At 60.2% G+C, this 115,343-nt stretch carries 96 protein-coding genes and 1 other RNA gene (2 of these 97 cut by a window edge); 47 read left to right on the forward strand and 50 right to left on the reverse strand.

Annotated features, from left to right (window positions below; translation table 11 throughout):
* Positions 1 to 1,418, forward strand: the 3' portion of a protein-coding gene (locus ACX3YD_RS08265; protein ID WP_103402630.1) for a sensor domain-containing diguanylate cyclase. Its footprint begins 994 nt before the window's first position; only the last 1,418 of its 2,412 coding nucleotides appear in the window; the start codon falls outside the window, past its left edge; it ends in the stop codon at positions 1,416 to 1,418.
* A 112-nt stretch (positions 1,419 to 1,530) separates the two neighbouring features.
* Here the strand turns inward: ACX3YD_RS08265 and dacB are convergent, their stop codons facing one another.
* Complete coding sequence (gene dacB, locus ACX3YD_RS08270) at positions 1,531 to 2,991, reverse strand: D-alanyl-D-alanine carboxypeptidase/D-alanyl-D-alanine endopeptidase (RefSeq protein WP_103402631.1); 1,461 nt, start codon at positions 2,989 to 2,991, stop codon at positions 1,531 to 1,533.
* 233 nt (positions 2,992 to 3,224) lie between these two features.
* Here dacB and ACX3YD_RS08275 point away from each other — a divergent pair, with 233 nt between their 5' ends.
* On the forward strand, positions 3,225 to 3,569 hold the full coding sequence (locus tag ACX3YD_RS08275; RefSeq protein WP_007896965.1) for a YggL family protein: 345 nt from the start codon (positions 3,225 to 3,227) through the stop codon (positions 3,567 to 3,569).
* Between the two features lie 124 nt (positions 3,570 to 3,693).
* Here ACX3YD_RS08275 and ACX3YD_RS08280 read toward each other — a convergent pair whose 3' ends face one another.
* Positions 3,694 to 4,887: a benzoate/H(+) symporter BenE family transporter gene (locus ACX3YD_RS08280; RefSeq protein ID WP_103402632.1), complete on the reverse strand. Its 1,194-nt coding sequence runs from the start codon at positions 4,885 to 4,887 to the stop codon at positions 3,694 to 3,696.
* Between the two features lie 295 nt (positions 4,888 to 5,182).
* Here ACX3YD_RS08280 and ACX3YD_RS08285 point away from each other — a divergent pair, with 295 nt between their 5' ends.
* On the forward strand, positions 5,183 to 5,947 hold the full coding sequence (locus ACX3YD_RS08285; RefSeq protein ID WP_047531465.1) for a GntR family transcriptional regulator: 765 nt from the start codon (positions 5,183 to 5,185) through the stop codon (positions 5,945 to 5,947).
* Positions 5,948 to 6,125: 178 nt separating this feature from the next.
* Here the strand turns inward: ACX3YD_RS08285 and guaD are convergent, their stop codons facing one another.
* The 4 genes from guaD to xdhA all read right to left on the reverse strand — a co-directional run bounded on the left by guaD (position 6,126) and on the right by xdhA (position 12,276).
* The gene (gene guaD / locus ACX3YD_RS08290) at positions 6,126 to 7,430 is read right to left on the reverse strand and encodes a guanine deaminase (RefSeq protein ID WP_458959637.1); all 1,305 of its coding nucleotides are present in this window, start codon (positions 7,428 to 7,430) and stop codon (positions 6,126 to 6,128) included.
* A 25-nt stretch (positions 7,431 to 7,455) separates the two neighbouring features.
* A complete protein-coding gene (gene xdhC, locus ACX3YD_RS08295) occupies positions 7,456 to 8,313 on the reverse strand; it encodes a xanthine dehydrogenase accessory protein XdhC (protein ID WP_103402634.1) in 858 nt (285 codons plus the stop codon).
* Between the two features lie 116 nt (positions 8,314 to 8,429).
* Positions 8,430 to 10,829: a xanthine dehydrogenase molybdopterin binding subunit gene (gene xdhB / locus ACX3YD_RS08300; RefSeq protein ID WP_458959638.1), complete on the reverse strand. Its 2,400-nt coding sequence runs from the start codon at positions 10,827 to 10,829 to the stop codon at positions 8,430 to 8,432.
* The gene (gene xdhA, locus ACX3YD_RS08305) at positions 10,822 to 12,276 is read right to left on the reverse strand and encodes a xanthine dehydrogenase small subunit (protein WP_458959639.1); all 1,455 of its coding nucleotides are present in this window, start codon (positions 12,274 to 12,276) and stop codon (positions 10,822 to 10,824) included. The genes xdhB and xdhA overlap by 8 nt, the downstream gene beginning before the upstream one ends.
* A gap of 267 nt (positions 12,277 to 12,543) precedes the next feature.
* On the opposite strand from xdhA, the gene ACX3YD_RS08310 reads away from it, so the two are divergent.
* The 6 genes from ACX3YD_RS08310 to ffs all read left to right on the forward strand — a co-directional run bounded on the left by ACX3YD_RS08310 (position 12,544) and on the right by ffs (position 21,936).
* A complete protein-coding gene (locus tag ACX3YD_RS08310; RefSeq protein ID WP_458959640.1) occupies positions 12,544 to 13,203 on the forward strand; it encodes a GntR family transcriptional regulator in 660 nt (219 codons plus the stop codon).
* Positions 13,204 to 13,205: 2 nt separating this feature from the next.
* Positions 13,206 to 16,694: a chromosome segregation protein SMC gene (smc, locus tag ACX3YD_RS08315; protein ID WP_458959641.1), complete on the forward strand. Its 3,489-nt coding sequence runs from the start codon at positions 13,206 to 13,208 to the stop codon at positions 16,692 to 16,694.
* 237 nt (positions 16,695 to 16,931) lie between these two features.
* Positions 16,932 to 17,786 (forward strand): cell division protein ZipA, encoded by an 855-nt coding sequence (gene zipA, locus ACX3YD_RS08320; protein ID WP_047531450.1) that lies wholly within the window; start codon positions 16,932 to 16,934, stop codon positions 17,784 to 17,786.
* A 146-nt stretch (positions 17,787 to 17,932) separates the two neighbouring features.
* On the forward strand, positions 17,933 to 20,290 hold the full coding sequence (gene ligA, locus ACX3YD_RS08325) for an NAD-dependent DNA ligase LigA (protein WP_458959642.1): 2,358 nt from the start codon (positions 17,933 to 17,935) through the stop codon (positions 20,288 to 20,290).
* Between the two features lie 153 nt (positions 20,291 to 20,443).
* The gene (locus ACX3YD_RS08330; protein WP_458959643.1) at positions 20,444 to 21,610 is read left to right on the forward strand and encodes a zinc-binding metallopeptidase family protein; all 1,167 of its coding nucleotides are present in this window, start codon (positions 20,444 to 20,446) and stop codon (positions 21,608 to 21,610) included.
* 229 nt (positions 21,611 to 21,839) lie between these two features.
* Positions 21,840 to 21,936: signal recognition particle sRNA small type (gene ffs, locus ACX3YD_RS08335), an RNA gene on the forward strand.
* Positions 21,937 to 22,105: 169 nt separating this feature from the next.
* On the opposite strand, the gene ACX3YD_RS08340 is transcribed toward ffs, so the two are convergent.
* The gene (locus tag ACX3YD_RS08340; RefSeq protein WP_047531444.1) at positions 22,106 to 22,432 is read right to left on the reverse strand and encodes a helix-turn-helix domain-containing protein; all 327 of its coding nucleotides are present in this window, start codon (positions 22,430 to 22,432) and stop codon (positions 22,106 to 22,108) included.
* A 287-nt stretch (positions 22,433 to 22,719) separates the two neighbouring features.
* Between ACX3YD_RS08340 and ACX3YD_RS08345 the strand changes: the two genes are divergently transcribed.
* Entirely contained in the window at positions 22,720 to 24,456 is a 1,737-nt protein-coding gene (locus ACX3YD_RS08345) for a putative bifunctional diguanylate cyclase/phosphodiesterase (protein ID WP_458959644.1), read from the forward strand.
* Here ACX3YD_RS08345 and ACX3YD_RS08350 read toward each other — a convergent pair.
* Positions 24,423 to 25,175, reverse strand: a complete 753-nt coding sequence (locus ACX3YD_RS08350) for a substrate-binding periplasmic protein (RefSeq protein WP_458959645.1) — start codon at positions 25,173 to 25,175, stop codon at positions 24,423 to 24,425. The two genes, ACX3YD_RS08345 and ACX3YD_RS08350, sit on opposite strands and share 34 nt — an antisense overlap.
* A 137-nt stretch (positions 25,176 to 25,312) precedes the next feature.
* On the opposite strand from ACX3YD_RS08350, the gene dnaX reads away from it, so the two are divergent.
* The 5 genes from dnaX to ACX3YD_RS08375 all read left to right on the forward strand — a co-directional run bounded on the left by dnaX (position 25,313) and on the right by ACX3YD_RS08375 (position 30,937).
* Positions 25,313 to 27,361 (forward strand): DNA polymerase III subunit gamma/tau, encoded by a 2,049-nt coding sequence (gene dnaX / locus ACX3YD_RS08355; RefSeq protein WP_458959646.1) that lies wholly within the window; start codon positions 25,313 to 25,315, stop codon positions 27,359 to 27,361.
* A gap of 67 nt (positions 27,362 to 27,428) precedes the next feature.
* The gene (locus ACX3YD_RS08360; protein ID WP_008028561.1) at positions 27,429 to 27,767 is read left to right on the forward strand and encodes a YbaB/EbfC family nucleoid-associated protein; all 339 of its coding nucleotides are present in this window, start codon (positions 27,429 to 27,431) and stop codon (positions 27,765 to 27,767) included.
* Positions 27,768 to 27,943: 176 nt separating this feature from the next.
* On the forward strand, positions 27,944 to 28,978 hold the full coding sequence (locus tag ACX3YD_RS08365) for an NADP-dependent oxidoreductase (protein WP_458959647.1): 1,035 nt from the start codon (positions 27,944 to 27,946) through the stop codon (positions 28,976 to 28,978).
* A 71-nt stretch (positions 28,979 to 29,049) separates the two neighbouring features.
* A complete protein-coding gene (gene recR, locus ACX3YD_RS08370; protein WP_458959648.1) occupies positions 29,050 to 29,652 on the forward strand; it encodes a recombination mediator RecR in 603 nt (200 codons plus the stop codon).
* A 136-nt stretch (positions 29,653 to 29,788) separates the two neighbouring features.
* The gene (locus ACX3YD_RS08375; protein ID WP_458959649.1) at positions 29,789 to 30,937 is read left to right on the forward strand and encodes an acyl-CoA dehydrogenase family protein; all 1,149 of its coding nucleotides are present in this window, start codon (positions 29,789 to 29,791) and stop codon (positions 30,935 to 30,937) included.
* Between the two features lie 135 nt (positions 30,938 to 31,072).
* Here ACX3YD_RS08375 and ACX3YD_RS08380 read toward each other — a convergent pair whose 3' ends face one another.
* From ACX3YD_RS08380 to ccoN (ACX3YD_RS08455), 16 genes are all read right to left on the reverse strand, one after another.
* Complete coding sequence (locus ACX3YD_RS08380) at positions 31,073 to 31,621, reverse strand: adenine phosphoribosyltransferase (RefSeq protein ID WP_458959650.1); 549 nt, start codon at positions 31,619 to 31,621, stop codon at positions 31,073 to 31,075.
* A 78-nt stretch (positions 31,622 to 31,699) separates the two neighbouring features.
* Complete coding sequence (fnr, locus tag ACX3YD_RS08385; protein WP_103402645.1) at positions 31,700 to 32,434, reverse strand: fumarate/nitrate reduction transcriptional regulator Fnr; 735 nt, start codon at positions 32,432 to 32,434, stop codon at positions 31,700 to 31,702.
* Between the two features lie 93 nt (positions 32,435 to 32,527).
* Complete coding sequence (hemN, locus tag ACX3YD_RS08390) at positions 32,528 to 33,910, reverse strand: oxygen-independent coproporphyrinogen III oxidase (RefSeq protein ID WP_458960394.1); 1,383 nt, start codon at positions 33,908 to 33,910, stop codon at positions 32,528 to 32,530.
* A gap of 193 nt (positions 33,911 to 34,103) precedes the next feature.
* Entirely contained in the window at positions 34,104 to 34,787 is a 684-nt protein-coding gene (locus ACX3YD_RS08395) for a sulfite exporter TauE/SafE family protein (RefSeq protein ID WP_090463798.1), read from the reverse strand.
* The gene (gene ccoS, locus ACX3YD_RS08400) at positions 34,780 to 34,998 is read right to left on the reverse strand and encodes a cbb3-type cytochrome oxidase assembly protein CcoS (RefSeq protein WP_047531427.1); all 219 of its coding nucleotides are present in this window, start codon (positions 34,996 to 34,998) and stop codon (positions 34,780 to 34,782) included. Before ccoS ends, ACX3YD_RS08395 begins: the two co-directional genes overlap by 8 nt.
* Positions 34,999 to 35,020: 22 nt before the next feature.
* Positions 35,021 to 37,471, reverse strand: a complete 2,451-nt coding sequence (locus tag ACX3YD_RS08405; RefSeq protein ID WP_458959651.1) for a heavy metal translocating P-type ATPase — start codon at positions 37,469 to 37,471, stop codon at positions 35,021 to 35,023.
* Positions 37,472 to 37,625: 154 nt separating this feature from the next.
* Positions 37,626 to 38,165 (reverse strand): FixH family protein, encoded by a 540-nt coding sequence (locus ACX3YD_RS08410; RefSeq protein WP_103402649.1) that lies wholly within the window; start codon positions 38,163 to 38,165, stop codon positions 37,626 to 37,628.
* Positions 38,166 to 38,176: 11 nt separating this feature from the next.
* Positions 38,177 to 39,592 carry a cytochrome c oxidase accessory protein CcoG gene (gene ccoG / locus ACX3YD_RS08415; RefSeq protein WP_103402650.1) on the reverse strand — a complete coding sequence of 472 codons (1,416 nt, stop codon included), beginning with the start codon at positions 39,590 to 39,592 and terminating at the stop codon, positions 38,177 to 38,179.
* 340 nt (positions 39,593 to 39,932) lie between these two features.
* Positions 39,933 to 40,916: a cytochrome-c oxidase, cbb3-type subunit III gene (gene ccoP / locus ACX3YD_RS08420; protein ID WP_103402651.1), complete on the reverse strand. Its 984-nt coding sequence runs from the start codon at positions 40,914 to 40,916 to the stop codon at positions 39,933 to 39,935.
* The gene (locus ACX3YD_RS08425; protein ID WP_003175465.1) at positions 40,913 to 41,098 is read right to left on the reverse strand and encodes a CcoQ/FixQ family Cbb3-type cytochrome c oxidase assembly chaperone; all 186 of its coding nucleotides are present in this window, start codon (positions 41,096 to 41,098) and stop codon (positions 40,913 to 40,915) included. Before ACX3YD_RS08425 ends, ccoP (ACX3YD_RS08420) begins: the two co-directional genes overlap by 4 nt.
* Positions 41,099 to 41,103: 5 nt before the next feature.
* Positions 41,104 to 41,712, reverse strand: a complete 609-nt coding sequence (ccoO, locus tag ACX3YD_RS08430) for a cytochrome-c oxidase, cbb3-type subunit II (protein ID WP_047531418.1) — start codon at positions 41,710 to 41,712, stop codon at positions 41,104 to 41,106.
* Positions 41,712 to 43,154, reverse strand: a complete 1,443-nt coding sequence (gene ccoN / locus ACX3YD_RS08435) for a cytochrome-c oxidase, cbb3-type subunit I (protein WP_103402652.1) — start codon at positions 43,152 to 43,154, stop codon at positions 41,712 to 41,714. Before ccoN (ACX3YD_RS08435) ends, ccoO (ACX3YD_RS08430) begins: the two co-directional genes overlap by 1 nt.
* Positions 43,155 to 43,636: 482 nt before the next feature.
* The gene (gene ccoP, locus ACX3YD_RS08440) at positions 43,637 to 44,590 is read right to left on the reverse strand and encodes a cytochrome-c oxidase, cbb3-type subunit III (protein WP_103402653.1); all 954 of its coding nucleotides are present in this window, start codon (positions 44,588 to 44,590) and stop codon (positions 43,637 to 43,639) included.
* Complete coding sequence (locus tag ACX3YD_RS08445) at positions 44,587 to 44,790, reverse strand: cbb3-type cytochrome oxidase subunit 3 (RefSeq protein WP_103402654.1); 204 nt, start codon at positions 44,788 to 44,790, stop codon at positions 44,587 to 44,589. Before ACX3YD_RS08445 ends, ccoP (ACX3YD_RS08440) begins: the two co-directional genes overlap by 4 nt.
* A gap of 3 nt (positions 44,791 to 44,793) precedes the next feature.
* Positions 44,794 to 45,402 (reverse strand): cytochrome-c oxidase, cbb3-type subunit II, encoded by a 609-nt coding sequence (ccoO, locus tag ACX3YD_RS08450; RefSeq protein ID WP_047531409.1) that lies wholly within the window; start codon positions 45,400 to 45,402, stop codon positions 44,794 to 44,796.
* A 10-nt stretch (positions 45,403 to 45,412) separates the two neighbouring features.
* Complete coding sequence (ccoN, locus tag ACX3YD_RS08455; RefSeq protein ID WP_103402655.1) at positions 45,413 to 46,837, reverse strand: cytochrome-c oxidase, cbb3-type subunit I; 1,425 nt, start codon at positions 46,835 to 46,837, stop codon at positions 45,413 to 45,415.
* A 95-nt stretch (positions 46,838 to 46,932) separates the two neighbouring features.
* Here ccoN (ACX3YD_RS08455) and ACX3YD_RS08460 point away from each other — a divergent pair, with 95 nt between their 5' ends.
* Positions 46,933 to 47,610: an alpha/beta family hydrolase gene (locus tag ACX3YD_RS08460; RefSeq protein ID WP_458959652.1), complete on the forward strand. Its 678-nt coding sequence runs from the start codon at positions 46,933 to 46,935 to the stop codon at positions 47,608 to 47,610.
* A gap of 114 nt (positions 47,611 to 47,724) precedes the next feature.
* On the opposite strand, the gene ACX3YD_RS08465 is transcribed toward ACX3YD_RS08460, so the two are convergent.
* From ACX3YD_RS08465 to acnA, 3 genes are all read right to left on the reverse strand, one after another.
* Entirely contained in the window at positions 47,725 to 49,290 is a 1,566-nt protein-coding gene (locus tag ACX3YD_RS08465) for a methyl-accepting chemotaxis protein (protein ID WP_103402657.1), read from the reverse strand.
* Between the two features lie 105 nt (positions 49,291 to 49,395).
* Positions 49,396 to 50,187: a CPBP family glutamic-type intramembrane protease gene (locus ACX3YD_RS08470; RefSeq protein ID WP_103402658.1), complete on the reverse strand. Its 792-nt coding sequence runs from the start codon at positions 50,185 to 50,187 to the stop codon at positions 49,396 to 49,398.
* A gap of 192 nt (positions 50,188 to 50,379) precedes the next feature.
* Positions 50,380 to 53,121: an aconitate hydratase AcnA gene (gene acnA / locus ACX3YD_RS08475; protein ID WP_458959653.1), complete on the reverse strand. Its 2,742-nt coding sequence runs from the start codon at positions 53,119 to 53,121 to the stop codon at positions 50,380 to 50,382.
* A gap of 222 nt (positions 53,122 to 53,343) precedes the next feature.
* Here acnA and rlmM point away from each other — a divergent pair, with 222 nt between their 5' ends.
* A complete protein-coding gene (rlmM, locus tag ACX3YD_RS08480) occupies positions 53,344 to 54,417 on the forward strand; it encodes a 23S rRNA (cytidine(2498)-2'-O)-methyltransferase RlmM (RefSeq protein WP_458959654.1) in 1,074 nt (357 codons plus the stop codon).
* A 91-nt stretch (positions 54,418 to 54,508) separates the two neighbouring features.
* Positions 54,509 to 54,760 (forward strand): sulfurtransferase TusA, encoded by a 252-nt coding sequence (gene tusA / locus ACX3YD_RS08485; RefSeq protein ID WP_047531388.1) that lies wholly within the window; start codon positions 54,509 to 54,511, stop codon positions 54,758 to 54,760.
* A 26-nt stretch (positions 54,761 to 54,786) separates the two neighbouring features.
* On the opposite strand, the gene ACX3YD_RS08490 is transcribed toward tusA, so the two are convergent.
* Positions 54,787 to 56,196 (reverse strand): MATE family efflux transporter, encoded by a 1,410-nt coding sequence (locus ACX3YD_RS08490; protein WP_458959655.1) that lies wholly within the window; start codon positions 56,194 to 56,196, stop codon positions 54,787 to 54,789.
* 225 nt (positions 56,197 to 56,421) lie between these two features.
* Between ACX3YD_RS08490 and pdxB the strand changes: the two genes are divergently transcribed.
* Positions 56,422 to 57,564, forward strand: a complete 1,143-nt coding sequence (gene pdxB / locus ACX3YD_RS08495) for a 4-phosphoerythronate dehydrogenase PdxB (RefSeq protein ID WP_458959656.1) — start codon at positions 56,422 to 56,424, stop codon at positions 57,562 to 57,564.
* Between the two features lie 152 nt (positions 57,565 to 57,716).
* On the opposite strand, the gene ACX3YD_RS08500 is transcribed toward pdxB, so the two are convergent.
* Positions 57,717 to 57,896, reverse strand: coding sequence for a PA1571 family protein (locus tag ACX3YD_RS08500; protein WP_458959657.1), 180 nt, complete (start codon positions 57,894 to 57,896; stop codon positions 57,717 to 57,719).
* A 246-nt stretch (positions 57,897 to 58,142) separates the two neighbouring features.
* Between ACX3YD_RS08500 and ACX3YD_RS08505 the strand changes: the two genes are divergently transcribed.
* Complete coding sequence (locus tag ACX3YD_RS08505) at positions 58,143 to 59,924, forward strand: ABC transporter transmembrane domain-containing protein (RefSeq protein WP_458959658.1); 1,782 nt, start codon at positions 58,143 to 58,145, stop codon at positions 59,922 to 59,924.
* Between the two features lie 77 nt (positions 59,925 to 60,001).
* Here the strand turns inward: ACX3YD_RS08505 and ACX3YD_RS08510 are convergent, their stop codons facing one another.
* Entirely contained in the window at positions 60,002 to 61,930 is a 1,929-nt protein-coding gene (locus tag ACX3YD_RS08510) for a transglycosylase SLT domain-containing protein (RefSeq protein WP_103402664.1), read from the reverse strand.
* Between the two features lie 214 nt (positions 61,931 to 62,144).
* On the opposite strand from ACX3YD_RS08510, the gene ACX3YD_RS08515 reads away from it, so the two are divergent.
* A complete protein-coding gene (locus tag ACX3YD_RS08515) occupies positions 62,145 to 64,064 on the forward strand; it encodes an ATP-binding cassette domain-containing protein (RefSeq protein ID WP_458959659.1) in 1,920 nt (639 codons plus the stop codon).
* A gap of 107 nt (positions 64,065 to 64,171) precedes the next feature.
* On the opposite strand, the gene ACX3YD_RS08520 is transcribed toward ACX3YD_RS08515, so the two are convergent.
* Positions 64,172 to 64,609, reverse strand: a complete 438-nt coding sequence (locus tag ACX3YD_RS08520; RefSeq protein ID WP_458959660.1) for a universal stress protein — start codon at positions 64,607 to 64,609, stop codon at positions 64,172 to 64,174.
* 103 nt (positions 64,610 to 64,712) lie between these two features.
* Between ACX3YD_RS08520 and ACX3YD_RS08525 the strand changes: the two genes are divergently transcribed.
* The 7 genes from ACX3YD_RS08525 to ACX3YD_RS08555 all read left to right on the forward strand — a co-directional run bounded on the left by ACX3YD_RS08525 (position 64,713) and on the right by ACX3YD_RS08555 (position 73,179).
* Positions 64,713 to 65,150, forward strand: a complete 438-nt coding sequence (locus ACX3YD_RS08525; protein ID WP_458959661.1) for a hypothetical protein — start codon at positions 64,713 to 64,715, stop codon at positions 65,148 to 65,150.
* A 594-nt stretch (positions 65,151 to 65,744) separates the two neighbouring features.
* Positions 65,745 to 67,892, forward strand: coding sequence for a fatty acid oxidation complex subunit alpha FadB (fadB, locus tag ACX3YD_RS08530; RefSeq protein ID WP_047531373.1), 2,148 nt, complete (start codon positions 65,745 to 65,747; stop codon positions 67,890 to 67,892).
* A gap of 29 nt (positions 67,893 to 67,921) precedes the next feature.
* A complete protein-coding gene (gene fadA, locus ACX3YD_RS08535) occupies positions 67,922 to 69,097 on the forward strand; it encodes an acetyl-CoA C-acyltransferase FadA (RefSeq protein WP_047531371.1) in 1,176 nt (391 codons plus the stop codon).
* A gap of 100 nt (positions 69,098 to 69,197) precedes the next feature.
* The gene (locus ACX3YD_RS08540) at positions 69,198 to 69,434 is read left to right on the forward strand and encodes a DUF1653 domain-containing protein (protein WP_034147901.1); all 237 of its coding nucleotides are present in this window, start codon (positions 69,198 to 69,200) and stop codon (positions 69,432 to 69,434) included.
* A gap of 113 nt (positions 69,435 to 69,547) precedes the next feature.
* Positions 69,548 to 72,175: a type I DNA topoisomerase gene (gene topA / locus ACX3YD_RS08545; RefSeq protein ID WP_103402666.1), complete on the forward strand. Its 2,628-nt coding sequence runs from the start codon at positions 69,548 to 69,550 to the stop codon at positions 72,173 to 72,175.
* A gap of 151 nt (positions 72,176 to 72,326) precedes the next feature.
* A complete protein-coding gene (locus ACX3YD_RS08550) occupies positions 72,327 to 72,851 on the forward strand; it encodes a DUF6586 family protein (protein WP_047531367.1) in 525 nt (174 codons plus the stop codon).
* A 94-nt stretch (positions 72,852 to 72,945) separates the two neighbouring features.
* A complete protein-coding gene (locus tag ACX3YD_RS08555) occupies positions 72,946 to 73,179 on the forward strand; it encodes a hypothetical protein (protein ID WP_047538925.1) in 234 nt (77 codons plus the stop codon).
* 93 nt (positions 73,180 to 73,272) lie between these two features.
* Here ACX3YD_RS08555 and sulA read toward each other — a convergent pair whose 3' ends face one another.
* Positions 73,273 to 73,746 (reverse strand): SOS-induced cell division inhibitor SulA, encoded by a 474-nt coding sequence (sulA, locus tag ACX3YD_RS08560; protein WP_047531365.1) that lies wholly within the window; start codon positions 73,744 to 73,746, stop codon positions 73,273 to 73,275.
* Positions 73,747 to 73,756: 10 nt separating this feature from the next.
* Positions 73,757 to 74,365 (reverse strand): transcriptional repressor LexA, encoded by a 609-nt coding sequence (gene lexA / locus ACX3YD_RS08565; RefSeq protein WP_047531364.1) that lies wholly within the window; start codon positions 74,363 to 74,365, stop codon positions 73,757 to 73,759.
* A gap of 229 nt (positions 74,366 to 74,594) precedes the next feature.
* On the opposite strand from lexA, the gene ACX3YD_RS08570 reads away from it, so the two are divergent.
* The 3 genes from ACX3YD_RS08570 to ACX3YD_RS08580 all read left to right on the forward strand — a co-directional run bounded on the left by ACX3YD_RS08570 (position 74,595) and on the right by ACX3YD_RS08580 (position 77,221).
* Positions 74,595 to 75,302 (forward strand): TetR/AcrR family transcriptional regulator, encoded by a 708-nt coding sequence (locus ACX3YD_RS08570; protein WP_047531361.1) that lies wholly within the window; start codon positions 74,595 to 74,597, stop codon positions 75,300 to 75,302.
* Positions 75,303 to 75,472: 170 nt separating this feature from the next.
* Positions 75,473 to 76,471, forward strand: coding sequence for a beta-N-acetylhexosaminidase (nagZ, locus tag ACX3YD_RS08575; protein WP_177329354.1), 999 nt, complete (start codon positions 75,473 to 75,475; stop codon positions 76,469 to 76,471).
* Between the two features lie 12 nt (positions 76,472 to 76,483).
* Positions 76,484 to 77,221: an S-methyl-5'-thioinosine phosphorylase gene (locus tag ACX3YD_RS08580; RefSeq protein WP_458959662.1), complete on the forward strand. Its 738-nt coding sequence runs from the start codon at positions 76,484 to 76,486 to the stop codon at positions 77,219 to 77,221.
* Between the two features lie 115 nt (positions 77,222 to 77,336).
* Here ACX3YD_RS08580 and ACX3YD_RS08585 read toward each other — a convergent pair whose 3' ends face one another.
* From ACX3YD_RS08585 to mfd, 3 genes are read right to left on the reverse strand one after another with little or no spacing between them, the layout of a single operon-like run.
* Positions 77,337 to 80,030, reverse strand: a complete 2,694-nt coding sequence (locus tag ACX3YD_RS08585; RefSeq protein WP_458959663.1) for an SNF2-related protein — start codon at positions 80,028 to 80,030, stop codon at positions 77,337 to 77,339.
* 10 nt (positions 80,031 to 80,040) lie between these two features.
* Positions 80,041 to 80,607, reverse strand: coding sequence for a CsiV family protein (locus tag ACX3YD_RS08590; protein ID WP_103402670.1), 567 nt, complete (start codon positions 80,605 to 80,607; stop codon positions 80,041 to 80,043).
* 10 nt (positions 80,608 to 80,617) lie between these two features.
* Complete coding sequence (gene mfd, locus ACX3YD_RS08595; protein WP_458959664.1) at positions 80,618 to 84,067, reverse strand: transcription-repair coupling factor; 3,450 nt, start codon at positions 84,065 to 84,067, stop codon at positions 80,618 to 80,620.
* Between the two features lie 364 nt (positions 84,068 to 84,431).
* Here mfd and ACX3YD_RS08600 point away from each other — a divergent pair, with 364 nt between their 5' ends.
* The 5 genes from ACX3YD_RS08600 to ACX3YD_RS08620 all read left to right on the forward strand — a co-directional run bounded on the left by ACX3YD_RS08600 (position 84,432) and on the right by ACX3YD_RS08620 (position 92,542).
* A complete protein-coding gene (locus ACX3YD_RS08600) occupies positions 84,432 to 85,895 on the forward strand; it encodes a glyceraldehyde-3-phosphate dehydrogenase (RefSeq protein ID WP_047531350.1) in 1,464 nt (487 codons plus the stop codon).
* Between the two features lie 599 nt (positions 85,896 to 86,494).
* Entirely contained in the window at positions 86,495 to 87,700 is a 1,206-nt protein-coding gene (locus ACX3YD_RS08605; RefSeq protein WP_458959665.1) for an HlyD family secretion protein, read from the forward strand.
* The gene (locus tag ACX3YD_RS08610) at positions 87,697 to 88,941 is read left to right on the forward strand and encodes a hypothetical protein (protein ID WP_458959666.1); all 1,245 of its coding nucleotides are present in this window, start codon (positions 87,697 to 87,699) and stop codon (positions 88,939 to 88,941) included. The genes ACX3YD_RS08605 and ACX3YD_RS08610 overlap by 4 nt, the downstream gene beginning before the upstream one ends.
* A gap of 1 nt (position 88,942) precedes the next feature.
* Positions 88,943 to 91,093, forward strand: a complete 2,151-nt coding sequence (locus ACX3YD_RS08615) for a glycosyltransferase family 2 protein (protein WP_458959667.1) — start codon at positions 88,943 to 88,945, stop codon at positions 91,091 to 91,093.
* A 9-nt stretch (positions 91,094 to 91,102) separates the two neighbouring features.
* Positions 91,103 to 92,542: an efflux transporter outer membrane subunit gene (locus ACX3YD_RS08620; protein ID WP_458959668.1), complete on the forward strand. Its 1,440-nt coding sequence runs from the start codon at positions 91,103 to 91,105 to the stop codon at positions 92,540 to 92,542.
* A 102-nt stretch (positions 92,543 to 92,644) separates the two neighbouring features.
* On the opposite strand, the gene tcuC is transcribed toward ACX3YD_RS08620, so the two are convergent.
* On the reverse strand, positions 92,645 to 93,943 hold the full coding sequence (gene tcuC / locus ACX3YD_RS08625; protein WP_047531340.1) for an MFS transporter: 1,299 nt from the start codon (positions 93,941 to 93,943) through the stop codon (positions 92,645 to 92,647).
* A gap of 276 nt (positions 93,944 to 94,219) precedes the next feature.
* On the opposite strand from tcuC, the gene ACX3YD_RS08630 reads away from it, so the two are divergent.
* Together ACX3YD_RS08630 and sthA are read left to right on the forward strand one after the other, a co-directional pair.
* Positions 94,220 to 95,245 carry an FAD:protein FMN transferase gene (locus tag ACX3YD_RS08630; RefSeq protein WP_458959669.1) on the forward strand — a complete coding sequence of 342 codons (1,026 nt, stop codon included), beginning with the start codon at positions 94,220 to 94,222 and terminating at the stop codon, positions 95,243 to 95,245.
* A gap of 207 nt (positions 95,246 to 95,452) precedes the next feature.
* Positions 95,453 to 96,847, forward strand: coding sequence for a Si-specific NAD(P)(+) transhydrogenase (gene sthA, locus ACX3YD_RS08635; protein WP_047531336.1), 1,395 nt, complete (start codon positions 95,453 to 95,455; stop codon positions 96,845 to 96,847).
* Between the two features lie 42 nt (positions 96,848 to 96,889).
* Here the strand turns inward: sthA and ACX3YD_RS08640 are convergent, their stop codons facing one another.
* Together ACX3YD_RS08640 and ACX3YD_RS08645 are read right to left on the reverse strand one after the other, a co-directional pair.
* On the reverse strand, positions 96,890 to 97,612 hold the full coding sequence (locus tag ACX3YD_RS08640) for a glycerophosphodiester phosphodiesterase (protein ID WP_047531334.1): 723 nt from the start codon (positions 97,610 to 97,612) through the stop codon (positions 96,890 to 96,892).
* A 14-nt stretch (positions 97,613 to 97,626) separates the two neighbouring features.
* Positions 97,627 to 98,208, reverse strand: a complete 582-nt coding sequence (locus ACX3YD_RS08645) for a PilZ domain-containing protein (RefSeq protein ID WP_458959670.1) — start codon at positions 98,206 to 98,208, stop codon at positions 97,627 to 97,629.
* A gap of 94 nt (positions 98,209 to 98,302) precedes the next feature.
* On the opposite strand from ACX3YD_RS08645, the gene ACX3YD_RS08650 reads away from it, so the two are divergent.
* From ACX3YD_RS08650 to ACX3YD_RS08660, 3 genes are all read left to right on the forward strand, one after another.
* Entirely contained in the window at positions 98,303 to 99,553 is a 1,251-nt protein-coding gene (locus ACX3YD_RS08650; RefSeq protein ID WP_130205936.1) for a lipoprotein-releasing ABC transporter permease subunit, read from the forward strand.
* 7 nt (positions 99,554 to 99,560) lie between these two features.
* Positions 99,561 to 100,244 (forward strand): lipoprotein-releasing ABC transporter ATP-binding protein LolD, encoded by a 684-nt coding sequence (gene lolD, locus ACX3YD_RS08655; RefSeq protein WP_167361784.1) that lies wholly within the window; start codon positions 99,561 to 99,563, stop codon positions 100,242 to 100,244.
* Between the two features lie 66 nt (positions 100,245 to 100,310).
* Positions 100,311 to 101,555 carry a lipoprotein-releasing ABC transporter permease subunit gene (locus ACX3YD_RS08660; RefSeq protein ID WP_047531327.1) on the forward strand — a complete coding sequence of 415 codons (1,245 nt, stop codon included), beginning with the start codon at positions 100,311 to 100,313 and terminating at the stop codon, positions 101,553 to 101,555.
* A gap of 104 nt (positions 101,556 to 101,659) precedes the next feature.
* On the opposite strand, the gene ACX3YD_RS08665 is transcribed toward ACX3YD_RS08660, so the two are convergent.
* Positions 101,660 to 103,009, reverse strand: coding sequence for a heavy metal sensor histidine kinase (locus ACX3YD_RS08665; protein ID WP_458959671.1), 1,350 nt, complete (start codon positions 103,007 to 103,009; stop codon positions 101,660 to 101,662).
* A complete protein-coding gene (locus ACX3YD_RS08670; protein ID WP_047531323.1) occupies positions 103,009 to 103,689 on the reverse strand; it encodes a heavy metal response regulator transcription factor in 681 nt (226 codons plus the stop codon). Before ACX3YD_RS08670 ends, ACX3YD_RS08665 begins: the two co-directional genes overlap by 1 nt.
* A gap of 155 nt (positions 103,690 to 103,844) precedes the next feature.
* Between ACX3YD_RS08670 and copI the strand changes: the two genes are divergently transcribed.
* The gene (copI, locus tag ACX3YD_RS08675) at positions 103,845 to 104,381 is read left to right on the forward strand and encodes a copper-resistant cuproprotein CopI (RefSeq protein WP_103402681.1); all 537 of its coding nucleotides are present in this window, start codon (positions 103,845 to 103,847) and stop codon (positions 104,379 to 104,381) included.
* 61 nt (positions 104,382 to 104,442) lie between these two features.
* Complete coding sequence (queF, locus tag ACX3YD_RS08680) at positions 104,443 to 105,273, forward strand: NADPH-dependent 7-cyano-7-deazaguanine reductase QueF (RefSeq protein ID WP_103402682.1); 831 nt, start codon at positions 104,443 to 104,445, stop codon at positions 105,271 to 105,273.
* A gap of 45 nt (positions 105,274 to 105,318) precedes the next feature.
* On the opposite strand, the gene ACX3YD_RS08685 is transcribed toward queF, so the two are convergent.
* Together ACX3YD_RS08685 and ACX3YD_RS08690 are read right to left on the reverse strand one after the other, a co-directional pair.
* Positions 105,319 to 105,582, reverse strand: coding sequence for a DUF4404 family protein (locus ACX3YD_RS08685; RefSeq protein WP_103402683.1), 264 nt, complete (start codon positions 105,580 to 105,582; stop codon positions 105,319 to 105,321).
* Between the two features lie 109 nt (positions 105,583 to 105,691).
* Positions 105,692 to 106,312: an HAD family phosphatase gene (locus ACX3YD_RS08690; RefSeq protein WP_458959672.1), complete on the reverse strand. Its 621-nt coding sequence runs from the start codon at positions 106,310 to 106,312 to the stop codon at positions 105,692 to 105,694.
* 201 nt (positions 106,313 to 106,513) lie between these two features.
* Here ACX3YD_RS08690 and ACX3YD_RS08695 point away from each other — a divergent pair, with 201 nt between their 5' ends.
* Positions 106,514 to 107,203, forward strand: coding sequence for an MlaA family lipoprotein (locus ACX3YD_RS08695; protein ID WP_103402685.1), 690 nt, complete (start codon positions 106,514 to 106,516; stop codon positions 107,201 to 107,203).
* A 63-nt stretch (positions 107,204 to 107,266) separates the two neighbouring features.
* Here the strand turns inward: ACX3YD_RS08695 and ACX3YD_RS08700 are convergent, their stop codons facing one another.
* On the reverse strand, positions 107,267 to 107,566 hold the full coding sequence (locus ACX3YD_RS08700; RefSeq protein WP_103402686.1) for a PilZ domain-containing protein: 300 nt from the start codon (positions 107,564 to 107,566) through the stop codon (positions 107,267 to 107,269).
* A 275-nt stretch (positions 107,567 to 107,841) separates the two neighbouring features.
* Here ACX3YD_RS08700 and rssB point away from each other — a divergent pair, with 275 nt between their 5' ends.
* Complete coding sequence (rssB, locus tag ACX3YD_RS08705; RefSeq protein WP_047531309.1) at positions 107,842 to 109,023, forward strand: two-component system response regulator RssB; 1,182 nt, start codon at positions 107,842 to 107,844, stop codon at positions 109,021 to 109,023.
* Positions 109,023 to 109,505, forward strand: coding sequence for an anti-sigma factor antagonist RssC (gene rssC, locus ACX3YD_RS08710; RefSeq protein ID WP_047531307.1), 483 nt, complete (start codon positions 109,023 to 109,025; stop codon positions 109,503 to 109,505). The genes rssB and rssC overlap by 1 nt, the downstream gene beginning before the upstream one ends.
* Positions 109,506 to 109,600: 95 nt before the next feature.
* On the opposite strand, the gene tal is transcribed toward rssC, so the two are convergent.
* On the reverse strand, positions 109,601 to 110,527 hold the full coding sequence (tal, locus tag ACX3YD_RS08715) for a transaldolase (RefSeq protein WP_103402687.1): 927 nt from the start codon (positions 110,525 to 110,527) through the stop codon (positions 109,601 to 109,603).
* A 177-nt stretch (positions 110,528 to 110,704) separates the two neighbouring features.
* Complete coding sequence (dusA, locus tag ACX3YD_RS08720; RefSeq protein ID WP_458959673.1) at positions 110,705 to 111,679, reverse strand: tRNA dihydrouridine(20/20a) synthase DusA; 975 nt, start codon at positions 111,677 to 111,679, stop codon at positions 110,705 to 110,707.
* Between the two features lie 138 nt (positions 111,680 to 111,817).
* Between dusA and ACX3YD_RS08725 the strand changes: the two genes are divergently transcribed.
* Positions 111,818 to 112,969: a tyrosine-type recombinase/integrase gene (locus ACX3YD_RS08725; protein ID WP_458960395.1), complete on the forward strand. Its 1,152-nt coding sequence runs from the start codon at positions 111,818 to 111,820 to the stop codon at positions 112,967 to 112,969.
* On the opposite strand, the gene ACX3YD_RS08730 is transcribed toward ACX3YD_RS08725, so the two are convergent.
* The 4 genes from ACX3YD_RS08730 to ACX3YD_RS08745 form a co-directional block, all read right to left on the reverse strand.
* Positions 112,944 to 113,219, reverse strand: a complete 276-nt coding sequence (locus ACX3YD_RS08730; RefSeq protein WP_458959674.1) for a pyocin activator PrtN family protein — start codon at positions 113,217 to 113,219, stop codon at positions 112,944 to 112,946. The genes ACX3YD_RS08725 and ACX3YD_RS08730 overlap by 26 nt on opposite strands.
* A gap of 11 nt (positions 113,220 to 113,230) precedes the next feature.
* Positions 113,231 to 113,482, reverse strand: coding sequence for a hypothetical protein (locus tag ACX3YD_RS08735; RefSeq protein WP_458959675.1), 252 nt, complete (start codon positions 113,480 to 113,482; stop codon positions 113,231 to 113,233).
* On the reverse strand, positions 113,479 to 115,155 hold the full coding sequence (locus ACX3YD_RS08740) for a DNA cytosine methyltransferase (protein ID WP_458960396.1): 1,677 nt from the start codon (positions 115,153 to 115,155) through the stop codon (positions 113,479 to 113,481). Before ACX3YD_RS08740 ends, ACX3YD_RS08735 begins: the two co-directional genes overlap by 4 nt.
* Positions 115,156 to 115,225: 70 nt before the next feature.
* Positions 115,226 to 115,343: the 3' portion of a hypothetical protein gene (locus ACX3YD_RS08745; protein WP_458959676.1), read on the reverse strand. It continues 104 nt past the right edge of the window; only the last 118 of its 222 coding nucleotides appear in the window; its start codon lies beyond the right edge, outside the window; it ends in the stop codon at positions 115,226 to 115,228.

Genomic DNA, 115,343 nt, shown 5'->3' on the forward strand with positions numbered 1-115,343 from the left:
CCTTGCTTTATGTGCTGGTCAGTCAGCGTCAGCGCGCGTTGAAGCTGGTCGATCAGCGGACCGAGGAACTGCGCGCTCGCGAGCAGGAATTACGCGGCACCCACGGCCAGCTGCGCGGCGTGTTGAATGCCGCGACCCAGGTAGCGATCATCGCCACGGACTTGCGTGGGGTCATCAGCACCTTCAATGCCGGCGCCGAACAGATGCTCGGCTACCGCGCTGCCGAAGTGGTGGGGCACATGACCCTGGAAAACCTGCACCTGCCCCGCGAGCTCGCTGCACGTTCGGCAGAGTTGAGTGCGCGTTATGGCAAACCGGTGCCGACCTGCCAGGCGATGCTGGTCGAGGGCAGCGTGGAAGGCAGTGTGGAGGGCGGCCATGAAGGGCGGGAATGGACGCTGGTGCGTGGCGATGGCAGCTATTTGATGGTCAACATGCTGGCGACCCCGGTGCTCGACGAGCAGGGTTTGTGGGTCGGACACCTGGCCATTTGCATCGACATCACTGAACGCAAACGCGTGCATGAGGCGCTGGCCGCTCGCGACTTGCTGTTGAAGAAACTCAGCGCCCATGTCCCCGGCGGGATCTACCAGTTCAAGATGGAGTTCGACGGACGCTTCAGTGTGATTTACGCCAGCGACGGTATCCGCGAGATCTACGAGCTCGATCCGGACGTTCTGTTGCTCAACGCCGAAGCGATGTTCACGCGGATTCACCCCCAGGACACCACTCGGGTTCGTGCGTCGATACGCGCCTCTGCCGACACCCTCAGCCCCTGGCGTGAAGAGTACCGGGTGCAGCTTCCCCAGCGTGGCCTGCGCTGGGTGCGCGGCGAGGCGACCCCGGAGGAACTGCCCGGCGGTGGCGTACTCTGGCATGGCTATATCTCGGACATTTCCGATTTGAAACGGGTGGAGGAGGAGCTTCGGGCGCTGTCGGTCACCGACTCCCTGACCGGTATCCACAACCGCCGCTATTTCCAGGAACGCCTGACCAGCGAGATGGCCCGGGTCGAGCGCGGCAGTGGAGAACTTTCGGTGATCATGCTCGACATCGACCACTTCAAGCGCATCAATGACCAATATGGTCACGCGGTGGGCGACCGGGTATTGCAGGCCGTGTGCGAGCGCATCGGCCAGCGGCTGCGTCGCACGGATGTGTTCTGTCGACTGGGTGGCGAGGAGTTCATGGTGCTTTGCCCGGATATTGGCAGCGCACAGGCCTATTTGCTGGCGGTGGAGTTGTGGCAAAGCTTGCGCAGTGCACCGATCGATGGCGTGGGGGTCGTCACGGCGAGTTTCGGGATTGCCAGCTGGCGGGTGGGTGAGGGCGCGGATGCGCTGTTGCTGCGGGCGGACTCGGGGGTCTATGTGGCAAAGCTTGAAGGTCGGGATCGGGTGCAGGGCGAGGCGGACTGACCGACGCAATCCCTGTAGGAGCCAGCCTGCTGGCGATGGTGCATCAGCTACAGAGTTGTAGACTGACACACCATCGCCAGCAGGCTGGTTCCTACACGGGTTTTGCCGTGTCTTACAGAACCGAAGCGGTCTGCGCCACTTTCGGCTGGCGGTACAGGTCCAGCAGTACCTGATCGAGCACCGACGAGGCACCGAACGGAGCCTTGTCGTTGAGGATCGCCACCACCGCCCAGGTATTGCCATTGATATCGCGGCTGAAGCCGGCGATCGCGCGCACTGTGTTCAGGGTGCCGGTCTTGACGTGGGCTTCACCGCGCATCGCGGTGGTTTTCAGGCGTTTGCGCATGGTGCCGTCGGTGCCGGCAATCGGCATCGAACTGATGTACTCGGCGGCGTAAGGGCTGTGCCACGCGGCTTGCAGCATTGACGCCATTTCCCGGGCGCTGACCCGCTCGGCGCGTGACAGACCGGAGCCGTTCTCCATCACCAGGTGCGGCGCGGTGATGCCTTTCCTCGCCAGCCACTGACGTACCACGCGCTGGGCAGCCTTGGCATCGTCGGCATCGGCGTCGGTGCGGAATTTCTGGCCCAGGCTCAGGAACAGCTGCTGAGCCATGGTGTTGTTACTGTATTTATTGATGTCGCGGATGATCTCCGCCAGGTCCGGCGAGAATGCCCGTGCCAGCACCTTGGCATCCTTGGGCGTTGGTGCCAGGACATCCCTGCCCTGAATGCTGCCACCCAGTTCTTTCCAGATCGCGCGCACGGCGCCAGCGGTGTAGGTCGCGTGATCGAGCAGCGACAGATAAGTCTGCGAGCTGCAGCCTTCGCCCAGTTGGCCACCCACGGTCACGGTCACGCTGCCATCGGCCTGGGGCACCGGGTTGTAGCGCACGCCGCCAGTGCATTGCTTGGAATTGATGGCCTTGACCTGATTGTCGATGCGGATGCTGGCAATTGGCGGTTCCACCGAAACCAGCACTTTGCCGGAGTCGTTGCGCGCGACGAATCGCAGGGCCTTGAGGTTGACCAGCAGTGCATCAGGCTTGACCAGGAATGGCTTGTTTTCGTCATTACCGTCGTCGTTGAACTCTGGCAGTTGCGGTTGCACGAAAAAGTTCTTGTCCAGCACCAGGTCGCCGGTGACCTGGGTGACGCCATTGGCGCGCAGGTCGCGCATCAGCAGCCAGAGTTTTTCCATGTTCAGCTTCGGATCGCCGCCACCCTTGAGGTAGAGGTTGCCATTGAGGATGCCGCCGCTGAGGGTGCCGTCAGTGTAGAACTCGGTTTTCCACTGATGGTTCGGGCCGAGCATTTCCAGGGCCGCATAGGTGGTGACCAGCTTCATGGTCGAGGCCGGGTTGACCGACACATCGGCGTTGAAAACGGTCGGGGTGCCGGGGCCGGTCAGTGGAATCATCACCAGCGACAGGGCGTTGTCCTGCAATTTGCTGGCCTTTAGGGCCTTTTCAACGTTGGGCGATAACGCGGTATTGATGGGATCAGCGGAAACAGGGAGGGCCAGGGGAAGGAGAAGGCCGGCCAGCAGTAATGGACGCAACGATTTGATCATTTGAAATAAAACCCTACAGCCGAGGGGAAAAGACGAGGGCATGAAGATAAATTCCCTCAGTGGTCATGAAAGTGTCGGCATTATGCCCCAAGGTGTCGTGGCTTGTGCCGTGCCTGACCCTTCTAATCCGCTATTTTTTTACCGGGCGGTAGGGCTGGCGCCGTTCAGAGGCGAGTAATCGGCCGCTTAAACTGCTAAAGTGCCGCCCGTTATTACTTAAGAGGATTGTTCCAATGGCGACTAACCGTTCCCAGCGTCTGCGCAAAAAACTGTGCGTCGATGAATTTCAAGAGCTGGGTTTCGAACTGAACCTGGATTTCAAAGAAGATTTGGCTGATGAAGCCATTGATGCTTTCCTCGACGCGTTCCTCAAAGAAGCCATGGAAGCCAACGGTCTTGGCTATGTTGGCGGCGACGACTTCGGTCTGGTATGCCTGCAGAAGCGTGGCTCGGTGTCCGAAGAGCAGCGTGCTGCTGTTGAAGCCTGGCTGAAAGGCCGCAGTGAACTGACCGAAGCGACTGTCAGCCCGCTGATCGACGTCTGGTACCCGGAAAAGCCGATCAATCCGGTAGCTTGATGTTCAGAAAAACGGCGACCCATGGGTCGCCGTTTTTTTTGTAAGAGTCGCGATGACCTGAAAGCTTCGCGGGGCGTCATGTTTCCAGCGTTATCGTTGACGACCATCGCGAGCAAGCTCGCTCCTACAGGGCCTTGCGCCAGTTCAGAATCATCAGCGTCACCACCCCCGCGACAATCCCCCAAAATGCCGAGCCAATGGAAAACAGCGTCAGCCCCGATGCCGTGACCATGAAGGTGATCAGTGCCGCCTCCCGTTCCTTGACCTCACTCATGGCGATGCTCAGACCATTGATGATCGAGCCGAACAACGCCAGCGCGGCAATCGACAGCACCAGTTCCTTGGGCAATGCGGCAAACAGGGCGGCCAGCGTCGCACCGAACACCCCGGCGATCCCGTAGAAAACCCCGCACCAAACGGCTGCCGTGTAGCGCTTGTTGCGGTCCTCATGGGCGTGTGGCCCGGTGCAGATCGCTGCGCTGATGGCGGCGAGGTTGATCCCGTGGGAGCCGAAGGGTGCCAGCAGCAAGGAAGCGATGCCAGTGGTGGTGATCAGCGGTGAGGCCGGCACGGTGTAGCCGTCGGCGCGCAGTACGGCGATGCCGGGCATGTTCTGCGACGTCATTGCCACGACGAACAGCGGAATGCCGATGCTGATGGTCGCGGCCAGGGAGAAGTGCGGGGTGGTCCAGACCGGTGTCGCCACTTCCAGGTGGAATCCGCTGAAATCCAGCAACCCCATCAACCCCGACAACGCAGTACCGATCAGCAGCGCGGCCAACACGGCATAACGGGGCGACAGGCGCTTAACCACCAGATAGGTGAAGAACATGCCCAGCACCAGCGCCGTGCGATGCTGCGCGGCGACGAAAATCTCGCTGCCGATCTTGAACAGAATCCCGGCCAGCAACGCGGCGGCCAACGACGCCGGGATCTTTTTCACCAGGCGCTCGAAGCTGCCGGTCAGCCCGCAAATCGTCACCAGTACCGCGCAGGTTATGTAGGCACCAATGGCTTCGCCATAGCTCACGCCGCCAAGGCTGGTGATCAGCAACGCCGCCCCGGGGGTCGACCAGGCGATGGTAATCGGCGTGCGATAGCGCAGGGACAGACCGATGGAACACACCGCCATGCCGATGGAAATCGCCCAGATCCACGACGAAATCTGCCCGCTGGTCAGGCCGGCCGCTTGCCCGGCCTGGAACATCAGCACCAGGGAGCTGGTATAGCCGGTCATCATGGCGATGAAACCGGCGACGATGGCCGAAGGCGATGTATCGGCCCATGGGCGCAGTTGCGTGTGTGTGGCGTCGTTCATGACGGTGGTGTTCCCTGTTCTGATAAAGATGTCCGCCACACCACAATTCCCTTGTGGGAGCCAGCAGGCTCGCTCCCACAAGAATTCTATGCAAAAGGCGGATTCTGCGATTAAGCCTAAACTCAAACGTAACCAACCGTTGCAATACAGCGGAAGCAACAAACAGCCATACAGTCGTGTTGCCACTATCCATTGTGTACAATCACAGCGTTTTTTACGCGATACTTGCCAGCGACCCACTGTGCCGTATTACAGTCACGGTCAATTCGCCGCAGTTCTCCCGACTCGAGTGCCCATGAACGAACAGTTGCAGCCCCTCAAGAAACAACCGCGAGCAGGCAAAGCCGGCCGCAGCGGTACCCAGGACGATATTGTCTATGCGCATATCTTCGAGGCGATCCTCGAACAGCGTCTGGCGCCCGGCACCAAGTTGAGCGAAGAAGCGCTGGGGGAAATTTTCGGGGTCAGCCGCACCATCATTCGCCGTGCGCTGTCGCGCCTGGCTCATGAAGGTGTGGTGCTGCTGCGTCCGAATCGCGGCGCGGTGGTGGCCAGCCCGAGTGTCGAAGAGGCGCGCCAGGTGTTCATGGCCCGGCGTCTGGTAGAGCGCGCCATCACCGAGCTGGCGGTGCAGCACGCCACTGCCGAGCAGATCGCCGAATTGCGTCAGATGGTCAACGACGAGCGCGACAGCTTCTCCCGTGGCGATCGCGGTGCGGGCATCCGCCTGTCGGGCGAATTCCACCTGAAACTGGCCGAAGCGGCGAAAAACGCGCCGCTGATCAGCTTCCAGCGCAGCCTGGTGTCCCAGACTTCGCTGATCATCGCCCAATACGAAAGCGGCAACCGTTCCCACTGCTCCTACGACGAGCACACCCAGTTGATCGACGCCATCGAGGCGCGCAACGGTGAGCTGGCGGTGGACCTGATGATGCATCACATGGATCACATCGACAGCAAGCTCAACCTTGACGAAGAAAGTGCGTCGGATGACTTGCACGCCGTGTTTTCGCATTTGTTGCAGACCAAGAAACCGGGACGTTCACCAGCGAAAATCTGACGGACCGCGTCGCCTCTATCGCTGGCAAGCCAGCTCCCACAATGATCTTCGGTGTTTACAAAAACTTGCAATTCACCTCGGCCACTGTGGGAGCTGGCTTGCCAGCGATGACGGACTGACAGGCAATAAAAATCCCCCGGGCTGAAAAGCGGCGGGGGATTTTTTATGTCGGTGAAACCTAGCGCTGATGCACCAGATTCCCTGCCGCGTATGTCTGCAGCACGGTCCTGTCATCCCCGAGGGTCATCAGCACGAACAGTGTCTCGGCAATGTTGTTGGCCTGCTTCAGGCGATAGCCCAGCAATGGCGTGGCGTTGTAGTCCAACACCAGGAAATCTGCGTCCGTGCCCGGCTGCAGGTTGCCGATCTTGTCTTCCAGGCGCAAGGCGCGGGCACCGCCGAGGGTCGCCAGGTACAGCGACTTGAACGGGCTCAGGCGCGCACCTTGCAGTTGCATGACCTTGTACGCTTCGTTCAGGGTTTGCAGCAGCGAGAAACTGGTGCCGCCGCCCACATCGGTGCCCAGGCCGACGTTCAGCTTGTGTTTCTCGGCCATCGGCAGGTTGAACAGGCCACTGCCCAGGAAGAAGTTCGACGTCGGGCAGAACGCAATCGCCGACCCGGTTTCGGCCAGTCGCGCGCACTCGTCATCGCACAGGTGCACGCCGTGGGCGAATACCGAGCGCTCGCCCAGCAACTGGTAGTGATCGTAGACGTCCAGGTAGCCCTTGCGCTCCGGGAACAATTCCTTGACCCACTCGACTTCCTTGAGGTTTTCACTGATGTGGGTCTGCATGTACAGATCCGGGTACTCGCTGAGCAACTGGCCGGCGAGGGTCAGTTGTTCCGGGGTGCTGGTCGGGGCGAAGCGCGGGGTCACCGCGTAGTGCAGGCGGCCCTTGCCGTGCCAGCGCTCGATCAGCGCCTTGCTTTCGACGTAGCTGGACTCGGCGGTGTCGGTCAGGTAGTCCGGGGCGTTGCGGTCCATCATCACCTTGCCGGCGATCATCCGCAGGTCCAGCTGTTCGGCGGCTTCGAAGAACGAGTTCACCGACTGCGGATGCACGCTGCCGAACACCAGCGCCGTGGTGGTGCCGTTGCGCAGCAGTTCCTTGATGAAAATGTCGGCGACTTCGTCGGCGTGGGCCTTGTCGGCGAACTGGCTTTCGCACGGGAAGGTGTAAGTGTTCAGCCAGTCCAGCAGTTGCTCGCCGTAGGCTCCGACCATGCCGGTCTGCGGCAGGTGGATGTGGGTGTCGATGAAGCCCGGGGTGATCAGCGAATCCTGGTAGTGGGTGATTTCGATGTCCGCCGGCAGGGTCGGCAGCAGTTCACTGGCGTGACCCAGTGCGCTGATTTTGCCGTTATCGACCACCAGCAGGCCATCCTCGAAATACTCGTAGGAGGCTTCGATCCCCACTTCAGCGGGGTCGGCGATACTGTGCAGAATGGCGGCGCGGTAGGCTTTGCGAGTCAGAGGCATGGTCATTCTCTATTTATGAAGCTCATCAATTTGAGGCTTTCAGTTTTGTGGCCTGACTGCGGCGCGACACGGGCAGCAGTTTGGCAATCGGTTCGGCGCTGGCGGTCTGTTGGCCGAAGTTGGCGTTGTAGGTGGCGATGATTTCGCCGGCGATGGAGATGGCGATTTCCACAGGCAACTTGCCTTTGACTTCGCCGATGCCCATCGGGCAGCGCATGCGTTGCACTACGTTGCTGTCGAAACCGCGATCACGCAGGCGATGTTCGAATTTCACCCGTTTGGTCTTCGAGCCGATCAGGCCGAAGTAGGCGAAGTCATTGCGCTTGAGGATCGCGGCGGTGAGTTCGAGGTCGAGCTGATGGTTGTGGGTCATGACGATGCAATAACTGCCGGCGGGCAGGTCATCGATTTCATCCACCGGTTCTTCACTGACAATCTTGCGCACGCCGTGGGGGATCTGTTGCGGGAACTCATCCTCCCGCGAGTCGATCCAGCGCACCCGGCAGGGCAGGCTGGCCAGGAGCGGCACCAGTGCGCGGCCGACGTGGCCGGCGCCGAACACGGCGATTTGCGCCTGGACCTGGCCCATCGGTTCGAACAGCAATACGGTGGCACCACCGCAGCACTGGCCCAGGCTGGCGCCGAGGCTGAAGCGCTCCAGATGGGTGTCTTGCTTGCCGCTGGCGAGCATCTCGCGGGCGATCTGCATGGCCTTGTATTCCAGGTGCCCGCCGCCGATGGTGTCGAACGTCTGGCTGGCACTGATGACCATCTTCGAGCCGGCGTTGCGCGGCGTCGAGCCGAGCTCTTCGATGATGGTCACCAACACGCAGGGTTCACCGCGGTTTTGCAGGTCGGCGAGGGCGTCGATCCAGTTGTACATGTCTCACCTCAACATCTCTGTTGTCTGTTCCGGCCTCATCGCCAGCAGGCTGGCTCCCACATTGGAATGCATTCCCCTGTGGGAGCTGGCTTGCCAGCGATGGCAGCGCCTCGGGCTTAGAGCGGAGCCAACTCGGTTTCAGCCTCGACAGCCTTCGCCACCTTCAGCTGGCGCATCTGCTCACAGCCCCACAACACGCGCTCCGGGGTGGCCGGTGCGTCGATTTTCGGTTGGTGCTTGTAGTCGCCCAGGCTGGCCACGGCGTCCTTGATTGCACACCACGCGGCGATACCGAGCATGAAGGGCGGCTCGCCCACGGCCTTGGAGTGGAACACCGTGTCTTCCGGGTTCTTGCGGTTCTCCACCAGTTTCACCCGCAGGTCCAGCGGCATGTCCGCCACGGCCGGGATCTTGTAGCTGGCCGGGCCGTTGGTCATCAGCTTGCCTTTGTTGTTCCAGACCAGCTCTTCCATGGTTAGCCAGCCCATGCCCTGGATGAAGCCGCCCTCGACCTGACCGATGTCGATCGCCGGGTTCAGCGAGGCGCCGACGTCGTGCAGGATGTCGGTGCGCAACATCTTGTATTCGCCGGTCAGGGTGTCGACCAGCACTTCGCAGCACGCCGCGCCGAAGGCGAAGTAGTAGAACGGACGACCACGGGCCTGGCTGCGGTCGTAGTAGATTTTCGGGGTCTTGTAGAACCCGGTACTCGACAGCGACACCTGGGCGAAATACGCCTGCTGGATCAGTGCCTCGAAGGTCAGGATGTGATCGCGAACCCGCACGTGGCCGTTGTGGAATTCCACGTCTGCTTCGCTGACCTTGTAATGCCGCGCGGCGAATTCCACCAGGCGTTGCTTGATGGTTTCGGCGGCGTTCTGCGCAGCCTTGCCGTTCAGGTCGGCGCCACTGGAGGCGGCGGTTGGCGAGGTGTTCGGCACTTTGTCGGTGTTGGTCGCGGTGATCTGCACGCGGTCCATTTCCACCTGGAACACTTCGGCCACGACCTGCGCGACTTTGGTGTTCAGGCCCTGGCCCATCTCGGTGCCGCCGTGGTTCAGGTGAATGCTGCCGTCGGTGTAGACGTGCAACAGCGCGCCGGCCTGGTTGAGGAAGCTGGCGGTGAAGGAAATGCCGAATTTCACTGGGGTCAGCGCCAGGCCTTTTTTCAGGATCGGGCTGTTGGCGTTGTAGCGACGGATCGCTTCGCGGCGCTCGGCATACTGGCTGCTTTCTTCCAGTTCGGCGGTCATTTCCTCGAGCATGTTGTGCTCGACGGTCTGGTAGTAGTGGGTGACGTTGCGCTCGGTCTTGCCGTAGTAGTTGGCCTTGCGCACGGTCAGTGGATCGAGGGCCAGATGACGGGCGATGGCGTCCATCACTTCTTCAATGGCCACCATGCCTTGCGGGCCGCCGAAACCACGGTAGGCGGTGTTCGACGCGGTGTTGGTCTTGCAGCGGTGACCGTTGATGGTCGCGTCGCCCAGGTAATACGAGTTGTCGGAGTGGAACATCGCCCGGTCGACAATCGAGGCCGACAGGTCCGGCGAGCAACCGCAGTTGCCGGCCAGTTCCAGGGCGATGCCGTGCAGGCGGCCCGTGCTGTCGAAGCCGACGTCGTACTCGACGTAGAACGGGTGCCGCTTGCCGGTCATCAGCATGTCTTCGACACGTGGCAGGCGCATCTTGGTCGGCTGGCCGGTCAGGTGCGCGATCACCGCGCACAGGCACGCCGGGCTCGCGGCCTGGGTTTCCTTGCCGCCGAAACCTCCGCCCATGCGGCGCATGTCGACGACGATTTTGTTCATCGACACATCCAGCACTTCGGCCACCAGTTTCTGCACTTCAGTAGGGTTCTGGGTCGAGCAGTAGACGATCATGCCGCCGTCTTCGGTCGGCATCACCGAAGAAATCTGGGTTTCCAGGTAGAAGTGCTCCTGGCCGCCAATGTGCAGCGTGCCCTGGATGCGATGTTCGGCGGTGGCCAGCGCGGTGGCTGAATCGCCGCGTTGGTGGGTGTGGCTGTCGAGTACGAAGTGACGCTTGCGCAGGGCTTCGACCACATCCAGCACTGGCTCGAGATCTTCGTATTCAATGATCGCGGCCATCGCCGCCTTGCGCGCGGTTTCCAGGTCTTTCGCCGCAACCGCGACCACGGGTTGACCGACGAACTGCACCGTGTCGATCGCCAGCAGCGGGTCGCCCGGCAACAACGGGCCGATGTCTTTCAGGCCCGGCACGTCTTCATGGGTGATGGCGATGCGCACGCCTTCGAAGGCGTAGCAAGGCGCGGTGTCGATGCGGATGATTTTCGCGTGGGCGCGGTCCGACAGGCGGGCGTACACGTGCAGCTGGTTCGGAAATTCCAGGCGATCGTCGATGTACTGCGCTTCACCGGACACATGCTTGGCGGCGCTGTCATGCTTGACGCTGCGGCCGACACCGGTGGTCAGGTCCTTGGCGAACAGTTCAGCCAGTTCGGCTTGGGTCTTCTCTACGGCGTGATGATTAGACATAAGCGGTCACCCGAGTCTCGATGTGCGGTGTTTGCAGTTCGATGAAGTATTTGCGCAGCAGGTTCTGCGCACTGAGCAGGCGATATTCCTTGCTGGCGCGGAAGTCCGAGAGCGGTGTGAAGTCTTCGGCCAGGGCCGCGCAGGCGCGTTCGACCGTGGCGTTATTGAAAGGCGCACCCAGCAGCGCCGCTTCGCACGCGGCGGCACGTTTCGGGATGGCTGCCATGCCGCCGAAGGCCACGCGTGCCTCGGCGACCATGCCGTTTTCCAGGCGAATGTTGAAGGCGGCGCACACCGCCGAGATGTCATCGTCCAGGCGCTTGGAGACTTTGTAGGCGCGGAACAGTTTTTCGGCGCTGGCGCGCGGCACGATGATCTTCTCGATGAACTCGCTTTCCTGGCGGGCAGTGACGCGGTAATCGATGAAGTAATCCTCCAGCGCCAGGGTGCGGCGGGTTTCGCCCTTGCACAGGACGATTTGCGCGCCGAGGGCGATCAGCAGCGGAGGCGAGTCACCGATGGGCGAGGCGTTGCCGATGTTGCCGCCGAGGGTGCCCTGGTTGCGGATCTGCAAGGAGGCAAAACGCTGCAGCAATTCGCCGAAGTCCGGGTACTCGGCTTTCAAGGCGTCGTAGCAGTCGGAGAGGGCCGTGGCGGCGCCGATTTCCAGGCGATCCTCGAAGCGCTCGATGCGTTTCATTTCGGCGACGTTGCCAACGTAGATCATCACCGGCAGCGTGCGGTGGAACTGGGTGACTTCCAGCGCCAGGTCCGTGCCGCCGGCCAGCAGGCGAGCCTGTGGATAAGCATCGTAGAGGTCGGCCAGATCGGCCACCGTCAGCGGCACCAGGCAACGTTTGTCGCCACTGTTGAGTTCGCCGATATCGGTCGGGGCAATGGCTTTGAGGCGGGCAATGGTTTCGGCTTCACGGGCATCGAACTGGTCGGGCTGTTTACCGCAGCAGGACTGTTGGGCCGCTTCCAGAATCGGGCGATAGCCGGTGCAGCGGCAGAGGTTGCCGGCCAGGGCTTCGTGGGCTTTATGGGCGTCGGGTTCGTCGCTGTTTTTTTGCAGGGCGAACAGCGACATGACGAAGCCAGGCGTGCAAAAGCCGCACTGCGAGCCGTGGCACTCGACCATGGCTTTCTGCACGCTGTGCAGCTCGCCTTTGTGCTTGAGGTCTTCGACGCTGATCAATTGCTTGCCGTGCAGGGACGACACGAAGGTCAGGCATGAATTAAGGCTGCGATAGCGAATGTGTTCGCGGCCCTCGTCATCCGTTTGCAACTCGCCGACCACCACTGTGCAGGCGCCGCAGTCACCGCTGGCGCAGCCTTCTTTGGTGCCGGGTTTGCCCACATGGTCGCGCAGATAGTTGAGCACGGTCAGGTTCGGGTCCAGGGCGTGCTCGCTACGGAGTTCCTGGTTTAGTAAAAACTGGATCACGGAAGGCCTCGCAGACTCATTATTGTTGTTAACCGACTTGAACCGAATTTAGCAGGTCTGACTTTTCGGTCAATGATTTTCTGACTTAAAGGTCAGGAAAATGCACTTTGTCGATCGACAACCGGTTTCTTCATTATTGACCCTCGCGGGATAGCCTGCTTTTTGCTCGAATCGTGCCAAAAACCACCAGGCGGGCACTCTGCCCTGTCGTATCAATTGCGCTACACTGCGCCGCTTGTGCAGATCTACGAGTTTGAAGGGACCACCATGACGTTCAAGGCGCCGGACAGCCTCGCCGAGCAAATCGCTCACCACCTCGCCGAACGGATCATTCGCGGCGAAATGAAGCCCGGAGAGCGCATCCAGGAACAGAAGGTCACGCTTGCCCTGAACGTCAGTCGCGGTTCGGTTCGCGAGGCCCTGCTGATCCTTGAGCGCCGTCATCTGATCGCGATCCTGCCGCGACGTGGCGCCCATGTCACCGAACTCACCGCGCACAAGGTGCAGAGCCTGTGCACGCTGATGAGCGAGATGTACATCCTGCTGGGCAATGCGGTGGCCAATGGCTGGCAAGTCCAGGCGGACCTGGCGCCGTTCGTGCAGATCCAGCAGCGCCTGAACAGCGATTTCGAGCGCCAGGACATTCGCAGCTTCGTCGATGACAGTTTCAGCGTGATGCGCGCCGCGTATCCGTTTGCCGACAACCCGTACTTGCAGGAAACCGTCGAGAATCTGCAGCCGGCGATGAGCCGTGCCTATTTCCTCGCCCTGGATCAGCGCAAAGCGTCGATGAGCGAGTTTCTGGAACTGTTCGAACGCCTGCTTGCCGCCGTGATCGCCCGTGACTTTGCGCAGATTCGCCTGGTGCTGACGGCTTACGCCCAGCGCAGCTGCGATCTGGTGATCTCCGCCCTGACGGACGCCTGATTTTGCGGCTCAAGTGCATCAAGCTGGCGGGGTTCAAGTCCTTCGTCGATCCGACCACGGTGAACTTCCCCAGTAACATGGCGGCGGTCGTCGGGCCCAATGGCTGCGGCAAGTCGAACATTATCGACGCCGTACGCTGGGTGATGGGCGAGAGCTCGGCCAAGAACCTGCGCGGCGAGTCGATGACCGACGTCATCTTCAACGGATCGACCAGCCGCAAGCCAGTGAGCCAGGCCAGTATCGAGCTGGTGTTCGACAACTCCGACGGCACACTGCTCGGTGAATACGCCGCCTACGCGGAAATCTCCATTCGCCGCAAAGTCACCCGCGACAGCCAGACCACCTATTATCTCAACGGCACCAAATGCCGGCGTCGCGACATCACCGACATATTCCTTGGTACCGGCCTGGGCCCGCGCAGCTATTCGATCATCGAGCAGGGGATGATCTCCAAGCTGATCGAGTCCAAGCCCGAGGACTTGCGCAACTTCATCGAAGAAGCGGCGGGCATTTCCAAGTACAAGGAGCGCCGGCGCGAGACCGAAAACCGTATCCGTCGCACCCACGAAAACCTTGCGCGCCTGACCGACCTGCGCGAAGAACTTGAACGCCAGCTCGAACGCTTGCACCGTCAGGCCGAGGCCGCCAAGAAGTATCAGGAATTCAAAGGCGAAGAGCGGCAGCTCAAGGCTCAACTGTCAGCCTTGCGTTGGCAGGATCTGAACGACCAGGTCGGCCAGCGTGAAGCGATCATCGGCACCCAGGAAATTTCCTTTGAGGCCCTGGTCGCCGAGCAGCGCAATGCCGACGCGAGCATCGAGCGCCTGCGTGACGGGCATCACGACCTCTCTGAGCGCTTCAATCTGGTGCAGGGGCGCTTCTATTCGGTCGGCGGCGACATCGCCCGGGTCGAGCAGAGCATCCAGCACGGTCAGCAGCGTCTGCGCCAACTGCAGGACGATCTGAAAGAAGCCGAGCGCGCGCGCCTGGAGACCGAATCTCACCTGGGCCACGACCGCACCTTGCTGCTGACCCTCGGCGAAGAGCTGGACATGCTCACCCCCGAGCAGGAAGTCACCAGCGCCGCCGCCGAAGAGGCCGCCGCCGCGCTGGAAGAGTCCGAAACCACCATGCACGGCTGGCAGGAGCAGTGGGACACGTTCAACCTCACCGCCGCCGAACCGCGACGTCAGGCCGAAGTCCAGCAGTCGCGAATCCAGCAGCTGGAAACCAGCCTGGAGCGTCTGGCCGATCGGCAGAAGCGCCTTGGTGAAGAGCGCGCCTTGCTGTCGGCGGACCCGGAAGACGCGGCGATCATGGCGCTCAGCGAACAGCTCGCTGAATCCGAGGCGACCCTTGAGGATTTGCAGACCAGTGAAGAAGCTCAGGTCGAAAAGCTTGAGCAACTGCGTCAGCAATTGCAGCAAGCGCTGACGGCGCAGCAGCAGGCCCAGGGCGATTTGCAGCGCCTCAATGGTCGACTGGCCTCCCTGGAAGCCTTGCAGCAAGCCGCCCTCGATCCGGGCACCGGCACCGCTGAGTGGTTGCGTGATCAACATCTGGCGGATCGCCCGCGCCTGGCCGAAGGCTTGAAGGTTGAAGCAGGTTGGGAACTGGCGGTGGAAACCGTGCTCGGGGCCGACCTGCAAGCCGTGCTGGTGGATGATTTCAACGATTTCGATTTGTCCGGGTTTGTCCAGGGCGATCTGCGTTTGCTCAGCCCCGCGACCGATGGCGTGCGGGTGCCGGGCAGTTTGCTCGACAAGGTCGAGGCGCAGATCGATCTGTCGCCGTGGCTGGGGCAGGTCAAACCGGTCGACAGTCTGGAGCAGGCGCTGGCCTTGCGTGGCCAGTTAACGGTCGGCCAGAGCCTGATCAGCCGCGACGGTTATTGGGTCGGTCGGCACTTCCTGCGTGTGCGTCGTGCCAGCGAAGCGGAAAGCGGCATGCTGGCTCGAGGTCAGGAAATCCTGACACTGGGCCTGGAGCGCGAAGAGCGCGAAGCGGCGGTCGAGACCCTGGAAACCGAATTGCAAAACCTGCGGGCGCAACAGCGTCAGCAGGAGAACGGACGCGAACACTTGCGCCGATTGCTGCAAGACGAGGCCCGTCAACAAGGCGAATTGAAAGCCCAGTTGTCGGCCGGAAAAGCCAAGGCCGAGCAGTTGACCTTGCGCCGCACGCGTCTTGATGAAGAAATCGAGGAGTTGGGCGAACAGCGGGCCCTGGAGCACGAAAGCATCGGCGAAGCGCGCCTGCAATTGCAGGAAGCCCTCGACGCCATGGCGTTGGACACCGAGCAGCGCGAGTTGCTGCTGGCCCAGCGCGACAGCTTGCGTGAGCGTCTTGACCGGGTGCGCCAGGAAGCGCGCCAGCATAAGGATCACGCTCATCAATTGGCGGTGCGCCTTGGATCGCTCAAGGCCCAGCACGATTCGACGCGACAGGCGCTGGAGCGACTGGAAATGCAGTCCGAGCGCCTGACCGAAAAACGCGAGCAGTTGAGCCTCAATCTGGAGGAGGGCGAGGCGCCGCTGGAAGAGCTGCGCCTGAAACTTGAAGAGCTGCTCGACAAACGCATGACCGTCGACGAAGAACTCAAGACCGCGCAGATCGCTCTCGAGGATGCCGACCGCGAACTGCGCGAAGCCGAGAAGCGCCGGACCCAGGCCGAACAACAGTCCCAGCTGATTCGCAGTCAGCTCGAGACCCAGCGCATGGAATGGCAAGCCCTGACCGTGCGGCGCAAGGCATTGCAGGACCAGTTGCTGGAAGACGGCTACGACTTGCACGGTGTGCTCGCCACGCTGACACCCGAAGCCAGCGAGAAGGACGCCGAGGAAGAACTCGAACGCATCTCCGCGCGGATTCAACGCCTGGGTGCGATCAACCTCGCGGCCATCGACGAATACCAGCAACAATCGGAGCGTAAACGTTATCTGGATGCGCAGAACGATGATCTGGTCGAAGCGCTCGACACGCTGGAGAACGTGATTCGCAAGATCGACAAGGAAACCCGTAACCGCTTCAAAGATACCTTTGATCAGATCAATGGCGGTTTACAGGCACTTTTCCCGAAAGTTTTCGGTGGAGGCCGCGCGTATTTGGAACTGACGGGCGAAGATCTACTCGATACAGGTGTGACGATCATGGCGCAGCCTCCTGGCAAGAAGAACAGCACCATCCATTTGCTCTCTGGTGGCGAAAAAGCCCTGACCGCACTGGCCCTGGTTTTTGCGATCTTCAAGTTGAACCCGGCGCCGTTCTGCATGCTCGATGAAGTTGACGCACCACTGGATGACGCGAACGTTGGACGCTATGCACGGCTGGTCAAAGAGATGTCGCAGACCGTGCAGTTCATCTATATCACCCACAACAAGATCGCCATGGAAATGGCCGATCAACTGATGGGGGTGACGATGCACGAGCCTGGTTGCTCGCGTCTGGTGGCTGTCGATGTCGAGGAGGCGATGGCGATGGTCGAGGCCTGAGGCCAGCCGCAAGTTGCAGGTTTCAAGCTGCAAGCGAGGCGGATTGCAGCTTGAAGCTTGATGCTTGTGATTGCGCGGCCCTATAAAGTTGCCTTTGGTCGTGCTAGTTTAATGTCAATTTTTCGTGTACGTGGGCAAAACGCCTGTCAGAACATAGAGTTGGCGCCACGTTTTAAAGCGGTTTACAGGTTGTAAACCCCTTATTTTTCAGCATTTTTTATAGAGGCACGGGATTACATGGAAATCGGTCTGCGCGAGTGGCTGATCGTCATCGGCATTATTGTCATTGCCGGTATTCTTTTTGATGGCTGGCGCCGTATGCGCGGCGGCAAGGGAAAACTGAAATTCCGTCTTGATCGAAGTCTGTCCAATCTGCCGGATGAAGACACCAGTGCCGAACTGTTGGGCCCGCCTCGTGTATTGGACACTCACAAGGAGCCGCAACTGGACGAGCACGATCTGCCGTCGGTGAGCATGCCGGCCCGTGAACCGCGTGAGTCGGGTTCCAAGCGCGGCAAACGCGGTCATGGCGAACCTTCGCAAGGCGACATGAATCTCAGTCTGGATCTGGACGGTGGCCCGAGCTTCAGCACTCGCGACGACGATTTCGCCGAAGACATCAAGGCAGCCCCTGCGGTCAGCGACAAGGATCATCCGCAAGCCGAAGAAGTGCTGGTGATCAGCGTGATCTGCCGCGACGCCGCTGGCTTCAAGGGCCCGGCCCTGTTGCAGAACATTCTGGAAAGCGGCCTGCGTTTTGGCGAAATGGACATCTTCCACCGTCACGAAAGCATGGCGGGCAACGGCGAAGTCCTGTTCTCCATGGCCAATGCGGTGAAGCCGGGCGTCTTCGATCTGGACGACATCGACCACTTCAGCACCCCGGCGGTGAGCTTCTTCCTGGGCTTGCCTGGTCCACGTCATCCGAAGCAAGCCTTCGACGTGATGGTGGCGGCGGCGCGCAAACTGTCTCAGGAACTGAACGGTGAACTGAAGGATGACCAGCGCAGCGTGCTGACGGCCCAGACCATCGAGCACTACCGTCAGCGTATCGTTGAGTTTGAACGTCGCGCCCTGACCCAGAAGCGCTAATCCAATGGCCGGGCAGGTTTCTGTGGCACAGGGGCTTGCCGTGGCAAGGGAGCAAGCTTCCTTGCCGCACTGTCCATAGCCTTGAGCTACTGTATTCAGAAAATTGAGCAGCCTCGGCTGCTCTTTTGCTTTATGAGAGAACACCCATGACTGCCGCCCAAAACCGCATTCTAGAGCTGCGCGCCGAGCTGGATCAGCACAACTATCGCTATCACGTGCTGGACGAGCCGAGCATTCCGGACGCCGAATACGATCGGTTGTTCAACGAGCTCAAGGCGCTCGAAGCTGCCAACCCGGAACTGATCACCAGTGACTCGCCTACCCAGCGAGTCGGCAGCGCGGCCCTGTCGGCGTTCACTCAGGTGCGCCACGAAGTGCCGATGCTCAGCCTCGGCAACGCCTTCGAAGAAACCGACATGTATGAGTTCGACCGCCGGGTGACCGAAGGGCTGGATCTGCCGGCCGGTGATCTGTTCGGTGGCGGTGCGACGGTCGAGTACAGTTGCGAACCAAAGCTCGATGGCCTGGCGGTCAGTTTGCTGTATCAGGACGGCATGCTGGTGCGCGGTGCAACGCGCGGCGACGGCACCACCGGCGAAGACATCAGCGTCAACGTGCGCACTGTGCGCAACATTCCGCTCAAGTTGCACGGCACCGGTTGGCCGGCCACACTGGAAGTGCGCGGCGAAGTGTTCATGTCCAAGGCCGGTTTCGAGCGGCTCAACGCCACGCAACTGGAAGTCGGCGGCAAGACCTTCGCCAACCCGCGCAACGCCGCGGCGGGCAGCTTGCGTCAGCTGGATTCGAAGATCACGGCCAATCGGCCGCTGGAATTCTGCTGCTACGGCATCGGCCAGGTGTCCGCCGATATCGCCGATACGCATATCGGCAACCTGCAACAGCTCAAGGCCTGGGGCCTGCCGATCAGCCACGAGCTCAAGCTGGCGAACGGCATCGCCGAGTGCCTGGATTACTACCGCGACATCGGTGAGCGGCGCAACGCGCTGCCTTACGAAATCGATGGTGTGGTGTTCAAGGTCAACAGCATTGCCGCCCAGCGCGAACTGGGTTTCCGCGCTCGCGAACCGCGCTGGGCCATCGCCCACAAGTTTCCGGCCATGGAAGAGTTGACCGAGCTGCTCGACGTCGAATTCCAGGTCGGGCGCACCGGCGCCGTCACGCCCGTGGCCCGCCTGAGGCCGGTCAAGGTGGCGGGTGTCACCGTGGCCAACGCGACGTTGCACAACATGGATGAAGTGGCGCGCCTGGGATTGATGATTGGCGACACGGTGATCATCCGCCGTGCTGGCGACGTGATTCCGCAAGTGGTTCAGGTCGTGCTCGAGCGTCGTCCGGACGATGCGCGGCCGGTGCATATTCCCGAGCAATGCCCGGTCTGCGGCTCGCATGTCGAGCGCACGCAACTGATCAAGCGCAGCAAGGGCCGCGAGACTGTCAGCGAAGGCGCGGTGTATCGCTGTGTCGGTCGACTGGCCTGCGGCGCGCAACTCAAACAGGCGATCATTCACTTCGTTTCCCGTCGCGCGATGGATATCGAAGGTCTGGGCGAGAAGAGTGTCGAGCAACTGGTGGATGAAGGTCTGGTGAGTTCGCCCGCCGATCTGTACGCCCTGACGTTCGAGCAGATCGTGGATCTGGAAGGCTTTGCCGAGCTGTCGAGCAAAAACCTGCTTGCTGCAATTGAAGACAGCAAGAAGCCAGGCCTCGCACGCTTCATTTACGCCCTGGGGATTCCCGATGTCGGCGAGGAGACAGCCAAGGTCTTGGCGCGCTCCCTGGGTTCGCTGGAGCGGGTACAGCAGGCATTGCCGCAAGTGTTGACGTACTTGCCGGATGTCGGGCTGGAAGTCGCCCACGAGATCCACAGCTTCTTCGAAGATGCGCATAACCGGCAGGTGATCGCCAATCTGCTCAAGCATGGGCTGCAGATACAGGATCAGGGCGAACTGGGCGCCGAATTTGCCGCCAGCACCACGCTGGGCGGTTTCCTCGACAAGTTGAACATTCCTTCGGTCGGACCGGGCGGTGCGCAGAAACTCGCCGACAAGTTCGGTTCGCTGCAAGCGGTCATCGCCGCCGACTGGCTGGATATGCGACAGGCGTTGCCGGAGAAGCAGGCCAGTTCGGTCCGCGAGTTTTTTGCGATCGAGGAACATCGTCAATTGGCCGAGGCTGCCGAAAAACAGCTGGCTGAGTTCGGCATGCACTGGCACAGCGAGAAAAAAGTCGTCGAAGGCTTGCCGCTGGCCGGTCAGACGTGGGTGTTGACGGGGTCGCTGGAGCTGATGAGTCGCGACGTGGCCAAGGACAAACTCGAAAGCCTTGGTGCCAAGGTGGCGGGTTCGGTATCGGCCAAGACCCATTGCGTGGTCGCCGGGCCGGGTGCAGGGTCGAAATTGACCAAGGCCAATGAGCTTGGCTTGAAGGTGCTGGATGAAGAGGCGTTTGTCGGGTTCCTGAGTGGGCACGGCATTTCGGTCTGACGCCATTCGCTGGCCAGCCAGTTCCTGCAAGGACGACGCAGCCCCTGCAGGAGCCGGCCTGCCCGCGAATCGGTATCAGCCCCGTTGAAAGTCGCGGGAACGATCGACGGCCAATCATGATCTAGTCTTGGCAAGCCCCAGGGAGAGATCGCCATGTACCGCTACTTCGACCAGCTCAGCTCACGCATCACTGCGCCTGTCATCGGCGAAAGTTCACGCAATGGCAAGGTCTGGCCGTGCCGTTGCGGGCAATCATTGTTCTTTCGCAACAGCCAGTGCCTGGCCTGTTCGGCAGCGTTGGGTTATCACCCGTCGCTCAGCTGTGTCTCCTCGCTGCAACCGGGCTGGCAATCCGATACCTGGTTGCTCGATGTCGACCCTGCCATGGGCGTGTTTCGCCGGTGTGCCAATCTCGACTCCCCGGCAGCCTGTAACTGGCTGTTGCCCGCCAACGACCACGATGCCTTGTGCATCGCCTGCAGCCTGAATCGCACCATCCCCGATCTGTCGATGGCCGAGAACCACGAGCGCTGGCACAAGGTCGAAACCGCCAAGCGGCGCCTGATTGCACAATTGGTCAGCCTCGGGCTGCAGGTCATCCCGAAAACTGTCGACGAAGACACCGGCCTGGCCTTTGACTTTACCGGCATGGATCTCGAGGGCAAGCCGCCGACCACGGGTCACGCTAACGGCTTGATCACACTGGATATCAATGAGGCCGACGACGTCCATCGCGAACGGGTGCGCGTGCAAATGCACGAACCCTATCGCACCTTGCTCGGGCATTTTCGTCACGAAGTCGGGCATTACTACTGGGACCGGTTGATCGCCCGCAGTGATTGGCTCGAAGCCTTTCGCGATGTGTTCGGTGATGAGCGCGCCAGCTACGCCGAGGCCCTGGAGGGGCATTATCAACAAGGCGCACCGCTTGACTGGCAGCAGCATTGCGTCAGCGCCTACGCCACCATGCACCCCTGGGAGGACTGGGCGGAAACCTGGGCTCACTACTTGCACATGATGGACGCGGTGGACACGGCGCTGGGCTTTGGCATGAGTGCCCGGGAAATGGATTTCGACTACCAGCCGTTCCCTTCCAGCACCCTTTATGATCCTCAGCATCCCGGTGCCGAGGCGTTCCTGTCCTTCGTTAACGCATGGATCGAACTGGCCGGCATGCTCAATGAGCTGTCGCGCAGCATGGGTCAGCCAGATTTTTACCCTTTTGTATTGCCGTCGGCGGTGATTACCAAGCTGCACTTCATTCACCTGGTCATCCAGCGGGAGGGCGGCAGGGCAGATGATGTGCTGCAGGATCTGTAGGCGCGAGCCCGCTCGCGAAGAGCGTGAGGGCGACGCGTTAATCCAGGCAGCGCGTGTCATTGTCAGTGTCTCTTGCAAGCAAGCTCGCTTCTGCATGGACTGATTTTTATCGTTGTCGCATGTCCTTGACGCTGCTCATATTTTTTAATCCGCTCGAACGGTTGTAACTTCGCCGCAGATAGGTACAATGGCGCGGCTCGCCGTCAGGTGAGCGTCGTTATGGTGACCCCATCGGTCCCCCCGCAACGATTACCCGTGAACCTGGTCAGATCCGGAAGGAAGCAGCCACAGCGGGAACATTGTGTGCCGGGGTGTGGCTGGTGGGGTTGCCTCCATAACGCACCGCGAGCCCTCTCTCGCGTTATCTGTTCAAGCACACTCTTCATTGCGCTGCCATGGATCTTGTCCATTGCGGTTTTTTGTCGTCTGCGATTTGCGGTTCAGGTGCAAAAAAGGAGGCCAACCTGTCGAGTGCGACAGGTCGGCCTCTCTTTTTCATTTTCTGCCATTAGGCTTGGACAAGGCCTGGTCAACCGCTGCAATCAGCTTTCCCAGATCATTTGGGGTTGCTTTATGAATGACATCGAACAGATACGCCCGCTGTTCATCTTCATCGCCCAAATCTGCGAAAAAGGCTTTCAGCTTCACGCCCAGCACATCGGCTAGTTGGAACAGAACGTCCACGCTGGGGGTATAGGTGCCGGTTTCGAAGCGGCTGATGGTTTTGGGGTCAAAACCGGTTCTTTCGCCAAGTTCAGCCTGAGTAAGCCCCGCGACCTTGCGGTAGCGCCGGATGGCTGGACCCAAACTTGAAATTTGCATTACTCAATTCCCATTTAGAATCAAGAACTTAACGATAGATTTTTGCATTAGACAACTGCTTGATCCATCACCTTGCTTTGCAAAATGTGATGTGTTTCGTAGAATTGCCCGCCAGTCAGGGCTTCAGTGACCGGATTTCATAAATTTGAATAATGTGAATAAGCCAGCACGGCACGCGCTCGGGCAGTTGCGTTCCTGTTAAACCAGCTCTCTAAACCTGCCGAATTTACCCTTGTTGGTGTTGCGTCCTTGAATCAGGCGACCGCCAGCAACAGCGAGTCTGACTCATGGATGAGAAATACCGCAGGGCCGTCGATGCCGCCGCTATCTTTTCCGAGACCGACCTTTCCGGCCGGATCACCCACGTCAACGATCAGTTCTGCGCCATTTCCGGCTACAGCCGTGAGGAACTGCTCGGGCAGAACCACCGCATGCTTAATTCCGGCATCCACTCCACTGAGTTTTTTGCCGGAATGTGGCGCACCATCGCCTTGGGAGGCGTCTGGAAGGGCGTAATCTGCAATCGCGCCAAGGACGGCAGCCTGTATTGGGTCGAAAGCTCCATGGTGCCCTTGCTCGACAGCGTCACCGGACGGGTCGAGCGTTATGTCTCCATACGCTTTGACATCAGTGAGAAGCATCAGTTGCTGCATTCCCTCCAATGGCGGGTCGGGCACGATGTCCTGACCGGGCTGCCCAATCGCGTGTTTCTCTCGGAACTGCTGGATCAGGCGCTGGAATTCTCGTGCCAGGAGAGTATCCCGCTGGCGGTATGCATGCTCGATCTCGATGGCTTCAAGGCCGTCAACGATAGTTACGGGCATGCCAGTGGCGATCTGTTGCTGGTGGAAGTGGCCAGACGTCTGCGCGACATCGTGCGCGGCGAGGATGTGGTGGCGCGGCTGGCCGGTGACGAATTCGTGCTCATATTGCGTTATGTGCGCGATCTGGCGGAGCTGCGTGCGGCGCTGAACCGGGTGCTGGGGACGATCTCGGTGCCGTATTCGGTGCACGGCAAAGACATCAATGTGTATGCCAGCATTGGCGTCACGCTGTTCCCCCACGACAACGAAGACGCTGAAACCCTGCTACGCCACGCCGATCAAGCCATGTACGTAGCCAAGCAGAGCGGGCGCAAGCGTTTTCATGTGTTTGACGTGTCACGGGATCGCGAAGGCAAGGCTACGCACCAGACGGTCGAACGGGTGCGTCAGGCGCTGGCCGCCGATGAACTGCGCCTGCATTTTCAGCCCAAGGTCAATATGCGCCGTGGTGAGGTCGTGGGTTTCGAAGCCCTGCTGCGCTGGGAGCATCCGCAGGATGGCCTGGTGGCGGCGAAGGAGTTTCTGGCGCTGGTTGAAGAGACAGACCTTATTATCGATATCGGTGAATGGGTCATGGATCAGGTGTTGTCTCAGTTGGATCGTTGGCAGCAGGCCGGGCATGACTGGCCGGTAAGCGTCAATATCGCCGCGCGGCATTTTCAGCGAGCGGATTTTGTCGAGCGGCTCGGAAACCTGCTTTCGCGCTACGCACGGGTCGCACCGAAAAAACTCGACCTGGAAATCGTCGAGTCGGTCGCCATCGAGAACATTCAGCACGTCAGTGACTGTCTGCGAGCCTGCCAGGCAATGGGGGTGCAGTTTTCATTGGGCGATTTCGGTACCGGTTATTCATCCCTGAGCTACCTCAAGCGCCTGCGCACCCAAACCATCAAGATCGATAAATCTTTTGTGCGCGACATATTGCATGACCACGACGACCTGGCCCTCACGTCCGCAGTGATTGGCCTGGCGCGGGCGTTTGGTCGGCAGGTCATTGCCGAAGGGCTGGAAAGTGTCGAGCACGGTGAGTTGTTGCTGCAGTTGGGCTGCGAAGTGGCGCAGGGCTATTTCATTGCCCGGCCGATGCCGCCCGCAGACATACCGGACTGGGTCGCGGGTTTTGTCGCGCCTGCGCAATGGCGGCTCATGGATGAAACGGCCCGGGATCAGGGATTGGCTTCGGACTTGCTGCCAATGTAAAGCCCGATGATGTCGTCGATCTCGCCGGACATTTTCATCCGCAGCAAGGTGCGCAGGATCCGTTGCACCGGCACGTCGGGATCGTTGCGCACATAGCAGCCTACGTGCTGTACCTGCAGCACCGCGACACTCTGCAGTCGCTGCTCTGGCAACAGGCGCTGATTGAACCACTCCAGCGACCATTGATTGCTGACGGCGTACCGATTGCGCCCCGCCTGGAGCTTTTGCAGCACCTGTTCCTGATTGCGAGCGTCGTCGCGGTGCAACTGGCTGCTATCGAACAGCGGCTGCAGGGTCGGATAGCTATAGCCGAGCACCGTGCCGATGGACTGGTGCGATAAATGCTCCGGACTCACCGAGGCGGGGCCGGGAGGGCGACTGATCAGCATGTCGGGTTGGGTCCAGAGCGGGATACTCCAGATGTAGTCGCCGGACTGGTTCGGCAACCAGGACTGCGCGGCATAGCAGCGGATATCGACCTCGCCGTGCTCCATGGCGCTCTGCACCCGCGCCCGAGGCAATACGTGAAATTCCGCCGGGACGCCGACCTGGGTCGCGAGACTGAGCATCACGTCGTACAGAATGCCCTGGGTCGGTTGGCCATGTTCCAGTTGCACCATCGGCATCGCCCAACTGTCGGGCACCACAAAGCGCAACGGTGCACCGGCGGCCGCTCCGTTCTGGCTGATCAACAGCAGTGCCCCCAAGGCCAGCCGCATAAACGCTCCAATGGATCTTTGAAACAAATAGCCCCCAAAATCGAGCTTAGCCAGATTAGACGAGCGCACCGGATGCAATTTTGCCCTTGCTCCGCTAGCATTAGCCGCTTCAGCTTCCTTCGTTGCGACGGTTTTCGATGAGTTATCAGGTTCTTGCACGTAAATGGCGTCCGCGCTCGTTCCGCGAAATGGTCGGCCAGACCCATGTGCTCAAGGCTCTGATCAATGCCTTGGACAGCCAGCGGCTGCACCACGCCTACCTGTTCACCGGTACGCGCGGGGTCGGCAAGACCACCATCGCGCGAATTATCGCCAAATGCCTGAACTGTGAAACAGGTATCACTTCAACGCCTTGCGGCGAGTGCTCGGTGTGTCGCGAAATCGATGAAGGCCGTTTCGTCGACCTGATCGAGATCGACGCCGCGAGCCGCACCAAGGTCGAGGACACCCGCGAACTGCTCGACAACGTGCAGTACGCCCCAAGCCGCGGACGCTTCAAGGTTTACCTGATCGACGAAGTGCACATGCTCTCCAGCCATTCCTTCAATGCGCTGTTGAAAACCCTCGAAGAGCCGCCACCCTACGTCAAGTTCATCCTGGCCACCACTGATCCGCAGAAACTTCCTGCAACGATTCTCTCCCGGTGCCTGCAGTTTTCCCTGAAGAACATGACCCCGGAGCGCGTCGTCGAGCATTTGACCCACGTGCTGGGCGTCGAAAACGTGCCGTTCGAAGACGATGCACTGTGGTTGCTGGGGCGCGCCGCCGATGGTTCGATGCGCGACGCCATGAGCCTGACCGACCAGGCGATTGCCTTTGGTGAGGGCAAGGTCATGGCCGCCGATGTCCGGGCAATGCTCGGGACACTCGATCACGGGCAGGTCTATGACGTCCTGCATGCGCTGATCGAAGGCGATGCCAAGGCGTTGCTCGAAGCCGTTCGGCATTTGGCCGAACAAGGCCCGGACTGGAACGGCGTGCTCTCGGAAATTCTCAACGTGCTGCACCGTGTCGCCATCGCCCAGGCCTTGCCTGAAGGCGTCGATAACGGCCATGGCGATCGGGACCGCGTGCTGGCACTGGCCCAGGCGCTGCCGGCCGAAGACGTGCAATTCTATTACCAGATGGGCCTGATCGGCCGTCGCGACTTGCCACTGGCGCCGGACCCCCGCGGCGGCTTCGAAATGGTGTTGCTGCGAATGCTCGCCTTCCGGCCCGCCGACACCGCGGATGCCCCGAGGCAACCGCTAAAGCCAGTGGGGATCAGCCAGGCCACAGTTGATTCCGCCAAATCCGTGGCTGCCGCGCCCGTTGTTGCGCCGGTAGTCGCTGCGGCAGTTGCACCCGTGGCGCCCGCACCTGTCGTGGCTCCGGTAGCGTCGCCTGAGCCAGAACCGCTGGTCGAGGCGGTCGTGGTCGAAGAAGTGGTCGACCTGCCGTGGAATGATCCGATCGAACCGGAAGTCGTTCAGCAGCCAGCGGTCGAGCCGGTACTGGAAACCGCCAGCGAACAACCCGAATTGCCTCCGATGCCGTTGCCGACGCCTGACAGCGTAGTGCCGGACGCGCCGGAGTGGGCCGCCGCGCCTATTCCGGAACCTTCGGTGGCCGAGGTCGATGCCGCCACGCCGGGCATGGACCTGGACGACGAGCCGCCGCTGGATGAGGACTACATCGAGCCGGACATGGACTCCGCCTACAGCTACCTCGACGAACTGGCCAGCGAGCACGCCGCCGAGCCTGCCGCCGAACCGGAGCCCGAGCCTGCCGCCGCGCCGGCCACGGGACTGGCCCTGCAATGGCTGGAACTGTTCCCGAACCTGCCGATCTCCGGCATGACCGGCAGCATCGCCGCCAACTGCACGCTGATCGCCGTTGATGGCGACAATTGGCTGTTGCACCTGGACCCGGCCCACAGCGCCTTGTTCAACGCCACCCAGCAACGCCGCCTCAACGATGCGTTGAATCAGTACCACGGGCGTACGCTGACCCTGACCATGGAACTGATCAAGCCCGAGCAGGAAACCCCGGCCCAGGCTGCGTCGCGCCGTCGTGCCGACCGCCAGCGCGAGGCCGAGGAGTCGATCCATGGCGATCCGTTCATCCAGCAAATGATGCAGCAGTTCGGTGCGGTGATCCGTAACGATACTATTGAACCTGTCGAAGCTCTGGTCAGTCAGGGCTAATAACTGAGGGCGTTCGGCCAGCAGGGCCGGGCGCTGTTTTTATCCAAGTACTTTTGAGGTGATTCCCATGATGAAAGGTGGCATGGCCGGCCTGATGAAGCAGGCGCAGCAGATGCAGGAAAAAATGGCCAAGATGCAGGAAGAGCTGGCCAATGCCGAAGTCACCGGTAAGGCCGGTGGCGATATGGTCACCGTGGTCATGACCGGTCGTCACGACGTCAAGCGCGTGACCATCGACCCAAGCCTGGTCGAAGGCCTGAGCGAAGATGACAAGGAAATGCTCGAAGCGGTGTTCGCGGCAGCGGTCAACGACGCCGTGCGCAAGATCGAAGCCAACAGCCAGGACAAAATGTCCGGCATGACCGCAGGCATGCAACTGCCACCGGGCATGAAGCTGCCGTTCTGATTCGTCTTCGGGCGTCAGATGAGCGACAAGAAATGCCAGGCATCGCGCCTGGCATTTTTGTTTCCGGCTGCTCGCGATGGCGTCCACTCGGCAAAACGGAAGAATCATCGAACGCAGCACCGCCACAAAGGTCTTCTCCCTATACCACCGAACTCAACGATCAAGGAGACGCTGACATGTCCGACCCCATGACCCTCAACCAACGTATCGTCCTGGCCTCCCGCCCGGTGGGTGCGCCGACGCCCGAGAATTTCCGCCTGGAGCGGGTCGCGTTGCCCGAACTGGCTGAGGGTGAGGTATTGCTCAAGACCCTTTATCTGTCGCTGGACCCTTACATGCGCGGGCGCATGAGTGACGCGCCGTCGTACGCCGCGCCGGTGGAAATCGGTGGGGTGATGACGGGCGGCGCCGTCAGCCGGGTCGAGCGTTCGCTCAATCCCAGGTTCCAGGAAGGCGATCTGGTGGTCGGCGCCACGGGTTGGCAAAGCCATAGCATCAACGACGGTTGCAGTATTGTGCCGGTGCCGTCGGGTCTGCCAAGCCCGTCGATGGCCCTGGGGGTCCTTGGCATGCCGGGCATGACCGCTTACATGGGCTTGATGGACATTGGCCAGCCGAAGTCCGGCGAAACGCTGGTGGTCGCGGCCGCATCGGGCGCAGTCGGCTCGGTGGTCGGGCAGGTGGCGAAGATCAAGGGCTTGCGCGTGGTGGGCGTGGCCGGTGGCGCGGACAAGTGCCGCTACGTGGTTGAGGTGTTGGGCTTCGACGCCTGTATCGACCACAAGAGCCCAGACTTCGCCGATGAGCTGGCCCGGGCCTGCCCCAAAGGCATCGATATCTATTATGAAAACGTCGGCGGCAAGGTGTTCGACGCGGTCGTGCCACTGCTCAATCCCAAGGCGCGGATTCCGCTCTGTGGGTTGATCGCTTCGTACAACGCCAGCGAGGCGCCGAGCGGTCCGGATCGCTTGCCGCAATTGCAGCGCACGCTGCTGACCAAGCGCGTGCTAATTCAGGGCTTCATCGTGTTCGACGACTATGGCGACCGTCAGCCCGAATTCGTCAGTGCCATGGCGCCGTGGGTGCGCGACGGCAAGGTCAAGTTCCGCGAAGACGTGGTCGAGGGTCTGGAGCAGGCGCCCGAGGCGTTCATCGGTCTGCTGGAAGGGCGTAACTTCGGCAAACTGGTGGTGCGGGTCGCAAAAGACTGACGCTGCAATTTGACGCTAATCAGAGGCGCGGGTATAAACCGCGTCTCGTTGTTTTGTCGGATTTTTCCCCCATGAGCTTCAGCCCTTTGATTCGCCAACTGATCGATGCCCTGCGAATTTTGCCTGGTGTAGGTCAGAAAACCGCCCAGCGCATGGCGTTGCAGTTGCTCGAACGTGATCGCAGCGGCGGCTCGCGCCTGGCGTTGGCCTTGAGTCAGGCCATGGAAGGTGTCGGTCATTGCCGTTTGTGCCGCACCTTGACTGAAGATGACCTTTGCCCGCAATGCGCGGACACTCGCCGCGACGACACCCTGCTTTGTGTGGTGGAAGGGCCGATGGATGTCTACGCCGTAGAGCAGACCGGGTTTCGCGGTCGCTACTTCGTGCTCAAGGGCCACCTGTCGCCACTCGACGGGCTGGGGCCGGAAGCCATCGGCATTCCGCAATTGATGGCGCGAATCGAGGAGGCGGGCACGTTTGCCGAAGTCATTCTCGCCACCAACCCGACCGTGGAAGGTGAAGCGACTGCGCATTACATCGCCCAATTGCTCAGCAGCAAAGGCCTGATCGCCTCGCGCATCGCCCACGGCGTTCCACTGGGTGGCGAGTTGGAACTGGTGGATGGCGGAACGCTGGCGCATTCGTTTGCCGGGCGTAAGCCGATCAGCGTGTGATGTGTGTCGTTCGGGTTGAGGTCATCGCGAGCCTGATCGCGATGACGTCGCCTCGGTCCCCTTGATTCACACAATCCTGTTGAAAACCAAGCAAGCGCTCGGTTAACGTCGCTGAACCCTTCAGTGGAGTTCGCCGATGCCTGCCTTCCAGGAATACTTCGACCCCAGCCACCAATTGGTCCGCGACAGCGTCAGACGTTTCGTCGAGCGCGAGATTCTTCCGGACATCGACCAGTGGGAAGAAGCCGAAAGCTTCCCCCGCGAGCTTTACCTCAAGGCCGGTGCGGCGGGCATTCTCGGCATTGGTTACCCCGAGAGCCTGGGTGGCAGCCACCAAGGCGATCTGTTCGCCAAGGTCGCCGCCAGCGAAGAGTTGATGCGCTGTGGCTCGGGCGGCCTGGTGGCGGGGCTTGGCTCGCTGGACATCGGCCTGCCGCCGATTCTCAAGTGGGCCAGGCCTGAGGTGCGTGATCGGGTTGTGCCGCAGGTGTTGTCCGGCGAGAAAATCAGCGCTTTGGCCATCACCGAACCCGGCGGCGGTTCCGACGTTGCCAACCTGCAGACCCGCGCCGTGCGTGACGGTGACTTTTACCGGGTCAGTGGCAGCAAAACCTTTATCACCAGCGGCGTGCGCGCGGATTTCTATACCGTCGCCGTGCGAACCGGTGAGCCGGGTTTCGCCGGCATCAGCCTGTTATTGATAGAGAAGGGTACACCCGGTTTCACCGTGGGACGTCAGTTGAAGAAAATGGGTTGGTGGGCGTCGGACACCGCTGAACTGTTCTTCGACGATTGCCGGGTGCCTGTAGGCCATTTGATCGGCAGCGAGAACATGGGCTTCGCCTGCATCATGGGCAACTTCCAGAGCGAGCGCCTGGCCCTGGCCTTGATGGCCAACATGACCGCTCAGCTGGCGCTGGAGGAAAGCCTGAAATGGGCGCGGGAGCGTGAGGCCTTTGGCAAGCCCATCGGCAAGTTCCAAGTGATCAAACACCGCCTCGCCGAAATGGCCACGGCACTGGAGGTGTCGCGCGAATTCACCTACCGCCAGGCAGCGAAAATGGCCGCGGGGCAGAGCGTCATCAAGGAAATTTCCATGGCCAAGAATTTTGCGACGGACACGGCAGATCGCATCACCTCGGACGCGGTGCAGATTCTGGGTGGCATGGGTTACATGCGCGAAAGCCTTGTGGAGCGGTTGTACCGGGATAACCGGATTCTTTCGATCGGCGGCGGTACGCGGGAAGTGATGAACGAGATCATCAGTAAGCAGATGGGGTTGTGAGGCTTGCGGTGTAACGACTGACGCCATCGCTGGCAAGCCAGCTCCCACAGAGATCTGCGCGTACACACATCCTGTGCATGACGAAGAACCCTGTGGGAGCTGGCTTGCCAGCGATGGCGTCAGTGCAGGCGCCGCTTACCTGTCGGTCAGCGCAAACTGCGTCAGGCAGAACGTCGCAATTCCCATGTCTTGCAGGCGCTGCGACCCGTCCAGCTCCGGCAAATCAATAATCGCCGCCGCTTCATGCACCCGCGCGCCCATGCGGCGGATCAGGTTAGCCGCTGCAATCAGGGTGCCGCCGGTGGCGATCAGGTCATCGAACATCACCACTGAATCGCCTTCGCAGAGGCTGTCAGCGTGCACTTCCAGAAAGGCTTCACCGTATTCGGTCGCATAGCCTTCGGCCAACACATCGGCGGGCAGCTTGCCTTGCTTGCGGAACAGCACCAGCGGTTTGTTCAACTGATAGGCCAGCACCGAACCAATCAGGAAACCACGGGCATCCATGGCGCCGATGTGGGTGAAATCAGCCTCGACGTAGCGATGGGCAAAGCTGTCCATCACCAGGCGCAGGGCCGTGGGCGATTGGAACAGCGGGGTGATGTCACGAAAAATCACCCCCGGCTTGGGGAAGTCGATCACGGGGCGAATGAGGGATTTGATGTCGAAGGAGTCGAAGGCCATCGTCAAGGTGTCCTGGCAGGGCTGCAAACGGCGCAGTATACCCGCGGCTGAAACGGTTCGCTCAACCACGGATCGAGATCAGCCTTCGATCGAGCCGCCCGCGAGTGCACAGAGCTGGATCGGATCGAGAATCTGGATTTCCTTGCCTTCGGCGGCGATCAGTTCGTTCTGCTGGAAGCGCGTGAACACCCGCGAAACGGTTTCCACCGCCAGGCCCAGGTAGTTACCGATTTCGTTGCGGGACATGCTCAGGCGGAACTGATTGGCCGAGAATCCACGGGCGCGAAAACGTGCCGACAGGTTGACCAGGAATGTGGCGATTCGCTCGTCAGCGGTCTTTTTCGACAGCAGCAGCATCATCTGTTGATCGTCGCGAATCTCGCGGCTCATCACTCGCATCAGCTGACGGCGCAGCTGTGGCAGTTGCAGGGCCAGTTCGTCGAGACGTTCGAAGGGAATTTCACAGACCGACGTGGTTTCCAGCGCTTGTGCCGACACCGGATGTTTCTCGGTGTCCATGCCCGACAAGCCAACCAGTTCACTCGGCAAGTGAAAACCGGTGAGCTGTTCTTCGCCGACATCGCTCAGGTTGAACGTTTTCAACGCACCGGAGCGTACGGCATAAACGGAGTCGAAGGTGTCACCCTGGCGGAACAGAAACTCGCCTTTTTTCAGCGGGCGTCCACGTTTGACGATTTCATCCAGGGCATCCATGTCTTCCAGGTTGAGCGAAAGTGGCAAACACAGAGGGGCCAGGCTGCAATCCTTGCAATGGGCCTGATTATGAGCACGCAACTTTACTGGCTCAGACATTTCTTCAATCCTTGTGGGAAAACACGCGTAAGACGTAAGGGTAACCCACCGAAGGACATGGAGGCCAGTGTATGGCGGATTTGCCGGTCAGGCTTAGATCACGCGGGAAAACCGTTGGCGATTGTGATGTTCCAGGTACGCATCAAAAACCATGCACACCGAGCGTACCAGCAGGCGGCCGGCCGGCAGCACGGTGATTCGTTCATTGTCGAGTTCGATCAGGCCATCCTTGGCCATATTGTGCAGCTGTGGCCACAGCTCGCCGAAATAGCCCTGAAAGTCGATGTTGAAGGCTTGTTCGATCTGGGCGAACTCCAGGCTGAAATTGCAGATCAGTTGCTGAATGACTGCGCGCCGCAGCCGGTCATCGGCGTTGCACAACAGACCGCGGCTGGTGGCCAGCTGCGAAGAGTCCAAAGCGCTCTGGTACTGATTCAGGTCACTGCTGTTCTGGCAGTACAAGTCGCCGATCTGGCTGATCGCCGACACGCCCAGCCCGATCAAATCGCAATGTCCGTGGGTGGTGTAGCCCTGGAAGTTGCGTTGCAGAGTCGATTCTTCCTGGGCAATCGCCAGTTCGTCGTCCGGCAGGGCGAAGTGGTCCATGCCGATGTAGCGATAGCCGGCAGCCGTCAGTTGCTCGATGGTGCGCTGCAACATTTCCAGTTTCTGCGCGGGCGTCGGCAGCTCGTTGCTGTTGATCCGCCGTTGCGGCATGAAACGTTCCGGCAGGTGAGCGTAGTTGAACACCGAAAGACGATCGGGTTGCAGGTTGATGACTTCTTCGACGGTGCGGGCGAAGTTGTCCGGGGTCTGTCTTGGCAAGCCGTAGATCAGGTCGATGTTGATCGAGCGAAATTGCAAGGTGCGGGCGGCGTCGATCACGGCGCGGGTTTCTTCAAGACTTTGCAGCCGATTGACGGCACGCTGCACCGCGGGGTCGAGGTCTTGCAGGCCGATACTGACCCGGTTGAACCCCAGCTCCCGGAGCAACCCCATGGTCGACCAGTCGGCCTCGCGGGGGTCGATCTCGATACCGTAGTCGCCGGAATCGTCGTCCAGCAGATTGAAATGGTTGCGCAGGTGAGCCATCAGCTGACGCAGTTCGTCGTGACTGAGAAAGGTTGGCGTACCGCCACCAAAGTGCAGTTGCTCGACTTTTTGCGCGGGGTCGAGGTGGCAGGCGATCAACTGGATTTCCTGTTCCAGGCGCTGCAGGTAGGGCTGGGCGCGGCCGCGATCCTTGGTGATGACTTTGTTGCAGGCGCAGTAGTAACAGATGTTGGCGCAGAACGGCACATGCACATACAGCGACAACGGGCGCTGGGACTTGCGGCTGTCGCGCAGGGCGTGAAACAGGTCGAACGTGCCGACCTGGCTGTTGAATTGCACGGCGGTTGGGTAGGAGGTATAGCGCGGTCCCGCCAGGTCATAACGGCGGATCAAATCGGTATCCCAACGAATGGCGTCGAGCATCATGCGGGCGTTCCCCCGGATAGGCTGGCAGTGTCGGCCAGTCTAGGGGTTGCGTCGATTGGACATCTTGATTTGCGTCAAGGGTCGGAATTCGTGCTGTCAGTGCGGGCCTCATCGCGAGCAGGCTCGCTCCCACTTTTGGAATGCATTCCCCTGTGGGAGCGAGGCTGCTCGCGAAGGGCGCGTCGCCGATCTAGTGCCCCATGAGCCAATGCTGATGCGGCCCCGGCAAGGTCCAGATGCCGAACAGCATCACCAGCAGCCCACCGGCCATGCGCACGCTGCGCTTGCGCAAAAGCGCCGTCACCCGTTCGGCCGCCAGCCCCGTGGCGAGCAGCACCGGCCAGGTGCCCAATCCAAAAGCCAGCATCAGCAACGCACTGTCCAGCGCATTGCCCTGACTGGCCGACCACAGCAACGTGCTGTAGACCAGGCCGCACGGCAACCAGCCCCAGAGCGCACCCAAGAGCAGCGCACGGGGCACGCTCGACACCGGTAGCAGCGTGTTGGCAACCGGCTGGATATGCCGCCACAGGCCGCGTCCGAGGCTTTCGATGCGGGTCAGGCCGCTCCACCAGCCAGCGAGGTACAAGCCCATCGCGATCAGCAGCAAACCGGCGAGCACCCGCATGAACATCGCCGCCGGACTGTTGGCCACCGCCCAGCCCGCCAGGCCGATCAACAGGCCGGCCGTGGCATAGCTGAGAATGCGCCCGAGGTTGTAGGCCAGCAGCAGGCGAAAGCGCCGGCTGCGTTGTTCCTTGGGGATCGCCAGGGTCAGCGCGCCCATCAGGCCACCGCACATGCCCAGGCAATGACCGCCCCCGAGCAGGCCGAGTATCAACGCCGAGACCAACAGTGGCGCCAATTCAAGCATGGGGCGGCGCCTTGTCGTCGGGTTTGGCCGGATGGCCGCTGGCCTCGTCGACTGCGGCGGTGTGGTTCGGGTCCTGGTCGTCGAACAGGATGCTGTGGGCCGGGCCGTCGAGGTCGTCGTACTGCCCGCTGTCGACCGCCCAGAAGAAGATGTAGACAGCGATGGCCACGATCAGCAGTGCAGCCGGGATCATCACGTAAAGAGCTGGCATCTGGACTCCATGCCCGCGCGGCTCAGGCCGGTAGCTGGCGGGTTTGTGGCGTGCTACTGGTGGCGGGCGCGCTCGGCAGGCGAGTCAGGCGCAGCGCGTTCAGCACCACGGTCAGCGAACTGATGGACATACCGACCGCGGCCCATACCGGAGTGATCCAGCCGAGGGCGGCGAACGGCAACATGAGGCCATTGTACAGCCCGGCCCACAGCAGGTTCTCGATGATGACCCGACGGGTGCGTCGCGCCAGGCTGAAGGCTTGCACCAGGGCATCGAGACGATTGGACAGCAGCACCGCGTCCGCACTGGTTTTCGCCAGATCGGTGGCCGAACCCATGGCCACGCTGATGTCGGCAGCCGCCAGCACCGGCACGTCGTTGACCCCGTCACCGAGCATTAAAACCTTGCGACCTTCCTTGTGCAGCTGTTGCAGGACTTGCAGCTTGTCGTCCGGGCGCAATCCGCCCCGGGCTTCGTCGATGCCTAGCTCGGCGGCGACACTGGCGACCATCGGCGAGCTGTCGCCGGACAGCAACAAGGTGTGCCAGCCACGCGCCTTGCAGGCATCCAGCAGGGCGCGGGCATCGGCACGCAGGCGGTCGTCGAGGACCAGCCACGCCAGCGGGCCCCCGGTATCGCCGAGCAACAACCATTGCCCGGCTTCATCCGGCATCGATGGCAGGGCGCTGCCACTGAGTTCGCAGACAAAACCGGGTTGGCCAATACGCAAACGTTGCTCGCCGACCCGTCCTTCGAGGCCGAGGCCGGGGGTGCTGTGCACGTCTTCGGCGGCCAGTGGCGCACGACCAAAGGCGCGGGCAATCGGGTGTTCGGAGCGGTTTTCCAGCGCGGCGGCGAGGCTCAGGCATTGATCGCTGTCCAGGGCGCCGAGAGGGCGGATCGAGCGTAACGCCAGGCGTCCTTCGGTGAGGGTGCCGGTCTTGTCGAAAATCACCGTATCGATCTGGTTCAGGCCTTCGAGCACATGGCCGCGTGTCAACAACAGCCCCAGCTTGTGCAACGTGCCGGTGGCGGCGGTGAGGGCCGTCGGCGTGGCCAGGGACAGGGCGCACGGGCAGGTCGCAACCAGCATCGCCAGGACAATCCAGAAGGCCCGCGAAGCATCCAGTTCCCACCACAGCAGGCCGATGGCGGCGGCGGCGATCAGTGACAGCAGGAGGAACCATTGCGCCGCGCGGTCGGCGATTTCCGCCAGTCGCGGCTTTTCAGCCTGGGCGCGATCGAGCAGGCGGACGATGGCGGACAGACGAGTGTCCTGACCCAGGGCCTGGACTTCCACGGTCAACGCGCCTTCGACGTTCAGGGTGCCCGCAGTGACCGCATCGCCCGTGGTCCTGGCCTGTGGCAGGTATTCGCCGGTGAGCAGCGATTCATCGATGCTCGACTGGCCCTCAAGGATCTTGCCGTCGGCTGGGAGAATCGCGCCGGGGTGCACCAGCACCTGGTCGCCGACGCGCAGTTCGCTGAGCAGGATGCGTTCACTCTGACCGTCGGCACTCAGGCGCAGGCACGAGGCCGGCAGCAGATTGACCAGTTGTGCGGTGGCGGCGGCCGTGCGTTCCCGGGCGCGGCGTTCCAGATAACGCCCCGCCAGCAGGAACAGCGCGAACATGCCGACGGCGTCGAAATACAGTTCACCCACGCCGGTGATCGAGGTCCAGATTCCGGCGATGTAGGCACTTCCAATGGCCAGCGACACAGAAACGTCCATCGTCAGGTGCCGGGTGCGCAGGTCGCGCATCGCGCCTTTGAAGAAAGGTGCGCAGCTGTAGAACACGATCGGGGTGGTGAGGAACAGCGCGACCCAGCGCAGGATCGTGTGTAGTTCGGGGCTGAGGTCGATGTTGAATTCCGGCCAGGTGGCCATGGTCGCCATCATCGCCTGGAACCACAGCAATCCGGCAACGCCCAATTGACGCAGGGCCCGGCGGTTTTCGCTGGCCAGTTGTTCGCTGGCGCGGTCGGCCTGGTAGGGGTGGGCGGCGTAACCGATGTGGCGCAACTCGCCGAGCACCTGACTCAGCGGCAATTGGGCATCGGCCCAACGCACATGCAGGCGATGGTTGGACAGGTTCAGGCGCGCTTCGGCCACGGCAGGCAGGGCACGCAGATGTTTCTCGATCAGCCAGCCACAGGCGGCGCAACTGATGCCTTCCATCAACAGCGTGGTTTCGGCGAGTTCGCCTTCGTGGCGGACAAAGGGCTGTTGCACATCCGCACGGTCGTACAGCGCCAGTTCGTCCACCAATTGCACCGGCAGCGCTTCAGGGTTGGCCGACGCTTCGCTGCGATGCTGGTAATAGTTTTCCAGCCCGCCGGCGACAATCGCCTCGGCCACCGCCTGGCAACCCGGGCAGCAGAACTCGCGGGTTTGCCCAAGAACCGCCGCGGTGAAACGGCTGCCGGCCGGGACGGGCAGGGCGCAGTGGTAGCAGGGGAGTGGGGTGGTCATCAGGTTTTCACTAGCGCCGCTGAATCTTTGTCTTCAGGAAGGGCCGCATCGCGAGCAAGCTCGCTCCCACAGGGACCATTGGTGATATCAAAATCTGCATACAACAGTGATTGACTGTGGGAGCGAGCTTGCTCGCAATGCGCGAAGCGTGGGTTTATTTTTTCAGGTCTTCCGCGCCTTGCAGCGGCTCGTCACCGAGCAGCAGGTCCTTGTCATGGCTGACCACTTCTTCTTCGAACAGACGCCATGTGTGGTCATCCTGGGTGCCGAGCAGTTCGACAAAGCGCCGGCCTTCGACCTTGTCGCTCAATTGACCGATGTAACGGCCCTGTTCGGTTTCACTGCGGGTCAGGACAATCTTGCGGTCCTTTTCCGGTTGGGTCGGCGAGATCAGGTTCAGCTCCACGGTCTTCGGCTGGCTATTGCCGTTCAAGCGCAGATCGACTTCGCCGGTCACGTCATCCAGGTGGACCGCAGCGCGCATCAGCAGGGTCTGGGCGAGCAGTTCACGGTCCAGGGAACGGTTGATGCCTTTGCCGGCCTCGTAGTAGTTGTCGTTGACCAGGTTGTCCGGGTGATTCACCGCAATGGTCACCATGGACAGGGTCAGGGTCACCGAGCAAGTCAGAATCCCGATGATGATCCACGGCCAAAGGTGCTTGTACCAAGGGCTTGCGGCGTTTGCTGCGGGCATGTTCACTTCTCTCAACGATTTTGTGGGCCGATGAATCGGCTCTTGGCTTCAACGTGGATGCTGTTGTCATCGGCATCCTTGAGGATGAATTTCACCTCGTTGGTGCTCGACGGCAGGTGTTCCGGTGCCACGGACAGTTCGGCCGGCTGGCTCACGATCTCGCCGGCCGCCACTTTGATTTCGCGCTGGCCTTGCAGTTTGAGGTCCGGCAGACCGGCGGCTTCCAGCACGTAGGTGTGGTCGCGCTGATCCTTGTTCATGATTTTCAGGCTGTAGACGTTTTCGATCCGCCCTTCGGCGTTTTCACGGTACAGCACGCGGTCCTTGCTGACGTCGAAACCTACCAGCGAACGCATGAAAAACGCAGTGACCAGCAAACTGATCATCGCCAGCAGCACCACGGCATAGCCGATCAGGCGCGGGCGCAGTTTATGGGTTTTCTGCCCGGACAGGTTGTGCTCGGTGGTGTAGCTGATCAGCCCGCGCGGGTACTCCATTTTGTCCATGATGCTGTCACAGGCATCGATGCAGGCGGCGCAACCGATACACTCAATCTGCAGGCCGTCGCGAATGTCGATGCCGGTGGGACAGACCTGAACGCACATGGTGCAGTCGATGCAGTCGCCCAGGCCCTGAGCTTTGTAGTCGGCGCCTTTTTTACGCGGGCCACGGCTTTCGCCACGACGCGGGTCGTAGGACACGATCAGCGTGTCCTTGTCGAACATCACGCTCTGGAAACGTGCGTACGGGCACATGTAGATGCACACCTGTTCGCGCAGCCAGCCGGCGTTGCCATAGGTGGCGAGGGTGAAGAATCCGACCCAGAAATACGACCATCCATCGGCTTCGCCGGTGAAAAAGTCGATAACCAACTCACGAATCGGCGAGAAATAGCCGACGAAGGTCATGCCGGTCACAAAGCCAATCAGCAGCCACAGGGTGTGCTTGCTGAGTTTACGCAGAAACTTGTTGGCGCTCATGGGCGCTTTGTCGAGCTTGATGCGCTGGTTGCGGTCGCCTTCGGTGACCTTTTCGCACCACATGAAAATCCAGGTCCAGACGCTCTGCGGACAGGTATAGCCGCACCAGATCCGCCCGGCGTACACCGTAATGAAGAACAGGCCGAAGGCGCTGATGATCAAAATGCCCGAGAGCAGGATGAAGTCCTGCGGCCAGAAGGTCGCGCCGAAAATAAAGAATTTTCGCTCCGGCAGATTCCACCAGACGGCCTGATGGCCCGCCCAGCTCAACCAGACCGTGCCGAAATACAACAGGAATAAAAAGGCGCCGCCCATCATCCGCAGGTTGCGGAACAGGCCGGTGAAGGCGCGGGTGTAGATTTTTTCTCGAGAGGCGTAGAGATCGACGCTGTTGTTCGCGTTTTTGCTGGGCGGTGTGACGTCGTGTACCGGAATCTGGTTGCTCATCATTGCATCCCACGGCAGTGGAAAAATGCCTCGGTCAGTACATGCTGGCCGCGGTCAAAAAGAGGTGTTGCAGTGGCGCAATGATACGCCTGTCGCTCTGGCCCAAGGGTGCGACCTTTGGTCGCGTTGGGTGAAATTCATAGATGGTGTAGCGAATGTAACAAAACATGATGCAGGTCAATTGACAGGTGAAGTATAGCTGCCCGGTCTTGAGGTATCGGTGACAACGTTAGCCCAGCGTTACGGCAAAGGGGCTGTGTGATCGGGATCATGTCTTGCGATTACAAAAAAAAGACCCCGTCGAATGACGGGGTCTTTTGCGTTGCGTCGAGCGTTTGCCTTACTGAGCGTCTGCCGCCGCAGCCTTCTCGCCGTGAGACAGGCTGTAGACGTAAGCGGCCAGCAGGTGAACCTTGTCGTTACCCTGCAGTTGCTCTTGCGCAGGCATCTGGCCCTGACGGCCGTAACGGATGGTCTGCTGCAGTTGAGCGAAGCTCGAACCGTAGATGAACGCGGCGGGGTGGGTCAGGTTCGGTGCGCCCATTGCCGGGGTGCCTTTGCCTTCCGGACCGTGGCAGGCCACGCAGTTGGCCGCGAACAGTTTCTGGCCGGCAACCGGGTCAGCCTTGGTGCCTTCCGGCAGCTTGCGGCCATCGAGGTTGGTCACCACGAATGCGGCAACGTCGGCAACGCCTTGTTCACCGATCACTTCAGCCCACGCCGGCATGACCGCGTGACGGCCGCCCATGATCGTGGTCTTGATGGTTTCCGGCTCGCCGCCCCAGCGCCAATCGGCGTCGGTCAGATTAGGGAAACCATAGGCGCCCTTGGCGTCGGAACCGTGGCAAACCGAGCAGTTGGAGGCGAACAGGCGTCCCCCCATCTTCAGGGCTTGTGGGTCCTTGGCGACTTCTTCGATTGGCATGGAAGCGAACTTGGCGAAAATCGGACCGAACCTGGCGTCCGACTTGGCCATTTCCTTTTCCCACTCGTGAACGCCGGTCCAGCCGCTCTGGCCGTTGGCGAACGCGGTCTGCTTCTCGTTATCCAGGTAGTTGTAACCTGGCAACAGGCCTTTCCAGTTGCCCAGGCCCGGATACAGTACCAGGTAGCCCAGGGCGAAAACGATGGTGCCCACGAACAGCATGAACCACCATTTCGGCAGTGGGTTGTCGTACTCCTCGATCCCGTCGAAGGAGTGGCCAACCGTCTCTTCCGTCACCTCGGTGCGCTGGCCCTTGCGGGTCGACAGCAGCAGCCAGGTCAGGGAAAAGATCGTACCGAGACTGAGGACTGTGACATACAGACTCCAGAATGTAGTCATTCTTTGTTACTCCTAGAAGCTTGCTCGACGTGCTTGATGGCTTCGGGATCATCCGCGAAAGGCAGCAAGGTCGCGTCTTCAAACTCCGACTTGCGCTTTGGGCTGAATACCCACAACGCCAGACCGATGAAGGCCACCATCACGACGACGGTGCCCAGGCCACGAATCATCCCGATATCCATCTAGATCACCGTTTGCTTTTGATGATGGTGCCCAGGCCTTGCAGATAGGCCACCAGCGCGTCCATTTCGGTTTTGCCCTTCACAGCATCCTTGGCACCGGCGATGTCTTCGTCGGTGTAAGGGACGCCGAGCGTGCGCAAGACTTCCATTTTCCTGGCGGTGTCTTTGCCGTCGAGCTTGTTTTCCACGAGGAACGGGTAGGCCGGCATTTTCGACTCGGGCACGACGTTGCGCGGGTTGTACAAGTGCGCACGTTGCCAGTCATCGGAGTAACGACCGCCGACACGGGCCAGGTCCGGACCGGTACGCTTGGAACCCCACAGGAACGGGTGGTCCCAGACGCTTTCACCGGCGACCGAGTAGTGGCCGTAACGCTCGGTTTCAGCGCGGAACGGGCGGATCATCTGCGAGTGGCAGCCGACACAACCGTTGGCGATGTAAATGTCGCGGCCTTCCAGTTCAAGGGCGGTGCGCGGCTTCATGCCTTCGACCGGCTTGTTGGTGACGTCCTGGAAAAACAGCGGAACGATCTGGGTCAGGCCGCCGATACTGACGGCGATAACCATGAAGAAGGCCAGCAGGCCAATATTCTTCTCGACTGCTTCATGCTTCATCAGTGAGCTCCAACTACAGCAATCTGTTCGGCGGCTTTGGCTTCAACCGGGTTCGAGGCGCGTACGGTACGGAATACGTTGTAGGCCATGAACAGCATGCCGGTCGCAAAGAATGCACCGCCCAGTGCGCGGACGATGTAACCAGGGTGACTGGCTTGCAGTGCTTCGACGAACGAGTAGGTGAGGGTGCCGTCATCGTTGATCGCACGCCACATCAGACCCTGGGTGATGCCGTTGACCCACATCGAAGCGATGTACAGAACGGTACCGATGGTCGCGAGCCAGAAGTGCGTGTTGATCAGGCCGGTGCTGTGCATCTGCGTGCGGCCGAACAGTTTCGGAATCATGTGGTAGATCGCGCCGATCGAGATCATCGCTACCCAGCCCAGGGCGCCGGCGTGTACGTGGCCGATGGTCCAGTCGGTGTAGTGCGACAGCGAGTTCACGGTCTTGATGGCCATCATCGGGCCTTCGAAGGTCGACATGCCGTAGAACGCCAGGGACACGACCAGGAAGCGCAGGATCGGGTCGGTGCGCAGCTTATGCCAGGCGCCCGACAGGGTCATCATGCCGTTGATCATGCCGCCCCAGCTCGGAGCCAGCAGGATGATCGACATCGCCATGCCCAGGGATTGGGCCCAGTCCGGCAGCGCGGTGTAGTGCAGGTGGTGCGGACCGGCCCAGATGTACAGGGTGATCAGTGCCCAGAAGTGCACGATGGACAGGCGATAGGAGTAGATCGGACGCTCGGCCTGTTTCGGCACGAAGTAGTACATCATCCCCAGGAAGCCGGTGGTGAGGAAGAAGCCCACGGCGTTGTGGCCGTACCACCACTGGATCATCGCGTCCGTCGCACCTGCGTAGGCGGAATAGGACTTGAAGAAACTGACTGGCAGGGAGGCGTGGTTGACGATGTGCAGCATCGCGGTCACGAGGATGAAGGCACCGTAGAACCAGTTACCCACATAAATGTGCTTGGTCTTGCGCTTGACGATGGTGCCGAAGAACACCAGAGCGTAGGTGACCCAGACGATGGCCAGCAGAATGGCCAGGGGCCATTCCAGCTCAGCGTATTCCTTGGTGGTGGTGTAACCCAGCGGCAAGGTAACGATGGCGCCGACGATCACCGCTTGCCATCCCCAGAAGGTGAAGGCCGCGAGGCTGTCGGAAATCAGTCGCGTTTGGCAGGTTCGCTGCACGACATAATAAGAAGTGGCAAACAGTGCACATCCACCGAAGGCGAAAATCACCAGGTTGGTGTGCAACGGGCGCAGGCGTCCAAAAGTCGTCCACGGCAGACCGAAATTCAATTCCGGCCATACGAGCTGTGAGGCGATGAAGACACCGAGCCCCATGCCAAGGATCCCCCAGACCACCGTCATGATGGCGAACTGGCGGACTACCTTATAGTTATAAGCAGTCGGACTGATTGCTGTGCTCATTCTAAGGTTCCACGGTTTGGGTGTTTTATTAGGATTAAAAATCGGCCGCAAGTATGTAGAAAGCGGGGGGTCATTGCAACGCGCCATGACCTGGGTCAATGCTTTCAAATGCTGATTCTGCGGCCTTTCCATGCGCCGCGTAAGGACAAATTTGCACGCCGGCAATTTGTCCCGCCGGACTAAATAGGCAAGGGGGTCAGGTCACATGTAACGAGGTGTGTTCAATCGCAACGATCAGGTGACCGATGGCAATTCGCGCGACAGCCGGTATCTACCAGCCTTTGCGGCCTGTCATCGAGCTGAATCGTCGAACACATCGGTTAGGGTCGACCTGGAACCGGTACTTGCCAGTCCGCATCGGAGCAAGCTTAGACCCGAATCTGGCGAACCGAAAGGAAGACTGAATGAGGGTGCGACAATGGGTCGCAAAGGGGCGGGAAACTGCCGCATTCCGGAGAATGCGGCAGTAGAGCGGTCATCGATTACTCGGTTTTGCCTTCAGCCTGCAAGCGCTCGGTACCGGCAGCGTGCGACAGGCTGTACACATACGCCGCCAGCAATTGAACCTTATCGTTGCCGAGCAGTTCGCTTTGCGCTGGCATATGGCCCTGGCGACCATGGCGGATGGTTTGTTGCAGCTGCGCCAGGCTTGTACCGTAGATAAAACCGGTCGGGTGCGTCAGATTCGGCGCGCCCATGGCTTCAGTGCCCTGGCCGTTTGCCCCGTGGCAGGCGACGCAGGTGGTGCTGAACAGTTGCTGTCCGGCTTGCAGATCCGCACCGCTGTCGGCGGCCAGCGGCAGGCCGGCCAATCCATGGCGCACATAGGCCGCGACGTTTTTCACGCCGGCTTCACCGAGGATTTCACCCCAGGCCGGCATCGCCGCCATGCGCCCACCCATGATGGTGGTCTTGATGGTGTCAGCGTTGCCGCCCCAGCGCCAATCAAGGTCCGTCAGGTTGGGGAAGCCGAATGCACCCTTGGCGTCCGAGCCGTGGCAGACCGAGCAGTTGGAGGCAAACAGGCGCCCGCCCATTTTCAACGCTTGCGGGTCCTTGGCCACTTCTTCCAGCGGCATGGCAGCGAATTTGGCGAAGATCGGCCCGAACTTCGCATCAGCCCTGGCCATTTCCTTTTCCCATTCGTGCGCGCCGGTCCAGCCGTTGTCGTAGCCGGGCAGGATGCCTTTCCAGTTGCCCAGGCCCGGATAGAGGATCAAGTAGCCAACGGCAAACACCAGGGTGCCGGCGAACAGCATGAACCACCACTGCGGCAACGGATTGTCGTACTCCTCGATGCCGTCGAAGCTATGGCCCATGGTCTGGTCGACGCTGCCCTTGGTTTCGCCCTTGCGGGTGCCGATCAGCAGCCAGGTCAGGCCGATCAGGCTGCCGATGGTCAGTACGCAGATCCACGTACTCCAGAAGGTGGTCATGTCCGGGTACTCCTTGTTGCGGATTCTTGGGGGGTGACACTGTCGGGTTGCGGCTCGTCGGCGAATGGCAACAGGCGCGCTTCGGCGAAGTCCGGATTGCGCTTGCCGTTGAACACCCAGAGCGCCAGGCCGACAAAGGCCACGAACACCACGACCGTGCCCAGGCCGCGAATCATTCCACTGCTTATTTCAAAGACCACGGCTCACCTCTTGCTCTTGATCGCAGTGCCGAGCACTTGCAGGTAGGCAACCAGGGCATCCATTTCCGATTTGCCCTTGAGCGACTCGGTCGCACCGGCGATGTCTTCGTCGGTGTACGGCACGCCGAGGGTGCGCATGGCGCGCAGCTTGGTCTCGGTGTGGCTGCTGTCGAGCGCGTTGGCCACCAACCACGGGTAGGCCGGCATTTTCGATTCCGGCACAACGTTGCGCGGGTTGTACAAATGCGCGCGGTGCCAGTCATCGGAGTAGCGCGCGCCGACCCGGGCCAGGTCAGGTCCGGTGCGTTTCGAGCCCCACAGGAACGGGTGGTCCCAGACACTTTCACCGGCCACCGAATAGTGCCCGTAGCGTTCGGTCTCGGCGCGGAACGGACGGATCATCTGCGAGTGGCAGCCGACGCAGCCTTCGCGGATGTAGAGGTCGCGGCCTTCGAGTTGCAGCGCGGTGTAGGGCTTCATGCCTTCCACCGGTTTATTGGTCACGTCCTGGAAGAACAGCGGGACGATCTGGGTCAGACCGCCGATGCTCACGGCAAAGATCATCAGCAACAGCAGCAGGCCGACGTTTTTTTCGATGGTTTCGTGTTTCATGGCGGACTCCTCAGGCCATCTGCGCGGCAGCGGCGGCGTCGGCAGGCTGCGAGGCCCGCACGGTGCGCCAGGTGTTGTAAGCCATCAGCAACATGCCGCTGAGGAAGATCGCACCACCTACCAGCCGCACGATGAAGCCCGGGTGGCTGGCCGCCAGGGTTTCAACGAAGGAGTAGGTCAGCGTCCCGTCTTCGTTGACTGCACGCCACATCAGGCCTTGGGCGATGCCGTTGACCCACATGGAGGCGATGTACAACACGGTGCCGATAGTCGCGAGCCAGAAGTGCGCATTGATCAGGCCGATGCTGTGCATCTGTGGGCGACCGAAGACTTTCGGGATCATGTGGTACAGCGCGCCGATGGAGATCATCGCCACCCAGCCGAGGGCGCCGGCGTGTACGTGGCCGATGGTCCAGTCGGTGTAGTGGGAGAGCGCGTTGACGGTCTTGATCGCCATCATCGGCCCCTCGAAGGTCGACATGCCGTAGAACGCCAGGGACACGACCAGGAAGCGCAGGATCGGGTCGCTGCGCAACTTATGCCAGGCACCCGAGAGCGTCATCATCCCGTTGATCATCCCGCCCCAGCTCGGCGCCAGCAGGATCAGCGACATCACCATGCCCAGCGACTGTGCCCAGTCCGGCAGCGCGGTGTAGTGCAGGTGGTGCGGACCGGCCCAGATGTACAGGGTGATCAGCGCCCAGAAGTGCACGATGGACAAGCGATAGGAATACACCGGGCGCTCGGCCTGTTTGGGCACGAAGTAATACATCATCCCCAGGAAACCGGCGGTGAGGAAAAAGCCCACGGCGTTGTGCCCGTACCACCACTGCACCATGGCATCGGTCGCACCGCCATACACCGAGTAGGACTTGGTCAAGCTCACCGGCAGCTCAAGGTTGTTGACGATGTGCAGAATCGCCACGGTGACGATGAACGCACCGAAGAACCAGTTACCGACGTAGATGTGCTTGGTCTTGCGCTTCATGATCGTGCCGAAGAACACCACGGCATAGGCGACCCAGACAATGGTGATCAGGATATCGATCGGCCATTCCAGCTCGGCGTATTCCTTGGAGCTGGTGTACCCCAGCGGCAGGCTGATGGCGGCCAGCAGGATCACCAGTTGCCAGCCCCAGAAGCAGAACGCGGCGATTTTTGGCGCGAACAGCTGGGTCTGGCAGGTGCGCTGCACCGAGTAGAACGAACTGGCGAACAGGGCGCAGCCGCCGAAGGCGAAGATCACCGCGTTGGTGTGCAGCGGGCGTAAACGGCCGAAACTGGTCCACGGCAAGTTGAAGTTGAGTTCGGGCCAGACCAACTGGGCTGCGAGAAAAACCCCGAGCCCCATGCCGACGATGCCCCACACCACCGTCATAATGGCGAATTGGCGGACCACCTTGTAGTTGTAGGCGGTACTGATAGAAGTGTTCATGGTTCCCCATCCACGGTTCAGCTGAAGTGAGCGCGCTTGCGCAAGGCAGTGCACTCTTCGGCCGGAGTTATAGGCAGACTAAAAGCGAGGCAAGCATGGACAAGAAGCACATGGCCGGTATTGACGGGGATCAATGGGCGCAGTGCGTGCGGGATCATGGATGGCGGTGGGATGCCGGCGTGGCGCCCGCGCACGCGACCTTGATCCTGGCCCATGGTGCCGGAGCGCCGATGGACAGCGACTGGATGAACGACATGGCCACACGCCTCGCGGCGCAAGGCGTCAACGTGCTGCGCTTTGAATTTCCATACATGGCGCAGAGGCGTGTCGACGGCGGCAAGCGCCCACCCAACCCGGCACCGAAGCTGCTGGAGTGCTGGCGCGAGGTGTACGCCGTGGTGCGACGTCATGTCGCTGGGCGCCTGGCCATCGGCGGCAAGTCCATGGGCGGGCGGATGGCCAGTTTGCTGGCGGATGAAATGGGCGCTGATGCGTTGGTGTGCCTGGGCTATCCGTTTTATGCGGTGGGCAAGCCGGAGAAACCGCGAGTGGAACATCTGGCGGGGTTGAAGGCGCGTACGCTGATCGTGCAAGGCGAGCGGGATGCGCTGGGCAATCGCGAGACGGTCGAGGGGTATGTGTTATCGCCGGGCATCGAGGTCATGTGGCTGGTTGCGGGGGATCACGACTTGAAGCCGTTGAAGGCTTCGGGGTTTAGTCATGAGCAGCACTTGGCGGCTGCAGCGCAGAAGGTGGCTTCATTCCTTCGGTGAGGGTTTGTTGAGGTTGTGATGGTCCCGTCGCGGGACGACCCGGCAGCATCCCGTCTACAGGCTCAAAAAAACCCGGAAGCTTTCGCGATCCGGGTTTTGTTTTTCTGGCAGCAATCAGCGGTTGAACCGCTCCACCAACGAATACTGGGTATTCGCGGTTTTGGTCAGCTCTTCACTCAGCAGCGCCGAGTTCTGAGCCTGTTCCGAGGTTTGGTCAGCGAGGATGGAAATGTTGCTGATGTTGCGGCTGATCTCCTCGGCGACCGAGCTTTGCTCTTCGGTCGCGGCAGCGATCTGGGTGGTCATGTCGGTGATGTTGGCCACCGCTTCGCTGATGCCGACCAAGGCCTGATCCGCTTCCAGTACCCGCGCCACGCCTTCTTCAGCCTGACGATGCCCGGCTTCCATGGTCTGCACCGCTGTGCTGGCCGTTTGCTGGAGCTTGGCGATCAGGGCGTGAATCTGCCCGGTGGATTCGCTGGTGCGTTGCGCCAATTGGCGTACTTCATCGGCCACCACTGCAAAACCGCGACCCATCTCACCGGCGCGGGCCGCTTCGATAGCAGCGTTGAGTGCCAGCAGGTTGGTCTGGTCGGCGATGCCTTTGATCACGTCGACCACGCCGCCGATTTCGTCGCTGTCCTTGGCCAGTTGGGTCACGGTCTGGCCGGTTTCCCCGACCACCACCGACAGGCGCTGAATGGCTTCGCGGGTTTCCCCGGCGATGTCACGGCCGCGACTGGTCAGGCGATTGGCTTCCTGGGTAGCGTCGGCGGTGCGTTGCACGTGGCTGGCGACTTCCTGGGTGGTGGCGGCCATCTCATTGACGGCGGTGGCCACCTGCTCGGTTTCGACGCGCTGGCGCTCCAGGCCCGAGGAACTGTTGTGGGCCAGGGTGTCCGATTGTTTCGCCTGATCGGTCAGGTGCTCGGCGGTGTCCTGCAGGCGGGTCAGGCAGGTTTTCAGGCGGGCTTCCTGGCTGAGGATCGACATCTCCAGACGTGCCTGGGCACCGCTGCTGTCGGTATACATCTGCGCGATCAGCGGGTCGGACGTGGTCTGCTCGGCCAGTCGCAACAAGCGCTTGATCCCGCGTTGTTGCCAGCCCAGGCCCATCAGGCCCAGGGGCACCGAGAGACCGGCGGCCAGGGCAAACCCCCAGTGGGAGTTCAGCGTGGCGCCAATCATGAAACTCAGTTGGCTGACCAGAATGAACGGCAACCAGTCCTGCAGAATCGGCAACCATTTATCGGAGGAAGGAATGGCCGACTTGCCCTGATTGATGCGCTGGTAAAGCGCTTCGGCACGGCGGATCTGCTCCGCGGTGGGCTTGACCCGCACCGACTCGTAACCGATCACCTGATTGCCTTCGAAGATCGGCGTCACATAGGCGTTGACCCAGTAGTGATCACCGCTCTTGCAGCGATTCTTGACGATACCCATCCATGGCAAGCCTTGTTTCAGTGTTGCCCACATGTGCGAGAACACCGCGGCCGGGACGTCGGGGTGACGCACCAGGTTGTGCGGGGCACGGATCAGTTCTTCCTGAGAAAACCCGCTGATGTCGACGAAGTCGTCGTTGCAGTAGGTGATCAGGCCTTTGGCATCAGTGGTGGAAATCAACCGTTGCTGAGCCGGAAAGGTCCGTTCGCGTTGTGTAATTGGTTGGTTGTTACGCATGGCTTTTTTTATCCGCAAGGCTTTCAAGTGCTGTATCGGCACCCATGGCTATTTGTTGAGACGAATTTTCGATTATCGGTGGTGCGTCGCAAAATGACCCATGCGTCAGCCGGTGAGCATTGGATAGGTGAACAGTCCGAAGTGCAGCAGGTTCAAACCGAAGTGGGTGGCGATGGCGGCAGACAGTCCGCCAAAACGGTAGGCCAGACCATAACCGACGCCGGCCAGGCTCGCCAGCAGTACCCATTGCCAGCCCGCACCGGCATGCGCCAGGCCGAACAGCAGTGAGGTGAGCAGCAGGGCGAGGTTTTCGCCATAAGCCAGGTTTTTCAGGCAACGGTTCAGGCCACCCTGTATATAGCCGCGAAAGAGAGCTTCTTCGACCAGTGTTACCAGTAGCAAGTTGTTGAGCAGCCAGATCCAGGCCTGGTCCGGCCATTTCGGCGCCCAAGCGATGACGCCCAGCAACAGCGCGCCACCCAGTGCCAGCACCGCACTCAAGGTCAACGCCAGCGCGGTGGCATACAGGGACACTCGCAACGACCGCTGGCCGACAATCCATGGGCACACCAACAATAGCCAGAAACCGATCAGGGGTTTGTCCAGATTCAGGTACATGGAAAACGGCAAGGCGTCGTCGGTGAAGCGCTGGGGGGCGATAACGCGACCATTGTAGAAACCGGGCAGCCAGTGCAGCGCCAGTGCCAGGGCCAGAAAGATGAACAGGCCGTGGCCGAGGCAGCGGCCGAACTGAATTGTTTGCTGGCGAGCGGCGAAAGCGGCCATCAGCAACAACGCTACGGAGATTCCGGCGAACCAGCCGAGGTGACCATAGGCCAGGGCCATGCCGTAGCCGAGGGAGAGCAGGGCCAGAAATGTCCATGGCAGGGCGAGCATTGCAAGTCCTTGTGTCTGACGTTCTGTGGGGTGACCCTATCTCCGGTGCAGGAGCGAGCTTGCTCGGGACAGCAGAGGGTCATTCATCATCGTCCATGAATGGTACACCGTCATCGCGAGCAGGCCCGCACATGGATTTTTGTGATCCCAAAAAAAACACCGCCCGAAGGCGGTGTCTTTGTCAGTACGCCGTCATGAGGCAATCAACTGCCGCAGCACGTAATGCAAGATCCCTCCCGACTTGAAGTATTCCACTTCGTTCAGCGTATCGATTCGGCACAGCACCTCGATTTTCTCGCTCTTGCCGTCTTCACGGGTGATGACCAGGTTCAGGTTCATCCGTGGCGTCAGCTCAACGCCGGTCAGGCCTTGGATGTCCAGGGTTTCCTTGCCGGTCAGGTTCAGGCTCTTGCGGTTCTGGTCGAGTTTGAATTGCAGCGGCAACACGCCCATTCCCACCAGGTTGGAGCGGTGAATACGCTCAAAGCTTTCGGCGATGACCGCTTTGACCCCCAGCAGATTAGTGCCCTTGGCCGCCCAGTCCCGGCTCGACCCGGTGCCGTATTCTTGCCCGGCGATCACCACCAGCGGCGTGCCCGAGGCTTGATAGCGCATGGCTGCGTCGTAGATCGCCAGTTTCTCGCCAGTCGGTATATAGAGGGTGTTGCCACCTTCTTCGCCGCCAAGCATTTCGTTGCGAATGCGGATGTTGGCGAAGGTGCCGCGCATCATCACTTCATGGTTGCCGCGCCGCGAACCGTAGGAGTTGAAGTCCCGTGGCTCCACGCCTTTCTCGCGCAGATAGCGCCCCGCCGGGCTGTCGGCCTTGATGTTGCCGGCCGGTGAGATGTGGTCGGTGGTCACCGAATCGCCCAGCAGCGCGAGGACGCGGGCGCCGGCAATGTCCTTGACCACGGGGGGCGGCCCGCCGATGTCATCGAAGAACGGTGGATGCTGGATGTAGGTCGAATCCGCCTGCCAGACGTAAGTCGCGGCCTGCGGCACTTCGATGGCTTGCCACTGCTCGTCGCCGGCAAACACTTCGGCGTACTCCTTGTGGAACATCGCGGTGTTGACTTGCTCCACGGCTTCGGCGATTTCCTTGCTGCTCGGCCAGATATCGCGCAGGTACACCAGGTTGCCGTTCTGGTCCTTACCCAGCGGCTCGGTGCTGAGGTCGATGCGCACCGTGCCCGCCAACGCATAAGCGACCACCAGCGGCGGGGAGGCCAGCCAGTTGGTTTTCACCAGCGGATGCACCCGGCCCTCAAAGTTGCGGTTGCCCGATAGCACCGAGGCCACGGTAAGGTCGGCCTGCTGGATGGCTTTTTCGATCGGTTCCGACAGCGGCCCGGAGTTGCCGATGCAGGTGGTGCAGCCGTAGCCGACCAGGGCGAAACCCAGTTGATCCAGATACTGCGTGAGCCCGGCTGCCTTGTAGTAGTCGGTGACCACTTTCGAGCCAGGAGCCAGCGAGCTTTTCACCCAGGGTTTGCGTTGCAGGCCTTTTTCCACGGCTTTTTTCGCCACCAGACCGGCGGCCATCATTACGCTCGGATTGGAGGTGTTGGTGCAGGAGGTGATCGCGGCAATCACCACCGCGCCGTTTTTCAGCCGATGGGTCTGGCCCTCGTATTCATAGTCCGCTTCGCCGGCCATGTCCGCATTGCCCACGGCCACACCGCCACCGCCCTCGCTTTCGAGGCGGCCTTCTTCCTTGCTGGTGGGTTTGAGCTGGACACCGAGGAAATCGCTGAACGCTTGCGCGACGTTCGGCAGCGACACGCGGTCTTGCGGGCGCTTCGGCCCGGCGAGGCTGGCTTCGACGCTGCCCATGTCCAGCGCGAGGCTGTCGGTGAATACGGGCTCTTTGCCCGGCAGGCGCCACAGGCCCTGGGCCTTGCTGTAGGCCTCGACCAATTTGACGGTCGAGAGGGGGCGGCCGGACAGGCGCAGGTACTCCAGCGTCACCTCGTCCACCGGGAAGAAACCGCAGGTGGCGCCGTATTCCGGGGCCATGTTGGCGATGGTCGCGCGGTCGGCCAACGGCAGGTCGTCCAGCCCGTCGCCATAGAATTCGACGAACTTGCCGACCACGCCTTTCTTGCGCAGCATCTGGGTGACCGTCAGCACCAGATCGGTGGCGGTGATGCCTTCCTTGAGTTTGCCGCTGAGCTTGAAGCCGATTACTTCGGGAATCAGCATCGACACCGGCTGGCCTAGCATCGCCGCTTCCGCTTCGATCCCGCCAACGCCCCAGCCGAGCACGCCCAGACCGTTGATCATGGTGGTGTGGGAGTCCGTGCCCACCAGTGTGTCCGGGAAGGCGTAGGTGCGTCCGTCCTCGTCCTTGGTCCAGACCGTGCGACCGAGGTACTCCAGGTTCACCTGGTGGCAGATCCCGGTGCCCGGCGGCACCACGCTGAAATTGTCGAAGGCGCTCTGGCCCCAGCGCAGGAAGGCATAACGTTCGCCGTTGCGCTGCATTTCGATGTCGACGTTCTGTTCGAAGGCGCTGCTGCTGGCGAATTTGTCGACCATCACTGAGTGGTCGATCACCAGGTCTACTGGCGACAGTGGATTGATTCGTTGCGGGTCACCGCCAGCCTTGGCCATCGCCGCGCGCATGGCCGCCAAGTCGACCACGGCGGGCACGCCAGTGAAGTCTTGCATCAGCACCCGCGCCGGGCGGTACTGGATTTCGCGGTCGGAGCGGCGTTCCTTGAGCCAGGCAGCAATCGCCTTGAGGTCGGCGCCGGTGACGGTTTTTTCGTCTTCCCAGCGCAGCAGGTTTTCCAGCAGCACTTTCAACGACATCGGCAGCTTGTCCAGATCGCCCAGGCTCCTGGCGGCATCCGGCAGGCTGAAATAGTGATAGGTCTTGTCGTCGACTTGCAGGGTTTTAAGGGTGTTCAAACTATTGAGGGAGGGCATTGCAATCACTCCTTTGAGTCCGCACGGCTACGGACGGAGGGGACGGGCAGAGCATTAAACCTAGCCCTGTTTTGAGTAGCTGGCTAATTACTGGACTCTATCGATAAGTCCGAGGTTCCGAAGTCAGTTATCATGCGCCGGTTTTCGTGACAGGCTTTGCTTCAACGCAAGTCTGGGCATCGCGCAGTGGTTGAATGTCTCGCCATCTGCCCAGGAGTAAGAATGAACACCCTCTTTATGCACTGCCGGCCGGGCTTCGAAGGCGAAGTCTGTTCCGAGATTTCCGACCTCGCCGCGCGGCTGAACGTGGCCGGTTATGCCAAGGCCAAGACCGCCAGCGCCTGCGCCGAATTCGTCTGCACCGAAGAAGACGGCGCCGAACGGCTGATGCGCGGTCAGCGTTTCGATCAATTGATTTTCCCGCGCCAGTGGGCCCGGGGGATCTTCATCGATTTGCCGGAAACCGATCGCATCAGCGTGATCCTTGCCCATATGGCCGACTTTCCGCTGTGCGGCAGCCTGTGGCTGGAGATGGTCGACACCAACGATGGCAAGGAATTGTCGAATTTCTGCAAGAAATTCGAAGTCCACCTGCGCAAGGCGCTGATGGCGGCCGGAAAACTGGTGGAAGACGCCCACAAGCCGCGTTTGTTGCTGACCTTCAAAAGCGGCCGCGAAGTGTTCATGGGCCTGGCAGAGGCGGACAACTCGGCGATGTGGCCGATGGGCATTCCACGTTTGAAGTTCCCCCGCGAGGCGCCAAGCCGCTCGACACTGAAGCTGGAAGAGGCGTGGCACCATTTCATCCCGCGCGACCAGTGGGACGAGCGCCTGCATGGCGACATGACCGGCGTCGATCTGGGCGCTGCGCCCGGTGGCTGGACCTGGCAACTGGTCAATCGGGGCATGCTTGTGACCGCCATCGACAACGGCCCGATGGCCGAAAGCCTGATGGATACCGGGTTGGTGCAACATTTGATGGCCGACGGCTTCACCTTCAAGCCCAAGCAACCGGTGGACTGGATGGTGTGCGACATCGTCGAGAAGCCGGCGCGTAACGCCGCGATGCTTGAAGAATGGATTGGCGAGGGGCATTGCCGCGAAGCCGTGGTCAACCTCAAGTTGCCGATGAAACAGCGTTACGCCGAAGTGAAGCGCCTGCTGGAGCGGATCGCCGACGGCTTCAAGGCGCGGGGCATCAAGGTCGAGATTGGCTGCAAACAGCTGTATCACGACCGTGAGGAAGTGACCTGCCATTTGCGGCGGCTGGATGTGAAGAAACCGAAGTCCCGCTGAGCAGTTAAAAACTGTGGGAGCGGGCGTAATGCCACAGATGACCGAACACCCGGCATTGCGCGACAATGCCGGCCAGTTTCAGGAGCAAGCCATGAGTGAAATGATCGATACGCCGGTTGACGGCACCCTGGATGCCACCGGCCTCAACTGCCCGGAGCCGGTGATGATGTTGCACCAGCACATCCGTGACCTGGCGCCTGGCGGTCTGCTGAAGGTGATCGCCACCGATCCGTCGACCCGGCGCGACATCCCCAAATTCTGCGTGTTTCTCGATCACGAACTGGTCGGTCAGCAGGAAGAGGCAGGCACTTACCTCTACTGGATCCGCAAAAAATCCGAATAACCGACGCTCGCTCCTGCACCATTGGGTCAACCCAGCGAATGACTCATGCGAATCCGCTTGCGCGCACTGCGTGTCAGGCGGATCGACAGCATCAGCGCCGCACAGCTCAAGCCCACGATCAAGCCCTGCCATAGCCCGCTCGGGCCACTCGGTGCGCCGAACCAATCGGTCAGGCCAAGGACGTAACCCACCGGCAAACCAATGCCCCAATACGCGAACAGCGTCAGGATCATCGTTACCCGGGTGTCCTGATAACCGCGCAGCGCACCGGCCGCCGTGACCTGTATCGCATCGGAAAACTGGAACAGTGCCGAGTAGACAATCAGCATCGCCGCGACTTTGACTACCGTCGGGTCAGCGGTGTAGATCGTTGCGATGTGCTCGCGCAGCAACAGCATCATGCTCGCCGACAAGCAGGCGTAAGCCAGGGCCGTGCCCATGCCGACCCCGGCGGCGAAGCGTGCTTCGCGCGGCTCCTGACGGCCCAGCGCCTGGCCGACCCGTACCGTCACAGCCATGCCGAGGGAGTAGGGGATCATGAACACCAGCGAGCTGAAGTTCAGGGCGATCTGATGCCCGGCGACCACGGTGGCGCCGAGGCTGCCGATCAGCAGCGCGATCACGGCAAAGATACTCGACTCGGCGAACACCGCGATGCCGATAGGCAGGCCGATACCCAGCAAGCGCTTGATCACCGACCATTGCGGCCAGTCGAAACGGCTGAACAATTCACTCGACTGGTACGCCGGCGCCCAGCGCTCCCAACCGGCCATGCCCAACGCCATGACCCACATCACGATCGCCGTGGCCCAACCGCAGCCGACGCCGCCCATGGCGGGGACACCAAAGTGGCCATAAATGAAGATGTAGTTCAGAGGAATATTCAGCGCCAGCCCGCACAGACCCAGCACCATCGCCGGGCGGGTACGGCCCAGGCCATCGCTGAAACAGCGCAGCACATGGTAAATGGCAACGGCAGGCAAGCCGCTGGCGATGCCATGCAGATACTGCATGCACGGGCCAATCAGTTCGGGGTCGACCTTCATGACGCGCAAAACCGGTTCGGCACTGAACAGAATGCCGGTCGCCATCAACCCCACCACCAGCGCCAGCCACAGCGCCTGACGCACGATCGGGCCGATTTCGCTGTGGGTGCCGGCGCCGAAACGCTGGGCGACTTTCGGCGTGGTGGCCAGCAAAGTACCGGTCATCAGCAGGAACACCGGCACCCAGATCGAATTACCCAGGGCCACGGCGGCCAGGTCACGCGGACCGACCCGCCCGGCCATCACGGCATCGACGAACCCCATGGCCGTGGTCGCCAGTTGCGCGACCATGATCGGCAGCGCCAGGGCGAGCAGGTTTTTCAGCTCGAGGCGAACCCGGGCCGGGCGATTGAGGGGCGTGGCGGTGGAGCGGTCGGTCACAGAATTCAAGGGTAAAACGTCCAGAAGGTATTGATGCGCAGGCGCGCATTCTACGCGTTGACGTAACGGTCAGGAAAAGACCTGTGTTAGCGATTTGTAATCGACCGCTTGAATGAATCCTCATGCTCCCTCGCCACAGGAAATATGCAGTCCTTCATATCCAGGATGCACAATGCACGCTGGCTCACCACCCGCCTCTACGCCTACACTGCCGATCCGCCTAAGGAGCCTGCCATGCTGATTGTTGCCGACGAAAATATCCCCCTGCTCGATGCTTTCTTTGCAAGTTTCGGTGAAATCCGCCGGGTATCAGGGCGTTCCATCGACCGTGCCACCGTCGAACAGGCCGATGTGTTGCTGGTGCGCTCGGTGACCAACGTCAACCGCGCGTTGCTCGAAGGCAGCAAGGTGCGTTTTGTCGGTACCTGCACCATTGGCACCGATCACCTGGATCTGGATTATTTTCAACAAGCCGGGATCACCTGGTCCAGCGCGCCGGGTTGCAATGCCCGTGGCGTGGTCGACTACGTGCTCGGCAGTCTGTTGACCCTGGCTGAAATCGAAGGCGTCGATCTGACTCGGCGAACTTACGGTGTGGTCGGCGCCGGTGAAGTGGGCGGACGCTTGGTCAAGGTCCTGCAGGGGCTGGGCTGGAAGGTACTGGTCTGCGATCCGCCGCGCCACGCTGCCGAAGGGGGCGATTACGTCAGTCTGGAGCAGATCATCGAACAGTGCGATGTCATCAGCCTGCACACACCGCTGACCAAACAGGGCGCTCATTCCACCTGGCATTTGTTCGATCAAAAGCACCTGGACCGACTCAAGCCCGGCACCTGGCTGATCAATGCCAGTCGTGGTCCCGTGGTGGATAACAGCGCCCTGCGCCAGGTGCTGTTGCAACGTGAAGACCTGCAAGCGGTACTCGATGTCTGGGAGGGTGAGCCGGAGGTCGATGTGGCACTGGCCGAACTCTGTGTGCTGGCCACGCCGCACATTGCCGGCTACAGCCTGGATGGCAAACAGCGCGGAACGGCGCAGATCTACCAGGCGTATTGCGATTTTCTCGGACAATCGGCTGAGGTCAGCCTGAGCGATTTGCTGCCGGCGCCGTGGTTGTCCGAAGCGACCCTGAGTGCTGAAAGCGATCCGGCCTGGGCACTGGCGATGTTGTGCCGCGGCGTGTACGACCCGCGCCGTGACGACGCGGATTTCCGCCGCAGCCTTGTAGGCAGCGTGAGCGAGCAACGTGCGGCGTTCGATGCTTTGCGCAAAAATTATCCATCGCGGCGTGAGATTGATGGGTTGAAAGTGCGCATTGAAGGGGATTCGCCGGCGCTGCGGCAGATCGTAGCGGCGTTGGGCGCGTCGGCCCTCTGAAAACCGTGTAGGGCCGATCGAGGGCAAGCCACGTTCCCACAGGGCATGCGGCTGCATTGGCGTCGCATTGATTACGTGGGGAGCAGCACTGTCAAAAAAGCGCATAAAAAACCCGGCCAACAGGGGCCGGGTCAAAGAAGACGGTGGCTATATCACTTTTGTTCGGCAGGCTTGACCAATCGCTTTTCCAGCTCACGGCACGCGGCCTGGATCATGTCTTCAGTGATCGGTACTTCGCGGCCATCGGCATCGATTATCGAGCAACCCAGAGACTGGTTTGGCTGTGTGCGGATTACTTGAATCTTGTCATTTCTGCTGTTATGCAAGGACATGGCCTGTCTCCTCTTCAGGTGTGTGCTTACTGTAGAACCGCCAGGTGACCAGGCTGTGACAGCTCCCTGCGATCTTTACGCGGCGGCAAGCCCAGTCCACCAGAAATGGCGCGAGGTTGCCACCCGAACCTTAGACCAATAGCGTCTAGCGCCTAGTAGCGGCGGTCATAATTAACCTGACTCATTGTGATTTACCAGGTTCCATCCCATTTGGCCGGACTAGGCTGACCTTATTAACCGTTCTGGATGATGCCAATGCTTTCTGTTCGTCACCGTCGTGCGATTCGCCTGGCCAGTCGTTTCATCGCGCCTTATCGCTGGCACGCGTTCGGTGCCTTGCTCGCGTTGATCGTCACGGCGGGTATCACGTTGTCCATGGGACAGGGCATTCGCCTGCTGGTGGATCAGGGCTTCATGACCCAATCACCGCACTTGCTCAATAAGTCCATCGGCCTGTTCATGTTGCTGGTGTTCGGCCTGGCGGTCGGGACCTTTGCGCGTTTTTATCTGGTGTCGTGGATCGGCGAACGTTGTGTCGCCGACATCCGCCGTCAGGTATTCAACCACTTGATTTACCTGCATCCCGGGTTCTACGAAAACAACCGCAGCTCTGAAATCCAGTCGCGGTTGACCGCCGATACGACGTTGCTGCAATCGGTAATCGGCTCTTCCTTGTCCCTTTTTCTACGCAACCTGCTGATGGTCATCGGCGGGATCGTCCTGTTGTTTGTGACCAACCCCAAACTCACCAGTATCGTCGTCGTCGCTTTGCCTCTGGTGATCGCGCCGATCCTGATTTTCGGTCGCCGGGTGCGCAACCTGTCGCGTTTGAGTCAGGACCGGATTGCCGATATCGGCAGTTATGTCTCGGAAACCCTGGGTCAGATCAAAACCGTGCAGGCCTACAACCACCAGTCTCAGGACGAACGACGTTTTGCCTTGACCGTGGAAGAAGCGTTCGACACGGCACGCAAGCGTATTTTTCAGCGGGCCTGGTTGATCACATTGGTGATCGTGTTGGTGCTGGGCGCGGTAGGCGTCATGCTGTGGGTCGGAGGCATGGACGTCATTGCCGGGCGAATTTCTGCCGGCGAGCTGGCGGCGTTTGTCTTCTATAGCCTGATCGTCGGCAGTGCATTCGGCACCCTGAGCGAAGTGATTGGCGAGTTGCAGCGCGCGGCGGGCGCAGCCGAGCGGATTGCCGAGTTGCTGCGTTCGGAAAACATCATCCAGCCACCCGGCACCGATCGGGTGACCTTGCCGGAGCGGGTGAGGGGGGATCTGGTGCTGCGAGATGTGCGGTTTTCCTACCCCTCGCGTCCCGAAAGCTATGCCGTCGACGGTCTGAACCTGACCATCAACGCGGGTGAAACCCTGGCACTGGTCGGGCCATCCGGGGCTGGTAAATCGACGGTATATGACCTGCTGCTGCGCTTTTACGACCCCGCCGAAGGCTCCATCCTGCTCGATGGCGTGCCGCTGACCCGGCTCGATCCGCTGGACCTGCGTCGTTGCTTTGCCCTCGTCTCGCAAACGCCGGCGCTGTTTTTCGGCAGCATCGAAGAGAACATCCGCTATGGGAAGCCGACGGCAACGCTGAGCGAGGTTCAGGAGGCGGCGAAAGTCGCCTATGCCCACGACTTTATCGAAGCCATGCCCCAGGGTTACCAGACCCACCTGGGGGACGGTGGCCTTGGATTGTCCGGCGGCCAGCGCCAGCGCCTGGCGATTGCCCGCGCGCTGCTGGTCGACGCGCCAATCCTGCTGCTCGACGAAGCTACCAGCGCCCTCGATGCCCAAAGCGAACACCTGATCCAGCAAGCCCTGCCAACGCTGATGAAAAATCGCACCACCCTGGTCATCGCCCATCGTCTGGCCACGGTGAAAAACGCTGACCGGATTGCTGTGATGGATCAGGGGAAACTGGTCGCGGTGGGCACGCATCAGGAGTTGCTTGCCAGTAATGCGTTGTATGCGCGGCTGGCGGCGTTGCAGTTCAGTGATGGCAAGGCACTGGTCGAGCTCTAGGGGCTGGCTTGCCAGCGAAAGCGGTGCTTCACGTGCACCGCGTTTCGCCATTCGTCAGTACGTCGACGCCCACACGATCATTGATCGTCGAAGTACCGCTCGTGCCAATCCACCAACGGTTGCGGTGAGTTGAGTTTCTGCCCGTAGATCACCGAATAAGACAGCACGTTCTGTACATACTGACGGGTTTCGTCGAAGGGGATGCTTTCCACCCACACGTCGAAGCTCAGGTGGTCGGCGCCGCGCAGCCACTGGCGTACACGGCCGGGGCCGGCGTTGTAGGCGGCGGAGGCGAGGACGCGGTTGCCGTTGAATTGACTGTGGACCTGGCTCAGGTACGCGGCACCGAGCTGGATGTTCTTGTCCGGCTCCAGCAACTGCTGCGGCGAGGCAAAGGGAATGCTGAACTTGCGCGCGGTTTCCTTGGCGGTGCCGGGCATCAGTTGCATCAAGCCCGACGCACCGACACCGGAGCGCGCGTCGTCCATGAAGGCGCTTTCCTGGCGAGTGATGGCGAATACCCAGCTCGAATGCAGGCCACGATTTCTGGCTTCACGCACCAGGGATTCGCGGTGCGCCATCGGGAAGCGTATGTCCAGGTCGTCCCAATACTGAGCCTGACTGATTGTACGGATCGCCGGGAAATACCATTTCAGGTCATAGGCCAGTTTGGCCTGGGCAACCATTTCCTCGCGACTGAAGTGGCGGCTGACGTGGTACCACTCGCGACGACCGTCGACAATCTGCCCGCGGGCATGAAACTCCAGGGCTCGGCGAATACCGGGGGTGTTGCGCACTTTGTTGATCGTCGCCTGGCTCAGCACCAGCGGTTTGTTGACCAGTGAATAGGGCGACTGCGAACGATCGGCGGCGAGGAATCCATAAAAGTCGCGTTCGCGGGCGAGGGTTTTATAGAGCGTCTGCGCTTCAGGGTTCTGCGGTTGTGCCAGTTCCAGGCTGCGGGCCTGCCAGTAGCGCCAGCGGTTGGTGGTGGCCAGGTCTTGCGGCAGGCGACGGGTCAGTTGATAGGCGTCGTCCCAGCGGGCCAGGCGCAGCAGCAGGCGCAAGCGCCATTCGGAAACGGTGTTGTCCCGCAGTTCGGGGTCGTACTTGGTCATCACGTCCAGCGCGCGACTGTCGAAGCGGCGCGCGAGTGTCAGGCCGATTTCACGGGCAATCGCCACTTTTTCGTCACGGGAAAAGTGCATGCTGCTGGCATAGCCATCGAGCAGATCCATGGCCTTGTCCGGATCCTGGCGGGCGAGGCGGCGCAGGCCAAGGCTGACAATGTCCGACATCGGTTCGTCGGCCGGCGTGAAACGCGACGGCTGATTGAGCAGCTCGGGCTTTTGCGCCACATCGATCAACAAGCGACCGCGAGGGGCGAGGGTGGTCAGGCCGTTGGCCAGGCTGCTGGCCAGCGGGTAGTTGCGCGACTGGGCGGCAAGCTTGGCGCGCTCCCAGCGTTTTTGCTCGGTCAACTGACCTTCGGCGGCCCACATGCCGAACAGTGCGTCGCAGGCGGCCGGCAGGGATTTGCCTGTCAGCCAGAGTTTGTTGGTGTTGGCGTAACCTTCGGACTTGAGGTTATGGCTGATCTGATACTGCGCATTCAGGCAGTCCAGTTCGGTGAAGTTCATCTTGGGGTCGTAATATTTGACGAACGTCTGCCAATCGCCGCGATCGGCCATCCAGCGCAGCCAACGCAATTTCATCCAGTTGGCTTGTGGCAGGTCGCCATGTTCGGCGAGGAATTTTTCAATTTCGTCATTGCTCGCGGTTTTCAGGCGCGCGGTCAGTTCGTCATAGGCCAGGTAGGGTTCCAGCGGGTAATCGCTGAGGGCCTGGCTGTAGCGGAAATAAGGACCGCTATCGCCCTTGGCCAGGGCACGTTTGGCTTCGTCGTAATATTGGCGCTGGGTAGACAGGTCTACCGCCTGGGCGGAGTTAACGGCAGCGGCAGACAGTAAAAGACATGAAAAAAGCTTGAAAATGCGACTGCGCATGGGACATCCGGGCAGAGAAATCATGAACAAGTGCAGACAATGCCAACACTTAATTAACTGTAGCTTAGCCTTTTGCCAGCAGGGGACGAAAGCTTTGCCCACCTGTCTGTATAAGTTCGCAACATTTGTTGTGCAGAGTGCTTCGACAGTGAAATTGCCGGCCTTCTGAGGCCTCAAGTCAGGTAGAATGCGCGCCCGGTTTTTGGAGAAGCTCATGACCCTGCTCAAATTCAGCGATGTGTCCCTTGCTTTCGGCGCTATGCCGTTGTTGGACAAGGTGTCCTGGCAGATCGCCCGTGGAGAGCGGGTGTGCATCATCGGCCGCAACGGCACTGGCAAGTCCAGCATGATGAAGCTCGTCAAGGGCGACCAGAAGCCCGATGACGGCTCCGTTTGGCGCGCACCCGGGCTCAAGATCGGCGAATTGCCGCAAGAATTGCCGGTAGCCGACGAGCGGACCGTGTTCGACGTGGTGGCCGAAGGCCTGGACGGCGTGGGCGCATTGCTCGCCGAATATCACCACCTGAGCCAGAACATCGTCACTGACGCCGACCTGGACAAGCTGATGCACGTCCAGCACGATCTCGAGGCCCGCGACGGCTGGCGTCTGCAGACCCTGGTCGACAGCACCCTCAGCCGCCTGCAATTGCCCGCCGACAAGACCCTCGCCGAGTTGTCCGGCGGCTGGCGTCGTCGCGTGCTGCTGGCCCAGGCACTGGTTTCCGAACCTGACCTGCTGCTGCTCGACGAACCGACCAACCACCTGGACATCGGTGCGATCGCCTGGCTCGAAGAAGCGCTCAAGGACTTCCAGGGCGCCGTGCTCTTCATCACGCACGACCGTTCCTTCCTGCAAAACCTCGCGACCCGAATCCTCGAGCTGGATCGCGGTGGCTTGATCGACTGGAACGGCGACTACGCCAGTTTCCTCGTGCACAAAGAGGCTGAGCTGGCCGCCGAGGCGACCGCCAACGCGCTGTTCGACAAGCGTCTGGCTCAGGAAGAAGTGTGGATTCGCCAGGGCATCAAGGCTCGTCGCACCCGTAACGAAGGTCGCGTGCGCGCCCTGAAGGCGTTGCGTGTCGAGCGCAGCGAACGTCGTGAGCGTACCGGCAAGGCCAATATCCAGTTGGAAACGGCCGACAAGTCTGGCAAGCAGGTGATGGTCCTCGAAAATGTGAGCTTCGCTCACCCGGGCGGCCCGTTCCTGATCAAGGATTTCTCGATGGTGCTGCAACGCGGCGACCGCATCGGTCTGCTGGGTGCCAACGGTACCGGTAAGACCACGCTGCTGAAACTGATGCTCAGCGGCTTGCAGCCCACCAGCGGCAAGGTGGAAGAAGGCACGAAGATCGATGTCGCCTACTTCGACCAGTTGCGCCATCAACTGGACCTGGAAAAAACCGTGATCGATAACGTCGCGGAAGGTCGCGACTTCATCGACATCGACGGCCAGAGCCGCCATGTCCTGAGCTACCTCGGCGATTTCCTGTTCAGCCCGCAGCGTGCCCGTACGCCGGTCAAGGCGCTGTCCGGTGGTGAGCGTGCCCGTCTGCTGCTGGCCAAACTGTTCAGCAAGCCGGCGAACCTGCTGGTCCTCGACGAGCCGACCAACGACCTCGACGTCGAAACCCTCGAACTGCTGGAAGAGGTCTTGCTGACCTTCAACGGCACCGTGCTGATGGTCAGCCACGACCGGGCATTCCTCGATAACGTGGTGACCAGCACCCTGGTTTTCGAAGGTGAGGGCAAGGTTCGCGAATACGTCGGTGGTTATCAGGACTGGCTGCGTCAGGGCGGCTCGCCGCGCCTGTTGGGCGTGACCGAGAGCAAGTCCGGCAAGGCCGACCTGAACTCAGCCGTCGTCAAAGCCGAACCTGCGCCTGTCGCGGCGGCGGTCGAAGCGCCGGTGGCGAAGAAAAAGCTCAGCTACAAATTGCAGCGTGAGCTGGAAGCTTTGCCGGGGCAGATCGAAGCCATGGAGCAGCAGATCGCTACCGTCGAGGCGCAGATGGCTGATGCTGGTTTCTACCTGCGTCCGGCCGCTGAAACCGCTGCGGTGATCGCTCAATTGGCGCAGTTGCAGGCTGAACTCGACGTGATGGTCGAGCGTTGGGCCGAGCTGGATGCCTGATTGATCCTGCAATGAAAAAGCCCGGCTTCATTCGCATGAACGCCGGGCTTTTCATATGCCGTGCTGAATATCCTGTCGGAACGAGCTTGCTCCTACAGGGGGAGTTGTCAGCTTTTTTGCAGGCGCACCGCCAGCACATCGCAAGGCGCACCGTGCAGTACATCGTTGGCGGTTGAGCCCAGCAGCAGTGCCAGGCCGTGTCGCCCGTGACTGCCGACCACGATGATGTCGCACCCTTGCTCCTTGGCCAGGTGGTGAATTTCCTGGCGTGGCTGGCCGTAGGTCAGGTGGCTGTACTCCCTGGACAGTTCCGGGTATTTCACGATCAACCGGTCAAGACGCTCTTTGGCCTGATCGAACTGCTGTTGTTGCAGTTGTGACAGGTCCATCGGTACGTCACCGCCAAAGGCCATGGCCATCGGCTCGACAATGTGCACCAGGGACAATTTCGCACTATTGCTCACTGCCAGTTCGCGAGCACGGTGGATTACAGGGTCGCACTCTTCGGTTAGGTCTACAGCGACCAGAATGTGGTGGTAGGGCATGAGGTGCTCTCCTGAGGGTTGCAATATTGATAAGTATGGCTGGTTTCAAGCGTATTGGTTTCAAAGCGACTGAATACGCTCATCAAGAATCGGGAGTACAGATATGACGGTCTGGATAGTGGTGTCAATCCTGCTGGTGGTACTCAGTCCGCTGGCATGGTTGCGACCGTCTCGCCACCAGAGTGGCCGCATGGCCCTGCGCATGGATGCGCGACGCATCGGGTTGGCGATGCAACTGGCGCCGCAGGAATGGCCGCACTGGCTTGGCCAGGAGCCGCCCAACCCTTGTGCGCAGTACCACAGGCCGCGGCGTGGCAATAAACCGGCGTGCTGGAGTTACTGGCAGAAATCACCGGGTGTCTGGGTGAATCAGTGGCAGGAAGTCTGTGAGGATCGGTCACTGCTCAATCATTTCGAAAAATTGCCAGACAATGTCTACAAGGTCGAGGCGGATAAACAAATGATCGCCCTGTATTGGGGCGAGAAGGGCGAAGCCGAGGTATTGCAGCAAATCGATGCCACCCTCAAAGCTCTGGCCTGAAACACAATCTCTGCAGGAGCGAGCCTGCTCGCGATGAACCTGAGAGCGCCACGGGGTGTCAGGTTCATCGCTGGCAGCCCGGCTCCCACAGTTTTTTATGCAGGCAATAAAAAGCCCGACAACATCATCGGGCGGGTTGGCCAGGCAGGCCGGTAAATTCGGTGTGGGCTGATCTTACGCTGGGCGTTCGCCAAAAGCGTTCACATTTTTATCCTGAGTCTCGCCAGCGTAGCTCGTTAAACGCGGGCTGCCGCGAATTAGGGCGACTTTTCTAATGATTGATCCTATGAATGACTTCACATGCTTCGGCGTGTTGAAGGTCTTCGCAGTACGGAAATGACCGGAAAGTCGCGTTTCAACCCCCTGTTTCGGGCGATTGACAATTGTCGGAAATTCCGTGAAGGTGACGTACCCAAATCAAACGGGCGTATGAATTGAGCGTTTGTATTTCAGATCGCTCCTACAGAATCCCGACTATCGCGTTGGCGGGTGTGTCGGGTGGATAGGCGTAGCATCGACGTTTAACGTCCCTGCCGAGCCATTCGCCTGCGTCCGACGTGTACTGTTCAGCTTCCATATCGTGGAGATCAGTTGATGATTTACGAAGGTAAAGCCATCACGGTTAAGGCTCTTGAAAGTGGCATCGTCGAACTGAAATTCGACCTCAAGGGTGAGTCCGTCAACAAGTTCAACCGTCTAACCCTGAACGAACTGCGTCAGGCCGTAGACACCATCAAGGCAGATGCTTCGATCAAGGGTGTGATCGTCAGCAGTGGCAAGGACGTCTTCATCGTCGGCGCCGACATCACCGAATTTGTCGACAACTTCAAGCTGCCGGATGCAGAGCTTGTTGCTGGCAACCTCGAAGCCAACAAGATTTTCAGCGATTTCGAAGACCTCAACGTCCCGACCGTCGCCGCGATCAACGGCATCGCTCTGGGTGGCGGTCTGGAAATGTGCCTGGCAGCGGACTACCGTGTCATGTCCACCAAGGCCAAGATCGGTTTGCCTGAAGTCAAGCTGGGCATCTACCCGGGCTTCGGCGGTACCGTTCGCCTGCCGCGCCTGATCGGTGCCGACAACGCCATCGAGTGGATCGCCGCCGGCAAGGAAAACCGTCCGGAAGACGCGCTGAAAGTTGGCGCCGTCGATGCCGTGGTGGCGCCTGAAAAATTGCAGGAAGCTGCGCTGGAACTGATCAAGCGCGCCATTTCCGGCGAGTTCGATTACAAGGCCAAGCGCCAGCCGAAGCTGGAAAAACTGAAGCTGAACGCGATCGAGCAAATGATGGCTTTCGAAACCGCCAAAGGTTTCGTGGCCGGCCAGGCTGGCCCGAACTACCCGGCGCCGGTCGAAGCGATCAAGACCATCCAGAAAGCCGCGAACTTCGGTCGCGACAAGGCTCTGGAAGTCGAAGCGGCCGGTTTCGTGAAGCTGGCCAAGACCTCTGCTGCGCAGAGCTTGATCGGCCTGTTCCTGAACGATCAGGAGCTGAAGAAAAAGGCCAAGGCCTACGACGAAATCGCCAAGGACGTGAAGCAGGCTGCCGTACTCGGCGCCGGCATCATGGGTGGCGGTATCGCCTATCAGTCGGCGTCCAAAGGCACGCCTATCCTGATGAAGGACATCAACGAGCACGGTATCGAGCAGGGGCTGGCCGAAGCCGCCAAGCTGCTGGTTGGCCGCGTTGAGAAAGGCCGCATGACCGCCGCGAAAATGGCTGAAGTGCTCAACGGCATTCGTCCGACCCTGTCTTACGGTGACTTCGGTCACGTTGACCTGGTGGTTGAAGCGGTCGTCGAGAACCCGAAGGTCAAGCAAGCCGTTCTGGCTGAAGTCGAAGACCAGGTCAAAGAGGACACCATCCTCGCCTCGAACACCTCGACCATTTCCATCAGCCTGTTGGCCAAGGCCCTCAAGCGTCCGGAAAACTTCGTCGGCATGCACTTCTTCAACCCGGTGCACATGATGCCGCTGGTCGAAGTGATCCGTGGCGAGAAGTCCAGCGAGCTGGCCGTTGCCACCACCGTTGCCTACGCCAAGAAAATGGGCAAGAACCCGATCGTGGTCAACGACTGCCCAGGCTTCCTGGTCAACCGTGTCCTGTTCCCGTACTTTGGCGGTTTCGCCAAGTTGGTCAGCGCCGGTGTGGACTTCGTCCGTATCGACAAGGTCATGGAAAAGTTCGGCTGGCCTATGGGCCCGGCCTACCTGATGGACGTCGTCGGCATCGACACCGGCCACCACGGCCGTGATGTGATGGCTGAAGGTTTCCCGGACCGCATGAAAGACGACCGTCGTTCGGCCGTTGACGTGCTTTACGAAGCCAAGCGCCTGGGCCAGAAGAACGGCAAGGGCTTCTACGCCTACGAGACCGACAAGAAGGGCAAGCAGAAGAAGGTCGCCGATCCGTCGGTCCTGGAAGTGCTCAAGCCAATCGTGTTCGAACAGCGCGAAGTCACCGACGAAGACATCATCAACTGGATGATGATCCCGCTGTGCCTGGAAACTGTGCGTTGCCTGGAAGACGGCATCGTCGAAACCGCTGCCGAAGCCGACATGGGTCTGGTCTACGGTATTGGTTTCCCTCCATTCCGTGGCGGTGCGCTGCGCTATATCGATTCGATCGGTGTTGCAGCGTTCGTTGCCCTGGCTGACCAGTACGCTGATTTGGGCGCGCTGTACCACCCGACCGCGAAGCTGCGCGAAATGGCCAAAAACGGCCAGAGCTTTTTCGGTTAAGCGCCCCCAACTAGAGTGAGAGTGAACTTATGAGCTTGAATCCTAGAGACGTCGTGATTGTCGACTTCGGTCGTACTCCGATGGGCCGCTCCAAGGGCGGCATGCACCGTAACACCCGCGCCGAAGACATGTCGGCGCACCTGATCAGCAAACTGCTGGAACGCAACGTCAAGGTCGACCCGAACGAAGTCGAAGACGTGATCTGGGGCTGTGTGAACCAGACCCTGGAACAGGGCTGGAACATCGCCCGCATGGCGTCGCTGATGACCCAGATCCCGCACACCTCGGCTGGCCAGACCGTCAGCCGTCTGTGCGGCTCGTCGATGAGCGCGCTGCACACTGCCGCGCAAGCGATCATGACCGGTAATGGTGACGTGTTCGTCGTTGGCGGCGTCGAGCATATGGGTCACGTGAGCATGATGCACGGTGTCGATCCGAACCCGCACATGTCCCTGTACGCGGCGAAAGCCTCGGGCATGATGGGCCTGACCGCTGAAATGCTGGGCAAAATGCACGGCATCACTCGCGAGCAGCAGGATGCTTTCGGCATGCGTTCCCACCAACTCGCCCATAAGGCGACCGTGGAAGGCAAGTTCAAAGACGAAATCATCCCGATGCAGGGCTACGACGAGAACGGTTTCCTGAAACTGTTCGACTACGACGAAACCATTCGTCCGGAAACTACCCTGGAAAGCCTGGCGGCCCTCAAGCCGGCCTTCAATCCAAAGGGCGGTACCGTGACGGCGGGTACTTCGTCGCAGATCACTGATGGTGCTTCGTGCATGATCGTGATGTCGGCGCAGCGCGCACAGGATCTGGGTATCCAGCCTATGGCGGTGATTCGCTCGATGGCAGTGGCAGGTGTGGATCCGGCGATCATGGGCTATGGTCCAGTACCGGCCACACAGAAAGCACTGAAGCGCGCGGGCCTCGGCATCAACGATATCGACTTCTTCGAGCTCAACGAAGCTTTCGCCGCACAGGCCTTGCCCGTGTTGAAAGATCTGAAAGTGCTCGACAAGATGAACGAGAAGGTTAACCTGCACGGCGGCGCGATCGCCCTGGGTCACCCGTTCGGTTGTTCCGGTGCGCGTATCTCCGGCACTTTGCTCAATGTAATGAAGCAAAATGGCGGCACCTTCGGGGTAGCGACCATGTGCATTGGTCTCGGCCAAGGCATCTCCACCGTCTTTGAACGCGTTTAAGCGTCTCGCTGACGGAAGCCGGGGCCAAGTGCCCCGGTTTTTTGTTTTTTCGGGTTTATTTTTATTTTTATTTTGAAATGATTTGAGTGAGGGCCGAAGCATGCCGATACAACCTGGGCTCTACCAACATTACAAAGGTCCGCAGTACCGTGTATTCAGTGTTGCACGGCACTCGGAAACCGAAGAAGAAGTGGTCTTCTACCAAGCCCTGTATGGCGATTACGGCTTTTGGGTGCGTCCCTTGAGCATGTTCCTGGAGTCGGTCGAAGTTGACGGCGAGCAGGTGCCACGCTTTGCTTTGGTGCAAGCCGAACCGAGTGTTTTTTCCAAGCCATAAGCTGAGTGCGCGCAAAACCCTGCGCTTGACCTCACCTTGTAGCCACTATATATAGCGGTGCCGCGTCAGGCGCCAACGCCTTTCACTTCTAGAATTCAGGAATTTTCTGATCCATGGGCAAATCGCTGGTCATTGTGGAATCCCCGGCTAAGGCCAAGACCATCAACAAGTATCTGGGTAACCAATACGTGGTGAAGTCGAGTATCGGCCATATCCGAGACCTGCCCACCAGCGGTTCGGCTAGCGCCAGCAAAGAGCCAGCCGCCAAGCGCGGCAAGGCCGCTGCGGGTGAAGCGCCGGCACTGTCGCCGAAAGAAAAGGCGCGCAAGCAGCTGGTCGCTCGCATGGGGGTCGATCCCGATCATGGCTGGAAAGCCAAGTACGAGATCCTCCCAGGCAAGGAAAAGGTCATCGAAGAGCTGCGCCGGCTCGCCAAGGATGCTGACACCATCTATCTCGCAACCGACTTGGATCGCGAGGGGGAAGCCATTGCCTGGCACCTGCGCGAAGCCATCGGTGGTGACGACAGCCGCTACAAGCGCGTGGTGTTCAACGAAATTACCAAGAAGGCGATTCAGGAAGCTTTCTCCCAGCCGGGCGAACTGGACATCGATCGCGTGAATGCCCAGCAGGCGCGTCGTTTCCTCGACCGCGTCGTGGGCTACATGGTGTCGCCACTGCTGTGGGCCAAGATTGCCCGTGGCCTGTCCGCCGGTCGTGTGCAGTCGGTTGCCGTGAAACTGGTGGTCGAGCGTGAGCGTGAGATCCGCGCGTTCATCCCGGAAGAATATTGGGAAGTTCACGCTGACCTCGGCACCGCCAAGGGTGCAACCGTGCGTTTCGATGTCGCCCGCGAGAAGGGCGAAGCCTTCAAGCCGCTCAACGAAGCCCAGGCCATGGCCGCTCTGGAGAAGCTCAAGGCTTCCAGCTACAGCATCGTCAAGCGCGAAGACAAGCCGACCAGCAGCAAGCCGTCGGCTCCGTTCATCACCTCCACCCTGCAGCAGGCCGCGAGCAACCGCCTGGGCTTCGGTGTGAAGAAAACCATGATGATGGCCCAGCGTCTGTATGAAGCCGGCTACATCACTTATATGCGTACCGACTCCACCAACCTCTCGGCTGACGCCGTGGCGATGGCGCGTACTTATATTGAAGGCGAGTTCGGCAAGAAGTACCTGCCGGAAACGCCGAACGTCTATAGCAGCAAGGAAGGCGCACAAGAGGCTCACGAAGCGATTCGTCCGTCCGACGCCAACACCGAGCCAAGCAAGCTCTCGGGCATGGAACGTGACGCCGAGCGCCTCTACGAGCTGATCTGGCGCCAGTTCCTGGCTTGTCAGATGCTGCCGGCCCAATACCTGTCGACCACGGTCACCGTCGGTGCCGGTGACTTCGAGTTGCGCGCCAAGGGTCGTATCCTCAAGTTCGACGGTTACACCCGCGTCATGCCGCAAATCGCCAAGCCGGGCGATGATGACGTACTGCCGGACATGGGCCAGGGCGACGCGATGAAGCTGATCAAGCTTGATCCGACCCAGCACTTCACCAAACCGCCGGCGCGTTATTCGGAAGCCAGCCTGGTAAAGGAAATGGAAAAACGCGGCATCGGTCGTCCTTCGACCTATGCGGCGATCATTTCGACCATTCAGGACCGCGGGTACGTGGCGCTGCACAACCGTCGTTTCTATTCGGAAAAGATGGGTGACATCGTCACCGAACGTCTGGCCGAAAGCTTCTCCAACCTGATGGACTACGGTTTCACTGCCGGCATGGAAGAGAACCTCGATGACGTGGCCCAGGGCGAACGCGACTGGAAAAACGTGCTCGACGAGTTTTACGGCGACTTCAAGAAAAAACTCGAATTGGCCGAAAGCCCGGAAAACGGCATGCGGGCCAACCAGCCGGTGATGACCGATATTCCGTGCACGACCTGCGGTCGCCCGATGCAGATTCGTACTGCATCGACCGGTGTGTTCCTCGGTTGCTCGGGCTACAGCCTGCCACCGAAAGAGCGCTGCAAGGCCACCGTCAACCTGGTTCCCGGCGATGAAATCGCCGCGGACGACGAGGGTGAGTCGGAGTCCCTGGTGTTGCGCGGCAAGCATCGTTGCCCAATCTGCAGCACGGCGATGGACGCTTATCTGCTCGACGAGAAGCGCAAGCTGCACATCTGCGGTAACAACCCGGATTGCGCGGGCTACGAAATCGAAGAGGGCACCTACCGCATCAAGGGCTACGAAGGTCCGAGCCTGGAGTGCGACAAGTGCGGCAGCGAGATGCAGCTCAAGACCGGCCGTTTCGGCAAGTTCTTCGGTTGCACCAACTCGACGTGCAAGAACACTCGCAAACTGCTGAAAAGTGGTGATGCGGCGCCGCCGAAGATGGATCCGGTGAAGATGCCTGAGCTGAAATGCGAAAAGGTCAACGACACCTACATCCTGCGCGACGGTGCGTCCGGTCTGTTCCTGGCGGCCAGTCAGTTCCCGAAAAACCGTGAAACTCGTGCGCCACTGGTCATGGAAATCTTGCCGCACAAGGATGAGATCGATCCGAAGTATCACTTCCTCTGCGAAGCGCCGAAGAAGGATCCGGACGGCCTCCCGGCAGTGATTCGTTACAGCCGCAAGACCAAAGAGCAATATGTGCAGACAGAGGTCGACGGCAAGCCAACTGGCTGGAAAGCGTTCTACGACGGTGGCAAGTGGAAGGTCGAGGACAAGCGACCGGCTGCGAAGGCATAAAATCGCAAGACATTGCAGGAACGAACTCGCTCGCGATGAGCGTGAGAGCAGCGCGGGCATTCTGAAGGCCCGCGTCATCGTTGGCGTCCATCGCGAGCTCGCTCCTGCATGACCTGCCTGAAGCAATTATTTCGTTGTGGAGACTGCCGTCATGGCCAATGAGCTCTATACCCGTACCAATCAAAAGATTTATTTCGCCGGACTGTCTCTGGAGGCGCTCGCCAGGGCCGAAGAGGGGCGGGCGATGAACTCTCTCGCGCTGATTCAGGCCGGTCGTGAGTCGGCGCTGTTTCACCTGTACGGTGCGCTGCTGGGTTTGTGTCACGAGATCGCCGGTTTCTACCGTTTGCCTCAGGCCAATGCGTCTCGGGCCGAATCGTTGCTGACTCGCGAAGTCCTGGACACCATTGCTATTCCTGAGCTGGCCGAGATGATCGAGCTGGCGAACAACCCGCAAACCTGGCTGGCCAAGTTGCTGGCGGCCCATCAAGCACTGTTTCAGCCTCCGCGGGCGCCGCACAAGCCGAAAGGGGATGTGACGCAGCCGCTGATTCTCGCGGTGAACCTGGACGAGGAAGAGGCGCCGGACGAGTTGAACCGCGAAGAACTGGAAAGCTGGCGTCAGAACCTGAAAGGGTTGGCAATTCGGTTTCGTGACGGTTTGAATGAGTGCTGACAGAAACGCTTTTGCGATGGCATCTGGTCAAGATCCCGAGCGAAGCCTGACCGATGCCTATATAATCCCCGCCTTTCGTGGAGAACAGACCTTTATGCCAACGTCCTTTCTAGAAATTGTCGAGTTACCAGACGGCCGTATTGAGCTTCGCAGGGCTGAGGACGAGGGTTCTCTGGTTACTTTGGATTTCTCCGAGGACGCAAAAGCGTTCCTGCAAGGCCAGCACGTGGAAGTCGCCAAGGCGATGCTGAGCGTCGGTGTTCAGATGGCCGGGCGGCTGGTTGAAGGCGAACTCGACAAGGAAGAGGGGCCGCGGGTCCTTCATTGATCCCGCCCGTCGGTTTTTCAGGATGTACTTACAGATCGGCTTCTCTGTCCCTGGAGAAGCCTCGCGCCATTCAAGGCGCGTCATGTTTATCAGTTAACCCAGTCGAATGTTCAGGCTTTGAGCGTCCCCGGTCCGGGCAGCGCTGATCAACTGTTGTCGCGAGTTGGCGGTCAGCGTATTGAGCCAACTGACAACTGTATGGCTGCGACCCAGGCGTAGGGCTTCGCAGGCCAGTTGTTGAGCGCTCTGGGTGCCGCGCGGTTGCAGCAGCAGAATACGTTCGCGGTTAAGGCCGGCGTCCCGCAGCCAAGCCTGGGTCAGGCTGGCAGGCGGGGCGATCAGCGTCAGCCAGCGCGCATCCTGATCCTGGCTCAACTCCCTGAGGATTGGCGCCAGAAGGTTCAGGCAATTCCCGGCTGCACCACGCAGAGACAACTCACTGAAGACCTCGGGTTCGGCGCTCCATGGCGACTCGACCACTTCCTTCAGAATCGGCGCCAATGGCTGCGCCATGAACGCTTCGAACAACGGCAGTTGGGCTTGCTGTGATGTATGTGGGAACTGCATAAAGCCTCCTTTAGCGGCGAATGACGCCGACACTCAAGCCTTCGATCACCAGTTCCTGATCTTTAAGGTTCACTTCGATTGGGGCGAATTCAGGGTTTTCGGCGATCAGCCAGACTTTGCTGCCATCGCGCTTGAAACGCTTGACGGTCACTTCGTCGCCGATCCGTGCGACCACGATCTGGCCGTTACGGGCTTCACGGGTGGTGTGCACGGCCAGCAGGTCGCCGTCGAAAATACCCACGTCTTTCATGCTCATGCCATGAACTCGCAACAGGTAGTCGGCGCGGGGATGGAAGAACGAAGGATTGATGTTGCAGGATTCCTCGACGTGTTGCTGAGCGAGGATCGGTGCGCCAGCGGCCACGCGGCCGATGATCGGCAGGCTGGAGTCGTCGGCCTTGGCCTCGAACCCGGGAATGCGAATCCCGCGGGAAGCACCAGGCGTCATTTCGATTGCGCCTTTGCGGGCAAGCGCCTTGAGGTGCTCTTCTGCCGCGTTTGGCGATTTGAAACCCAGTTCCTGAGCGATTTCCGCACGGGTTGGCGGGTAGCCGTTGTCTTCTAGGCAGCGTTTGATGAAGGCCAGAATCTCTGCTTGGCGTGGCGTCAGCTTTAGCATAATGATCGCTCTGTCTTTTTATACAGTGACTGGGATTATATACAGTGAAACGGTCTTGGCAATGCCCCTTTTCTGGCACGGCGCCAGACGGTCGATCAGCCAGCTGATTGAAGCTGTCTGGTTGTATGGTTAAATGTATGACTGACCATTCCCGAAACGAACCGCCAGACTTGACAATACGTAGACTGAAACGTATGTTTCAAACAAGTGTTTGTCAGGCGGAGTAGTCATGGCCCAGTCGGAAACCGTAGAACGCATTCTTGATGCTGCCGAGCAGTTGTTCGCGGAAAAAGGTTTCGCCGAAACCTCGTTGCGTCTGATTACCAGCAAGGCCGGTGTCAATCTGGCTGCGGTGAATTATCACTTCGGGTCAAAAAAAGCGCTGATCCAGGCGGTCTTTTCCCGTTTTCTAGGGCCGTTCTGTATCAGTCTCGATAAAGAGCTGGAGCGGCGCCAGGCCAAGCCAGAGAGCAAGGCGACACTTGAGGAGTTGCTTGAAATCCTCGTCGAGCAGGCTCTCGTCGTACAGCCACGCAGTGGCAACGATCTCTCTATCTTCATGCGTTTGCTGGGGCTGGCCTTCAGTCAGAGCCAGGGGCATTTGCGTCGTTATCTGGAAGACATGTACGGCAAGGTGTTTCGCCGCTACATGATGCTGGTTAACGAAGCCGCACCGCGTATTCCGCCGATCGAACTGTTCTGGCGCGTGCACTTCATGCTGGGTGCCGCTGCGTTCAGCATGTCCGGCATCAAGGCCTTGCGCGCCATCGCCGAAACCGACTTCGGGGTGAACACCTCCATCGAGCAGGTCATGCGACTGATGGTGCCGTTCCTGGCGGCCGGCATGCGTGCCGAGTCCGGTGTCACCGATACGGCCATGGCCAGCGCGCAGTTGCGTCCGCGTAGCAAGTCGACACCGGTTGCCGCCAAGGTTTAACCCTGCACGGGTGGGCGCGGCAGCTGACATCCGCTAAGCTAGCCGCCCATGCCGACTCTCGTTCTGAATCCGTTCCCCACTGAAATCGCCGACCTGCCGGGCACTGGTCATGGCGGCGAATTCGTGCGAGCCGGATTTTTCGTTATCAAGGAATCTCTATGACTGCTGGCCTGCAAGGCTCGTTGATGGTGGACGTCGCCGGTACCTGGCTGACGGCTGAAGATCGCCAATTGCTGCGCCAACCCGAGGTGGGTGGCCTGATTATTTTCGCTCGCAACATTGAGCATCCGCGTCAGGTCCGCGAGTTGAGTGCCGCCATCCGTGCCATCCGCCCTGATCTGTTGTTGGCGGTGGATCAGGAAGGCGGGCGCGTTCAACGTCTGCGCCAGGGCTTCGTGCGCCTGCCGGCGATGCGCGCCATTGCCGATAATCCGAATGCTGAATACCTGGCCGAGCAGTGCGGCTGGATCATGGCGACCGAAGTGTTGGCTGTTGGTCTGGATCTGAGCTTCGCGCCGGTACTTGACCTCGACTACCAGCGCAGCGCCGTGGTCGGCACCCGTTCGTTCGAAGGCGATCCCCAACGTGCGGCGCTGCTGGCTGGTGCATTCATTCGTGGCATGAACAGTGCGGGCATGGCTGCCACCGGCAAGCATTTTCCCGGTCACGGTTGGGCCGAGGCCGATTCCCATGTCGCGATTCCAAACGACGAGCGCAGTCTCGACGAAATCCGCGCCAACGACCTGGTGCCGTTCGCCAGGCTGAGCAAGCAACTGGCAGCGGTCATGCCGGCACACGTCATCTATCCGCAAGTCGATTCTCAGCCTGCCGGTTTCTCCCGGCGCTGGTTGCAGGACATTTTGCGCGGTGAACTGCAATTCGACGGTGTGATCTTCAGTGATGATCTGTCCATGGCGGGCGCCCATGTCGTGGGGGATGCCGCCAGCCGTATCGAAGCGGCATTGAGCGCCGGGTGCGACATGGGCCTGGTGTGCAACGATCGCGCGGCCGCCGAGCTGGCCCTGAGCGCCGCGCAACGCCTGAAGGTCAAGCCGTCCGCGCGCATTGCGCGGATGCGCGGTCAGTCGTTCGCGAACATCGAATACCGTCAGGATCCGCGTTGGCTGATCGCCGTCGGCGCGCTGAAAGACGCTCAATTGATTGATTAAGGACGGTTCGTTATGACGGTTTACGCGATTATCGGTGGTACTGGCCTGACTCAACTCGAAGGCCTGAGCATTCGTCAGTCATTGGCGGTGGACACCCCTTATGGCGCGCCTTCTGCCGAGGTACAGATCGGTGAGTACGCGGGCAAGGAAGTATTGTTCCTTGCCCGTCATGGTCACCCGCACCGTTTTCCGCCGCATCAGGTGAACTACCGTGCCAACCTTTGGGCGCTGAAGCAGGCCGGAGCCGAGGCCATTCTCGCGGTCAACGCCGTCGGTGGCATTCATGCGGCGATGGGCGCCGGGCATTTTTGCGTGCCGCATCAGTTGATCGATTACACCAGCGGTCGCGAGCACACCTACTTTGCCGATGACCTGGAGCACGTTACGCACATCGACTTCAGCTATCCCTACAGCGAATCGCTGCGTCAGGAGTTGATCGCGGCGCTGGCTGCAGAAGGTGTCGGTTACAGCAGTCATGGCGTGTATGCCTGCACCCAGGGGCCGCGACTGGAAACCGTGGCCGAGATCGCGCGTCTGGAGCGTGACGGGTGTGACATCGTAGGCATGACGGGTATGCCGGAAGCCGCCCTGGCTCGTGAGCTGGAGCTGGATTACGCCTGTCTGGCGCTGGTGGTGAATCCGGCGGCGGGCAAGTCGACGGCGGTGATCACCATGGCGGAGATCGAGCAGGCATTGCATGACGGGATGGGCAAGGTGAAGTCGACGTTGGCGCGGGTGCTCAAGGGCTGAGTCAGGCTTGGCACCGAGTCGCTTCCATCGCGGGCAAGCCCGCTCCCACATGGTTATCACCGCGCCTGTGGGAGCGAGCCTGCTCGCGATAGCGATCTGTCAGGCGCCGCAGATCTCAGCGCTTTTCGAGTTTATCCGGTAAGGGCGCGAACAACGCCTCGATATCATCGCTCTGCAGTTTCCAGTCCCCGGCCTGACGCCCATCCAGTACGCCCGCCGCGAGATCGGATTTTTCCTTCTGCAGATGCTGAATCTTCTCTTCCACCGTGCCGCGCGCAATCAGCTTGTAGACGAACACCGGTTTCTCCTGGCCGATGCGATAGGCGCGGTCGGTGGCCTGGTTTTCTGTCGCTGGGTTCCACCACGGATCGTAATGAATCACCGTGTCTGCTTCCGTCAGGTTGAGACCCACGCCACCGGCCTTCAGGCTGATCAGAAAAATCTGACGCTTGCCGCTCTGAAATTCTTTTACTGGCGTGCGTCGATCGCGGGTCTGTCCGGTCAACAGGGCGTAGGTCACACCGCGTTTGTTCAGTTCATCTTCGATCAGCGACAGCATCGAAGTGAATTGCGAGAACAGCAGAATCCGCCGTCCTTCCTCAAACAGCTCTTCGAGCATTTCCATCAGGCTGTCGAGTTTGCCCGACGTACTGCCACGTGCCGGCAGGGTGGCGTCGTTGACCAGGCGTAAATCGCAGCACACCTGGCGCAGTTTCAGCAGCGCCTCGAGGATGATGATCTGGCTGCGCGCCACGCCTTTACGGGTGATCTCGTCGCGAACTTTCTTGTCCATGGCCAGGCGCATCGTTTCATAAACGTCGCGCTGGGCTTCGTTGAGCTCGACCCAGTGGATGATCTCGGTTTTCGGCGGCAACTCGGTCGCCACCTGTTCCTTGGTGCGACGTAGCAGGAAGGGTTTGATCCGAGCATTGAGGTGTTGAAGTCTGACTTCACTGGCACGTTTTTCAATCGGCACGCGGTAATCGCTGTTGAAGCTTTTGACGTCGCCCAGCCAGCCCGGCAGCAGGAAGTGAAACAGCGACCACAATTCACCCAGGTGGTTTTCCAGTGGTGTGCCGCTCAGGCACAGACGCTGACGCGCATTCAGCTCGCGCGCGGCCTGGGCGGCCTTGCTGTTCGGATTCTTGATGTATTGCGCTTCGTCCAGCACCAGTACATGTAATGGCTGAGCCGCCAGGCGTTCGACATCCTTGGGCAGCAGGGCGTAGGTGGTCAGGATCAGGTCGTAATCGGCCAGGTTGTCGAAATGCTTTTTGCGGCTGGCGCCATACAGCGCCAGCACCTTGAGCTGCGGTGTGAAATGCGCCGCTTCGTCGAGCCAGTTGGGAATCAGGCTGGTAGGCATTACCACCATGCACGGCCGGTCGAGGCGTCCGGCGTTTTTTTCGGTCAGCACATGTGCCAGGGTTTGCAGGGTTTTACCCAGGCCCATGTCGTCCGCAAGGATTCCGCCGACTTCCAGTTGCCGCAGCGACTGCATCCAGCTCAAGCCTTCCAGTTGGTAGGGTCGCAGTGTCGCATTCAAGCCGTCCGGGGCCGTGGCGGTGTAGTCCTTGATGTCCCGCAGGCGCTGGGCAAAGGTGCGGATTTGCTCGCCGCCCTCCCATAGCAGTGGCAGGTCTTCCAGCGGATTCAGGCGCGTGGCGTCGGCCTTGCTCAGGCGTAGTGTGGTTTCGCCTGGCTCTTGCAGGTAGAACTCGCCGAGGGTTGCCAGCACCGGTTTCAGGCGCCCGAAAGGCAGAGCGACTTGCAGGGGGCCGTGCTCGGAGTTTGGCCGGTTGGGAATATTCACCAGAATCAACTCATCGTCACGCCGTCGGGCGAGGCGCTCCGGGTTGAGGATTTCGGTGTGGGAGCGCATCAGGTTCAACAGGATCGGCAACAGGCTCAGCCGCTCGCCATTGACGATGATGCCCAGTTCCAGGTCAAACCAGTCACGCTCCGGTGCCTGTTGGACCGTGGCGTACCAGTCGTCCACGGCGGTCAGGTCGAAACCGAAGTCTTCGTTGATCTGCAGCTCCCAGCCCTGGGTGCGCAGCTTCGGCAGTTCATTGAGGGTGAAGGTCAGCCAGGCGCTGTCATTGACCATCTCGAACAATTCGCCCGCACTTTCCGGCAGGGCTTTGCTCTGGCGGGTGGCGACTTTGAAGCCGAGGATCCGCAGTTGTTCCCGGTAGGACTGTTCCACGTCCGGATGGCGTTTTATCCGTAGGGTCTGTGTTTCCTGGCGAATCAGGATGTCGGTGTTTTTCTGCCCGGAGACGTACTCGTCCAGATAGCTGAAGGACAGCGCCGCGCGATGCTGGATATAGCGCTGCATCTTGCCATTGCGTGGCTCGAAGGCGCTGAACTCGATGCTCGCCAGCCACAGGCGCGGCACGGGTTGCACGTTATCCACCAGTACTTGGGGCGGTGCTTTCGGGTTGCGGTTGTCCAGTACGCTTTGCAGCTTCTCCAGAAGCTCGGCGTCTTTGGCGGCAGCGGGGTAATCGAGGGTTTCCTGCACCTGAAGCAAGACCGCCGCGCAATGTTTGCAATTGTTGTGGACCGGACAAGAGCAGGTGGCATCGACCATCAGCAAAGTGCCTTTGGCTGAATCGCGCAGGCGAATGGTCTGACGATAAACGTTACCGCCAGAACCTTCGCACGCAGCGATGATGGTCGCGTCGCCGGCCTCGACTATCCTGACGCGGTTCTCCAGGGCGTAGCGGCGGCCGCGTTCGAGGCTCTGTTCCTTGAAGCGGCTGACCCAGGAGGGTGCCAGGGGTTTGCTCAGGGTCGCGGACATAAGGACTCAATCAGTCCGGAATTTCATCGGGGGCTGGCCGAGGTGCTGGGGCGGTCAGCGAGGTGATCTTGATCAGCAGGCCAAGGTGGCCGGCGTCGAGAAAATTCAGCTGTCCATTTTTGGTGTGGCTCTGGGTTTTCAGGCGTTCACTGGCGGTGACCAGGCCATCGGCGTTGATCTGGTTGATCCAGAAGTCTGCGTCGACGTCGGTGAAGCGGCCCAGTTTCAGGCTCAGTGTGCCCTCGATCGGGAATTGGCCGAATTGATCCTTGCCCTCGCTGATCGCGACTTTGGTGGCCTGCTCGCCAAGGGTTTGTTGCCAGGCCTTGTGCAGTAACACCGTGTAGTCAGTGCTGGCGCTGAGTTTTGTCACTTCGCCATTGAGGCTCGGCGTGCGCAGGCTGTCGGGGCTGATGGACTGTGCGCCGGCGGCCCAGTCTTCCGGCGCGGCGCGACTGACGATGGCCGGCACAGCGTTTTGACGGACCAGAATCATTTCGACTTGATACAGATCGGCGGCAAACGCCGTGGGGGTGACCAGGGAAATCATCAAGGTCAGTAAGCGAAACAGGCGCATGCGGCGTCCTTCAAGCAGTTTTCGGGATGAGGCGCTCAAGCAGCGCCTCTACAGTATTAAAGCGCTCTTCTGCGCGTTCCATCGGGACCATGAATTTAAACACCGTGGCCCCTTCGAATTTGTAGCGTTTGGGCTGGCTCTGGATCAGTTTGATCAGGGTCAGCGGGTCGACCGGGGTTTGCGCCGCGAACTCGATGCGGCCACCTTGCGGACCGCCGTCGACTTTCTTGATGCCCAGCAACTCGGCCTGCAATTTCAGGGCGGTGATGCGCATCAGGTTCTTGGTCGGCTCCGGCAGCAGGCCGAAACGGTCGATCATTTCCACTTGCAGGTCCTTGAGGCCTTCTTCGTCGGTGGCCGAGGCGATGCGCTTGTAGAGAATCAGTCGTGCGTGGACGTCTGGCAGATAATCCTCGGGAATCAGTGCCGGCACCCGCAAGTTGACTTCCGGACCACCGCCCAGTGGTTGGTCGAGGTTCGGCTGTTCGCCCTTGCGGATCGACTTCACCGCGCGCTCGAGCATTTCCATGTACAGCGTGAAACCGACTGCCTGGATCTGTCCGCTCTGGCCATCGCCGAGCAATTCGCCGGCGCCGCGGATTTCCAGGTCATTGGTGGCGAGCACGAAACCCGCGCCGAGGTCCTGGGTGTTGGCGATCGCTTCCAGGCGCTTTTCCGCGTCCGGGGTGATTTGCTGGCGCGGCGGTGTCAGCAGGTAGGCATACGCCTGGTGGTGACTGCGTCCGACCCGGCCGCGCAACTGGTGCAACTGTGCCAGGCCGAACTTGTCGGCGCGCTCGATGATGATGGTGTTGGCGCTGGGCACGTCGATGCCGGTCTCGATGATGGTCGAGGCGATCAGCACGTTGAAGCGCTTGTGGTAGAAGTCGCTCATGACCTGTTCGAGTTCGCGTTCGCGCATCTGCCCGTGACCGATGCCGATCCGTGCCTCGGGCACCAGTTCGGCGAGATCGGCGGCGCATTTCTCGATGGTCTTCACGTCGTTGTGCAGGTAGTAGACCTGGCCGCCACGCAGCAACTCGCGGAGCAGGGCTTCCTTGACCGTGCTCTTGTTCTGCTCCATGACGAAGGTCCGCACGGACAGGCGACGCGCCGGCGGCGTGGCGATGATCGACAGGTCGCGCATACCCGACACCGCCATGTTCAGCGTGCGCGGAATCGGTGTGGCGGTCAGGGTGAGAATGTCGACTTCGCTGCGCAGTGCCTTGAGCTGTTCTTTCTGGCGCACACCGAAACGGTGTTCTTCGTCGATGATCACCAACCCGAGGTTTTTGATTTTGACGTCGTCCTGCAACAACTTGTGCGTGCCGATGACGATGTCGATCTTGCCTTCGGCCAGGTCCGCCACCGCCGCATTCACTTCCTTGGTCGACTTGAAGCGGCTCATCACTTCCACGGTCACCGGCCAATCGGCGAAACGGTCGCGGAAGCTGTTGTAGTGCTGCTGGGCGAGCAGGGTGGTCGGCACCAGAATCGCCACTTGCTTGCCGCCGTGCACGGCGATGAACGCGGCGCGCATGGCCACTTCGGTCTTGCCGAAACCGACGTCGCCACACACCAGGCGGTCCATCGGTTTTGGCGCGAGCATGTCTTCGCGCACCGCTTCGATGGTGGTTTGCTGATCGGGCGTTTCTTCGAACGGGAAACCGGCGCTGAAGGTGGCGTAATCGGCTTTCGGGTCGGCGAAGGCATAGCCTTCGCGGGCGGCGCGACGCGCATAGATGTCGAGCAATTCGGCCGCAACGTCGCGTACTTGTTCAGCGGCTTTGCGCTTGGCTTTCTGCCAGGTCTCGGAGCCGAGGCGGTGCAGCGGGGCCAAGGCATCGTCGCTGCCGGTGTAGCGGGCGATCAGATGCAGGTTGGCTACCGGTACGTAGAGCTTGGCGCCCTCGGCGTATTCCAGGGCGAGGAATTCGGCGGTCTGGCTGTCGATTTCCAGGGTGGCGAGGCCAAGGTAGCGACCGACCCCGTGATCGATATGCACCACCGGCGCGCCTTCGCGCAGTTCGGTGAGGTTCTTGATCACGGCATCGTTGTTGGCATCGGCGCGTTTTTCGCGACGACGGCGCTGCATGACGCGCTGACCGAACAGCGGGCTTTCGGCAACCAGGGCCAGGGCTGGATCGTCCAGCAGCAAGCCTTCATCGAGCGGCGCGATAGTGATCGCCAGGCGTTCCTTGCCGGCGACAAAGTCCGGCCAGCTGTCGACGGTTTTCGGTCGCAGTTTCAAACGTTCCAGCAGTTCCAGCAGCACTTCGCGGCGGCCTGCGGATTCGGCGGTAAACAGCACACGTCCGGGAAACTGGTCGAGAAAACCCGCCAGCGCCGCCAGCGGTTGGGTGGCTTTGGCTTCGATGGCCAGGTTCGGCAGTTCCCGGGCAGGGAAGCGTTCGCGACCGACGCCCGTTTCCACGTCCTGTTGACTGGCGACCACCCGTGGCCAGTTCTTCAGGCGCGCAAAGCAGTCTTCCACCGGCAGGAACAACTCGGCGGGCGGTAATAAAGGACGGGATGGGTCGACGCGCCGCTCTTCATAGCGATTGCGCACGTCGTTCCAGAAGTTTTCCGCCGCCTGTTCGATGCCTGGCAATGAGAACACTTGAGTGTCCTGGGGCAGGTAGTCGAACAACGTTGAGGTTTCTTCGAAGAACAACGGCAGGTAGTACTCGATGCCAGCCGGGGTAATCCCGCTGCTCAAGTCCTGAAAGATCGGGCAGCGGCGGAAGTCGACGTCGAAGCGCTCGCGGAAACGTGCCTTGAAACGGGTCACGGCTTCTTTCTGCAGCGGGAATTCCTTGGCCGGTAACAACTTGACCGAATCGACCTTGTCGATAGAACGCTGGTTCTCCGGATCGAAGGTGCGCAGGGTTTCGATTTCGTCGTCAAACAAGTCGATCCGGTAAGGCAGCTTGCTGCCCATCGGGAACAGGTCGATCAGCGAGCCGCGCACCGTGAATTCGCCATGCTCGTACACGGTATCGACGTAACGGTAGCCGGTGGCTTCAAGGCGAGTGCGCATTTGCTCGACGTCGAGCTTCTGTCCGACCTCCAGCACCAGGCTGCTGCCGAGCAGAAATTTGGTCGGTGCCAGGCGGTGCAGGGCGGTGGTGATCGGCACCACCAGCACACCGTGCGCCAGTTCGGGCAGTCGATACAGGCTGGCGATGCGCTGGGAAATGATGTCCTGGTGCGGCGAGAACAGATCGTAGGGCAGGGTTTCCCAGTCGGGGAAATGCAGCACAGGCAAATCCGGGGCGAAGAAACTCAGCTCCTGTTCCAGCCGTTCGGCGCTTTGGCTGTCGGCGGTCAGTAGCAGGGTAAAGCGCTTGGCCGCGCTGGCGGCCTCGGCGATGGCCAGGCTCAGGGCGGCACCGGGCAGGTTGCCCCAATGCTGTTTACCTGCCGCGGCAGGGAGATGCGGTAGACGCAGAACGGGCACGGAAGGTTGAGCTCCAAGCGTTGCGACAAAGTCGGTAATTGTAGCGGCCTCGGGTGCCGCCTGTCAGTTGCAGACTGTGTCTATTACGCCGGTTTGGCGAAATGTAGTGGTAAAGACAAAAAACGCCTGTTTTTTATCAAGAATTATTGAATATGTAGTGGTAAAACGAACGAGTGTTACGGAGGGTTACGCACAACGCGATGTAACCCACTGAAAAACTGAGTGGGCTGCGAGCCCCGGTTTTATTGGGTTTGCGCGAGGTGTGATTTTTTTGAGCGGAGAATTGTTACGGATCGCACGACAGGCGCGCATTGCTACGCGAGTCACTCGGCGGCATAATGTAGCCCCTTTTTTCTGCCCCTACATGTGGAAGGTTCCCGTGACTCAGAAGCCCGACCAGTGTCTTGGTGAATGGATCGACCGTGAAGCACTCGCAGAAGCGATGATTCCGCTTATCGGTCAGCTCTACCGCAATAACAACGTGGTGAGCTCGATCTATGGCCGCAGCCTGATCAATCGTTCAGTCATTGCGATTCTCAAAGCTCACCGCTTTGCTCGTCATCGTCAGTCCGACGACAGCGAGCTGTCCGTCCACGAAACATTCCCGCTGCTCAAGGCGATGAGCGAGCTCAAGCTCGGCGCCGCTTCGGTAGACCTGGGCAAGCTCGCGGTCAAATTCAAGACCCAGGGCAATGGTCGCACTGTCGAGCAGTTCGTCCGTGAAGAACTGGCTGACGTGGTTGGCCAGCAGAACGCTTCCGCTCGCAAAGGCACCGACGTGGTCCTGTACGGCTTCGGTCGTATCGGCCGTCTGCTGGCGCGCATCCTGATCGAGAAAACCGGTGGTGGCGACGGCCTGCGTCTGCGCGCCATCGTTGTCCGCAAGGGCGCCGAGAACGATCTGGTCAAGCGTGCGAGCCTGCTGCGTCGTGATTCGGTTCATGGTCCGTTCGATGGCACCATCACCATTGATGAAGCCAACAACACCATCACCGCCAACGGCAACCTGATCCAGGTTATCTACGCGAAAAACCCGACTGAAGTGGATTACACCCAGTACGGCATCAAAGACGCGCTGCTGGTGGATAACACTGGCGTATGGCGTGACGCCGATGGCCTGGGCCAGCACCTGGCCTGCCCGGGTATCGACCGCGTTGTCCTGACCGCGCCTGGCAAAGGCAAGCTGAAGAACATCGTTCACGGCATCAACCATGCCGAGATCACCGCTGACGACAAGATCATTTCGGCCGCTTCCTGCACCACCAACGCCATCGTGCCGGTGCTGAAGGCCGTGAATGACAAGTTCGGCATCGTCAACGGTCACGTTGAAACGGTTCACTCGTACACCAACGACCAGAACCTGATCGACAACTTCCACAAGGGCGATCGCCGTGGCCGTAGCGCCGCGCTGAACATGGTCATCACCGAGACCGGTGCTGCCACTGCCGCTGCCAAGGCCTTGCCTGAGCTGGCCGGCAAGCTGACCGGTAACGCGATCCGCGTTCCGACGCCAAACGTGTCGATGGCCATTCTCAACCTGAACCTTGAGAAAGCCACCACCCGCGACGAGATCAACGAGTACCTGCGCCAGATGGCCATGCACTCCGATCTGCACAAGCAAATCGACTACGTCAGCTCGCAGGAAGTGGTTTCCACCGACTTCGTTGGCTCGCGCCACGCAGGCGTTGTGGACGCTGAAGCGACCATCACCCAGGACAACCGCGTTGTACTGTACGTTTGGTACGACAACGAGTTCGGCTACAGCTGCCAGGTGGTTCGCGTGATGGAAGACATGGCCGGTGTAAACCCGCCAGCATTCCCGCGCTAAGCCTTAGCGGCACATGAAAACGCCCCGACATTGTCGGGGCGTTTTTGTTTGGGCGATTGTCGTGTCCAAATCATGCGCCAATCACAAAAACTTGCGGAAACTGGCAAGCCAGATATGCAAAGTGCCAGTACTTATATCTTTTTAATCTTTCAGCTAACAAGTTCAGAATTATCCAAAATTCGATCAAAAGTTCATTGGTGTATAAAAAATAAAAACTCTCAATGAAAATAAGTGGTTGTCGGTTCAGTGAAGTTAAATGAATTAAATGGATCCGATTTTTTCAATGGTACATATTTGACGCCATTTAATTGTCCGGCCCAAATGCTTGACACCCTTCGTGACTGAATCTAGTGTCGCCAATGTAAACGCCCGCTCTGCCACGGGCCTGTTGAGTCTCGCTACGCTTGCAGTACAACAACTCTCCAAAAAGACAGGAATCTCATTCCTGCTCACATCACCATAAAATCAAGTAAATCTGCGTCGGCTTAGTTGCTGGCCAACCGATCGGTTTCGTTTTGCTCACCCTGCCAAAAGTGTTTCGCAGTCACGGTTTGTTATTGCCTGGCTGATATGCGGTTGGTCTATCGGGAGAGTCAGATATGGCAGAAGAACGCTCAAGGCTATTGTCACTGTTGCCACGCCTGGTGGGGTTGGGTGTCCTTGGATTTATCGTCTGGTTACTGTTGTCGACCTTGCTGATGCCACTGGTGTCCGCCTCGGCGACACGGGCGATTTTGAATGCGCCGGTGATTCTGTTGACCACTCCGATTGATGGCGTGGTGAGTTCGTTGGAGGTCAAGCCCGGCATGACTTTCAGTCAGGGCCAGAAAATTGCGGTGGTGGAAAACCCGCGAGCCAACCAGGAAACCCTGCTGACCCTGCAAACCCGGCGCCTGACCCTGGAGCAACAGTTGTCCTCGTCAACCAGTCAGGCCGAGCACGATCAGCGGTACTACGAGGAACTGGAGAAAACCAGCGAGCAGTACCAGGCCGCGTTTCACACTCGCCAGCTCTTCACTCAAAAAGCCCTGAAAGCCGAAAACAGTGCGGCCAGTGCACGGTTGATAGACGCTCAGGAAACCGTCGAGCGCAACCTCGAGTTGTTCGTCCAGGGGGCCGTGAGCGGTGCGGTGGTCGCGCAGTCGAAAGCCCAGTTGGCTTCGTTGCAGGGTGCGGCCGAATCGGTGCGCTCGCAATTGCGGATCACCGACGGTGACGTCAGTGCGGCAAGCAAGCAGGTTTACCTCGATCCCGATCAACTGCGCATGTTCGATCTCAGCGCGCAGATGACCACGCTCAAACTCAGTCTGGAGAACCAGGCTCGCAACCGCCGGGCGTATCAACAGGAACTCGACAACCTCAATCAGTTGATCGAAACCGAGCAGAACCGGGTCAAGTTGATGGCCGGCTACGACGTGGTTGCCTACTCGCCCGGTACCGTCCAGGAGTTGCTGGCGCCTCAGGGCACGCTGGTGCAGGCCGGCTCGACCTTGTTGCGCGCCACCGATTGCGGACAAAGCTACGTGATTGCGGTGTTCCCCGAGCGCATGGCCAGCAAGATCGACCGCGACAGCGTGCTCACGGTGAAAATCCGTGGGTTGAACGAACCCCTCAAGGCCAGCGTGGTGCAGTTGCTGTCCAGCACGTCGGACATTCGCGCCAACACCTACAGCGTGCCGTTCCCCTATGCCGAGCAGAATTCGGTGTACGTCGTCGGCACGTTTGCCTCAGACCTGACGGACGCCCAGCGAGCCATGACCTGCAACCCAGGGTTGTGGGCCAGTGCCGAGGTGTCGCGACCATGAACATTGTTCTGCGCGGGGGATTGAGCTTGATGCTGCTCGTCAGCGGGGTGTCTGCCATGGCGGCTCAGCCGAGGCCGCAACTGGCGGCAATGACCTGTGCGGCGCTGGATCAAGCCGTCACAGCCCTGCCGGCGGGGCCGGTGCTGGTGGCCAGTTACCCGCCGCTGGATGGGCATCCTGCGCCGATCCTGGCGTTGCGCGGCGTGGCGTTCACTTACGATAACGCGCTGGCCAGCATTGCCTTGTTTGCGTGCGGCAAGGCGGAGTCGGCGCGGCGGATCGCCGATGCACTGGTCTTCGCGACACGGCACGATCCGGAATATCAGGACGGACGCCTGCGCAATGCCTACGCCGCCGGTGCCGTGGGTTCGCCGTCGATGAAATTGCCGGGTTACTGGAGCGTCGAGCGCAATGCCTGGAATCAGGACGCGTACCAAGTCAGCAGCGCCACCGGCAATCAGGCGTGGGCAGCCCTGGCGCTGTTGGAGGCCTACCGGCAGAGCGGCGAAGCGTCTTACCTGGAGGCCGCACGAAAAGTCCTGCACTGGTCGCAGAAAAACACCTACGACGGGCAATCGCCCGCCGGTTTCAGTGGTGGCTACTACGGGTACTTTTCCAAACAGGTCCAGCAGAACTGGAAATCCACTGAGCACAACGTTGACCTCGCCGCGGCGTGGTCGGCACTCGATGCAGTTGCACCCAATAGCGATTCGGCAGCGCAGGCGAAAATTGCCCGGCAGTTTGTCTCAAGCCAGTGGGATGCCGGGGAAGGGCGCTTCCTGATCGGCACCGGTGCCGATGGCCGGACGTCTGACCGCGAGCGATCAGGGCTCGATGCGCAGATCTGGCCCTTGATAGCCCTGCATGACCCACCCAGGGACTGGCGTCGGGTCTTTGCCTTCATCGATCACGCTCACCGTGCTGGCGAGGGGTATGGATTCAATCGCGACCCCGATGGCCTGTGGACCGAAGGCACCGCGCAAGCCGCTGCCGTGGCGCGCTTGAGTGGCTTGAGCGACAAGGCGCAGCCGCTGTGGAGCGTGCTGCTGGCCCAAGAGGCTGGCAATGGATGGCTGTACGCAACGCCGGCACCGCGCATCAGTACCGGACTGGCCATAGGCCCGGACTCGGTCACCAATGACTTTTTCTACTACCACCTGCCTCACTTGGGCGCCACAGCGTGGGCGGCGATCGCGGCCACCGGCGTCAATCCTTTTACCGGCTCTCAAGAGGCTGACTGACATGCAGGCACTGGACTCGCTGCAACTGCTGCAAATCAATTTCTGGACGCTGGCGGCGGTGGTGCTGTTCACCTGCCTGACCCACCGTGATCAATGGGCCGCGCGGGCCGGTTTTGGCGCTGTCACCGCCTTGTTGCTGATCAATTACGCGGCCTGGCGAATTCGCGACACGTTGCCAGACGGCCATTCCGGATTCGCTACGGTCTGGGCCTATGCCTTCCTGTTTTTCGAGATGTTGGCGATTGGTTACACGCTGTTCTCCATTGTCGTGATGCTCTGTCGCACGGATCACCGCAAAGAGGCCGATGCCGGTGAGCGACGTCTGCGTGCGCAAGGCAGCGCAGTACCGGCGGTGGATATCTTCATCGCCACCTACAACGAAGGCCTCGATATTCTCGAAAAAACCATCATCGCTGCCCAGGCGATCGACTACCCGAACTTCACCATCTGGGTGCTCGACGACACCCGGCGCGACTGGTTGCGCGATTACTGTGCCGAGGTGGGCGTGCAATACGCGCGGCGCCCTGACAATTCCCACGCCAAGGCCGGCAACTTGAACAACGGCTTGCGCCAGTCGGCGGCCGCCAGCAATGCGCCTTACATTCTGGTGCTCGATGCCGACTTCGCGCCACAGCAACCCATTCTGCTGCGCACGCTGGGGCTGTTCGACGATCCCAAGGTCGGCCTGGTGCAAACACCGCAGTTCTACTACAACCCCGATCCGATCCAGCACAACCTCGGCACGTCAGCCTGCTGGGTGGATGAGCAGCGGGTGTTCTTCGATGTGTTCCAACCGGCGAAGGATGGCTGGGACGCGGCGTTTTGTGTCGGCACGTCCTTCGTGGTACGACGCGATTTGATTACCGAAGTCGGCGGTTTTCCGACCGGTTCGGTGTGCGAAGACATCTACACGACCTACCGCTTGTTGCAAAAAGGCTACGTCACCCGCTGGTTGAATGAGCGTCTGTCGATCGGTTTGTCCGCCGAAGGCCTGACCGAGTACATCAACCAGCGCGGGCGCTGGTGCCTGGGCACGATCCAGGTGGCACTGCTCAAGGAAGGCCCGCTGCGCGGCAACGGCTACACGCTCAACGACCGGTTGCACTATGTGCATGGCCTGATGCACTGGTTTTCCAAACCGTTCATTTTGATGATGCTGGTTTCGCCGGTGCTCTACTGGTACTTCGGCATCGCCGGGTTCTACGCCAATCCGGTGGACTTCCTGGCCTTCGGCATGCCGGCGCTGATTGCCTTCTGGGGCTATGGCACCTGGGTCACCGACCGGCGCACTTTGCCGATTTTCACAGAGGTCACCCAGATCGTCGCCTCGCTGGCCGTCACCGCGACCATTGCCAGCGCCATGATCCGACCGTTCGGGCGGCCGTTCAAAGTCACCGCCAAGGGGATTGATCGCTCACGCACGATGGTGCACTGGAAGTTGTTCGGGTTCTTTTTTGCCTTGACGCTGTTTTCGCAGATCGGTGCCTACATCGCTATCAGTACCGCTGCTTCGTTTGACGGCAACATGATGTTCAATCTTTGCTGGACGGTGGTCGCGCTGATCTACAACCTGGCCACGCTGGTGGCTTGTGTCGACCGGCCACGGTTGCATGGCGAGGAACGTTTTCCATTCGATAAGGCCACGGGGTTTCGCTTCGGCGGTAAAGTCCTGTCCGGTCGCCTGGTGGACATCTCCCTCAGTGGCGCGTCCTTGACCTGCGCCTTTGCGTCCTCGATCAAGCCGGGGCTGTGTGGTCAGGTGTGGGTCGACAAGCTGGGCTGGCTGGACGTGGAAGTCATGCGCAATCACGGCGACGACCGATTGGGCTTGAGGTTTGCCGACCTGGACGAAGCGCGGCGGCGGCGGCTGATCGCACGGTTGTTCAGTGATGCGTCGATCAACGTCGTCAGCAAGGCGGAGCCGGCGCAAGCCTTTGGCACGTTACTGCAGCGTTCCCTATTGGGTGAGAAGCGTCTGGCGCCGCGTGCGCCGAAACCGGTCAAGGCGCCGTCTTACGTCTCGCCTGCACGCTGGCGGCCGGTCCGGGTTCGTTCGCGTCAACCGTCTCTGCCGTCCCTCAATGTCAGTCGCTCAAGCCTGTGGACACTGCTTCTTTCTCCCTTGCGAGCTTTGCTCGGCCAACGCTTGTAGGTGCGCGCCATGAACAGTTGCTTATCCACGTCTTGCTTCATGTCTTTGCTGCTGCTCGGTGGTTGTTCGCTGGAACCGACCTACGAGAAGCCCGATGCACCCATCGACCAGCAATGGCCGGTGAACACCGCCGGTGAGTGTTGCAAGGGCAAGCAGGCGTTCGACAAAGACTGGCGCGGTTTTGTGGTCGATGAACGACTGCGCCAGTTGATTGAAATGGCCCTGGTCAACAACCGCAGCCTGCGTCAGTTCGCGGCCAGTGTCGAAGAAGCGCGGGCCGGTTATGACAGTGCCGAGTCGGGGCTTTTTCCTACCATTGGCATCGACACTTACGCCGGGCGCAGCAAGCTGCCGCCTCTGGTGCGCACGCCTGGTGGTGGTGCCACGGCCGGCAGTATCGCCAATACATTTCAGGCCACGGCGGGCTTTACGTCCTACGAGTTGGACTTTTTCGGCCGCCTGCGCAGTCAACGCAATGCGGCGGGGGCACGCTTCGAGGCGTCCGAGGCGGACTATCAAACGGCACGGCTGGCGCTGATCGGCGAAGTCGCCAGCACCTGGTTGAGCCTCAAGGCCAATCAGCATTTGCTGGATCTTGCGCAGAGCACCTACCAATCCCAGGACCGCTACGGCCAACTGTTGCGCAAGAGCTATAACCTCGGATCCAGTGCCCGGATCGATGTGCACCAGGCCGACGCGCAGACCAATACGGCGGCGGTGCAAGTCAACACTTACCGCATGCAAGTGGCGCAGAACACCAATGCGCTGCGAGTGCTGGTGGGACAGCCGATACCGGTGGGGCTGTTGCCCACCGGTGCGCTGGGTGAGCGGATGGCGACGCTCGATGTGCCGGCCGGATTGCCCTCGGCGCTGGTTGAGCGCCGGCCGGACATCATGTCGGCCGAGGCGCAGTTACGCGCAGCCAATGCGGATATCGGCGCGGCACGCACGGCGTACTTCCCGACCTTTTCCCTGACGTCGGCGCTGGGCAGTCTGAGCGGGGACTTTTCCCGTTTGCTCAGCGGGCCGGCCGAGTTTTGGTCGTTGGCCTTGGCGGGTTCGTTGCCGTTGATCGACGGCGGTGGGCGACGGGCACAGGTGGATGCCAGCCATGCGCGCTTCGACGGTCAGGCTGCGGCCTATGAGGCCACGGTGCAGAACGCGTTTCGTGAAGCCGCCGATGCCTTGAATGCCCGGCAGGAGATGCTCACGCAAGTGGAGTTCCAGAAAAAACTGGTGGGGGATTACCAGGAAGCCTATCGGCAGTCACGCCTGCGTTTCGAGGCAGGCATGGACAGCTACTTCTCCACCATGGACGCCCAGCGTTCGTTGTTTGATGCGCAGCAGAAGTGGGCGCAGCTGGAACTGGCTCGGGAGATCAATCAGGTGACGTTGTACAAGGCGCTGGGAGGCGGGTGGAGTCAGTCGTTGAAGATGGCAGATCGGTGAATCTTCGGTGTCTGGTCAGGCCTCTTCGCGAGCAGGCTCGCCCACAGGTTTTGTGGTGTTCACAAATCCTGTGGGGGAGGGCTTGCCCGCGATAGCGATCTGTCAGGCGCCGCCAGCCACTGAGGCGCGTGCGGTGCGAAGTTCATGCTTGTTGCCGCGGAACAGTACCAGCGTCGCGATCAACCCCAGCATCGCCGCAGCGCTGAGCCAGATCCCCGGTGCCGCTTTGTTGTCCAGCACATGGATCAGGTAAGTACAGGCCGCCGGGGTAAAACCGCCGAAGGTCGCCGTCGCCAGGCTGTAGGCCAGGGAGAAGCCGGTTGTACGAACTTCCACCGGCATGATCTCGGTCAGGGCCACCACCATGGCGCCGTTGTACGAGCCATAGAGGAACGACAACCAGAGTTCGACGATCAGCAGATGGCTGAAGCTCGGGTTCGCCACCAGCCACGACAATGCCGGGTAGGCGGTGAGAATCGCCAGAATGGTCGCCGCCAGCAGTAGGGGTTTGCGTCCGATCTTGTCTGACACGGAACCCATCACCGGCAGCCAGAAGAAATTCGAGAGGCCGATGCACACGGTGACCAGCAAGGCATCCATGTCCGACAAGTGCAGTTCGGCTTTGCCGAAGGTCGGGGTGTAGGCGGTGATCAGGTAGAACGACACCGTGGTCATCACCACCAGCGCCATGCCGGCGATGACGATGCCGAAATTCTGACTGATCGAACGGACAATTTCGCGCAGGGTTGGACGATGCTTGCGGGCCTGGAATTCCGGTGTTTCTTCCAGCGAACGACGTATCACGAAGATCACCGGCACGATCATGCAGCCGATCAGGAACGGAACGCGCCAGCCCCAATCACCCATTTGTTCCGGGCTGAGCCAATGGTTCAAGCCAACACCCAACAGGCCGGCGAATACCACCGCGGCTTGCTGGCTAGCGGACTGCCAGCTGACGAAGAACCCTTTGCGGCCCGGCGTGGAAATTTCCGCCAGGTACACCGACACGCCACCCAGCTCCACCCCAGCCGAGAAACCTTGCAGCAGTCGACCGAACAGCACGATCAGCGGAGCGGCGACTCCGAGGGTCGCGTAGCCCGGCACGCAGGCGATCAATATCGTGCCGGCGGCCATCAAGGCCAGGGTGATGATCAGCCCTTTGCGACGACCGTGGCGGTCGATGTAGGCACCGAGAAAAATCGCCCCTAACGGGCGCATCAGGAAACCGGCTCCGAAAGTGGCCAGCGAGAGCATCAGGGATGCGAAAGCGCTATCGGCAGGGAAGAAGGTTTTGGCGATGGCCGTGGCGTAGAAGCCGTAGACCATAAAGTCGAACATCTCGAGGAAGTTGCCGCTGACAACGCGAAAAATCGCCTTGCCTTTGCCCGTATTAGAGGACATTTGAACGTACTCGCTGTTGGCTGTTTTATTGGAGATCCCTGATTCAGATGCGTCCCTTCCTGTCGCTGAAAGGCAAGGTACCTTTGGCGAGCATTTTGTAACAATATGTGTGGCGATATGGATAGGCAACCATTAATTAGCTTGCTGCTTAAACGTTTTTGCCATTACACGGTTCGAATGGCGCACTGGAGCGAATTAAGTGGGACACGCAGCGCAAAAATGTCGGGGCCTGTCGCATAATCGCTGGCCTTGGCGTTGTGCCATGGACTGTCGGGGATGCAGGGTTTGTTGAATGGGCGGCTGTTTGGTCTTGTGGCTCTGATCGTCGTGTTGTCCGCCTGCGGCAACGGCGACTCCATGGAAAGCTTTGGTGGCCCGACCATGGGCAGCACGTATTCGATCAAGTACGTGCGCCGTGCCGGTCTCCCGGCGGCGGCAGATGTTCGTGTCGAGGTGGAAAAAATCCTCGCTGACATCGATCGGCAACTGTCGACCTACCGCAGCGATTCGGATATCGAGCGCTTCAATGACCTGCCCGCCAATCGCTGTCAGAAAATGCCCGCGTCCATCCTCAAATTGATCCGCGTGGGTGAACAACTGTCGGAGCAAAGCGAAGGCTCCTACGACCTGACGGTGGAACCGCTGCTCAATCTTTGGGGGTTTGGCCCGCAGGGGCGCGAGGAAAAAGTCCCGGCTGAACAGGCGTTGGCGCAAGCGCGTCAGCGAGTCGGTTATCAACACCTGCGCATCGAGGGCGATCAGCTGTGCAAGGACGCTGCCGTCGAGGTCGACTTCAACAGCATTGCCGCCGGTTACGCGGTCGATACGATTGCCGCACGACTCGAAGCGCTGGGCATTCACGACTACTTGGCCGAAGCCACTGGCGAACTCAAGGCCGCAGGCAAGAAGCTTGACGGTTCGCCGTGGCGCATCGCCCTGGAAGAACCTCGCGACGATCAACAGGTGGCCGAGCGTGTCGTCGCCGTCGACGGTTTCGGCTTGTCCACCTCCGGCGACTACCGAAATTATTTCGAGCAGGATGGGCGGCGTTACTCCCACACCTTCGATGCCCGCAGCGGTGCGCCGGTCTCACATTCACTGGCATCCGTCACGGTGATTCATCCTTCAGCGTTGATGGCCGATGGCTTATCGACGCTGTTGTTGATTCTTGGCCCGGAGCGCGGTTGGGACTACGCGGAAAAACACGATATCGGCGCATTTTTTGTGATTCGTGCCGATACAGGTTTCGTCACACGTACCAGTCACGCTTTTGAGCGGGTCACGGGTGGGAAAACCGAATGATCACGGCGTTTAAAGCACTGAAGATCGACGTTGTAGCGCAGGCAAAACTAGCCTACGACGCGACCAAGGGTTAATGTGCGCGGCGTTGACGCTTCTATAGACTGTGTCCGGGTTCTGCACTGGCCCCAAATTGTTCCTTCATGCCACAGATTGGCGTGATTTAGCCGCAGGTGCCGATGGCGCCACGGCCTGTTCTGAGGAGTACGCATGGCTGTCTACAACTACGACGTGGTGGTGTTGGGTTCCGGCCCGGCGGGGGAAGGCGCGGCAATGAACGCCGCCAAAGCGGGACGCAAGGTGGCGATGGTCGATAGCCGTCGCCAGGTCGGCGGCAACTGCACTCACTTGGGCACCATCCCGTCCAAGGCACTGCGTCACTCGGTCCGGCAGATCATGCAGTTCAACACCAACCCGATGTTCCGGGCCATTGGTGAACCGCGCTGGTTCTCGTTCCCGGACGTGCTGAAAAGCGCCGAAAAAGTCATCGCCAAACAAGTCGCCTCGCGCACCGGCTACTACGCCCGTAACCGCGTCGACGTGTTCTTCGGCACCGGCAGCTTCGCCGACGAGCAAACCATCGAAGTGGTCTGCGCCAATGGCGTGGTCGAAAAACTGGTGGCCAAGCACATCATCATCGCCACCGGCTCGCGTCCGTATCGTCCGGCCGACATCGATTTCAACCACCCGCGTATCTACGATAGCGACACCATCCTCAGCCTCGGCCACACCCCGCGCAAACTGATCGTTTACGGCGCCGGGGTGATCGGTTGCGAATACGCATCGATTTTCAGTGGCCTGGGTGTACTGGTCGAGCTGGTGGACAACCGTGGTCAGTTGCTGAGCTTCCTCGACTCGGAAATTTCCCAGGCGTTGAGCTACCACTTCAGCAACAACAACATCACGGTTCGCCACAACGAAGACTACGACCGCGTCGAAGGTGTGGACAACGGCGTGATCCTGCATCTGAAGTCCGGCAAGAAGATCAAGGCCGACGCCTTGCTCTGGTGCAACGGCCGTACCGGCAACACCGATCAACTCGGTATGGAAAACATCGGCGTCAAGGTCAACAGCCGCGGCCAGATCGAAGTCGATGAGGCTTATCGCACCTGCGTGCCGAACATTTACGGCGCCGGTGACGTGATCGGCTGGCCGAGCTTGGCCAGTGCCGCCCACGACCAGGGCCGGTCGGCCGCTGGCAGCATCGTCGACAACGGCAGCTGGCGCTTCGTCAACGACGTACCGACCGGGATCTACACCATTCCGGAGATCAGTTCGATCGGCAAGAACGAGCAAGAGCTGACCCAGGCCAAAGTGCCGTACGAAGTGGGCAAGGCGTTCTTCAAGAGCATGGCGCGGGCGCAGATCGCCGGCGAGCCGCAAGGCATGCTGAAGATCCTGTTCCACCGCGAAACCCTGGAGGTGCTGGGCGTGCATTGCTTCGGTTATCAGGCGTCGGAGATCGTGCACATCGGTCAGGCGATCATGAGCCAGCCGGGCGAGCAAAATACCCTGAAGTATTTCGTCAACACCACGTTCAACTACCCGACCATGGCCGAAGCCTATCGGGTAGCGGCGTACGACGGCCTCAACCGGCTTTTTTGAGTGGCTCCGGCCGGTGGCCTGAGCCGGCCGGGGAGACCGATTTCAGCAATTCTCGAGCGTGGCAATGGCCAAACCGGGAAAGTCTGTAATCAGGCTGTCAACGCCGAAGTCAGCGAGTCTGCGCATCAGCGCAGGCTCGTTGACGGTCCATACCGACACATGCAACCCCTGACGCTGCGCCTTCTCCAGGCGTTCCGGCGTGCACAGGGTCCAGTTCAGCGCCAGAATCCCGCAGCCATAGCTTGCCGCGACCTTCAGCGGGTCGAGCCAGGCGTACTCGGCGACCAGTCCGCGGGACACGTCCGGCACCAGGTCCAGCGCAGCCTTGAGCACTTCCCGCGAGCTGGAGGTGATCGTCACCTTGTCCATCAGGCCATGGCGTTGCGCCATTTCCCGAATCGCCAGCACGGTGGTTGCCGCGCGGGTACGTGAAGCGCTTTTGACTTCCAGTTGCCAGTGATCGAAATCGCATTCTTCGAACAGCGAGTCCAGGGTCGGGATCGGGCATGGCTTGATCCAGCCCGGGCCGCCCTTGCGCGCGTCGTAGGTCACCAGCTCCGCCGCCGTGTGCTCGACCACCTTGCCGCGACGATCGGTGGTGCGCTTGAGGGTCGGGTCGTGGATGACCATCAGTTCACCGTCCATGGACAGGTGCAGGTCCAGTTCGCAACGGCGTACGCCGTGCTTGAGGCATTCCTGAAAGCTGGTCAGGGTGTTTTCCGGTGCTTCGCCCTTGGCGCCGCGATGGCCGTAGATGAGGGTCACGGTTCTTCCTTAAATTAATTGCCTGATTCGAGTTGTTCGCGGGCCAGGCGTCGTTCCTGGGCCTGCTTTTGCAAGATGTAGCGGGCCAGCAGTTGCCGCTGCGCGTCGGTCGGGTGTTCGAACTCGGTGCCGACGGCGTAGCTGTCGCCCTTGCGGTCGCAATGGGTGACGCGAGCGCGCAACAACAGGCCAAGGGCTTGCGGCATCAGCACCAGTTTGACCGACAGGTGTGCTCCGGTGGCAATGGGCGTGGGGTGCTGGAAGTCGATACCGCCTTCGGAGAGAATGACCGGCTGCGGTTCACCGATCTGCCCGAGTACGGTGATGGCGACCACCTGGCTCAGCAAATCGATGCGTTTGTTCTGGGATTTGAGGAACGCCGCGAGGTTGCGGTCACGCTCGCTGATCTGGCGCAACAGGTGCTGCGACTCGAATTCGCTCAGGTGCAGTTCACTGAGCACGTTGAAGAGTGGGGAAGCATCCTGCAACACTTCCTGGCCTGCGGCTTCGGGAGCGGACAGGGGCCGAATTTCCAGTGCGATCGTGTCCTCGATACGGTAGTATTCGCGGCGATCTTCTTCATCTAATGTCGACATGGCGAACCCATGGTAGCGGCGGTGGTCTGAGTGTAAAGCTGGTTATCAACCCCCGCCACAAGGACGTTCCTTTTCCCTCCGAACAAGCCCCGACATGTTCAGACCTCTCTTCGTATTTATCGGCACGCGTTATACCCGTGCAAAGCGTCGCAATCATTTTGTGTCATTCATTTCCCTGACCTCGATGATCGGACTCGCCCTCGGCGTGGTCGTGATGATCGTGGTGCTGTCGGTGATGAACGGCTTCGATCATGAGATGCGCACCCGCGTGCTGGGCATGGTGCCCCACGCGACCATCGAGTCCGGCGAGCCGATCAGCGATTGGCAAAGCCTTGCTACCAAGGTCAAGCAGAATCCGCAGGTGACGGCCGTTGCGCCGTTCACGCAAATGCAGGGGTTGCTGACCAACAACGGCAAGGTCTCGAAAGTCCTGCTCAATGCCATCGACCCGGCGCAAGAACGCCAGGTGTCGATCATTGATAACTTCATGCAGCAGGGCAAACTCGACGACCTGGTGCCGGGCGAGTTCGGCATCGTCATCGGTGACAAGGCGGCGGCCAAACTTGGCGCGGCGATCGGCGACAAGCTGACCTTCGTGGCGCCGGAAGTCACCGTGACCCCGGCCGGGATGTTTCCGCGCATGAAGCGTTTCACCGTGGTCGGCATTTTCCATGTCGGCGCCGGTGAGCTCGACGGTTACCTGGGCGTCACCAACCTGCAGGACCTGGCGCGGTTGCATCGCTGGAAGCCGGACCAGGTCCAGGGCCTGCGCCTGAAGTTCGACGACCTGTTCCAGGCGCCGCGCACCGCGTGGAGCATCGCCCGCGAGCTCGGCGAAGATCGTTACTACGCCCGCGACTGGACCCGTACCCACGGCAATCTGTATCAGGCGATCCGCATGGAAAAAGCCATGATCGGCCTGTTATTGCTGCTGATCGTCGCCGTGGCCGCGTTCAACATCATTTCCACGCTGGTGATGGTGGTTAACGACAAGAAGGGCGACATCGCGATTCTGCGCACCCTCGGTGCCACGCCAGGCACGATCATGCGCACGTTCATGGTGCAAGGCACGGTCATTGGCGTGGTCGGTACGGCCATCGGTGCCGTGGTCGGGATCTTCGCCGCGCTGAATGTCAGCGCCGCGATCTCGGCGCTGGAAGGCCTGATCGGGCACAAATTCCTCAACGCCGACGTGTATTTCATCGATTACCTGCCGTCGCAGGTGCAGAGCCAGGATGTGTTGATGGTCTGCGCCGCCGCGTTGGTCCTGAGTTTCCTCGCCACCCTGTATCCAGCCTGGCGTGCCGCGCGCACCCAGCCTGCGGAGGCGCTACGTTATGAGTGAGTCGGGCATGAGTGATAAAGCAATCTTGAGCTGCCGCAACCTGGGCAAATCCTATGAGGAAGGCCCGGAGTCGGTGCAAGTGTTGGCCGGCCTGCAACTGGAGTTGCACCCGGGTGAGCGCGTGGCAATTGTCGGCACCTCGGGTTCGGGTAAAAGTACCTTGCTCAATCTGTTGGGAGGCCTCGACACGCCGACCAAAGGCAGCGTCTGGCTCGACGGTGAGGAACTGTCGGCCCTCAGTGAGAAGAATCGCGGCCTGCTGCGCAACCGCTCATTGGGTTTCGTTTATCAGTTCCACCACTTGCTGCCGGAATTCACCGCGCTGGAAAACGTCTGCATGCCGCTGCTGATCGGCAAGACCGCTATCCCGGAAGCGCGCCAGCGTGCAACGGCGTTGCTGGAGCGTGTGGGGCTGGGCCATCGCCTGGAGCACAAGCCGGCGGAGTTGTCCGGTGGTGAGCGTCAGCGTGTCGCCATCGCCCGCGCCCTGGTGAACAAGCCAGGCCTGGTCATGCTCGACGAGCCGACCGGCAACCTCGACTCCCACACCGCCCAGGGCATCCAGGACTTGATGCTGGAACTCAGCACTTCGATGCGCACGGCGTTCCTGGTGGTGACCCACGACATGAACCTGGCCCGCCAGATGGATCGCGTCCTGCATTTGCAGGAAGGTTGTCTGACGCCTATCTGATTGGCTGAAACCCGGCGGGGATGAAAATCACGTCGGGTCTTTTATTTTTATACGGTGCCCCAGCGAATGTTCAGACCGTTATCGATCTTTATCGGCACGCGCTATACCCGCGCCAAGCGCCGCAATCGCTTTGTTTCCTTCATCTCGATGACCTCGATGATCGGCCTCGCCCTGGGCGTGCTGGCGATGATCGTGGTGCTGTCGGTGATGAACGGCTTCCAGCGCGAAATGAGCTCTCGCATCCTCGGCATGGTGCCGCACGCCACGATCGTCGGTGTAAACCCTATCGATGATTGGCAGCCGGTAGCCGCCGCCGCGATGAAAAATCCCGAAGTGACGGCGGCCGTGCCGTTCACTGAGATGGAAGGCATGCTGTCCTATAAAGGCACGATGCAGCCAATCCAGGTCAGCGGCGTTGATCCGGCGCTGGAAGGCCAGGTGTCGATCGTCGCCAAGCACATCGTCCAGGGACGTCTCGATGCGTTGAAGCCAGGTGAGTTCGGCGTGGTGATCGGCGAAATCACCGCACGGCGCTTCCGTTTGAACGTGGGCGACAAGATCACCCTGATCGTGCCGGAGGTCAGCAATGCGCCGGGCGGTATCACCCCGCGCATGCAGCGTCTGAACGTGGTCGGCGTGTTCAAGGTGGGTGCCGAACTTGACGGCACGATGGCACTGATTCACATGGCCGACGCCGCGCAAATGCAGCATTGGGCGCCGAATCAGGTGCAGAGCGTGCGCCTGGCGGTGAAGGATCTGTACGCCGCGCCGCAGGTTTCCAGCGATATCGCCAGCGGTCTGGGGGCGGCCTACAAGGCTGACGACTGGACCCACACCCAGGGCAGCCTGTTCAGTGCGATGAAGATGGAAAAAACCATGATCGGCCTGCTGTTGCTGATGATCGTCGCAGTGGCGGCGTTCAACATCATCGCGACCCTGATCATGGTTGTGAACGACAAGGGCGCGGACATCGCGATCCTGCGCACCATCGGCGCCACGCCGCGTCAGATCATGGCGATCTTCATGGTGCAGGGCACGGTCATCGGGATTGTCGGCACCCTGATCGGTGGTGTACTTGGCGTGATCGCGGCGCTGAACGTCAGTGAAATGGTGGGTTGGATCGAGCGGGTCAGCGGGCAGCACATCTTCAGTTCCGACGTGTATTTCGTCAGCAACCTGCCGTCCGAACTTCAGGGCGGGGATGTGTTGTTGATCTGCTCGGCGGGGTTCGTGTTGAGCTTCCTGGCAACGGTTTACCCGGCGTGGCGTGCGGCGAAGATCGAGCCGGCTCATGCGTTGCGTTATTCGTAAGCGCTGAAATCGCATTCGCCGGCAAGCCGGCTCCTACAGTGTTGTGGACAACGCAAAACCCTGTGGGAGCTGGCTTGCCAGCGAAGAGGCCGGTCCTGCTAGCCTCATACCTCCTTCGGCAACTCAATCACAAACCGCGTCCAGCCGTTTTCCGATTCGCAATGAATCTTCCCGCCGTGGGCGTTGACAATCGACTGGGTAATCGCCAATCCCAATCCCGCATGCTCGCTGCTGCCTTCGTGGCGTGCAGGATCCACGCGGTAGAAGCGGTCAAACAGGCGCGGCAGCAAATCCTTTGAAATCCCGTCGCCGCTGTTTTCAACTGTCAGGCTCAGTCCTTTGGGTTGATCGATTATCTTCACCCGTACCTCGCCATCAGCGGGCGTAAACCGCAACGCATTGTCCAGTAAATTGGAAAGCGCCCGTCGCAACATGTTCCGATCACCCATCATGTGCCCGTGACCTTCGCGGTTCAGCGTCACCCGAACGTCCTCGGCCAGCGGTGCGAAAAATTCCAGTAACACATCCGCCTCTGCCGCCAGATCCAGCGCCTCGCGTTTGGGCATCAACAATCCATGGTCGGCTTTCGCCAGGTACAACATGTCGTTGACCAATTGCGCCATCCATTGCAGTTCTTCGAGGTTGCTGTGCAGCGCTTCGCGGTACTCTTCGATGGGGCGAGGGCGGGTGAGGGTGACTTGGGTGTGGGTCAGCAGGTTCGACAGCGGTGTGCGCAGTTCATGGGCGATGTCGGCGGAGAACGCCGAAAGCCGTTGAAAGGCGTCGTCGAGTCTTCCGAGCATTTCGTTGAAGCTGTGGGCCATTTCCGCCAGCTCCAACGGCATGCTCTCTTCCGGCAAGCGTGCGTTGAGCGAATGCGCTGAAACACCGCGGGCTATCGTGCTCATTCGTCGTAGTGGCCGCAACCCGCTGCGTGCCGCCCAGGCGCCGAGCAGGGCGGTGGCCAGGGCCGACAGGCCGACGGTCATCCAGATCAAATGCTGCATGCGTTGCAGGAAGTGTTGGTGATGGGTGATGTCCAGCAGCAGGGTCAATTGCGGTGAGTCGGGTTTGTCGTCAAACAAGGGTGCATTCAGGACGCGGTAGTCGGTTCCATGGTCATTGATGGTCGATAACCCCGGTTTTTGCGGCAGCATGTCCGGCAGGCTTGCGGAACTGTCATACCAGCGCCGGCCGTCGCTGCCGGTGATGCGCAATGAGAGATCGGCCTGGGGGCTTAATTCATCGGCCAGTTTGACTTCACTGTCCCGCGACTGAATGTCATGCAGCGCTCGCCGCACGCCGATCAGCTTGCTGTCGAGCAACTGCTGATCAAGCTCAACGAAGTGCGCCTCGCTGGCGCGGCTGAACAACACTCCGGCGAACAACGACACCACCGCCGTGCACGCCGCGAAAAGCAGTGCCAGGCGACTGCTCAGTGAAAGTCGAGGCATCAGGCTGGACGCTCTTCGAGTACGTAACCCATGCCGCGTACGGTGTGGATCAGTTTGTTGGGGAATTCATCGTCGATTTTCAGGCGCAGGCGGCGGATCGCGACTTCGATGACGTTGGTGTCGCTGTCGAAATTCATGTCCCAGACCTGGGAGGCGATCAGCGATTTGGGCAGCACTTCGCCCTGGCGGCGAAGGAGCATTTCCAGCAAGGCGAACTCCTTGGCGGTCAGGTCGATGCGCTGGCCGCCGCGTTCGACCCGGCGGCGGATCAGGTCCAGGCGCAGGTCGGCCAGTTGCAGGCTGGTTTCCTGGGGCGTCGCGCTGCCACGCCGCAACAGGCTGCGAACCCGGGCGAGCAGTTCGGAAAAGGCGAAAGGCTTGACCAGGTAATCGTCGGCGCCGAGTTCGAGGCCGTGAACCCGGTCTTCCACGGCATCCCGCGCCGTCAGAAACAGAACCGGCGTGTCCAGGCCGGCACTGCGCACGGCCTGCAGAATCTGCCAGCCATCGCGACCTGGCAGCATCACATCGAGAATCAGCAGCGCGTAGTCGCCGCTCAACGCCAATTGCTGGCCGGTGCTGCCATCGGCCACCAGTTCGGTGTTGAAGCCGGCCTCGCTCAGGCCCTGGCGCAAGTACTGGCCGGTTTTTGGTTGGTCTTCGACGATCAGCAGTTTCATGGGCGACTCGGGCTAAATGGAACGACAGCTTTATACCGTGGGCGGCAACGCGGCAGGCCTAGCTGACAAAGTTGTAATCTGGCTGTCAGGTTGCGGGCAGCGGTAACAGTCTAGAGTTTTCCACAGGCTGAACCTTATCTTGTTGGAGTACGACCATGTTTTTGCGCAAATCTTTGGCATTGGCCGCTTGTGTGTTGGCACTGAGCTCACCGGTCTGGGCCGCGCCAGCGAGTACCTACGACTTCGGCCAACCGGCACCCGCGTCCAAGGCGACCCGCAGCGTCGAGGTGGTGATGGGTGACATGTCGTTCACCCCCAAGGCCATTGATATCAAGGCCGGGGAGACCATTCGCTTTGTCCTGGTGAATAAAGGTCAATTGCTGCACGAGTTCAACCTCGGTGACGCGGCGATGCATGCCAAACACCAGCAGGAAATGTTGCAGATGCAGCAAAGCGGCATGATGACGCCTACAGGCATGATGAACATGGATCACGGGTCGATGGCCGGGATGGATCACTCATCTCAAGGGCATGCCATGAAGCACGACGACCCCAACAGTGTATTGGTAGAACCGGGTAAAACCGCCGAACTGACCTGGACCTTCAGCAAAGCCGCCAACCTGGAATTTGCCTGCAACGTCCCCGGTCATTACCAGGCCGGCATGGTAGGTAAATTGACAGTCAGTCAGTAAGCACTCAAAGGCGGGAACAAAGGCTGGTAGAATCCGCTGATTCTTCAGTCAGGTTTCCGCCATGCATCCCGCAGCCGAACACTCGCCGCTGGGCAAATCCAGCGAATACATCGCCACCTACACGCCGTCCTTGCTGTTCCCGATTCCGCGTACTGCGAAGTGGGCCGAGCTGGGCCTGACGGCTGAAACCCTGCCGTACAAGGGCGTGGACTTCTGGAACTGCTTTGAACTGTCGTGGCTGTTGCCGTCGGGCAAGCCGGTGGTGGCCATCGGTGAGTTCAGCATTCCGGCGGATTCGCCGAACATCATTGAGTCGAAGTCGTTCAAGCTGTACCTCAACTCCCTGAACCAGACACCGTTCGCCGACACGGCGAGCCTCGAAGCGACGCTGGTCAAAGACCTGTCCGCCGCCGCCGGCAAACCGGTCGGCGTGCGTATTCGCAGCCTGAAAGATGTCGAGGCCGAAGGCGTCGTGGCGTTGCCCGGTGTGTGCATCGATGAGCTGGATATCAGTGTCAGCAACTACGAGCATCCACGTCCGGAACTGCTGCGGTGCGATGAAAGCCGCATTGTGGAGGAGAGCGTGCACAGCCATCTGCTCAAGTCCAACTGTCCGGTCACCCGTCAGCCTGACTGGGGTAGCGTGACGGTGGAATACCGTGGCGCGGCGCTGGATCATGCGAGCTTGCTGGAATACATCGTCAGCTTCCGTCAGCACTCGGATTTCCACGAACAGTGCGTGGAACGCATCTTCCTTGACCTGCAGCGCTTGCTGAAACCGGAGAAGTTGACGGTTTATGCGCGTTACGTTCGTCGTGGCGGACTGGATATCAACCCGTATCGCAGTACTGAAGAGGTGCAGTTGCCGAACCATCGTCTGGTCCGTCAATGACGATCTAATGCAGGAGCGAGCAAGCTCGCTCCTGCAGGTTCTTTTTCAGATCCCCATGTTGCCCAAGGCTTGCGCGATGTTGCGCAGGGTGCCGGCCAGGGTCGGGTGTTCGAGTTCGAAGCGTTCCACCGCCAGATTGACGCCATCGGCGAGGTTGACATCCTTGGTCTTGGTTTCGAGTTCAAGTTCAAGCTGGATCTGTTGCATCAGCTTGTGCAGGTCTTCGCGTTCGACTTCGGTCAGCGGAGGATTCTTTTCCAATTGCTCGCGCAGGACATTGAGCTGTTCTTGCAGTTCGCGGGCAGGCATTGCGTTCTTCCTTTTATCGATTGGCATTGGCATAGACCGCGATGGCGCGCCAAAGGTCTATGGCTGACCTTTAGATTAATCCACTCCCGCCTAACCTGCATGATCTCGATCAGGGCTTTTCGCCTTTGAGCCGGCGCAGGCTGATATCGGCCAGGCAGGTGTCGAGCTCACCCAGGTGATCGATCACCGAATGTACGCCCAGGGCGAAAAGCTGCATCGTTGCCTTGCCGCGTTTCAAATCGCGCTCTTGAGGCGACAGCGCCTGCCATTCAATGGGCGACATCCCGCAAAGCGAGCCGCAGGACGCCAGGCCGATCGTCCACAGGCCGGCATTGAGCCCGGCTTGCAGCAAGCGCGGTTCGCCGCTGACCAGCACGCAGCCATCCAGCTTCTCGACGTTCAGCGCCATCAACGCTTGCCAGCAGGTGTGCGGCGCCGGCCAAGGATTGATTGTTTCGAGGTGTTGCGAAGGTTTGATCCATTCCGGCAGGGCGGCGGCCAACGGAAGGCTGAGGGAGGAGGGCAGTTCGTCGAGCCAGGCGCAGGGAATCTGTTGATGCTGCAAGCTGCGCAGGCTCTTCAGGGCGCCGGGCGTGGCCTCGGCGTGCTCGGCCGCGTGGCCACCGTTCAGGCGCGTACGGGCGCCGAAATCCACCAGGCAGCCACTGAGGCCGAACAGCACGGCGGTCAGGCGCGGCGCAGGTTGAGGTGAGGTTTCAGCGTGCGGCATGTCAACGTCCCTGAAATAGCCTCAAGGCTAAGCGACGACGGTGACAGTTGAGTGACATGGGTGTGAATGGCTCGCAATCGATGCAGAATCATCTGCGGCGCCAGTGGCCTGATGATGCCTAAAGCAGTCTTTCCGTCTTATACTGATGGTCTTTCCGCCGGGCCAATGCGTCCGTGTCAGTACAATCCAAGGAGTTTTTCTATGCGCTGGAGCAATCATCTAGCTCAGCTTTGTGTGTGCGCCAGCGCGTTGCTGGTTCCGTTCGTTGCCCAGGCAGCGTCGGAAGACGATCCTTGGGAAAGCATCAACCGCCCGATCTACAGGTTCAACGACGTACTCGACACCTATGCGCTGAAGCCATTGGCCCAGGGCTATCAGTACGTGACGCCGCAGTTTGTCGAAGACGGCATTCATAACTTCTTCCAGAACATCGGTGATGTGCGCAACCTGGCCAACGACCTGTTGCAAGCCAAGCCAGCCGCCGCCGGTGTCGATACGGCACGCCTGATTTTCAACACCACCTTCGGCCTGTTGGGTTTCATCGATGTCGGCACCAAGATGGGCTTGCATCGCAATGATGAAGACTTCGGCCAGACGCTTGGTTATTGGGGCGTGGGCAGTGGTCCTTATGTGATGCTGCCGTTCTTCGGCCCGAGCACCTTGCGTGACGCGCCCTCGAAATTCGTCGACACCTACACTGGCGCTTACCGCTATGTGGATGACGTGCCGGTGCGTAACTCGTTCTTCGTCCTGGATGTCACTGACACCCGCGCCAACCTGCTGTCGAGCGAGAAATTGATCACTGGCGACAAGTACACCTTCATCCGTAACGCGTACTTGCAGAACCGCGAATTCAAGGTCAAGGACGGTCAGGTCGAAGACGATTTTTAAATCTTGACCGATAAAACAAAAAAGCGGCCGTCATCGGGCCGCTTTTTTTTGTCTGGAGCGACGTTATTTCATTCTCAATATTGTAAGGCCGAGTTTCTGATTGCCGTCTTCCGGTTCTTTCACCCACACCACCTCGGTGTCGGCTTCGAGCCCTTTCAACGCTTCATGCTCGGATTCGATGCGTACAAGTAGCCGGTCACCGACCCTGAACGAGCGCTGCGCCTGAAGCTGCATGCCACTGCTGGAAAGGTCGATACAGACGGCTGGCACCTCATCCCCCTCATGAATCAGCGACACATCGGCATCGACCCGCATGCGGATGTAATCGCGCTTTTCGCTATAGTCTCGACGGGTTTGGCTCATGGGATTGATCCTTCCATTGGGTTACGGTTTTGACGGTTCTTATAACTCTCGGTGATTTGACAAGTGTAGACCTCAAGCGACCATCGGCGTGAGCTTGAAACGCCTCGCGGATGGGAGTACCGTCTGCGCCTTAGAAGGGCACCTCTGGTGTACATGCGTGTAGGGCAAATGCTCGAAAACAGTGCGACAGAGAGGCTAGAAAGCGAATCCAGTAGTTTGAGCCGGGCCAAAGCCCGAGCCGCTACGCCAACCTAATTCTGGCGCCGTTTGCCCACATGCCAAAAACCAGTGCCACGCTGCTGATAATCGATGATGACGAGGTAGTGCGCGCGAGCCTCGCCGCCTATTTGGAAGACAGTGGTTTCAGCGTCTTGCAGGCCAGCAATGGCCAGCAGGGCCTTCAGGTATTCGAGCAAGACAAGCCCGACTTGGTGATCTGCGATCTGCGCATGCCGCAGATGGGCGGGCTCGAACTCATCCGCCAGGTGACCGAGCTGTCGCCGCAAACGCCGGTGATCGTGGTGTCGGGCGCCGGTGTGATGAACGACGCGGTCGAAGCGTTGCGCCTGGGTGCAGCGGATTACCTGATCAAGCCTCTCGAAGATCTGGCCGTGCTCGAGCACTCTGTGCGTCGGGCCCTTGATCGTGCGCGCCTGCTGCTGGAAAACCAGCGCTACCGTGAGAAGCTGGAGAAGGCCAACCGTGAGCTCGCCGCCAGTCTGAACCTGCTCCAGGAAGACCAGAACGCCGGTCGCCAGGTGCAGATGAACATGCTGCCGGTCAGCCCCTGGACCATCGACGAGTTCAAGTTTGCTCACCAGATCATCCCGTCGCTGTACCTGTCGGGTGATTTCGTCGACTATTTCCGCGTCGACGAGCGCCGGGTGGCGTTCTACCTGGCGGACGTTTCCGGGCATGGCGCCTCTTCAGCCTTCGTCACCGTGCTGTTGAAGTTCATGACCACGCGCCTGCTGTTCGAGTCCAAGCGCAGCGGTACATTGCCGGAATTCAAGCCTTCAGAGGTTCTTGGTCATATCAACCGGGGCCTGATCAGTTGTAAGCTGGGAAAACACGTCACAATGGTCGGTGGAGTCATCGACGAGGAGACAGGTTTGTTGACCTATAGCATCGGTGGTCATTTGCCGTTGCCAGTGTTGTACACACCCGACAGTGTTCGTTATCTGGAAGGGCGTGGCCTGCCCGTGGGCCTCTTCAATGAAGCCACCTACGAAGACCACGTGCTGGAACTGCCACCGACCTTCAGCCTGACGCTGATGTCCGATGGCATTCTGGACCTTTTGCCAGAACCCACACTCAAAGAAAAAGAAGCTGCATTGCCCCAACGGGTCAAGGCGGCGGGCGGCAGCCTGGATGGTCTGCGGCAGGTTTTTGGATTGGCCACGCTAGGGGAGATGCCGGATGATATCGCCCTGTTGGTGTTGAGCAGGAATCTTTAATGAGTACCGGTAGAATCCAGTTCGCCGAGCAGGACGGCACCTTCGTCCTCAAGTTCGTCGGTGAAGTTCGCCTGACCCTGTGTTCGGCGTTGGATGCGACTATTGATCGGATCTTCACGGCGTTGAATTTCAACACCATCGTGATCGACCTGACTGAAACCCGCAGCATCGACAGCACCACCCTTGGCCTTCTGGCCAAGCTGTCGATTCTCTCGCGGCAAAAGGTCGGTCTGCTGCCGACCGTCGTCACCACCCACGAAGACATCACCCGGCTGCTGCAGTCCATGGGCTTCGAGCAAGTGTTCAACATCGTTGACAAGCCCGTGCCGTGCCCGGAATGCCTGGACGACCTGCCGGATCAGGACCAGTCGGAAGAAGTGGTGCGAATCAAGGTGCTGGAGGCGCACAAGATCCTCATGGGGCTGAACGACCATAATCGCGAAGCGTTCCATGATCTGGTGAATGCGTTGGAGCGGCATTGATCCCCTGAGGGCCTTGCGAAGCCAACCTGTTGCCTGATGCGCAAAAAAAAGGGCGAACCCAACGGTTCGCCCTTTTTTACGTGCGCTGAACTAGATCACAGCTTGGCTTGCAGCAGCGCCTCAAGTTTCTCCTGGTCGCGGGCGAACTGACGAATACCTTCAGCCAGTTTCTCGGTCGCCATCGCGTCCTCGTTGGACAGCCAGCGGAACTGCGCTTCATTCAGGCTTAAACGTGCTTCACCGGCATGCCCTGGCGCCAGTTTGCGCTCCAGCTTGCCAGTGTCCGCCGCCAGCTTGTCGATAAGGTCCGGGCTGATGGTCAGACGATCGCAGCCGGCCAGTTGTTCGATCTGGCCCAGGTTGCGGAAGCTCGCGCCCATCACGACGGTTTTGTAGCCGTTGGCCTTGTAGTAGTTGTAGATGCGCGTCACCGATTGCACGCCCGGATCTTCCGCACCGGTGTAGTCGTTGCCGTTGGCTTTCTTGTACCAGTCGTAGATACGGCCCACGAACGGCGAAATCAGGAACACCCCGGCGTCAGCGCAAGCAGCCGCCTGAGCGAAGGAAAATAGCAGGGTCAGGTTGGTCTGGATGCCTTCCTTTTCCAGAATCTCCGCCGCGCGGATGCCTTCCCAGGTGGAGGCGATCTTGATCAACACGCGGTCGCGGCCGATGCCGGCCTTTTCGTACAGTTCGATCAGACGATGCGCGCGCTTCAATACGGCGTCAGTGTCGAACGACAGGCGCGCATCCACCTCGGTGGAAATGCGCCCCGGGATCACTTTCAGGATTTCTTGGCCCACTGCAACGCCAAACCGGTCGCTGGCCAGGCCCACATCACCCTTGCAGTCGTTGACGCAAGCATTCAGCAATTCAGCGTAAGCAGGAATCGCCGCCGCTTTGAGCAGCAAGGAAGGGTTGGTGGTGGCGTCTACCGGTTTAACCCGAGCGATTGCTTCGAAGTCGCCGGTGTCGGCAACGACGGTGGTCATTTGTTTGAGTTGTTCCAGCTTGGAAGTCATGGGCGTGCTCTGTCCTATGGGTCTGATGACATTACCCGAGCGCTGACAGCCACTCAAGGGCGCATACGTGTATCGATGGCCTCAGCGGCAACAACCTGAAGCGGCTGTTTGAAAGGCGGGGCGCGGTATCGGTAAATACGATGCCAAAACAGACCACAGGTTCAAAGCAACCGACCGTCAGCGCCCTTCAAGCAACGCCGCCGCCTGATCCAGCAACGCCAGCGGGTCTTTGGCCTTGTGGATATCCACCGACAGCAACTGCCGGAATTTGCGCGCACCCGGAAACCCGGTGCCCAGGCCTAGCACATGCCGGGTAATGTGGTGCATCGAACCGCCGGCATCGATGTGCGCAGCAATATACGGCCGCAATTGCGCCAACGCCTCGGCACGAGTGATCACCGGCGCCTTGCTGCCGAACAACTGCTGGTCCACCTCGGCCATTACATAAGGGTTGTGATACGCCTCACGACCCAGCATCACACCGTCGAACGTCTGCAAATGTTCGTGACAGGCTTCCAGTGACTTGATCCCGCCGTTGAGAATGATCTCCAGCTCCGGAAAATCCGCCTTCAGCCGCGCCGCCACGTCATAACGCAGGGGCGGAATGTCGCGGTTCTCCTTCGGCGACAACCCCTCCAGAATCGCGATCCGCGCATGCACGGTAAAACTGGTGCACCCGGCATCCCGAACCGTCCCCACGAAATCACACAACTCTTCGTAACTGTCCCGCCCATTGATGCCGATGCGATGCTTCACCGTCACCGGAATCGACACCGCATCCCGCATCGCCTTCACACAATCAGCCACCAACTGCGGATGCCCCATCAGGCACGCACCGATCATGTTGTTCTGCACCCGATCACTCGGGCACCCGACATTCAGGTTCACCTCGTCGTACCCATGCTCCTGCGCCATGCGGGCGCAGGCGGCCAGATCGAGCGGAACGCTGCCACCGAGCTGAAGCGCGAGCGGATGCTCGGCTTCGTTATGGCGCAGAAAACGCTCGTGATCACCATTGAGCAGAGCACCGGTGGTGACCATTTCAGTGTAGAGAAGGGCGTTTTTTGAGAGTAGGCGCAGGAAGAAACGGCAATGGCGGTCGGTCCAATCCATCATGGGTGCAACACTAAAGCGCCGAGACAGCGTAGGCATTGGTTTTACTGGGCTAAGGCTATGATTCTGTACCATTTTACTCAACGTGTTTTCGGCATGTTTTAGGGCGTTTTCCGGCGTTTTTTAGGTCTTGGTGGTACGATGTACCACTTCAAAACCGACGCGTACCACTTCGATATGGCGACTATCAGGGCAAGAAAACTTGCGGATGGGTCTGTGAGCTACACCGCTCAGATCCGCATCAAGCGCGATGGAGTGCAAGTCTACCAAGAGAGCCAGACCTTCGCCCGGAAACAGGCTGCACAGGCGTGGGCGCGTAAGCGTGAGTCGGAACTCGATGAGCCTGGTGCGATTGAGCGGGCGAGCCGTAAGGGCGCGACAGCCAAAGAAATGATTGATCAGTACCTGCGCGAAGTCGAAAAAGCGCGGCCGCTGGGCAAAACCAAAAAGGCGACGCTCACGGCCATCGGTGCCAGCTACTTCGGCAAGCTCAACGATACTGACATCAATACGCAGTGCCTGGTGGACTTCGCCCTGTGGCGGATGAGTAGCGAAGGGGGAGGCGTCCAGCCGCAAACCGCCGGCAACGATCTGGCGCACCTGGGCGCTGTGCTTTCCATCGCCAGGGACGCATGGGGTTATCAGGTCGATCCGCTGGCCATGGCCGGCGCCCGGCGAGTGCTGCGCAAACTCGGCTACAACCTTAAGAGTCGGGAGCGGGATCGCCGTCCGACACTGGATGAGCTGGGTCAGCTCATGACGCACTACGAGGACATGCAGGCTCGGCGTCGAAGCGTCACCAATATGTTGAAGGTCGTAGGCTTCGCCCTGTTCTCAACCCGCCGCCTTGATGAAATCACCCGTATTCGCTGGGCGGACGTAGATGAACCAGGTCAGCGAGTGTTGGTGCGAGACATGAAGAACCCCGGTCAGAAGATCGGCAATGACGTCTGGTGTCACTTGCCAGATGAAGCGTGGCAAATACTCCAGACAATGCCAAAGGCCGGCGACGGTATTTTCCCGTACAGCCCTGAGTCTATTTCCACTTCCTGGACGAAGGCTTGCAAGCTTTTGGGCATCGATGACTTGCATTTTCACGACCTTCGCCACGAGGGTGTCAGCCGCCTATTTGAAATGGACTGGGATATCCCGCGCGTGGCAAGTGTATCGGGGCACAGAGACTGGAATTCGTTGAGGCGATACACCCATTTGCGTGGCAAGGGTGATCGTTATGTGGCGTGGGAGTGGCACGAAAAGATACTGAGGGCGCCCGTCCAACTGGGCGCCGCATCAATGAAGTGGCTCAATAGGCGGGTTTTAAGCCGTTGAGCTGACTGTGTTCTTTGACAGCGGCGGCGCGCTGTAGATCGAGGTAAGCAGCCAAGTCGCCGATGTGAATGCCCTTGGCGGACTTCTGGCTCGGCTCAAGGCGAGTGATGGGGATCTTGATCTGACCACTCATCACCTTGCGCTGAAACATGTCCGGCGTCAGGTGTGTGAAGTAGTCCTGACACACCCGATCAAGAGGGATGATCGCCTGGCCGTCGTACTGGGCCATCAGGATGAAAGCTGTCTTCATGACGTTCCCCCTCACATTCGAAACGATTGATGAATGAGTGCCGGCCGCGCCATCTGGTCTGCGGGTTTTGCGGTGTCGGGCTGTATCTCGCAGACAAACCGGTGTCGCTCCTGGTTCGGCGCCGTCAGTGCTTTGGTAAGCCCGGGTACAGCCTCAAGGCATTGCTCATAGGCGGTATCCCCCTTCCAGCGTTGAGCCGGCAACACTTGGCAATCCGTCCGAGTTGCGTCCGTGCACAGGTATAGCAGCAGGAAAACAGTCATAGCGCAGCCTCCTGTTGTGCCACGCTCAGGCCTACCGCTATCGGGCGAACCCAAATCGGCATGCTATTGAGCATGAAGGTTTCTCCGGACGCGGCCAGTAACAGCGTGGTACCCATCACATCGGCAATTGCTTCGGCGGCGTCCGGTGGTACCGCGTTGCCGATCCGCTCACGCCACGCCTGATCACTCAGACCGTCCAGCTCGAACTGTTCTTCCGGTTCGACCAGGCTTTGCAGCGCGGCCAACTCCAGCGTGGTGAAGGGGCGATGCCAGGTGCCATCGAGGCTTTCAATCACGCAGGTCAACCGGTCGTTCGCTTCCGGCATACGTGGGTCAGCTACCGACCAGCGCCCGTTGTCCTGCTTAGCACTGGCTGAAACAGCACCGCACTGGTCATTCCAGCCGACAACGCCGTAGTGACCGCCAGTCAGGTAGGCGTCCCCCTTCGTGCGTTTCATGCCAGGGCGTGGGTCTTGAACTGCGAACGCGCTCTGTCCAGTAGTGCTTCCAGCAATGACGGTGCCGCTTGGGTTATCCCATGGCGTTACCAGGTATTTGCCAAACGTTCCTTCGGGTTTTCGTGGGTCAGCAACACTGAATGTCCCTTGCCCGGGCGACTTGACTCCAATCACTGCGCCGCTCGTTTCGTCCCAGTGGCGGACGCCGTACTGTTGGTATTGCGGGGCGCCGGCTTTGCTGCGCGGGTCTGCCACTGAGAACGCGCCATTGGTTGGGCTGCTGCGACCGGCAACTGTGCCGGCGGTGTCGTGCCAGTCATGCACGCCAAGGTAGCCGGCGCGGTATTCTGGAACGATTACCAGGTCACGCAGGTAACCATCCTCGATCGCCAAGTCATTCAGGCTGCGCCAGTCCTTGCCGGCGGTGACCAGGGCGAGACGAACCCAGGTTTTCCATTGCAACGCCGGTACCCGGTGCATCGGACCGGCAGCTTCGATATCGCCGGCGAGTGGCATACGGCCGAGGATCGAGCCGACAGACTTGAGCGTCTTCTTTTCCGGCTCGTACAGGAATGGCGGAACCTTCTCGATGTGGCGAGCCACCAGCAAAAAGCGCTTGCGGCTCTGGGCCAGCCCGCCGATGACGCCGCAATCGTGAGTAGTTTCCGCCACGGCGTAGCCGAAATGCGACAGCAGTTTGTTGATCTGGTCGAGCAGGTGCCGGCCGCGAGTGGCCAGCCGGGGAACATTCTCAAAGACCAGTAGCGGTACGGGGTCGTCTTTCCAGGCTTCACCGAACAGCCAGATGCAACGCAGTGTTAGCTCATTCAGTGCCTGATATTTCGGGGTCAGACTCATCTTTTCGGACAGCAGCCCCGACGCGCCTTTGCAGGGGCTGGAGATGAATACCGCGTCGGGCCGATGGTAATTGGCTGCGTGGCGGACGTCCTCCACGGTCGCTTCGCGCCAACCTGGTGGCGGCTCTTTCCCGTGGAACCGGATGTACTGGTCGCGGGTAAACAGATCCAGCAGGGTGCCCCTGACCCCGCTCAAGCGCTCGAAATCGGCCAAACCCGCTGCGTCGATGTCGATGCCGCCGATGCACTGCCATTCCGCTTGCATATTGCCCACGATGGGTTTGGATTTATTGAAGCCTTTGGCGCCGCCACCGAGGCCGCAGCAAAAATGAAAGTGTTTCAGTGTCCGTTTGAGCATTTGCATGGTGCTTCTTCCTTTGTCGGCGATGGGGAGTTGCAGCTCCCCGTTGTTCGCCCTGTGATTCAATTCAGCGCGCATAGCGCCGTGGCTTGTTCTTCTTCGCTTCCGCTCGTGCCGCCATCAGCTCGGCCCACTCGACGGATTTGCGCTGTTGCCTGATCCGGCTACAGGCCTGGTGCTTGCGG

The sequence above is a fragment of the Pseudomonas fluorescens group sp. PF-1 genome, assembly GCF_054481335.1.

Coding starts and splice junctions, on each gene's coding strand:
- ACX3YD_RS08610 (WP_458959666.1), top strand. CDS start 87,697: ATGAACATTGTTCTGCGCGGGGGATTGAGCTTGATGCTGCTCGTCAGC.
- pdxB (WP_458959656.1), top strand. CDS start 56,422: ATGCTGATTGTTGCCGACGAAAATATCCCCCTGCTCGATGCTTTCTTT.
- ACX3YD_RS08375 (WP_458959649.1), top strand. CDS start 29,789: ATGCCTGCCTTCCAGGAATACTTCGACCCCAGCCACCAATTGGTCCGC.
- ACX3YD_RS08310 (WP_458959640.1), top strand. CDS start 12,544: ATGACGTTCAAGGCGCCGGACAGCCTCGCCGAGCAAATCGCTCACCAC.
- ACX3YD_RS08380 (WP_458959650.1), bottom strand. CDS start 31,621: ATGGCCTTCGACTCCTTCGACATCAAATCCCTCATTCGCCCCGTGATC.
- ACX3YD_RS08665 (WP_458959671.1), bottom strand. CDS start 103,009: ATGCCTCGACTTTCACTGAGCAGTCGCCTGGCACTGCTTTTCGCGGCG.
- ccoP (WP_103402653.1), bottom strand. CDS start 44,590: ATGACCACCTTCTGGAGTACGTGGATCTGCGTACTGACCATCGGCAGC.
- ccoN (WP_103402655.1), bottom strand. CDS start 46,837: ATGAACACTTCTATCAGTACCGCCTACAACTACAAGGTGGTCCGCCAA.
- rlmM (WP_458959654.1), top strand. CDS start 53,344: ATGAACACCCTCTTTATGCACTGCCGGCCGGGCTTCGAAGGCGAAGTC.
- sthA (WP_047531336.1), top strand. CDS start 95,453: ATGGCTGTCTACAACTACGACGTGGTGGTGTTGGGTTCCGGCCCGGCG.
- ACX3YD_RS08700 (WP_103402686.1), bottom strand. CDS start 107,566: ATGAGCCAAACCCGTCGAGACTATAGCGAAAAGCGCGATTACATCCGC.
- tusA (WP_047531388.1), top strand. CDS start 54,509: ATGAGTGAAATGATCGATACGCCGGTTGACGGCACCCTGGATGCCACC.
- ccoO (WP_047531409.1), bottom strand. CDS start 45,402: ATGAAACACGAAACCATCGAAAAAAACGTCGGCCTGCTGCTGTTGCTG.
- fnr (WP_103402645.1), bottom strand. CDS start 32,434: ATGTCTGAGCCAGTAAAGTTGCGTGCTCATAATCAGGCCCATTGCAAG.
- ACX3YD_RS08460 (WP_458959652.1), top strand. CDS start 46,933: ATGGACAAGAAGCACATGGCCGGTATTGACGGGGATCAATGGGCGCAG.
- ACX3YD_RS08360 (WP_008028561.1), top strand. CDS start 27,429: ATGATGAAAGGTGGCATGGCCGGCCTGATGAAGCAGGCGCAGCAGATG.
- hemN (WP_458960394.1), bottom strand. CDS start 33,910: ATGCTCGACGCCATTCGTTGGGATACCGATTTGATCCGCCGTTATGAC.
- topA (WP_103402666.1), top strand. CDS start 69,548: ATGGGCAAATCGCTGGTCATTGTGGAATCCCCGGCTAAGGCCAAGACC.
- ACX3YD_RS08340 (WP_047531444.1), bottom strand. CDS start 22,432: ATGCAAATTTCAAGTTTGGGTCCAGCCATCCGGCGCTACCGCAAGGTC.
- dusA (WP_458959673.1), bottom strand. CDS start 111,679: ATGCCTACGCTGTCTCGGCGCTTTAGTGTTGCACCCATGATGGATTGG.
- queF (WP_103402682.1), top strand. CDS start 104,443: ATGCATCCCGCAGCCGAACACTCGCCGCTGGGCAAATCCAGCGAATAC.
- acnA (WP_458959653.1), bottom strand. CDS start 53,121: ATGCCCTCCCTCAATAGTTTGAACACCCTTAAAACCCTGCAAGTCGAC.
- ccoG (WP_103402650.1), bottom strand. CDS start 39,592: ATGAGCAACCAGATTCCGGTACACGACGTCACACCGCCCAGCAAAAAC.
- sulA (WP_047531365.1), bottom strand. CDS start 73,746: ATGCAGTTCCCACATACATCACAGCAAGCCCAACTGCCGTTGTTCGAA.
- zipA (WP_047531450.1), top strand. CDS start 16,932: ATGGAAATCGGTCTGCGCGAGTGGCTGATCGTCATCGGCATTATTGTC.
- ccoS (WP_047531427.1), bottom strand. CDS start 34,998: ATGCCAGCTCTTTACGTGATGATCCCGGCTGCACTGCTGATCGTGGCC.
- ACX3YD_RS08620 (WP_458959668.1), top strand. CDS start 91,103: ATGAACAGTTGCTTATCCACGTCTTGCTTCATGTCTTTGCTGCTGCTC.
- ACX3YD_RS08660 (WP_047531327.1), top strand. CDS start 100,311: ATGTTCAGACCGTTATCGATCTTTATCGGCACGCGCTATACCCGCGCC.
- ACX3YD_RS08725 (WP_458960395.1), top strand. CDS start 111,818: ATGGCGACTATCAGGGCAAGAAAACTTGCGGATGGGTCTGTGAGCTAC.
- ACX3YD_RS08275 (WP_007896965.1), top strand. CDS start 3,225: ATGGCGACTAACCGTTCCCAGCGTCTGCGCAAAAAACTGTGCGTCGAT.
- ACX3YD_RS08470 (WP_103402658.1), bottom strand. CDS start 50,187: ATGCTCGCCCTGCCATGGACATTTCTGGCCCTGCTCTCCCTCGGCTAC.
- ACX3YD_RS08500 (WP_458959657.1), bottom strand. CDS start 57,896: ATGTCCTTGCATAACAGCAGAAATGACAAGATTCAAGTAATCCGCACA.
- ACX3YD_RS08425 (WP_003175465.1), bottom strand. CDS start 41,098: ATGGATATCGGGATGATTCGTGGCCTGGGCACCGTCGTCGTGATGGTG.
- ACX3YD_RS08405 (WP_458959651.1), bottom strand. CDS start 37,471: ATGACCACCCCACTCCCCTGCTACCACTGCGCCCTGCCCGTCCCGGCC.
- ACX3YD_RS08735 (WP_458959675.1), bottom strand. CDS start 113,482: ATGACTGTTTTCCTGCTGCTATACCTGTGCACGGACGCAACTCGGACG.
- ACX3YD_RS08520 (WP_458959660.1), bottom strand. CDS start 64,609: ATGCCCTACCACCACATTCTGGTCGCTGTAGACCTAACCGAAGAGTGC.
- ACX3YD_RS08630 (WP_458959669.1), top strand. CDS start 94,220: ATGCAGGGTTTGTTGAATGGGCGGCTGTTTGGTCTTGTGGCTCTGATC.
- ACX3YD_RS08365 (WP_458959647.1), top strand. CDS start 27,944: ATGTCCGACCCCATGACCCTCAACCAACGTATCGTCCTGGCCTCCCGC.
- ACX3YD_RS08285 (WP_047531465.1), top strand. CDS start 5,183: ATGAACGAACAGTTGCAGCCCCTCAAGAAACAACCGCGAGCAGGCAAA.
- ACX3YD_RS08540 (WP_034147901.1), top strand. CDS start 69,198: ATGCCGATACAACCTGGGCTCTACCAACATTACAAAGGTCCGCAGTAC.
- ACX3YD_RS08600 (WP_047531350.1), top strand. CDS start 84,432: ATGTGGAAGGTTCCCGTGACTCAGAAGCCCGACCAGTGTCTTGGTGAA.
- ACX3YD_RS08395 (WP_090463798.1), bottom strand. CDS start 34,787: ATGCTTGAATTGGCGCCACTGTTGGTCTCGGCGTTGATACTCGGCCTG.
- xdhB (WP_458959638.1), bottom strand. CDS start 10,829: ATGTCTAATCATCACGCCGTAGAGAAGACCCAAGCCGAACTGGCTGAA.
- ACX3YD_RS08615 (WP_458959667.1), top strand. CDS start 88,943: ATGCAGGCACTGGACTCGCTGCAACTGCTGCAAATCAATTTCTGGACG.
- ACX3YD_RS08695 (WP_103402685.1), top strand. CDS start 106,514: ATGCGCTGGAGCAATCATCTAGCTCAGCTTTGTGTGTGCGCCAGCGCG.
- guaD (WP_458959637.1), bottom strand. CDS start 7,430: ATGCCTCTGACTCGCAAAGCCTACCGCGCCGCCATTCTGCACAGTATC.
- ligA (WP_458959642.1), top strand. CDS start 17,933: ATGACTGCCGCCCAAAACCGCATTCTAGAGCTGCGCGCCGAGCTGGAT.
- ACX3YD_RS08580 (WP_458959662.1), top strand. CDS start 76,484: ATGACGGTTTACGCGATTATCGGTGGTACTGGCCTGACTCAACTCGAA.
- rssB (WP_047531309.1), top strand. CDS start 107,842: ATGCCAAAAACCAGTGCCACGCTGCTGATAATCGATGATGACGAGGTA.
- ACX3YD_RS08345 (WP_458959644.1), top strand. CDS start 22,720: ATGGATGAGAAATACCGCAGGGCCGTCGATGCCGCCGCTATCTTTTCC.
- ACX3YD_RS08515 (WP_458959659.1), top strand. CDS start 62,145: ATGACCCTGCTCAAATTCAGCGATGTGTCCCTTGCTTTCGGCGCTATG.
- ACX3YD_RS08605 (WP_458959665.1), top strand. CDS start 86,495: ATGGCAGAAGAACGCTCAAGGCTATTGTCACTGTTGCCACGCCTGGTG.
- ACX3YD_RS08585 (WP_458959663.1), bottom strand. CDS start 80,030: ATGTCCGCGACCCTGAGCAAACCCCTGGCACCCTCCTGGGTCAGCCGC.
- fadA (WP_047531371.1), top strand. CDS start 67,922: ATGAGCTTGAATCCTAGAGACGTCGTGATTGTCGACTTCGGTCGTACT.
- recR (WP_458959648.1), top strand. CDS start 29,050: ATGAGCTTCAGCCCTTTGATTCGCCAACTGATCGATGCCCTGCGAATT.
- ACX3YD_RS08510 (WP_103402664.1), bottom strand. CDS start 61,930: ATGCGCAGTCGCATTTTCAAGCTTTTTTCATGTCTTTTACTGTCTGCC.
- ccoP (WP_103402651.1), bottom strand. CDS start 40,916: ATGACTACATTCTGGAGTCTGTATGTCACAGTCCTCAGTCTCGGTACG.
- ACX3YD_RS08740 (WP_458960396.1), bottom strand. CDS start 115,155: ATGCTCAAACGGACACTGAAACACTTTCATTTTTGCTGCGGCCTCGGT.
- ACX3YD_RS08555 (WP_047538925.1), top strand. CDS start 72,946: ATGCCAACGTCCTTTCTAGAAATTGTCGAGTTACCAGACGGCCGTATT.
- ccoN (WP_103402652.1), bottom strand. CDS start 43,154: ATGAGCACAGCAATCAGTCCGACTGCTTATAACTATAAGGTAGTCCGC.
- ACX3YD_RS08670 (WP_047531323.1), bottom strand. CDS start 103,689: ATGAAACTGCTGATCGTCGAAGACCAACCAAAAACCGGCCAGTACTTG.
- lexA (WP_047531364.1), bottom strand. CDS start 74,365: ATGCTAAAGCTGACGCCACGCCAAGCAGAGATTCTGGCCTTCATCAAA.
- fadB (WP_047531373.1), top strand. CDS start 65,745: ATGATTTACGAAGGTAAAGCCATCACGGTTAAGGCTCTTGAAAGTGGC.
- ACX3YD_RS08570 (WP_047531361.1), top strand. CDS start 74,595: ATGGCCCAGTCGGAAACCGTAGAACGCATTCTTGATGCTGCCGAGCAG.
- ACX3YD_RS08505 (WP_458959658.1), top strand. CDS start 58,143: ATGATGCCAATGCTTTCTGTTCGTCACCGTCGTGCGATTCGCCTGGCC.
- ACX3YD_RS08465 (WP_103402657.1), bottom strand. CDS start 49,290: ATGCGTAACAACCAACCAATTACACAACGCGAACGGACCTTTCCGGCT.
- ACX3YD_RS08525 (WP_458959661.1), top strand. CDS start 64,713: ATGACGGTCTGGATAGTGGTGTCAATCCTGCTGGTGGTACTCAGTCCG.
- ACX3YD_RS08550 (WP_047531367.1), top strand. CDS start 72,327: ATGGCCAATGAGCTCTATACCCGTACCAATCAAAAGATTTATTTCGCC.
- ACX3YD_RS08350 (WP_458959645.1), bottom strand. CDS start 25,175: ATGCGGCTGGCCTTGGGGGCACTGCTGTTGATCAGCCAGAACGGAGCG.
- ACX3YD_RS08730 (WP_458959674.1), bottom strand. CDS start 113,219: ATGAAGACAGCTTTCATCCTGATGGCCCAGTACGACGGCCAGGCGATC.
- tcuC (WP_047531340.1), bottom strand. CDS start 93,943: ATGTCCTCTAATACGGGCAAAGGCAAGGCGATTTTTCGCGTTGTCAGC.
- copI (WP_103402681.1), top strand. CDS start 103,845: ATGTTTTTGCGCAAATCTTTGGCATTGGCCGCTTGTGTGTTGGCACTG.
- dnaX (WP_458959646.1), top strand. CDS start 25,313: ATGAGTTATCAGGTTCTTGCACGTAAATGGCGTCCGCGCTCGTTCCGC.
- ACX3YD_RS08690 (WP_458959672.1), bottom strand. CDS start 106,312: ATGCCGCACGCTGAAACCTCACCTCAACCTGCGCCGCGCCTGACCGCC.
- ACX3YD_RS08330 (WP_458959643.1), top strand. CDS start 20,444: ATGTACCGCTACTTCGACCAGCTCAGCTCACGCATCACTGCGCCTGTC.
- ACX3YD_RS08645 (WP_458959670.1), bottom strand. CDS start 98,208: ATGTCGACATTAGATGAAGAAGATCGCCGCGAATACTACCGTATCGAG.
- ccoO (WP_047531418.1), bottom strand. CDS start 41,712: ATGAAGCATGAAGCAGTCGAGAAGAATATTGGCCTGCTGGCCTTCTTC.
- rssC (WP_047531307.1), top strand. CDS start 109,023: ATGAGTACCGGTAGAATCCAGTTCGCCGAGCAGGACGGCACCTTCGTC.
- dacB (WP_103402631.1), bottom strand. CDS start 2,991: ATGATCAAATCGTTGCGTCCATTACTGCTGGCCGGCCTTCTCCTTCCC.
- lolD (WP_167361784.1), top strand. CDS start 99,561: ATGAGTGATAAAGCAATCTTGAGCTGCCGCAACCTGGGCAAATCCTAT.
- ACX3YD_RS08590 (WP_103402670.1), bottom strand. CDS start 80,607: ATGCGCCTGTTTCGCTTACTGACCTTGATGATTTCCCTGGTCACCCCC.
- ACX3YD_RS08650 (WP_130205936.1), top strand. CDS start 98,303: ATGTTCAGACCTCTCTTCGTATTTATCGGCACGCGTTATACCCGTGCA.
- xdhC (WP_103402634.1), bottom strand. CDS start 8,313: ATGTACAACTGGATCGACGCCCTCGCCGACCTGCAAAACCGCGGTGAA.
- ACX3YD_RS08280 (WP_103402632.1), bottom strand. CDS start 4,887: ATGAACGACGCCACACACACGCAACTGCGCCCATGGGCCGATACATCG.
- ACX3YD_RS08410 (WP_103402649.1), bottom strand. CDS start 38,165: ATGCCCGCAGCAAACGCCGCAAGCCCTTGGTACAAGCACCTTTGGCCG.
- tal (WP_103402687.1), bottom strand. CDS start 110,527: ATGACTTCCAAGCTGGAACAACTCAAACAAATGACCACCGTCGTTGCC.
- ACX3YD_RS08685 (WP_103402683.1), bottom strand. CDS start 105,582: ATGCCTGCCCGCGAACTGCAAGAACAGCTCAATGTCCTGCGCGAGCAA.